108 protein-coding genes, 17 tRNA genes, 2 rRNA genes and 1 riboswitch (1 of these 128 running past the window's edge) are annotated in these 115,343 nt (G+C 45.8%); of the genes, 81 read left to right on the plus strand and 46 right to left on the minus strand.

Annotation, left to right across the window (positions count from 1 at the left end; translation table 11 throughout):
• Positions 1–2: 2 nt before the first annotated feature.
• The 20 genes from ASD24_RS28660 to ASD24_RS28755 all read left to right on the plus strand — a co-directional run bounded on the left by ASD24_RS28660 (position 3) and on the right by ASD24_RS28755 (position 5,901).
• Positions 3–2,929: ribosomal RNA gene (locus ASD24_RS28660) — 23S ribosomal RNA — on the plus strand.
• Positions 2,930–3,110: 181 nt separating this feature from the next.
• Positions 3,111–3,227, plus strand: a 5S ribosomal RNA gene (gene rrf, locus ASD24_RS28665).
• Between the two features lie 158 nt (positions 3,228–3,385).
• A tRNA-Ile gene (locus ASD24_RS28670) sits at positions 3,386–3,462 on the plus strand.
• 26 nt (positions 3,463–3,488) lie between these two features.
• A tRNA-Ala gene (locus ASD24_RS28675) sits at positions 3,489–3,564 on the plus strand.
• 1 nt (position 3,565) lies between these two features.
• A tRNA-Asn gene (locus ASD24_RS28680) sits at positions 3,566–3,641 on the plus strand.
• Positions 3,642–3,644: 3 nt separating this feature from the next.
• Positions 3,645–3,736, plus strand: a tRNA-Ser gene (locus ASD24_RS28685).
• A gap of 10 nt (positions 3,737–3,746) precedes the next feature.
• Positions 3,747–3,817: transfer RNA gene (locus ASD24_RS28690), tRNA-Glu, on the plus strand.
• A 43-nt stretch (positions 3,818–3,860) separates the two neighbouring features.
• A tRNA-Val gene (locus tag ASD24_RS28695) sits at positions 3,861–3,936 on the plus strand.
• 18 nt (positions 3,937–3,954) lie between these two features.
• Positions 3,955–4,028: transfer RNA gene (locus tag ASD24_RS28700), tRNA-Met, on the plus strand.
• 25 nt (positions 4,029–4,053) lie between these two features.
• Positions 4,054–4,131: transfer RNA gene (locus ASD24_RS28705), tRNA-Asp, on the plus strand.
• 26 nt (positions 4,132–4,157) lie between these two features.
• Positions 4,158–4,233: transfer RNA gene (locus ASD24_RS28710), tRNA-Thr, on the plus strand.
• 96 nt (positions 4,234–4,329) lie between these two features.
• Positions 4,330–4,405: transfer RNA gene (locus ASD24_RS28715), tRNA-His, on the plus strand.
• 9 nt (positions 4,406–4,414) lie between these two features.
• Positions 4,415–4,489: transfer RNA gene (locus tag ASD24_RS28720), tRNA-Gln, on the plus strand.
• A 7-nt stretch (positions 4,490–4,496) separates the two neighbouring features.
• A tRNA-Lys gene (locus ASD24_RS28725) sits at positions 4,497–4,569 on the plus strand.
• 12 nt (positions 4,570–4,581) lie between these two features.
• Positions 4,582–4,669 (plus strand) — tRNA-Leu (locus tag ASD24_RS28730).
• Between the two features lie 8 nt (positions 4,670–4,677).
• A tRNA-Gly gene (locus ASD24_RS28735) sits at positions 4,678–4,752 on the plus strand.
• A 5-nt stretch (positions 4,753–4,757) separates the two neighbouring features.
• A tRNA-Arg gene (locus tag ASD24_RS28740) sits at positions 4,758–4,834 on the plus strand.
• 13 nt (positions 4,835–4,847) lie between these two features.
• Positions 4,848–4,921, plus strand: a tRNA-Pro gene (locus tag ASD24_RS28745).
• A gap of 10 nt (positions 4,922–4,931) precedes the next feature.
• A tRNA-Gly gene (locus tag ASD24_RS28750) sits at positions 4,932–5,002 on the plus strand.
• Positions 5,003–5,295: 293 nt separating this feature from the next.
• The gene (locus tag ASD24_RS28755) at positions 5,296–5,901 is read left to right on the plus strand and encodes a short chain dehydrogenase (protein WP_056703598.1); all 606 of its coding nucleotides are present in this window, start codon (positions 5,296–5,298) and stop codon (positions 5,899–5,901) included.
• A 375-nt stretch (positions 5,902–6,276) separates the two neighbouring features.
• On the opposite strand, the gene ASD24_RS28760 is transcribed toward ASD24_RS28755, so the two are convergent.
• Complete coding sequence (locus ASD24_RS28760; RefSeq protein ID WP_156395585.1) at positions 6,277–7,140, minus strand: CYTH domain-containing protein; 864 nt, start codon at positions 7,138–7,140, stop codon at positions 6,277–6,279.
• A 213-nt stretch (positions 7,141–7,353) separates the two neighbouring features.
• Positions 7,354–8,256: a LysR family transcriptional regulator gene (locus tag ASD24_RS28765; RefSeq protein ID WP_082560616.1), complete on the minus strand. Its 903-nt coding sequence runs from the start codon at positions 8,254–8,256 to the stop codon at positions 7,354–7,356.
• Positions 8,257–8,471: 215 nt separating this feature from the next.
• On the opposite strand from ASD24_RS28765, the gene ASD24_RS28770 reads away from it, so the two are divergent.
• The 4 genes from ASD24_RS28770 to ASD24_RS28785 are packed head-to-tail and all read left to right on the plus strand — an operon-like array spanning position 8,472 to position 13,934.
• Positions 8,472–9,485, plus strand: coding sequence for an ABC transporter ATP-binding protein (locus tag ASD24_RS28770; protein ID WP_056704150.1), 1,014 nt, complete (start codon positions 8,472–8,474; stop codon positions 9,483–9,485).
• 45 nt (positions 9,486–9,530) lie between these two features.
• Positions 9,531–10,604, plus strand: coding sequence for an ABC transporter substrate-binding protein (locus ASD24_RS28775; RefSeq protein ID WP_056703601.1), 1,074 nt, complete (start codon positions 9,531–9,533; stop codon positions 10,602–10,604).
• A gap of 1 nt (position 10,605) precedes the next feature.
• Positions 10,606–12,276 carry an ABC transporter permease gene (locus ASD24_RS28780; RefSeq protein ID WP_056703603.1) on the plus strand — a complete coding sequence of 557 codons (1,671 nt, stop codon included), beginning with the start codon at positions 10,606–10,608 and terminating at the stop codon, positions 12,274–12,276.
• Positions 12,273–13,934: an MBL fold metallo-hydrolase gene (locus tag ASD24_RS28785; RefSeq protein WP_056703606.1), complete on the plus strand. Its 1,662-nt coding sequence runs from the start codon at positions 12,273–12,275 to the stop codon at positions 13,932–13,934. The genes ASD24_RS28780 and ASD24_RS28785 overlap by 4 nt, the downstream gene beginning before the upstream one ends.
• A 182-nt stretch (positions 13,935–14,116) precedes the next feature.
• On the opposite strand, the gene ASD24_RS28790 is transcribed toward ASD24_RS28785, so the two are convergent.
• Genes ASD24_RS28790 through ASD24_RS28800 form a run of 3 tightly spaced genes read right to left on the minus strand, consistent with a single transcriptional unit; the run spans position 14,117 to position 16,961 of the window.
• Positions 14,117–14,677 carry a GerMN domain-containing protein gene (locus ASD24_RS28790; protein WP_235540958.1) on the minus strand — a complete coding sequence of 187 codons (561 nt, stop codon included), beginning with the start codon at positions 14,675–14,677 and terminating at the stop codon, positions 14,117–14,119.
• 34 nt (positions 14,678–14,711) lie between these two features.
• Positions 14,712–16,124 (minus strand): N-acetylmuramoyl-L-alanine amidase family protein, encoded by a 1,413-nt coding sequence (locus tag ASD24_RS28795; RefSeq protein WP_056703613.1) that lies wholly within the window; start codon positions 16,122–16,124, stop codon positions 14,712–14,714.
• Positions 16,125–16,136: 12 nt separating this feature from the next.
• Positions 16,137–16,961, minus strand: coding sequence for a hypothetical protein (locus tag ASD24_RS28800; RefSeq protein WP_056703616.1), 825 nt, complete (start codon positions 16,959–16,961; stop codon positions 16,137–16,139).
• A 279-nt stretch (positions 16,962–17,240) separates the two neighbouring features.
• On the opposite strand from ASD24_RS28800, the gene nagZ reads away from it, so the two are divergent.
• On the plus strand, positions 17,241–18,914 hold the full coding sequence (nagZ, locus tag ASD24_RS28805) for a beta-N-acetylhexosaminidase (protein WP_056703620.1): 1,674 nt from the start codon (positions 17,241–17,243) through the stop codon (positions 18,912–18,914).
• Positions 18,915–19,119: 205 nt separating this feature from the next.
• Here nagZ and ASD24_RS28810 read toward each other — a convergent pair whose 3' ends face one another.
• Entirely contained in the window at positions 19,120–20,508 is a 1,389-nt protein-coding gene (locus ASD24_RS28810; RefSeq protein ID WP_235540960.1) for a serine hydrolase, read from the minus strand.
• Between the two features lie 282 nt (positions 20,509–20,790).
• On the opposite strand from ASD24_RS28810, the gene ASD24_RS28815 reads away from it, so the two are divergent.
• Both ASD24_RS28815 and ASD24_RS28820 read left to right on the plus strand, forming a co-directional pair.
• The gene (locus ASD24_RS28815) at positions 20,791–22,764 is read left to right on the plus strand and encodes a methyl-accepting chemotaxis protein (protein ID WP_056703625.1); all 1,974 of its coding nucleotides are present in this window, start codon (positions 20,791–20,793) and stop codon (positions 22,762–22,764) included.
• Positions 22,765–23,080: 316 nt separating this feature from the next.
• Positions 23,081–24,307, plus strand: a complete 1,227-nt coding sequence (locus ASD24_RS28820; RefSeq protein ID WP_056703628.1) for a DUF2087 domain-containing protein — start codon at positions 23,081–23,083, stop codon at positions 24,305–24,307.
• Positions 24,308–24,524: 217 nt separating this feature from the next.
• Here ASD24_RS28820 and ASD24_RS28825 read toward each other — a convergent pair whose 3' ends face one another.
• The gene (locus tag ASD24_RS28825; RefSeq protein ID WP_056703631.1) at positions 24,525–26,525 is read right to left on the minus strand and encodes a methyl-accepting chemotaxis protein; all 2,001 of its coding nucleotides are present in this window, start codon (positions 26,523–26,525) and stop codon (positions 24,525–24,527) included.
• A 321-nt stretch (positions 26,526–26,846) separates the two neighbouring features.
• Between ASD24_RS28825 and ASD24_RS28830 the strand changes: the two genes are divergently transcribed.
• The 6 genes from ASD24_RS28830 to ASD24_RS28855 all read left to right on the plus strand — a co-directional run bounded on the left by ASD24_RS28830 (position 26,847) and on the right by ASD24_RS28855 (position 33,159).
• Positions 26,847–27,575 (plus strand): AzlC family ABC transporter permease, encoded by a 729-nt coding sequence (locus ASD24_RS28830; protein ID WP_056704153.1) that lies wholly within the window; start codon positions 26,847–26,849, stop codon positions 27,573–27,575.
• Positions 27,566–27,895 (plus strand): AzlD domain-containing protein, encoded by a 330-nt coding sequence (locus ASD24_RS28835; protein WP_056703634.1) that lies wholly within the window; start codon positions 27,566–27,568, stop codon positions 27,893–27,895. Before ASD24_RS28830 ends, ASD24_RS28835 begins: the two co-directional genes overlap by 10 nt.
• A 127-nt stretch (positions 27,896–28,022) precedes the next feature.
• Positions 28,023–28,820: an NAD-dependent epimerase/dehydratase family protein gene (locus tag ASD24_RS28840; protein WP_056704155.1), complete on the plus strand. Its 798-nt coding sequence runs from the start codon at positions 28,023–28,025 to the stop codon at positions 28,818–28,820.
• Positions 28,821–28,951: 131 nt separating this feature from the next.
• Positions 28,952–29,611 carry an SGNH/GDSL hydrolase family protein gene (locus tag ASD24_RS28845; protein WP_056703637.1) on the plus strand — a complete coding sequence of 220 codons (660 nt, stop codon included), beginning with the start codon at positions 28,952–28,954 and terminating at the stop codon, positions 29,609–29,611.
• Positions 29,612–29,799: 188 nt separating this feature from the next.
• Positions 29,800–31,899, plus strand: coding sequence for a heparinase II/III family protein (locus ASD24_RS28850; protein ID WP_056703640.1), 2,100 nt, complete (start codon positions 29,800–29,802; stop codon positions 31,897–31,899).
• 129 nt (positions 31,900–32,028) lie between these two features.
• Entirely contained in the window at positions 32,029–33,159 is a 1,131-nt protein-coding gene (locus tag ASD24_RS28855; protein ID WP_056703642.1) for a glycoside hydrolase family 88 protein, read from the plus strand.
• A 293-nt stretch (positions 33,160–33,452) separates the two neighbouring features.
• Here the strand turns inward: ASD24_RS28855 and ASD24_RS28860 are convergent, their stop codons facing one another.
• A complete protein-coding gene (locus ASD24_RS28860) occupies positions 33,453–34,082 on the minus strand; it encodes a class I SAM-dependent methyltransferase (RefSeq protein ID WP_056703645.1) in 630 nt (209 codons plus the stop codon).
• Between the two features lie 197 nt (positions 34,083–34,279).
• Here ASD24_RS28860 and ASD24_RS28865 point away from each other — a divergent pair, with 197 nt between their 5' ends.
• A complete protein-coding gene (locus ASD24_RS28865; RefSeq protein WP_056703648.1) occupies positions 34,280–36,667 on the plus strand; it encodes an Ig-like domain-containing protein in 2,388 nt (795 codons plus the stop codon).
• 187 nt (positions 36,668–36,854) lie between these two features.
• On the opposite strand, the gene ASD24_RS28870 is transcribed toward ASD24_RS28865, so the two are convergent.
• From ASD24_RS28870 to ASD24_RS28895, 6 genes are all read right to left on the minus strand, one after another.
• On the minus strand, positions 36,855–37,400 hold the full coding sequence (locus ASD24_RS28870) for a chromate transporter (RefSeq protein ID WP_056703651.1): 546 nt from the start codon (positions 37,398–37,400) through the stop codon (positions 36,855–36,857).
• A gap of 3 nt (positions 37,401–37,403) precedes the next feature.
• Positions 37,404–37,991 carry a chromate transporter gene (locus ASD24_RS28875; protein ID WP_056703655.1) on the minus strand — a complete coding sequence of 196 codons (588 nt, stop codon included), beginning with the start codon at positions 37,989–37,991 and terminating at the stop codon, positions 37,404–37,406.
• 12 nt (positions 37,992–38,003) lie between these two features.
• A complete protein-coding gene (locus ASD24_RS28880) occupies positions 38,004–38,498 on the minus strand; it encodes an Lrp/AsnC family transcriptional regulator (protein ID WP_056703659.1) in 495 nt (164 codons plus the stop codon).
• Between the two features lie 453 nt (positions 38,499–38,951).
• Positions 38,952–40,067, minus strand: a complete 1,116-nt coding sequence (locus tag ASD24_RS28885; protein WP_056703660.1) for a PAS domain-containing sensor histidine kinase — start codon at positions 40,065–40,067, stop codon at positions 38,952–38,954.
• A complete protein-coding gene (locus tag ASD24_RS28890; protein ID WP_056703663.1) occupies positions 40,060–40,710 on the minus strand; it encodes a response regulator in 651 nt (216 codons plus the stop codon). The genes ASD24_RS28885 and ASD24_RS28890 overlap by 8 nt, the downstream gene beginning before the upstream one ends.
• A 168-nt stretch (positions 40,711–40,878) precedes the next feature.
• The gene (locus tag ASD24_RS28895) at positions 40,879–41,310 is read right to left on the minus strand and encodes a GAF domain-containing protein (protein WP_056703666.1); all 432 of its coding nucleotides are present in this window, start codon (positions 41,308–41,310) and stop codon (positions 40,879–40,881) included.
• 387 nt (positions 41,311–41,697) lie between these two features.
• On the opposite strand from ASD24_RS28895, the gene ASD24_RS28900 reads away from it, so the two are divergent.
• Entirely contained in the window at positions 41,698–42,477 is a 780-nt protein-coding gene (locus ASD24_RS28900; RefSeq protein WP_056703669.1) for a Crp/Fnr family transcriptional regulator, read from the plus strand.
• A gap of 111 nt (positions 42,478–42,588) precedes the next feature.
• On the opposite strand, the gene ASD24_RS28905 is transcribed toward ASD24_RS28900, so the two are convergent.
• The 5 genes from ASD24_RS28905 to ASD24_RS28920 all read right to left on the minus strand — a co-directional run bounded on the left by ASD24_RS28905 (position 42,589) and on the right by ASD24_RS28920 (position 45,576).
• Positions 42,589–43,107 carry a GNAT family N-acetyltransferase gene (locus tag ASD24_RS28905; protein ID WP_056703672.1) on the minus strand — a complete coding sequence of 173 codons (519 nt, stop codon included), beginning with the start codon at positions 43,105–43,107 and terminating at the stop codon, positions 42,589–42,591.
• Between the two features lie 17 nt (positions 43,108–43,124).
• On the minus strand, positions 43,125–43,997 hold the full coding sequence (locus ASD24_RS28910) for a barstar family protein (RefSeq protein ID WP_056703674.1): 873 nt from the start codon (positions 43,995–43,997) through the stop codon (positions 43,125–43,127).
• 174 nt (positions 43,998–44,171) lie between these two features.
• Positions 44,172–44,327 carry a hypothetical protein gene (locus ASD24_RS30830; protein ID WP_200956218.1) on the minus strand — a complete coding sequence of 52 codons (156 nt, stop codon included), beginning with the start codon at positions 44,325–44,327 and terminating at the stop codon, positions 44,172–44,174.
• A 273-nt stretch (positions 44,328–44,600) separates the two neighbouring features.
• Positions 44,601–45,104, minus strand: a complete 504-nt coding sequence (locus ASD24_RS28915) for a GNAT family N-acetyltransferase (RefSeq protein WP_056703675.1) — start codon at positions 45,102–45,104, stop codon at positions 44,601–44,603.
• A gap of 64 nt (positions 45,105–45,168) precedes the next feature.
• The gene (locus ASD24_RS28920) at positions 45,169–45,576 is read right to left on the minus strand and encodes a GNAT family N-acetyltransferase (protein ID WP_056703677.1); all 408 of its coding nucleotides are present in this window, start codon (positions 45,574–45,576) and stop codon (positions 45,169–45,171) included.
• 168 nt (positions 45,577–45,744) lie between these two features.
• On the opposite strand from ASD24_RS28920, the gene cdaS reads away from it, so the two are divergent.
• The 4 genes from cdaS to ASD24_RS28940 all read left to right on the plus strand — a co-directional run bounded on the left by cdaS (position 45,745) and on the right by ASD24_RS28940 (position 50,881).
• A complete protein-coding gene (gene cdaS / locus ASD24_RS28925) occupies positions 45,745–46,374 on the plus strand; it encodes a sporulation-specific diadenylate cyclase CdaS (RefSeq protein ID WP_056703680.1) in 630 nt (209 codons plus the stop codon).
• Between the two features lie 207 nt (positions 46,375–46,581).
• Positions 46,582–47,688, plus strand: a complete 1,107-nt coding sequence (locus ASD24_RS28930) for a Glu/Leu/Phe/Val family dehydrogenase (protein WP_056703682.1) — start codon at positions 46,582–46,584, stop codon at positions 47,686–47,688.
• Positions 47,689–47,906: 218 nt separating this feature from the next.
• The gene (locus tag ASD24_RS28935) at positions 47,907–49,976 is read left to right on the plus strand and encodes a methyl-accepting chemotaxis protein (protein ID WP_056703685.1); all 2,070 of its coding nucleotides are present in this window, start codon (positions 47,907–47,909) and stop codon (positions 49,974–49,976) included.
• Between the two features lie 299 nt (positions 49,977–50,275).
• Positions 50,276–50,881 (plus strand): hypothetical protein, encoded by a 606-nt coding sequence (locus ASD24_RS28940; protein WP_056703688.1) that lies wholly within the window; start codon positions 50,276–50,278, stop codon positions 50,879–50,881.
• Positions 50,882–50,977: 96 nt separating this feature from the next.
• Here ASD24_RS28940 and ASD24_RS28945 read toward each other — a convergent pair whose 3' ends face one another.
• Together ASD24_RS28945 and ASD24_RS28950 are read right to left on the minus strand one after the other, a co-directional pair.
• On the minus strand, positions 50,978–52,090 hold the full coding sequence (locus ASD24_RS28945) for an LLM class flavin-dependent oxidoreductase (protein ID WP_056703691.1): 1,113 nt from the start codon (positions 52,088–52,090) through the stop codon (positions 50,978–50,980).
• 275 nt (positions 52,091–52,365) lie between these two features.
• The gene (locus ASD24_RS28950) at positions 52,366–53,568 is read right to left on the minus strand and encodes an MFS transporter (protein WP_056703695.1); all 1,203 of its coding nucleotides are present in this window, start codon (positions 53,566–53,568) and stop codon (positions 52,366–52,368) included.
• A gap of 201 nt (positions 53,569–53,769) precedes the next feature.
• Here ASD24_RS28950 and ASD24_RS28955 point away from each other — a divergent pair, with 201 nt between their 5' ends.
• The 5 genes from ASD24_RS28955 (at position 53,770) to ASD24_RS28975 (ending at position 58,135) form a co-directional block, all read left to right on the plus strand.
• A complete protein-coding gene (locus ASD24_RS28955; RefSeq protein ID WP_056703698.1) occupies positions 53,770–54,345 on the plus strand; it encodes a TetR/AcrR family transcriptional regulator in 576 nt (191 codons plus the stop codon).
• A gap of 118 nt (positions 54,346–54,463) precedes the next feature.
• On the plus strand, positions 54,464–55,852 hold the full coding sequence (locus tag ASD24_RS28960; protein ID WP_056703701.1) for a helix-turn-helix domain-containing protein: 1,389 nt from the start codon (positions 54,464–54,466) through the stop codon (positions 55,850–55,852).
• Positions 55,853–56,293: 441 nt separating this feature from the next.
• Positions 56,294–56,860, plus strand: a complete 567-nt coding sequence (locus ASD24_RS28965) for a hypothetical protein (RefSeq protein WP_156395586.1) — start codon at positions 56,294–56,296, stop codon at positions 56,858–56,860.
• An 11-nt stretch (positions 56,861–56,871) separates the two neighbouring features.
• Positions 56,872–57,579, plus strand: a complete 708-nt coding sequence (locus tag ASD24_RS28970; protein WP_056703708.1) for an ATP-binding cassette domain-containing protein — start codon at positions 56,872–56,874, stop codon at positions 57,577–57,579.
• Between the two features lie 367 nt (positions 57,580–57,946).
• Entirely contained in the window at positions 57,947–58,135 is a 189-nt protein-coding gene (locus ASD24_RS28975; RefSeq protein WP_056703711.1) for an aspartyl-phosphate phosphatase Spo0E family protein, read from the plus strand.
• A 69-nt stretch (positions 58,136–58,204) separates the two neighbouring features.
• Here the strand turns inward: ASD24_RS28975 and ASD24_RS28980 are convergent, their stop codons facing one another.
• From ASD24_RS28980 to ASD24_RS29000, 5 genes are all read right to left on the minus strand, one after another.
• Positions 58,205–58,609 (minus strand): hypothetical protein, encoded by a 405-nt coding sequence (locus ASD24_RS28980; protein ID WP_056703714.1) that lies wholly within the window; start codon positions 58,607–58,609, stop codon positions 58,205–58,207.
• Between the two features lie 202 nt (positions 58,610–58,811).
• Positions 58,812–59,462, minus strand: a complete 651-nt coding sequence (locus ASD24_RS28985) for an amino acid ABC transporter permease (protein ID WP_056703717.1) — start codon at positions 59,460–59,462, stop codon at positions 58,812–58,814.
• Between the two features lie 34 nt (positions 59,463–59,496).
• Positions 59,497–60,219 (minus strand): amino acid ABC transporter permease, encoded by a 723-nt coding sequence (locus tag ASD24_RS28990; RefSeq protein ID WP_056703721.1) that lies wholly within the window; start codon positions 60,217–60,219, stop codon positions 59,497–59,499.
• 102 nt (positions 60,220–60,321) lie between these two features.
• The gene (locus ASD24_RS28995; RefSeq protein WP_056703724.1) at positions 60,322–61,161 is read right to left on the minus strand and encodes a transporter substrate-binding domain-containing protein; all 840 of its coding nucleotides are present in this window, start codon (positions 61,159–61,161) and stop codon (positions 60,322–60,324) included.
• A gap of 32 nt (positions 61,162–61,193) precedes the next feature.
• Positions 61,194–61,979 (minus strand): amino acid ABC transporter ATP-binding protein, encoded by a 786-nt coding sequence (locus ASD24_RS29000; protein WP_056703727.1) that lies wholly within the window; start codon positions 61,977–61,979, stop codon positions 61,194–61,196.
• Positions 61,980–62,462: 483 nt separating this feature from the next.
• Between ASD24_RS29000 and ASD24_RS29005 the strand changes: the two genes are divergently transcribed.
• On the plus strand, positions 62,463–64,076 hold the full coding sequence (locus ASD24_RS29005; protein ID WP_056703730.1) for a glycoside hydrolase family 28 protein: 1,614 nt from the start codon (positions 62,463–62,465) through the stop codon (positions 64,074–64,076).
• Positions 64,077–64,351: 275 nt separating this feature from the next.
• Here ASD24_RS29005 and ASD24_RS29010 read toward each other — a convergent pair whose 3' ends face one another.
• Positions 64,352–65,203: a helix-turn-helix transcriptional regulator gene (locus ASD24_RS29010; RefSeq protein WP_082560619.1), complete on the minus strand. Its 852-nt coding sequence runs from the start codon at positions 65,201–65,203 to the stop codon at positions 64,352–64,354.
• A 256-nt stretch (positions 65,204–65,459) separates the two neighbouring features.
• Here ASD24_RS29010 and ASD24_RS29015 point away from each other — a divergent pair, with 256 nt between their 5' ends.
• Positions 65,460–65,918, plus strand: coding sequence for a cupin domain-containing protein (locus tag ASD24_RS29015; RefSeq protein ID WP_056703735.1), 459 nt, complete (start codon positions 65,460–65,462; stop codon positions 65,916–65,918).
• A gap of 132 nt (positions 65,919–66,050) precedes the next feature.
• On the opposite strand, the gene ASD24_RS29020 is transcribed toward ASD24_RS29015, so the two are convergent.
• Positions 66,051–66,878 (minus strand): aldo/keto reductase, encoded by an 828-nt coding sequence (locus tag ASD24_RS29020; RefSeq protein WP_056703738.1) that lies wholly within the window; start codon positions 66,876–66,878, stop codon positions 66,051–66,053.
• Positions 66,879–67,207: 329 nt separating this feature from the next.
• Between ASD24_RS29020 and ASD24_RS29025 the strand changes: the two genes are divergently transcribed.
• From ASD24_RS29025 to ASD24_RS29040, 4 genes are all read left to right on the plus strand, one after another.
• Positions 67,208–68,464: a DUF445 domain-containing protein gene (locus ASD24_RS29025; protein ID WP_056703743.1), complete on the plus strand. Its 1,257-nt coding sequence runs from the start codon at positions 67,208–67,210 to the stop codon at positions 68,462–68,464.
• A 417-nt stretch (positions 68,465–68,881) separates the two neighbouring features.
• Positions 68,882–69,163 carry a hypothetical protein gene (locus ASD24_RS29030; RefSeq protein ID WP_056703746.1) on the plus strand — a complete coding sequence of 94 codons (282 nt, stop codon included), beginning with the start codon at positions 68,882–68,884 and terminating at the stop codon, positions 69,161–69,163.
• Between the two features lie 69 nt (positions 69,164–69,232).
• On the plus strand, positions 69,233–70,501 hold the full coding sequence (locus ASD24_RS29035) for a lipase family protein (protein WP_200956235.1): 1,269 nt from the start codon (positions 69,233–69,235) through the stop codon (positions 70,499–70,501).
• Between the two features lie 51 nt (positions 70,502–70,552).
• The gene (locus ASD24_RS29040) at positions 70,553–70,825 is read left to right on the plus strand and encodes a hypothetical protein (RefSeq protein ID WP_056703751.1); all 273 of its coding nucleotides are present in this window, start codon (positions 70,553–70,555) and stop codon (positions 70,823–70,825) included.
• Between the two features lie 153 nt (positions 70,826–70,978).
• Here ASD24_RS29040 and ASD24_RS29045 read toward each other — a convergent pair whose 3' ends face one another.
• From ASD24_RS29045 to ASD24_RS29065, 4 genes are all read right to left on the minus strand, one after another.
• Positions 70,979–71,773, minus strand: coding sequence for a YcnI family copper-binding membrane protein (locus tag ASD24_RS29045; protein WP_056703754.1), 795 nt, complete (start codon positions 71,771–71,773; stop codon positions 70,979–70,981).
• A gap of 316 nt (positions 71,774–72,089) precedes the next feature.
• Positions 72,090–73,805 (minus strand): copper resistance CopC/CopD family protein, encoded by a 1,716-nt coding sequence (locus ASD24_RS29055; RefSeq protein ID WP_056703759.1) that lies wholly within the window; start codon positions 73,803–73,805, stop codon positions 72,090–72,092.
• Positions 73,806–73,992: 187 nt separating this feature from the next.
• Positions 73,993–74,649: a response regulator gene (locus ASD24_RS29060; protein WP_056703761.1), complete on the minus strand. Its 657-nt coding sequence runs from the start codon at positions 74,647–74,649 to the stop codon at positions 73,993–73,995.
• Position 74,650: 1 nt separating this feature from the next.
• Positions 74,651–75,481: a sensor histidine kinase gene (locus tag ASD24_RS29065; RefSeq protein WP_056703764.1), complete on the minus strand. Its 831-nt coding sequence runs from the start codon at positions 75,479–75,481 to the stop codon at positions 74,651–74,653.
• A gap of 288 nt (positions 75,482–75,769) precedes the next feature.
• Between ASD24_RS29065 and ASD24_RS30835 the strand changes: the two genes are divergently transcribed.
• Positions 75,770–75,943, plus strand: a complete 174-nt coding sequence (locus ASD24_RS30835) for a hypothetical protein (RefSeq protein ID WP_164848580.1) — start codon at positions 75,770–75,772, stop codon at positions 75,941–75,943.
• A 129-nt stretch (positions 75,944–76,072) separates the two neighbouring features.
• Here the strand turns inward: ASD24_RS30835 and ASD24_RS29070 are convergent, their stop codons facing one another.
• The 3 genes from ASD24_RS29070 to ASD24_RS29080 all read right to left on the minus strand — a co-directional run bounded on the left by ASD24_RS29070 (position 76,073) and on the right by ASD24_RS29080 (position 80,599).
• A complete protein-coding gene (locus tag ASD24_RS29070) occupies positions 76,073–77,905 on the minus strand; it encodes a bifunctional diguanylate cyclase/phosphohydrolase (RefSeq protein ID WP_056703766.1) in 1,833 nt (610 codons plus the stop codon).
• Between the two features lie 301 nt (positions 77,906–78,206).
• Positions 78,207–78,839 carry a DUF5317 domain-containing protein gene (locus ASD24_RS29075; RefSeq protein ID WP_056703769.1) on the minus strand — a complete coding sequence of 211 codons (633 nt, stop codon included), beginning with the start codon at positions 78,837–78,839 and terminating at the stop codon, positions 78,207–78,209.
• A gap of 317 nt (positions 78,840–79,156) precedes the next feature.
• On the minus strand, positions 79,157–80,599 hold the full coding sequence (locus ASD24_RS29080; protein ID WP_056703772.1) for a hypothetical protein: 1,443 nt from the start codon (positions 80,597–80,599) through the stop codon (positions 79,157–79,159).
• 278 nt (positions 80,600–80,877) lie between these two features.
• Here ASD24_RS29080 and ASD24_RS29085 point away from each other — a divergent pair, with 278 nt between their 5' ends.
• The 6 genes from ASD24_RS29085 to ASD24_RS29110 all read left to right on the plus strand — a co-directional run bounded on the left by ASD24_RS29085 (position 80,878) and on the right by ASD24_RS29110 (position 87,170).
• Positions 80,878–81,909, plus strand: a complete 1,032-nt coding sequence (locus tag ASD24_RS29085) for a BMP family lipoprotein (protein WP_056703775.1) — start codon at positions 80,878–80,880, stop codon at positions 81,907–81,909.
• Positions 81,910–82,204: 295 nt separating this feature from the next.
• A complete protein-coding gene (locus ASD24_RS29090; RefSeq protein WP_056703778.1) occupies positions 82,205–83,704 on the plus strand; it encodes an ABC transporter ATP-binding protein in 1,500 nt (499 codons plus the stop codon).
• Positions 83,701–84,768, plus strand: a complete 1,068-nt coding sequence (locus tag ASD24_RS29095; RefSeq protein WP_056703781.1) for an ABC transporter permease — start codon at positions 83,701–83,703, stop codon at positions 84,766–84,768. The genes ASD24_RS29090 and ASD24_RS29095 overlap by 4 nt, the downstream gene beginning before the upstream one ends.
• A complete protein-coding gene (locus ASD24_RS29100) occupies positions 84,752–85,675 on the plus strand; it encodes an ABC transporter permease (RefSeq protein ID WP_056703784.1) in 924 nt (307 codons plus the stop codon). The genes ASD24_RS29095 and ASD24_RS29100 overlap by 17 nt, the downstream gene beginning before the upstream one ends.
• A gap of 48 nt (positions 85,676–85,723) precedes the next feature.
• Positions 85,724–86,395 carry a sulfite oxidase-like oxidoreductase gene (locus tag ASD24_RS29105; RefSeq protein ID WP_056703787.1) on the plus strand — a complete coding sequence of 224 codons (672 nt, stop codon included), beginning with the start codon at positions 85,724–85,726 and terminating at the stop codon, positions 86,393–86,395.
• A gap of 1 nt (position 86,396) precedes the next feature.
• Positions 86,397–87,170, plus strand: coding sequence for a nucleoside phosphorylase (locus ASD24_RS29110; RefSeq protein ID WP_056703790.1), 774 nt, complete (start codon positions 86,397–86,399; stop codon positions 87,168–87,170).
• Between the two features lie 91 nt (positions 87,171–87,261).
• Here the strand turns inward: ASD24_RS29110 and ASD24_RS29115 are convergent, their stop codons facing one another.
• On the minus strand, positions 87,262–87,555 hold the full coding sequence (locus tag ASD24_RS29115) for a hypothetical protein (protein ID WP_056703793.1): 294 nt from the start codon (positions 87,553–87,555) through the stop codon (positions 87,262–87,264).
• Positions 87,556–87,580: 25 nt separating this feature from the next.
• Positions 87,581–88,447, minus strand: a complete 867-nt coding sequence (locus ASD24_RS29120; protein WP_056703796.1) for a hypothetical protein — start codon at positions 88,445–88,447, stop codon at positions 87,581–87,583.
• Between the two features lie 288 nt (positions 88,448–88,735).
• Here ASD24_RS29120 and ASD24_RS29125 point away from each other — a divergent pair, with 288 nt between their 5' ends.
• The 6 genes from ASD24_RS29125 to ASD24_RS29150 all read left to right on the plus strand — a co-directional run bounded on the left by ASD24_RS29125 (position 88,736) and on the right by ASD24_RS29150 (position 94,576).
• Positions 88,736–88,921, plus strand: coding sequence for a hypothetical protein (locus tag ASD24_RS29125; protein ID WP_056703799.1), 186 nt, complete (start codon positions 88,736–88,738; stop codon positions 88,919–88,921).
• Positions 88,922–89,050: 129 nt separating this feature from the next.
• The gene (locus ASD24_RS29130) at positions 89,051–89,545 is read left to right on the plus strand and encodes a GNAT family N-acetyltransferase (protein ID WP_056703802.1); all 495 of its coding nucleotides are present in this window, start codon (positions 89,051–89,053) and stop codon (positions 89,543–89,545) included.
• Between the two features lie 226 nt (positions 89,546–89,771).
• Positions 89,772–90,182, plus strand: coding sequence for a metal-sensitive transcriptional regulator (locus ASD24_RS31470; RefSeq protein ID WP_200956236.1), 411 nt, complete (start codon positions 89,772–89,774; stop codon positions 90,180–90,182).
• A 41-nt stretch (positions 90,183–90,223) separates the two neighbouring features.
• Complete coding sequence (locus tag ASD24_RS29140; protein ID WP_056703804.1) at positions 90,224–90,424, plus strand: copper ion binding protein; 201 nt, start codon at positions 90,224–90,226, stop codon at positions 90,422–90,424.
• Positions 90,425–90,611: 187 nt separating this feature from the next.
• Positions 90,612–93,140, plus strand: coding sequence for a heavy metal translocating P-type ATPase (locus ASD24_RS29145; RefSeq protein ID WP_082560620.1), 2,529 nt, complete (start codon positions 90,612–90,614; stop codon positions 93,138–93,140).
• A gap of 275 nt (positions 93,141–93,415) precedes the next feature.
• Positions 93,416–94,576, plus strand: a complete 1,161-nt coding sequence (locus ASD24_RS29150) for a YhgE/Pip domain-containing protein (protein WP_056703807.1) — start codon at positions 93,416–93,418, stop codon at positions 94,574–94,576.
• Between the two features lie 23 nt (positions 94,577–94,599).
• Here the strand turns inward: ASD24_RS29150 and ASD24_RS31260 are convergent, their stop codons facing one another.
• A complete protein-coding gene (locus tag ASD24_RS31260) occupies positions 94,600–94,758 on the minus strand; it encodes a hypothetical protein (RefSeq protein WP_235540962.1) in 159 nt (52 codons plus the stop codon).
• A 39-nt stretch (positions 94,759–94,797) separates the two neighbouring features.
• Between ASD24_RS31260 and ASD24_RS29155 the strand changes: the two genes are divergently transcribed.
• Complete coding sequence (locus tag ASD24_RS29155; RefSeq protein ID WP_056703811.1) at positions 94,798–95,403, plus strand: TetR family transcriptional regulator; 606 nt, start codon at positions 94,798–94,800, stop codon at positions 95,401–95,403.
• Complete coding sequence (nfsA, locus tag ASD24_RS29160) at positions 95,387–96,130, plus strand: oxygen-insensitive NADPH nitroreductase (protein ID WP_056703815.1); 744 nt, start codon at positions 95,387–95,389, stop codon at positions 96,128–96,130. The genes ASD24_RS29155 and nfsA overlap by 17 nt, the downstream gene beginning before the upstream one ends.
• An 85-nt stretch (positions 96,131–96,215) precedes the next feature.
• On the opposite strand, the gene ASD24_RS29165 is transcribed toward nfsA, so the two are convergent.
• The 6 genes from ASD24_RS29165 to ASD24_RS29190 form a co-directional block, all read right to left on the minus strand.
• Positions 96,216–97,034, minus strand: a complete 819-nt coding sequence (locus ASD24_RS29165; protein WP_056703817.1) for a TatD family hydrolase — start codon at positions 97,032–97,034, stop codon at positions 96,216–96,218.
• Between the two features lie 148 nt (positions 97,035–97,182).
• Complete coding sequence (locus ASD24_RS29170; protein WP_056704168.1) at positions 97,183–97,950, minus strand: ABC transporter ATP-binding protein; 768 nt, start codon at positions 97,948–97,950, stop codon at positions 97,183–97,185.
• A 207-nt stretch (positions 97,951–98,157) separates the two neighbouring features.
• On the minus strand, positions 98,158–98,916 hold the full coding sequence (locus ASD24_RS29175) for an ABC transporter permease (RefSeq protein ID WP_056703820.1): 759 nt from the start codon (positions 98,914–98,916) through the stop codon (positions 98,158–98,160).
• Entirely contained in the window at positions 98,916–99,209 is a 294-nt protein-coding gene (locus tag ASD24_RS29180; RefSeq protein ID WP_056703822.1) for a thiamine-binding protein, read from the minus strand. The genes ASD24_RS29175 and ASD24_RS29180 overlap by 1 nt, the downstream gene beginning before the upstream one ends.
• Positions 99,210–99,432: 223 nt before the next feature.
• Positions 99,433–100,473, minus strand: a complete 1,041-nt coding sequence (locus tag ASD24_RS29185) for an ABC transporter substrate-binding protein (RefSeq protein ID WP_200956222.1) — start codon at positions 100,471–100,473, stop codon at positions 99,433–99,435.
• A 213-nt stretch (positions 100,474–100,686) separates the two neighbouring features.
• Positions 100,687–100,798, minus strand: a riboswitch (TPP riboswitch).
• A gap of 77 nt (positions 100,799–100,875) precedes the next feature.
• On the minus strand, positions 100,876–101,262 hold the full coding sequence (locus tag ASD24_RS29190) for a VOC family protein (RefSeq protein ID WP_056703828.1): 387 nt from the start codon (positions 101,260–101,262) through the stop codon (positions 100,876–100,878).
• 247 nt (positions 101,263–101,509) lie between these two features.
• On the opposite strand from ASD24_RS29190, the gene ASD24_RS29195 reads away from it, so the two are divergent.
• The 6 genes from ASD24_RS29195 (at position 101,510) to ASD24_RS29220 (ending at position 106,464) form a co-directional block, all read left to right on the plus strand.
• Positions 101,510–102,010 carry a hypothetical protein gene (locus ASD24_RS29195; RefSeq protein ID WP_056703830.1) on the plus strand — a complete coding sequence of 167 codons (501 nt, stop codon included), beginning with the start codon at positions 101,510–101,512 and terminating at the stop codon, positions 102,008–102,010.
• Between the two features lie 57 nt (positions 102,011–102,067).
• A complete protein-coding gene (locus ASD24_RS29200) occupies positions 102,068–102,694 on the plus strand; it encodes a hypothetical protein (protein ID WP_056703833.1) in 627 nt (208 codons plus the stop codon).
• A gap of 293 nt (positions 102,695–102,987) precedes the next feature.
• Positions 102,988–104,286, plus strand: a complete 1,299-nt coding sequence (serS, locus tag ASD24_RS29205) for a serine--tRNA ligase (RefSeq protein ID WP_056703836.1) — start codon at positions 102,988–102,990, stop codon at positions 104,284–104,286.
• Between the two features lie 238 nt (positions 104,287–104,524).
• Positions 104,525–105,037, plus strand: coding sequence for a nucleoside deaminase (locus ASD24_RS29210; RefSeq protein WP_056703839.1), 513 nt, complete (start codon positions 104,525–104,527; stop codon positions 105,035–105,037).
• 52 nt (positions 105,038–105,089) lie between these two features.
• A complete protein-coding gene (locus ASD24_RS29215) occupies positions 105,090–105,941 on the plus strand; it encodes an aldo/keto reductase (RefSeq protein WP_056703841.1) in 852 nt (283 codons plus the stop codon).
• A gap of 49 nt (positions 105,942–105,990) precedes the next feature.
• Positions 105,991–106,464, plus strand: a complete 474-nt coding sequence (locus ASD24_RS29220) for an HIT family protein (protein WP_056703844.1) — start codon at positions 105,991–105,993, stop codon at positions 106,462–106,464.
• A gap of 24 nt (positions 106,465–106,488) precedes the next feature.
• Here the strand turns inward: ASD24_RS29220 and ASD24_RS29225 are convergent, their stop codons facing one another.
• Together ASD24_RS29225 and ASD24_RS29230 are read right to left on the minus strand one after the other, a co-directional pair.
• On the minus strand, positions 106,489–107,334 hold the full coding sequence (locus tag ASD24_RS29225) for an AraC family transcriptional regulator (RefSeq protein WP_056703847.1): 846 nt from the start codon (positions 107,332–107,334) through the stop codon (positions 106,489–106,491).
• 161 nt (positions 107,335–107,495) lie between these two features.
• Positions 107,496–108,128, minus strand: a complete 633-nt coding sequence (locus ASD24_RS29230) for a hypothetical protein (protein WP_056704170.1) — start codon at positions 108,126–108,128, stop codon at positions 107,496–107,498.
• Between the two features lie 255 nt (positions 108,129–108,383).
• On the opposite strand from ASD24_RS29230, the gene ASD24_RS29235 reads away from it, so the two are divergent.
• The 10 genes from ASD24_RS29235 to ASD24_RS29285 all read left to right on the plus strand — a co-directional run.
• Positions 108,384–109,490, plus strand: a complete 1,107-nt coding sequence (locus ASD24_RS29235; RefSeq protein WP_056703850.1) for an Ig-like domain-containing protein — start codon at positions 108,384–108,386, stop codon at positions 109,488–109,490.
• Positions 109,491–109,826: 336 nt separating this feature from the next.
• Positions 109,827–110,216, plus strand: coding sequence for a ribosomal maturation YjgA family protein (locus ASD24_RS29245; RefSeq protein WP_056703856.1), 390 nt, complete (start codon positions 109,827–109,829; stop codon positions 110,214–110,216).
• Between the two features lie 57 nt (positions 110,217–110,273).
• Complete coding sequence (locus ASD24_RS29250) at positions 110,274–110,834, plus strand: GNAT family N-acetyltransferase (protein ID WP_162248984.1); 561 nt, start codon at positions 110,274–110,276, stop codon at positions 110,832–110,834.
• A gap of 82 nt (positions 110,835–110,916) precedes the next feature.
• Complete coding sequence (locus ASD24_RS29255; protein ID WP_056703862.1) at positions 110,917–111,246, plus strand: DUF952 domain-containing protein; 330 nt, start codon at positions 110,917–110,919, stop codon at positions 111,244–111,246.
• A 111-nt stretch (positions 111,247–111,357) separates the two neighbouring features.
• Positions 111,358–111,939 carry a DUF1572 family protein gene (locus ASD24_RS29260; protein ID WP_056703864.1) on the plus strand — a complete coding sequence of 194 codons (582 nt, stop codon included), beginning with the start codon at positions 111,358–111,360 and terminating at the stop codon, positions 111,937–111,939.
• Positions 111,936–112,529, plus strand: a complete 594-nt coding sequence (locus tag ASD24_RS29265) for a histidine phosphatase family protein (RefSeq protein WP_056703866.1) — start codon at positions 111,936–111,938, stop codon at positions 112,527–112,529. The genes ASD24_RS29260 and ASD24_RS29265 overlap by 4 nt, the downstream gene beginning before the upstream one ends.
• Complete coding sequence (locus ASD24_RS29270; RefSeq protein ID WP_056703869.1) at positions 112,530–113,366, plus strand: DUF2785 domain-containing protein; 837 nt, start codon at positions 112,530–112,532, stop codon at positions 113,364–113,366.
• Between the two features lie 97 nt (positions 113,367–113,463).
• Entirely contained in the window at positions 113,464–114,258 is a 795-nt protein-coding gene (gene pxpB, locus ASD24_RS29275) for a 5-oxoprolinase subunit PxpB (protein ID WP_056704173.1), read from the plus strand.
• The gene (locus ASD24_RS29280; protein ID WP_056703871.1) at positions 114,255–115,286 is read left to right on the plus strand and encodes a biotin-dependent carboxyltransferase family protein; all 1,032 of its coding nucleotides are present in this window, start codon (positions 114,255–114,257) and stop codon (positions 115,284–115,286) included. The genes pxpB and ASD24_RS29280 overlap by 4 nt, the downstream gene beginning before the upstream one ends.
• Positions 115,283–115,343, plus strand: partial view of a LamB/YcsF family protein gene (locus ASD24_RS29285; RefSeq protein ID WP_056703873.1) — the start only. It continues 707 nt past the right edge of the window; the window shows 61 of its 768 coding nt (coding positions 1–61); its start codon is at positions 115,283–115,285; the stop codon falls past the right edge of the window. The genes ASD24_RS29280 and ASD24_RS29285 overlap by 4 nt, the downstream gene beginning before the upstream one ends.

The following is a 115,343-nucleotide window of genomic DNA, read 5'->3' on the forward strand; positions in this document are numbered from 1 at the left end:
ATGGTTAAGCTACTAAGAGCACACGGAGGATGCCTAGGCGCTAGGAGCCGATGAAGGACGTGGCGAACAACGAAACTGCCTCGGGGAGCTGTAAGCAAGCTTTGATCCGGGGGTGTCCGAATGGGGAAACCCAGCTGGGGTAATTTCCAGTTACTCATAACTGAATACATAGGTTATGTAGAGGCATACCAGGGGAACTGAAACATCTAAGTACCTTGAGGAAGAGAAAACAATAGTGATTCCGTCAGTAGCGGCGAGCGAACGCGGAGAAGCCCAAACCAARGAGCTTGCTCTTTGGGGTTGTGGGACGTCTCACATGGAGTTACAAAGGARYCRGTTAARCGAAGAGGTCTGGAAAGGCCCGCCAAAGAAGGTAAAAGCCCTGTAATTGAAAGTYKRTTCYCTCCGAGACGGATCCCGAGTAGTGCGGGGCACGTGAAACCCCGTATGAATCCGGCAGGACCATCTGCCAAGGCTAAATACTTCCTAGCGACCGATAGTGAAGCAGTACCGTGAGGGAAAGGTGAAAAGCACCCCGGAAGGGGAGTGAAATAGAACCTGAAACCGTGTGCTTACAAAAAGTCAGAGCCCGTTTTAGGGGTGATGGCGTGCCTTTTGTAGAATGAACCGGCGAGTTACGTTCCCGTGCAAGGTTAAGGTGAAGAGCCGGAGCCGCAGCGAAAGCGAGTCTGAATAGGGCGAYWKAGTACGTGGACGTAGACCCGAAACCGGGTGATCTACCCCTGTCCAGGGTGAAGGTGCGGTAACACGCACTGGAGGCCCGAACCCACGCATGTTGAAAAATGCGGGGATGAGGTGGGGGTAGCGGAGAAATTCCAATCGAACTCGGAGATAGCTGGTTCTCCCCGAAATAGCTTTAGGGCTAGCCTCGGAAAACAGAGTCGTGGAGGTAGAGCACTGATTGGGTGCGGGGCCCGCAAGGGTTACCAAGCTCAGTCAAACTCCGAATGCCATAGACTTACTTCCGGGAGTCAGACAGTGAGTGCTAAGATCCATTGTCAAAAGGGAAACAGCCCAGACCATCAGCTAAGGTCCCCAAGTGTGTGTTAAGTGGGAAAGGATGTGGAGTTGCACAGACAACCAGGATGTTGGCTTAGAAGCAGCCACCATTTAAAGAGTGCGTAATAGCTCACTGGTCGAGTGACTCTGCGCCGAAAATGTAACGGGGCTAAACACACCACCGAAGCTATGGCTTGATGCTTTGCATCAGGGGTAGGGGAGCGTTGTATAAGGGTTGAAGGTGTACCGTAAGGAGCGCTGGACATTATACAAGTGAGAATGCCGGTATGAGTAACGAAAAGATCAGTGAGAATCTGATCCGCCGAAAGCCTAAGGGTTCCTGAGGAAGGCTCGTCCGCTCAGGGTAAGTCGGGACCTAAGGCGAGGCCGAAAGGCGTAGTCGAAGGACAACAGGTCGAAATTCCTGTACCACCGTAAGCCGTTATGAGCAATGGGGGGACGCAGTAGGGTAGTGACGCAGRCTGATGGATGYCTGTCCAAGCAGTGAGGCTGATGTGTAGGCAAATCCGCACATCGTAAGGCTGGACTGTGATGGGGAGTGAAAATTACAGTAGCGAAGGTCATGATCTCACACTGCCAAGAAAAGCCTCTAGCCAGGTGATGGTGCCCGTACCGCAAACCGACACAGGTAGGCGAGAAGAGAATTCTAAGGCGCGCGGAAGAACTCTCGTTAAGGAACTCGGCAAAATGACCCCGTAACTTCGGGAGAAGGGGTGCCCCGGTAGTGTGAATAGCACGAGGGGGCCGCAGTGAAAAGGCCCAAGCGACTGTTTAGCAAAAACACAGGTCTGTGCGAAGCCGTAAGGCGAAGTATACGGGCTGACGCCTGCCCGGTGCTGGAAGGTTAAGGGGAGCGGTTAGGAGYAATCCGAAGCTGTGAACCGAAGCCCCAGTAAACGGCGGCCGTAACTATAACGGTCCTAAGGTAGCGAAATTCCTTGTCAGGTAAATTCTGACCCGCACGAATGGCGTAACGACTTGGGCGCTGTCTCAACGAGAGATCCGGTGAAATTTTAATACCTGTGAAGATGCAGGTTACCCGCGACAAGACGGAAAGACCCCATGGAGCTTTACTGCAGCTTGATATTGAATTTGGGTACGATCTGTACAGGATAGGTGGGAGCCTTTGAARCCGGAGCGCCAGCTTCGGTGGAGGCACCGTTGGGATACCACCCTGATCGTATCTAGGTTCTAACCTGGTACCGTAATCCGGTGCGGGGACAGTGTCAGGTGGGCAGTTTGACTGGGGCGGTCGCCTCCTAAAGAGTAACGGAGGCGCCCAAAGGTTCCCTCAGAATGGTTGGAAATCATTCGAAGAGTGCAAAGGCATAAGGGAGCTTGACTGCGAGACCTACAAGTCGAGCAGGGACGAAAGTCGGGCTTAGTGATCCGGTGGTACCGCATGGAAGGGCCATCGCTCAACGGATAAAAGCTACCCTGGGGATAACAGGCTTATCTCCCCCAAGAGTCCACATCGACGGGGAGGTTTGGCACCTCGATGTCGGCTCATCGCATCCTGGGGCTGAAGTAGGTCCCAAGGGTTGGGCTGTTCGCCCATTAAAGCGGTACGCGAGCTGGGTTCAGAACGTCGTGAGACAGTTCGGTCCCTATCTGTCGTGGGCGTAGGAAATTTGAGAGGAGCTGTCCTTAGTACGAGAGGACCGGGATGGACGTACCGCTGGTGTACCAGTTGTTCCGCCAGGAGCACCGCTGGGTAGCTATGTACGGAAGGGATAAGCGCTGAAAGCATCTAAGCGTGAAGCCCCCCTCAAGATGAGATTTCCCAGTATGTAAGACCCCTTGAAGACGACGAGGTAGATAGGCTGGGGGTGGAAGTGCCAGTAATGCATGGAGCTGACCAGTACTAATCGGTCGAGGGCTTATCCAATTGCAAGTTCTATTGAAGACGACGAGGTAGATAGGCTGGGGGTGGAAGTGCAGTAATGCATGGAGCTGACCAGTACTAATCGGTCGAGGGCTTATCCAATTGCAAGTTCTAAATCGCAGACTTTCGTTTCGAATCTAGTTTTCAGAGAACAACACTCTGARATGTAAGGCTAAGCTAWGCGTTTGGTGGCGATAGCGGAGGGGTTCCACACGTACCCATCCCGAACACGACCGTTAAGCCCTCTAGCGCCGATGGTACTTGGACCGCAGGGTCCTGGGAGAGTAGGACGCCGCCAAGCATNGTTCCACACGTACCCATCCCGAACACGACCGTTAAGCCCTCTAGCGCCGATGGTACTTGGACCGCAGGGTCCTGGGAGAGTAGGACGCCGCCAAGCGAAWWCCCTTWGGGGTATTTTTTTTGCCCCCCTCGTAGAGAAATAAGGGATACATATGTGGGCCCTTAGCTCAGTTGGTTAGAGCGCACCTCTGATAAGGGTGAGGCCGGTGGTTCGAGTCCACCAGGGCCCACCATAAACAAAATAGTAATACCGAAGAATGGGGCCATAGCTCAGCTGGGAGAGCGCCTGCCTTGCAAGCAGGAGGTCAGCGGTTCGATCCCGCTTGGCTCCACCATTCCCTGATAGCTCAGTTGGTAGAGCACTCGACTGTTAATCGAGTTGTCACAGGTTCGAGCCCTGTTCGGGGAGCCATATGGAGAGGTGTCCGAGCTGGCCGAAGGAGCACGATTGGAAATCGTGTAGGCGTCACAAGCGTCTCGAGGGTTCGAATCCCTCTCTCTCCGCCAGATAATTTTTAACCGTTGGTCAAGGGGTTAAGACACCTCCCTTTCACGGAGGTAACAGGGGTTCGAATCCCCTACGGGTCATAACAATTTTTATTGTTTCAATGAGGGATAAGAATCCCGATATGGAGGCTTAGCTCAGCTGGGAGAGCATCTGCCTTACAAGCAGAGGGTCGGGGGTTCGATCCCCTCAGCCTCCACCATATATTTTTTTCTAACGACGCGGGGTGGAGCAGCCCGGTAGCTCGTCGGGCTCATAACCCGAAGGCCGCAGGTTCAAATCCTGCCCCCGCAATTATACTTTCTCACGAAAGTGATCTGGAACCGTGGTGTAGTTGGCCTAACATGCCTGCCTGTCACGCAGGAGATCGCGGGTTCGAATCCCGTCGGTTCCGCCATTTTTTCAAATTTAACCTTACACCGTGCCGGTGTAGCTCAACTGGTAGAGCAACTGACTTGTAATCAGTAGGTTGGGGGTTCAAGTCCTCTCGCCGGCACCATTTATACCTTAACATCTGAGTCTGGAATAGCATGTATATTTAAGATAAAGATGGGTATACTGAATTACTCTAAGCAAGTTATGAGATGTAACTATGGCGATCGTGGCGAAGTGGTTAACGCACCGGTTTGTGGATCCGGCATTCGGGGGTTCAATTCCCCTCGATCGCCCCATTATCTCATTGGGGATTAGCCAAGCGGTAAGGCAACGGACTTTGACTCCGTCATGCATAGGTTCAAATCCTATATCCCCAGCCATTTATTTGAGTCATTAGCTCAGTTGGTAGAGCACCTGACTTTTAATCAGGGTGTCGAAGGTTCGAGCCCTTCATGACTCACTTTTATATTTTGCGGTCGTGGCGGAATTGGCAGACGCGCACGGTTCAGGTCCGTGTGGGCTAACCCCCCGTGGAGGTTCGAGTCCTCTCGACCGCACCAATTATTATGCGGAAGTGGCTCAGCGGTAGAGCATCGCCTTGCCAAGGCGAGGGTCGCGGGTTCGATTCCCGTCTTCCGCTCCATATTTGCGCCCTTAGCTCAGCTGGATAGAGCGTTTGACTACGAATCAAAAGGCCGGGAGTTCGAATCTCTCAGGGCGCGCCATTATTTTTTTTATCGGGATGTAGCTCAGCTTGGTAGAGCACCTGGTTTGGGACCAGGGGGTCGCATGTTCAAATCGTGTCATCCCGATTCTACTTGTGCGGGTGTAGTTCAATGGTAGAACTTTAGCCTTCCAAGCTAATAGCGTGGGTTCGATTCCCATCACCCGCTTATTGTAATAATGAAAGAGCTCTTGCGCTTAGCAAGGGCTTTTTATTTGTGTAAAATGATATTTTCTAATAATAATGCTGGACGATTTCATTCCGTATTTTTCCGCTAACTAAGGTCGCATCTTAACGCTTGATGTAATGATCGACGTATCATCATTGTTGGTTAATAAAGCGAATAGTTTGATTATTTCTGTGATGTTTGATTAAATGAAATAACTTCAACTATAGAGATGTATCTCTACATGTTTTTTTCTATATGCTTATACACCTTTTACACTACAGAGGAGGAATCGTATGAAAAAAGCGCTGGTGATTGGCGGAAGTGGCACGTTAGGGAAGGCAATTGTTGCAAAGTTAAAGGATTTTCCTGTAGAAGTGATTACAGCAGGTAGAAAGTCTGGTGATTATCAGGTGGATATGACTTCAACTGATAGTATTACTGCGCTGTTTGAGTCCGTTGGCTCTATTGATTATGTCATTGTAGCGGCGGGTCAGACGCATTATGCCAAACTGGAAGAGCTGACGCCTGAAGACAATATGATCAGTGTCCATGGAAAATTGTTAGGGCAGGTTAACATTGTGCTGATTGGTCAGCACTACGTTAACGATAAGGGTAGCTTTACCTTGGTTAGTGGAATCATCAAGGATCATCCGATTGTGAAGGGTGCCTCAAGTGCCATGGTTAATGGTGCAATCGATTCGTTTGCAAAAGCAGCAGCTTATGAACTGCCTAGAGGCATACGATTGAACTCAGTTAGCCCTAATTTGTTCGAGGAATCGGCAGAGAAGTATAAAGGTGTCTTTATTGGATTCAACCCCGTACCTGTGGAGCGTGTAGCCAATACGTTTATTCAAAGTGCACTTGGCATTGAAACGGCACAGAATTTCAAAGTATATTAACGACTTCATCTCGATCTCGTGTCTATATAGGACACGTAGGGTTGGCCGAACGGCAGATCAGCGTGATGCGCCAAACGCATTACACCTCGCTCTAATAATGAACCATCTCTAAATCCCAAGTGGATAAAATAATAAATACACTACACGATCAAAAATAGAAGGACATGAACTGGAGTGAACTCCAATGCATGTCCTTCTACGTTTATCTCTACAAAGTTTGTCTTTAATTGGTACAACGAATTGGTACGCTTACCTGAACCTCAACTTGTACCTCAACTTGAATCCCGACTCGTACCTTAACTCATACTTATAACATGCGCTTACTCATCCCTATTTCTTGACTCAACTTGTCTGTGCCTTGCCTACATCTGCAACTCAGTATCTCTCCAGAATAAGCTGTGTTTTCAGGCCATCTGCTGGAAGGAGCCACTGTTTGTTTTCAAGTACCTGCATGAATTGATTACGGAGATCTGATACAGTTGAAGCATTATCTGTTTTGAAGGAGACCTCAACAATGTTCTCTACTCCAGTACCAGCTGCATCACGGATAGGCCATACCTCTAAGGTCATCTCTTGTCCGTTCCATGTTCCTTTGTACCGTTGAAAAGTAACTGGACCATACACACGGGAGTCGGTTAGCTTTTGTTTGCCCCAGTTGGAGGAAGACCATTTATTCAACTTACCCGGCAGCTTGTCCAACAACATCTTCAATGCTTCTTGATCTGAAGGCAGGGTAATGCCACTATTTTTCGGGGAATCTACTTTTTTGGTATTAGAGAAGCTAAGTGTTTGTTTGCCATATCCCCAGTCGATCTCAGCTTCGTAGTTATCATCTGAAGAATCGAATCCTTCTTGGTTAGCCAGTGTAAGAGCCGCATTTACATCGCCATTGATGATAGGATAGCGCTTCTTGTACGTCAGTTCATAATTATTTTTATCTTCCTTCTTGCGAAAACGCACATTCCAACCTTCTTCGTTCAGCTCCAGCGCATTGGTGTCAAAGTATTCTGTCTGTATAGCCGTTGGAGTGGAATCAAGACCAAGCGTCTGCACAACTTCAGTACGTGGAGTACCATCTGCATTCAATACCAGTTCGGGTTTAGCCAAAAATTTAACCTCATATGCAGGAACCGCATTTGCTGCAGCAGAGGCCTGTGGTGCTTCCAGTACCGTAAGTCCACTTCCCAATGTCACGATGCTCAGCATCAACGACGCCGTTACCTTTTTCCACTTTTTCAAAACCAATCACTCCCTAGGCTGATTTATTGTACAGACCCCACTTTATCGTTCGAGTATGTCGAAGTGATTAACGGGAGAAGCACTTTGCGTTAACCCTGCATAGATTTGATGAATGGCGAACGATAGTTTCTCTATGTGATCTGTTGACAGCGTCATAGGGAATCTGTGATCAGAGTGTACAACGTTAAATGTCTATATCTGGCTTAACTTTAATTAGGTTAGCTCTGCCTGAGGACTCCATTCTCGCAAAACTTCCTCGAAACGATTGATCTGAACAGAAGGGTGCCGATCCTTATTATGAACCGTATAAATATGCCGAGGTGCCTGCTCCCCCGGAATCGGAAGAACCCGAATGAGCCCCTGTTGTTCCTCCCACTGTACCGCCATTCGTGACATGAACGAGATATGCCCTCCAAGGAGAACGAGTTGTTTGATTGCTTCCAACGAATCCATCTCAACCGTTCCACGTAATCGCACCTCATGTTGCTCCAGCCATTGATTCGTTAAACGGCGTGTGCTGGATTCGTGACCATGCAGGGCAAACGGCACTTGGGCAATATGTTCAGGCTGTACATCCTCTCGTTGAACCAAAGCATGCTGAGGCGCACAGATCAGCACGAGATCATCTTCACACAATGTCTCTGTCTGTAGTTGCGAGCCGACAAACGGCTCAGATGAAATGATCCCTAGATCAATCTGATGTCGAACTAACATATCTCGGATGACAGGAGAGGGTTTAACCGATAAATGAATTCGAATGCCAGGAAACTCATGTGAGAAAGCATTAAGTATCGGCGGTAATAGATACGTTGCAGGTACATAACTTGCTCCAATGTGCAGGGTTCCCCGGTAGAGACTGTCATATTCCCGAACGACTCGGCGAGCCTCTTGGGTTAGGGCATTGATTTTGACTGAATAATGGAGCAACGCTTGTCCAGCCTCGGTCAGAAATGTTTTACCACTCCGTGATTCAAATAACCGCACACCCATTTCTTCTTCTAATGACTTCATATGAAATGTAACCGTAGGCTGCTTAATGCCTAAAATCTCAGCAACACTGGTCATGTGATGATGTTTATCAATCAACTCAACGATCTGTAATTTGATCAGATTCAATAGATACTCACTCCTCTCAGTTCTTCAAGCTTCTAGTTCGCTAATTAGAAAACAAATTATAGAAAATATCATTTAAGTAGCCTTATATAGATTTAATCTATGAACATTAACAGAATTCATCTAAAAAGTTAATTATCATTTTACATTCCTAACATACAACTCTCGAAGGCGAACGTTAGACTGATAACAGTACTAGAAGACAGGCAGGGATGCTTATGAAATTAGAAATACGACAGGTTCAAAAATCATTCAATCGTACTCCGGCGTTACTACCTACCGATCTCACACTAGAGCATGGTCAGTTTACAACATTGCTCGGTCCATCAGGCTGTGGTAAGACAACATTGCTACGTATGCTGGCTGGGCTTGAACAACCGGATGCGGGAGCTATATATGCAGACGGACAGTGTATCTACTCAGCAGAGAAGCGGATCGATGTACCAACACATAAGCGAAATCTGGGCATGGTGTTTCAGGACTTCGCCTTGTGGCCGCATATGACGGTATATGAAAATGTAGCGTTTGGTCTAAGGGCTGGTAAACAGAAGTCCGATCTGCGACAAAAAGTAAAAGAAGCACTCGACATGGTACGCCTGCAAGGGATGGAGGATCGTTATCCTCACCAGTTGTCTGGTGGACAGCAACAACGGGTTGCTTTTGCCAGAGCTGTGGCCGTTCGACCTGGTGTGATCTTGTTCGATGAACCACTAAGCGCACTGGATGCTGTACTGAGGGAAGAGATGCGGATTGAGATGATGGCACTGGTACGAGATATGGGATTGACGGCACTGTATGTCACACATGATCAGGTCGAAGCGATGTCTATGTCGGACGAGATTGTCGTGATGGAGAAAGGGCGAATATTGCAAAAAGGCAGTCCAGAAACCATTTACGCTACGCCGAGCGAGCCGTTTGTTGCTTCATTTATCGGTAAATCGAATTGGCTGACGCCGAATCAATCTATGGTTCGACCGGAGTATGTCTCCTGGAACAAGATCAATCATGATGATCTTCGATATCACGGGGTCGTGCTCAGTGTTAGTTATGTAGGTGAGCGTTATGAGGTTCGGGTGCAGATGGATGGGTTGGGCGTTTGGACGGCATATCGGAACAATAGAGTAGGTATAGGCGAGCAGGTAGATCTCTATGTGTCTCCTGAGCGCATACATCGAATGAATATAGAGGACGAGACAAGCTTTACGAGAAACAAGATCGCAGCAGTAAATTAAGTGATTGACCACGACTATAAAACCAACTAAGGGAGATGTCATGACATGTTTGGAATGAATACACGTAAGAAAAGCGCAATGCTGATTTTATCCGCGGTAATGAGTATCAGTTTGTTTGGATGTAGCACAGGTAACACGACTACAGGCTCAGCGGCTCAACCGGCAGGCGAGGGTAACACGGCAGCTGCCGCAGAAACAACGGATAAAACAGGCGGTAAGCTGGTATTGTATAGCGCAGGGCCGCAGAAGCTGGCTGATAATATTGTTAGTGGATTTACAGAGAAAACGGGCATTGAGGTGGAAATGTTCCAAGGAACTACAGGCAAAATCCTAGCCCGGATGGAAGCTGAAAAATCAAATCCAGTAGCTGATGTAGTCATTCTCGCTTCTTTACCTTCAGCACAGGCATTGAAAGCAGATGGATTAACCCTGCCTTACCCAGAAGCGGCGAACGCTGATAAATTGAACAAGGATTGGTCGGATGCCGAAGGCAATTATTTCAGCAGCAGTGCATCTGCTCTAGGAATCGTCTACAATACCAAGCTTGTATCTACGCCGCCTACTTCATGGGCTGAGCTCGCTACACCTGCATGGAAAGATGCAGTGAACATTCCCGATCCAACACTCTCAGGATCAGCACTGGACTTTATCACAGGTTACTTGAGTGCAAATGGAGACAAGGGCTGGGATCTGCTGAGCAGTTACAAAGCTAATGGCGTAGCAATGGCAGGCGCGAACCAAGAAGCACTTGATCCGGTTATTACTGGTGCGAAGAGCATCGTAGCAGCGGGAGTAGATTACATGGCGTATTCCTCCAAAGCAAAAGGTGAGCCACTGGACATTGTGTACCCTGAAGAGGGAACAGTGATTAGCCCAAGACCAGCAGCTATTTTGAAATCAAGCCCAAATGTAGATAATGCCAAAGCATTTATTGACTATCTCTTGTCCGACGAAGCACAAAAGCTAGTTACCGATGCTTACCTAATTCCAGGACGTGAAGATATTGAAGCAACCAATCGCGCAAACGTAAAAGATATTCCACAGCTCGAGGTTGATTGGGCTTGGATGAGTGAGCACGGAGATGAGACGGCAGCACGCTTCTCTGAAATTTTCAAATAAGATGAATAATCAAACTATTCTACGGAGGGTCGGCGTGATTCTGGCCCTCTTTCTGTTGACGGTAAGCATTGGCGTACCCCTGCTTTTTATTTTCTGGCAAAGTATATATCCAGATGGCCAGTGGGACTGGACGGCTCCTATTCGTACGATCACAGGGCATCATTTGTCTGGGGTGTTGCTTAACTCGGTTTGGCTCGGTATCTGTGTAGTTATGGTAACAACACTGCTCGCCTTGCCGCTCGCCTGGATGATGTCTAAGACTCGAATGGGTCAGCATCGCTGGGTGGACGTAATCTTGATGATTCCGTTTATGACTCCACCATACATCGGTTCGATGGGCTGGATACTATTCATGCAAAAAGGGGGCTACCTCCAGCAATGGATTCCCTCGGCTTCGAAATGGAGTGAGCTGTTCTTCAGTTTCTGGGGAATGGTGCTCATTATGAGCCTGCATCTATTTCCGTTTCTATACTTGCTGCTTCGGGATGCATTAATTCGCATCGGCGGCAATCTAGAAGAAGCGGGAGCAGTACACGGTGCGCCTGCGGGATATCGATTCCGCCGTATTATTCTTCCATTGTTACTGTCTTCCTACGGAATGGGCATCATGCTGGTATTCGTTAAAACCATTGCGGAATTCGGAACGCCTGCCACCTTCGGCAGAAAGATTGGCTATTACGTTATGACTTCAGAGATTCATAAGTATATCTCCAGTTGGCCGATTGATTTTGGTAAGGCAACTTCACTCGCTTCCATCTTGTTGTCGGTCTGTCTCGTCATGTGGTACATGCAGTCTACGATGTCTCGCAAGTTCACTTACCGCTTAATAGGAGGGAAGGGACAACGTTCCAAACGTTATTCTCTCCGAGGCTGGACTGGGGTGCTCTGTGGTTCGTACCTTGCCCTGCTCTTGATTCTTTCTGTGGGTATTCCGTATTTCTCCATTATTGCGGCTTCAACGATGAAGTTACGCGGAGCCGGATTGGCTTGGGATAACCTAACGCTGGAGCATTACCGTGATCTTTTGTCGTGGGGCTCTGTTAGTTTGAAGGCAATCGGAAATAGCTTAGGGTTGTCACTCGCTGCTTCAACGGTGGCGGTGTTCATTGGTACGGGGCTTGCGCTAACCATCGGAAAATCATCTTCATGGATGCAGCGTATCATCGATTTGTTCAGCCTACTGCCGAACACTGTGCCGGGGATCGTCATGGTTGTGGGACTGATTTTGTTCTGGAATTCACCTTGGATGCCATTCACGCTCTATAACACCTATGGCATGGTTGTTCTGACCTATGTTGTGCTGTTCCTTCCTTACACAGTGCAATATGTAAAATCAAGCTTTACCCAAATTGACGGATCGTTATTTCAGGCAGGTCAAGTATTTGGCGGCAAGCCGCTGTATATCCTACGGCGTATTCTTGTTCCCTTAATTATCCCTGGCATGCTTGCTGGGTGGATGATGACCTTTACGATTGCGACAAGAGAACTGGTCGCCTCGTTGTTAATTCTTCCGCCGTCGATGCAGACGTCGGCGACGTATATTTTTGCCCAGTTTGAACAGGGTCAGGTTTCATTGGGTATGGCGATGGCAGTTGTTACTGTAGGTATGACGGTATTTATGCTGCTTGGGATCGAAATTCTGAATTCGAAGAGAAAGTGGAATGCATCATGATCAAACTGAAAGTATGGGGCGGTGCAGGGGAACATGGCCGCTCTGCGTATCTCCTTAGCGGGAGTACACAACGTCTATTACTGGATTGTGGCGTCAAAAAAGGTGGAGCAGGGGAGTACCCTCTCCTAGATCAAGAGATTGTACCACAGTTGAATGCCGTGTTATTGTCTCATGCACATGAGGATCATTCCGTAGCCATCCCTCTGCTGTATAATCTAGGTTACCAGGGTGAAGTGTGGACGACACGAGAGACTCGGGAGCAGTTGGACACGTACTTCAAGGCATGGCGAAGTAATACGGAGCGTGCAGGGTATGCTGTACCCTATGAAGAGAGTGACGTGCAGTCTATTCGTTATCGCTATTTGGAACATGAGGCAGCGTGCGGAGTTTGGTTTGAGCTTATCCCTGGCGTGTGGGCGATCTGGGGGCGTACGGGTCATCTCGCGGGCTCGGTGTGGTTTGCCATTGAGATGGAGGATCAGCGCATATTTTACTCCGGCGACTACACCTCTGAATCCATGCTGCTACAGGAAGATGATCCTTTAGAGACTTTACGTGGGGCAAGCGGACTGTATAGCACGCAGAGGAGTAAACCGAAGCGCAGTCGGGTAGATCATACGGCGTTAAGGAGCAACATCGCTGTGGGCCAGGAAGTCGAGTTTGCAGGTGGTCAAAGGGTCAATGTGTCCACAGCTGCGTCGTTTGGTGAACTGGAGCAGCCTGTGGTCTCTTCGCTTGCTTATGGCTCGGTAGCAATGGACGATAAGCAGTCCATGAACTGGCGATCAGCTCCAGCACCTAAGGCAGCGGAGGCAATAGCTCCTAGTGAGAGCAGAACACTGCCGGTACAGTCTATGGAACCGTTGGGGGAGATGCTGGATCTCGCTATCATGGATGCTGCATACGGTACAGACCGAGATACGCAGGTAGATAAGTTACAACAGTTAGACCATGCGATTCGCGAGACAATTGCGCGTGGCGGGAAAGTGTTGTTGCCTATGCCTGTGGTAGGACGTGGCCAGGAGATCATGTTATGGGCAGAGCAGCAGTATCCTGGCATTCCTCTATTCGTCGAACAGGGGTTAATGAAGGGAATGAAGCAGCTTCTGCATTCACCGTACTGGCTGAGAGAGAATGAAGTATCGAACAAGAGATCTCTGACCGAAGCGATTACGGAATGCTTGAATGGATCCAGATGGCAGACACCTGTGACGCAAGAGGAGCGGGAGCAATGGTTGAAGCAGCATACGGCCTCGCTATGGTTTATTCCGGATGGGATGATGCAGTCTGCTCTTGCCCGCTGGTATTATAGCCAGCTAGCCGAAGATCAGAACAGTATGGTGCTGCTTACTGGTCATGTATCGGAGGGCACCTACGCAGATCAACTATCGCAGACCCCTGAAGAGCATGGGAAATGTGAAGTACGGAAGGTTCGTTACAAGGTTCATCAAGGGTGGCTGGATGTGGAAAGAATGATCCGTAGACTTCCTGCACGACACACGATCCTTGTGCACACCAATCGCGAAGAGACGGATAAACTTCGGGATCATCTTCTGAGCGAAGATACGCTCAGTGAAGCTAGGTTAAGTGAAGCTAAAGGAACTATGCCTGATCAGATGATTCATTCTTTATCACCTGGAGATGAGCTTGTGGTGTGATTGGCGAGTGCGAATTAGATAGGCAGTGAGAGATTATTGTAAATGAGTGAGAATAACGAGAACGCCCTTACCTGGGCGTTCTTTCTTTTTACATCATGAAAATAAGAAAAAACACGATGACAAGTGTTGCTTATCATCGTGTCTGCAAATGATTCAACCATGAATTATCAATTCTTTTTCAACTATGGTGCACGTTGAATGGGGTGCTCTAGTTCAGAATGACCCATTAAGCTCTCGGATGCTTCGCCATCCACTAACACATCAATACTGTTCACTTCATCGAATTGAAACATCGTTTGGGTCAGTGCATCAAGTGCAAGCAGTTCTCCACTGGATCCCAGATTGGCTTCCTCTGGGATATGAACATCTAACGTAAGTGCCCCATCCTCAAACGTTGTGGAGAGTAGCTCCACCTGATCCCATAATGAAATGAGGTTAGCATCGGAGCTGTTTTGTAATGCTTCGAATGTCTTTTGATACTTCTCTGTTTCTTCCTTGAAATCAATTGTCTGCTCTTGTTGCTCCAGCTCCAGTAATTCTGCATCTGCGTAATAGACCTCCACAGCTTGTGAGGTTCTTGTCTCTGGTTCTACCGTAGTTTCCGCTGGGCTCGGGGATTGTCCCTGTCCTTGAACACTGCTCGGTTCATTCGATCCGGATTCAGTGACTGGCTTCTGAGCGCAACCAATTCCAATAATCATTAAGATGGACAAGATGAGTGCGCATCCTAGCTTAGCTTTCAATAGAGCACATCCCTTCGAAGTGATATTCATTAATTTAGAGCCCGAGGTATTCCTTGATTCCATCCACAATCGCTTGAGCAGCCTTCATCTGCATATCCTCGGATAATAGAGCAACTTCTTCCTCGGCGTTACTGAGGAAGCCGAGTTCTAACAGCACCGCAGGCATCTTAGTGTTTCGAATGACTTCTAGATTCCCATTTTTCACACCACGATCTTTAAGTCCCATGGCTTGAATCAAATGTTTATGGATAACGTTCGCCAAATCCTTGCTACTGCTGCGTTGATAATAAAATGTCTCTGTTCCTGATACTTTGGGAGCGGACTCTACACTATTGCCATGGATGGATACAAACACATCTGCATTCAGATCATTGGCAAGTTTGACACGTTCAGGGCGTGTGGGATACACATCCGTAACACGTGTCATAACCAGTTGAATGTTTTCCTCTTGTAGAAGAAGTGCTTGTACTTTCAACCCTACAGCGAGGGTGAAATCCTTCTCAGGTTTGTTCGTGATGCTTATTGTTCCTGGATCACTTCCGCCATGCCCTGGATCAATGACGACCACTTTGCGACCTGGTTCACCTACTGGCGTGACAATTACGGGGATGACGTTCTCTCCGGAAACGTTCAGATCCACTATGAGTTTACCAGCGACTTGCTCCTGGCTGAACTGAACACTTTTCACTTGATTCAATTCAACGACAATCCGGACTTGACCTGGATCTTTTTTGAACAGTGAATATCTTACATCGGTCACATTCGGGAATCCACTCACATCTAACTTTCCATTCATCCCCTGATCCAGAGGTTGAGCCATATCGCCAAATACGGTTCCAGGCAAGTCAACAACCAGCCGGTCGGGGTTCTTCAATGTGGTAATAATCGGTTGCACATCTTGATCCATAGATACCACGAGTTGGTTGTTTGTAAACAGGATATCTGTCACTTGGGCTAGGGTAGAGCTATCATCTTGCCCAGGATTTGTGTTAGGTTCTTGGGCAGGGGTCTTGATGGTATTGACTAAGTATACGATTTTCTCTTGGTTGTTCCACTTCACCGTTAATCCCATCTGTTCACTGACAAATCGAATCGGTACCACGACTGTATTGTTAATGATCTGCGGGGCGGTATTTAAACTTACTTCCTTGTCACCCACCATAGCTTGCTTCTGATTAACGGTTAAAGCGAGTATTTGGTTATCTTGTTGAATCTTCACTTGGCTTGCTTTCTGATTCCAGTCGACCTGGAATTTAAGATTTTCGGCAACGACCCGGATGGGAATCATCACGTTTTTATTGACGATTGTGACTTGAACATCATTAGGTAGATTTAATTGCTCACCATCCAAAAAAATCTTTGACGTGTTCGCTGCAGCATGCCCGGGACTTGGGAGTAAGAACAGCACGAACAGACTCATCCATAAGAGTAGCAAGGTCTTCTTCATTACACACCTCTATTATTTAGATCTAAGAGCTTGATTAAGCTTGATCCATTCTTGGAATTCTTGTCGTTTCATTTTCTTCACGGGTTTTACCTTGTTACTAGCTAACGTGTATCTGTACAAAATAAATTGGTCTGATGGATATTCACTGATGTAATCTAGCCATGTGCCTTCCTTTTGCCACAAGATCAGTGAGGTCGTGATGTAGTTCGTTGTCCTTGGCAGCCTCATCAGGCGGTCTTGTTGTGCATCGTAGATGGATATGGTGCTTTTGGAGGTATCCCCGTAAGAGAAGGCGATATGATCCTCGGAAGGTGCCCATGCATAAGCGGTGATGGTTTCTACGTTTTTCTGACCAGCCTGGTGTAATCGATCCTGAAGATTCCGCCATTCGCCCGTTTCAAGGTTCAGGAGAATCAATGAACTTCCTGCGCTACGTTCTGCTTGTATGGCAATCCATGCCTTCGAGTCGGAGGCAGTGACACTTGTAATCTGAAGCAGCTTGTCCTCCCAGTCGCTAGTTTGCATTGTAAACTGCTGTTTCCCTTGGGTGACGACAATGGATTGAATGACATGTTGCTCAAAAGCTGGAACGCCTTCCCGCTTAGTAGAAGTTGTGGTTAAGGTAACGTTCCCGCCCTTCCAATGGAGGGGGTTGCTGCTGCTTTTTTGGAACGTATGGTTACTGGCATACATAGATGGAGCGGTCGTAGCGCTTAGAACGGAGTTGGATGTCACAGACTCGGATAGGTTCTGTTTAGCCACCACCATAGAAGGTACTGTAGTCGTCAATCCTGCTAAGAGCACGCCGATCAATAGCCAGCCAGTTACATTTTGCATCGCATCATCTCCTTTATTGCCTATGGATTGTTAACACGTAATTAGGATTCCATAATCTCCCTACACTATATAAACGGTAAAAATGTAAAAATGTTTCTATGTGGAATTGCTTCATGTGATCAATATTTAAAAGTTTGTTTATCATCAATGCATCCTTCAGTCAGTAAGATATATATTTAATGGATCAAACAGACAAACAGATGTAGGATATGGACATACGGTCTAATTAATTTCATATTTTCATACGATGAATACTGGTTTATCGGGAGGGGAATGGAGATGAGTGAGCAAGGGGAAAGGGTTCGGAGCATTCTGCAGTCTATGAGTTTACAGGAAAAGGTTGGGCAAATGTTATTGATTGGATTCCATGGCACGGAAGCTGCCGGAGACATTGAAGCGTTAATTCAGCAGTACCCGATCGGTGGCGTGATCTATTTTGCGCGTAACGTAGAATCGCCTGAGCAGGTACAGCAACTGTCAGAGGGATTACAGAGCATTGCTTCCGCAAGTAACCATACTCCACTCTGGATTTCCATTGATCAAGAGGGTGGCATGGTATCCAGGATTACAGAGGGGATTGCGTTAATGCCCGGACAGATGGCGATTGCTGCTGCTGGTTTCCAGGATGACGCTTATCAAGCGGCATATATTAGCGGAATAGAGTTGAGATCTATGGGGATTAACATGAATTTTGCTCCCGTCCTGGACGTTAATAATAATGCGGCTAACCCTGTCATTGGCGTGCGCTCATTTGGTGAGAATGCTGATATCGTAGCAGATTACGGAGTTAGAGCTGTAGCGGGTTACCAAAATGCTGGAGTTGTAGCGACAGCTAAGCATTTCCCAGGTCACGGGGATACCGATACGGATTCCCATCTTGATCTACCCATCATTCCTCATGACCGAGAGCGGATGAACCGAGTTGAGCTGGTTCCCTTTCGATCCGCTATAGCAGCAGGTGTAGATGCAGTTATGTCAGCACATATTTATTTTCCTGCACTCGAATCAGAGCGTCTACCTGTCACCTTATCACGATCCGTCCTTCACGGGTTGCTCCGCGAGGAATTTGGTTATGAGGGTATGATTGTAACAGACTGTATGGAGATGGATGCCATTGCTGTACACTATGGAACGGTTGAAGCAGCAGTGATGGCTGTAGAGGCTGGAGCAGATCTGGTACTCATTAGTCACACGCCGAGGTTACAGATAGAGGCATATGAGGCACTGATCTCTGCGGTACAACAGGGTCGAATTAGCGAAGCACGAATCAATGAGTCGGTGATGCGGCTATTGATGTATAAGAGTAAGCATGGTTTGTTAGACAGCAGAATGAATGCAGATAATCGAAGTGAGGATGTTAATCTGTCTCCCGTACAGCTCGATATGCCCGCCTTGGATGCTGGAACAGAGCGTAACAGCCTGCTACATCAGGCTGTAGCTCAGCGGATCAGTGAGAGGAGCATCACACTTGTGCGTGATCAGATTGGGATGTTACCCCTGAAAATGCAGCGTACATTGGTCATCACGGTTGCATCATCGGTGACCAGTGCTGTTGATGAACAATTAAGTGAAACATCCACGCTAGGTGCTGTATTATCGCGTTATGGGCTGGAGGTTATTGATTTGTATGCCAATGTGGAGAATGTCTCTAATTCCTCTGCAAGTATGTTACAGGCTGCTAGAGAGCAAGAAGTGGAGCAAATTATCGTAGGCACCTACAATGCTGGAAGTCCTTCTGGCGAATCACAATGCAGATTAATTGAAGCGTTGCAGCAAATTGGAAAACCACTAGCAGTCGTAGCGCTGCGCAGCCCATATGATCTGCTTGCTCTACCTAACGTGAAGGTCTACGTAGCAGCTTACGAGAGCCGGCCGCTCGCGATGAATAGTGTTGCTCAAGCGCTCCTAGGTCGAATTCCTTTTCAGGGGAAATCGCCTGTGTCGATCGAGTGAAGTGAGATAAAAACGATGATGTAGCGTACTGATGTAGAGTGTAGAGTGTGCTATAGAGTGCGTGGTTATGGCTAGTGCACACAGCAAAAAGGACGAATCCATGAGAGTCATTTCCCTGCAACATAGATCGGGAGATGGGTAATCAAGGAAACGTCCTTTTTTTGAGGATATAGTAACTCTAGCTAATTAAAAATAAAGAACATCATTATTGCAAATGCAGTGCTTTGGCTGTCTCTGCTTCAACCTCGCTCATCAGAGTAGTCATGTCCATGCCCGCATGATTACCGAGCAAGATGATCGTGATGTCATCGGATAGATTACGAGAGAACGCAGTAGCGAAGCCACCACCACTACCGTTATGGAAAACGGTACGGTTCTGATTGTTTTCTTTCAAAATCCAAGCGTAACCATAGTTTTTGCTGGAGTAGGGTTTGTACATTTGTTCAATCGTATCTTGGCTCAAGATCTGATCGGTGTAGAGCGCACGATCCCACTTCAACATATCATCCACTGTGGAGTAGATCGTTCCTGATCCCGATTGTGAAACGTAATAAGGTGCAGGCACCCAAGCGTTATTTTCGGAAACAAATCCACTGATGGTTTGAACTTGACGGGAGGCTTCTCCTGAGTTTTTCATTCCGAGCGGTTTCAGAATTGTTTGTTGTACATAATCAGCGTAGCTGCTGCCGGATACTTGCTCAATGACATAGGCGAGTAACACGTAGCCGCTGTTGCTGTATAGATAAGCGCTGCCTGGTTCAAACTTCAGCGTTTTGTGCCGGATTTCCTCTACCGTTTCCTCCAAAGAAGTCCCTTCTCCTCGGCCGAATGCGGAAGGAATACCTGAGGTTTGGGATAACAACATATGTAGCGTAATTTTATCCCCTTCTGGAATGCCCGAGATGTACTTGGAGATCGGGTCTTGCACATCGAGCAACCCTTCTTCTGCTAAGTGCAGGATGGATGCAGCGGTGAATGACTTGCTTAGTGAAGCGATACGAGTCTTCTGATCCGGACGATTCATGGTGTGTTCATCAGCAAGGCCGTAACCTTGGCGGAGTAATACCTCGCCGTTCTTAGCAATCAATGCCATGCCAGGAAACTCAGCTTCGCGCAGATACGTATCCACACTCGCAAGTTCAGAATTTAATACGCTGACTTGGTCTGTCTTCACGTTTACACTCATCTGTCCGGAGGCGGTACGTTGTACCTTAATATCTGCCTTGAGCGCATTGGCAAGCGGACGAACCGGAACCATCAATGTACCATTCACCGTCCGAGATTTAACGCCTGTAGACAGTTGAACATGATTGACTTGAATAGAGCTGCTGCTTGCCTGATGAATGAGGGTGTCTCTTCCCACCTTAATGGTAGCTGTCTTCGTAGGCGCATCCCATTTGAGCGTACCATTTAAGGACTGCACAACATCTCGAAGCGGTACGAAGGTTGATCCTTGAAAAATAAGGGGCTGATTCTTCCAGGTCTGTTCTTGACCATTCACTTCAATATGGACAGTGTTAGCCGCCTGAGCGGCCGTAGCGACATTCCCGGCCTGTCCCAGCACCGGGCTAGCACACAACATAAGTACGAGCATGATGCGGGATAACGATATAAAGAGCTTAGAAACAGGTTGTTGCACTTGCGACTTGCGTATAATTTGAATCCTCTCCTTCCAAACGTTTCATGAATAACCAGCTTTATGAGCAATTGTAAACGATCTCGAACAAGCGGTCAAAAATTAAGAATGTTCATGGAGCTATCTTAAAAATTGAAGCCCAATCTCCAAAATTCGAAATATTTAGTATCTATACGTAATATTTTTTGGATGTCTATCCGATAAAAAGAAGGGTGATGAATTTAATGGAGGATAGAAATAATGAAGAAATCGATGAAAAACTGGTTTACCTTGACCGTCAAAAAACGGCTAATCGCTTCATTGCTCTTGTTCCTGATTATACCGAGTATTAGCGTAGGTTGGTTATCCTACACGAAGGCAGCGGAGCGGGTTAACGAAGAGCTCATTCGTTCTGCAGAAGCCAAAACAGAAATGCTTAGTCTGCAGATCAGTGAAATGCTCGATATGGAGAAGGATAATGCCGCACAACTAGCTGCAGGAGTAACTTCTAGCGATGTAATTAACAAATCGCCTGCTGTGCAAAAACAGATGGATCGCATGTCTGAAAACCATGATGAACTTGCTGTACTCACCATAGGTGCTGAGGATGGTAGTTGGATGAAGTCCCCAGATCCAGGCGAACAGATCTATGATCCACGTGAGCGGAGCTGGTACACGCAGGCTATGGTTGAATCTGAGCCTATTATCTCAGACACGTTCCAATCTGCGACAACAGGGGAGTGGGTTGTGACGGCGTCGGCCAAGCTAGCCGATGGTAAAGGGGTATTTGGTGCCAATGTAAGTCTCAATCATCTGAAGGAATCGGTAGATAACATACATATCGGTAAAGAAGGTAAGCTGTACATGCTGGATAATGGAGGGAAGTTTCTCTTCCATTACAATATTGAATCTGGGGTACAGTCTGATGCAAGTTATATTAATGAGATGTACACGCAAGACCGGGGTACTGTGAAATACACCTATGAAGGTCAAGAGTTACAGGCCGTATATTTCACGAATCCAGCGACGGGTTGGAAAATTGTTGGCGAGCTGGTTCCTTCTGAAGCTGCTGAAGCAGTAAGACCTATTTTGATTCGGACGTACATGGTGGTAGGCGCTTCGCTATTGGTCGGCATTATTTTGCTTATCTTTATCATCCGTAGCATCCATCGTCCATTGACGCAGCTTACACAGGCGGCTTCGCAGGTGAGTGCAGGGGATCTTACTGTTCATATCGGCATGAAGCGAAATGATGAATTCGGTCAATTAGCCAATAGCTTTGACACGATGACTTCGTCTCTGCGTGAAGTCCTTGGCGAAGTTCATGGTACATCGAGTCAACTGGCGGCTTCATCGGAAGAGTTGATGGCGAGTTCAGAACAGACATCCAAAGCGACGGAACAGGTGGCTGAGCTGATGCAAGGCGCGGCGGAAGGAACGACGAAGCAAAATCACAGTCTTTCGGCTACAGGGCAATTAGTTGGAGAGATGTCCTTAGGTGTTAAGGAAATTTCAACGAGTGCCGAAAGTACTGCACGAATCGCACTGGAAGCATCTACGAAATCCGAGGCAGGTATGGTTACGGTAGATGGAGCGGTAGCATATATGCATCAAGTCAATGATGAGAGTAAGGCAGTTGAAGCTGTGATTGAGGATTTGCGTGCCAAAAATGATGAGATTATTCAGATTGTTACGGAGATCACGGCAATTGCTAAACAGACGAATATCCTGGCATTGAACGCCACAATTGAAGCGGCACGTGCAGGTGAGCAAGGTCGAGGCTTCGCCGTTGTAGCTAATGAAGTGAAGATACTTGCCCAGAGCTCGGGTAGTTCGGCTGAGCGTATTAATGAGCTGATGCAGGAGATGCAAGAGAAGACCAATGCGGTACAGTCAACCTTTGCCCAAACAGGCGAAAGTATGATGAAGAGCTCGCAAATGATTACAGAAGCGGGAGAGGCTTTCCAAGATATTCGGGATGCTGTTCAGCAGGTCGCGTCGCAAGCAGAGGAAGTATCGGCTGCGTCCCGTCAGATTGATGGTGGAATGGGGCATGTAACCAAAGCGGTGAATGACACGATCATTCTGTCGGATCAGATTGCCTCAGGAACCGAGGATGGTTCTGCCGCTGCGCAGGAGCAACTGGCGACGATGGAAGAGGTTGCGGCGTCATCTGCGGCTCTATCCCGTATGGCAGAGGATCTTCAGAGTATGATTGAACGTTTCAAACTATAGAACGTGTTGTAGAAAAAGATATGTAAGGCTGTGGGGTTGTAACCCTACAGCCTTTTTTGATCTCAGCATATAAGCTGACGAGAGAACTTACTTCTGAATACATGTCCTGTCCTATGCCTATATGAGTAAGAGTATGAGCAAGAGCGTTTGTTGACATTAAATAAACTTAATTATATTATATCTATAAATAAATAAACATTATAATGTACTGTCTATTATTTTAAATAATTTATTTGAATTGAACCAGTATAAGCGATTAAGTAATGAAGCCATTCACATGAGATTAACGATAGAGGATAGAGGAGAGAGTTCTTCCATGAAATCAACGGATGTTATTTTGCAAACAGCCTCATTAGAAGAGATCAAGCGAGGGTACTTGAAGGAAGCATCGAATTATGTGTGCATTTGCTGTGGTTACAGCACAGAAGTGGGCATCATCTATCCCGAAGACGGCGTGTTGTATGAAGCAGAGCGTTACATTCGAGTACACTTGGAGAAAACGCATGGATCAGTATTTGAATATTTGCTAGAGCAGGACAAAGCTATAACTGGACTATCGGATGTACAGCGGGGCTTGCTTGCTCAATTCTATGAAGGGAAGAAAGATGCTGAAGTGCAGCAGGCACTTGGGATCGGCAGTGCTTCCACCATTCGCAACCATAGATATATGTTGAAGGAGAAGGAACGGCAAGCAAAAATATTCTTGGCATTGATGGAGCTTCTCAAAAGCAAAGATACCCATGCACCGGCTGAATTCGTGACACCTGTGAACAAACCAGTCGGTCAAATGAATAGGGGATTATTCGATATATCCGATCAGGATCGAGCCAAGGTGTTAACTAAATATTTCTCCGAAGGTACGGACGGCATGCTTACGACGTTCCAGATGCAGCAAAAGCACAAGTTTATTGTGCTGACTGAAATCATCAAACGATTCGAACCCGGACGAACCTACACGGAAAAACAAGTCAAAGCGCTGTTAAAGCAGGTCTATCATGATGATGTTGAGATCCGTCGTTATCTCGTTGACTATGGATTTCTCGGTCGAGAAGCGGATGGCAGTCAATATTGGCGGGAAGTTGATCAAGTTGATGGGGCACAAAGCAGTACGGGTGCAGCCTCCAATGGGGGACATTCAACAACGGTTGAAGAGAATAAATTGAAGAAAGGGGAGTTGGAACGTATGAATCGCCGTAAAGAACTTCAAGAACAGGCTAAAGAGGTTAAAATTGAGGCAGGTGTATATCAAATTCGCAATGAACAAAATGGTAAGGTGTTTTTGGATAGCACTCCTAATTTGAAAACGATGAATGGACAGAAGTTCATGCTTCAGATGGGAACCCATCTTAATCGATCATTACAAGCAGAATGGAATGAATATGGAGGGTCTGCCTTTACGATCGAAGTCGTGGAGAAGTTGAAAAAGCAAGATAATCCGTTTTTTGATACAAAAGATGCGCTAGCGAAGCTGTTGCAGGCATGGATGGAGAAGCTTCAGCCTTATGGGGAGCAAGGTTACCATGGAGATAGCAAGAGTAGCTGATCCAGCCCAGGTATAAGTTGAGGCAATACAGGTAAGTAAAATTGAATTAAATATGGTGAGCTAAATAAGGCATAAGATGAATTCATATGATGTAACATATAAACCTATTTTTCTATAAACTGCTCTATTCAATAAAAGTGCCCTGCTTGGCTAACTCTAGCCAGCAGGGCACTTTTATTGTAATACTCCATAATTAAATTAGAATGAATAAGAAGAATTATAGTTTGAATTGATCAACCAACTTCTGCAGTCTGTACGCTAAGTGCGCCAGAGAGTCAGCCGAGGATGAAATCTCCTGCATGGAAGCAACTTGTTCCTCTGTTGCTGCGGAGATATTCTCTGTACCATCTGCATTCGCTTCCGAAATAGAGTGGATATGATCGATGGATTGAACCACTTCTGCTGTACTTGCAGCCATCTGCTGTGAAGCCGCTGCGATACTCTCCAGCTGGTGATTAACTACATCCACGGCTTGATTGATCTGTGCAAAAGCTTCATCGGCAGAGCGAACAGCACGGATTCCGCTAGCCACATCCTGTTGCCCAGTTTGGGCATCCTTATTCGCCTGCTCAATCTCCTGTCTGATGGAGGCAACGCGCTCAACAATACGTTGGCCGGACTCGCTGGATTGTTCTGCGAGCTTGCGAACCTCACTAGCAACAACGGAGAACCCGCGTCCATGCTCACCAGCTCGTGCGGCTTCAATAGAAGCGTTCAGGGCAAGCAAGTTGGTCTGAGCTGCAATGTCGGTAATGACCGAAACCATTTCGCCAATGGAGGTAGAATGATGTCCAAGTCGTTCCGCTGTTTTGGTCATATTATCAACAAAGCGGCTTACTGAATCCATTTCAGTGACGACAGTTTGAATGGAGGCATTACCTTGCTTAGCTAGCTCGCTAGCCTGCAAAGCAGCTTCGGATACTTGCTGAGTGCTGTCCGTCACCTGTCCAACGCCTCCAGCAAGTTCATTCATCTGCTGAGAAGTATGCTTCAGACGGCTAGCTTGTTTCTCGATGCCTGTTGCAGATTCTTCGGTGATCAGCGCAACCTGCTCGGTTGCTTTCGTTGTCTCAGATGCGTTCACAGCAAGCTGGTTAGATGAGCTGGTTAATTCATCAGCAGTCTGTCTTACATCCTGAATCACGCTGCGCAGAGATTGGCTCATTTTGTTGAAACTAGTGCTCAGTTTACCGAATTCATCTTGACCAGTCACCGGTACCTCTATCGCCAAATTACCATCACTAATCTCATTAGATGCCTGCACCAGGCGATTCAGTGGGCGTGTAATGGATTGTACGATCCAGTAAATAATAATGGAGCTTACGGCAACAGCAATGGCAACGACAATTAGCGTGGTATATAGAATAGGACGAACGGAGGCAGTGACTTCAGCACCGTCAATAACACCTACAACTGTCCAGCCGGTTGTTTCATTCGTTGTAAAGAATGCATGTTCCTTATGTCCTTCTAATGTATACGTGAGAGAACCATTTTTCTGATTGAAAATGTCTTGGAAAGGAGCAGAGGTACCTTCTGTTCCAGGATCTACGGTTGGATGTACGATGATTTTGTTGGCATTATCAATAATGTACACATAACCTTTTGTACCAATCTTGGTGTTGTTAACGGTCTGCGACAAGCCTTCAAGTGAAAGGCTGACAGAGACGACGCCATGACCATCTGCTGCGGTCTGAGCTACTGAGGCAACCACGTTACCTGTGTTACTGGAGATATATGGAGTGATAACGGTTGGGACATCTTTGTTCTGTGTTGCGGCTTGATACCACGGGCGTTCACGAGGGTCATACCCTGCCTTATTGACCGCGGTTACGGGAGAATTGATATATACACCTTGATCTGTACCGATCGAGGCAAGCTCTACGTCATTGTGGGTTTCTTTATATGCATCAAGTAGGGTACGAATGGTTTCTGTTTCGTCACCTTGAGTTGGGCCTACATTGCCTGCATCCATCTGGGAAGCCAGGAAATCGACATTTTTTCGTGTAGCACCAATGATCTCATCAATGGTCTGATTAAGCACATTCACACTGCTCATGGCACTTTCATACATCTTTTCTTCCACTTTGCCTTCGGCTGTCTGGAATGAGATGATGCCTAGGCTGATCGTTGGAATGAGTAGGACAATCGCAAATGACAGAATCAGTTTCTCTCTCATCTGTATAGACCTTTTGACAACAACCTCATGTTTCTTCTTCATACATATTCCCCCTCTAAGCAACACCCGCAATAATATGGACCAACCACGTTTGAGCAAAAACAGCGACAACCTACGTTGTTATTGTTTTGGATCACGACATAAGCAAGGTTAAGCATGTCCCATCATGACTTAGGTGATCATGTAATATATATTCGGCTGTGTAGGTCATTTGGATTAGGTCTATTTGAGTACTTTTGCATAAAAAATTTTACCTCTCCCCGAATCTTTCATCTTGTGGTATATTTCTAGGTTAATGTGTGAAAAACACCTATACACCAAGAGGAGTAGGAAGGAGTTGTACCCGAATTGAGTAAAGCAGTCATGGTCGAGGCTGAGCCTTCATCCGCAGCAGACGTGCAGGATACAGCTTCTTTTATGCAAGGGGTTAAAGACTGTATCCCAACATTGTTAGGCTATTTAAGCATTGGTTTTGCCGCAGGTGTTATTGAAATGACAGCAGGTCTAAGTTTAGCGGAAACGGCCTTGCTCAGTCTGATCTTATACGCAGGATCTGCCCAGTTTATTGCTGCTGGTATGTTAGCATCGAATGGGTCGGCAACTGCGATTATATTTACGATATTTTTTGTTAATCTTCGTCACTTGTTGCTCAGTGCAGCAGTGTCTCCGTATTTTCGACATCTGACTCCACTCAAAAATATGTGGATTGGCTCCCTCCTCACCGATGAGTCGTTCGGTGTGGCCATGACTCGTGCAATCGGGCGCGAGAGGTTAAGTGAGCGCTGGATGCATGGACTGAATATTACCGCGTATCTGAACTGGTTCGCAGCGAATATGGCGGGAGCGTACTTTGGGCGCTGGATTACGAATCCAGAGCGGTTAGGGCTTGATTTTGCATTACCTGCTATGTTCATCGGTCTGATCGTGCTTCAACTTGTACAACGGAAAAATAAAAAGCTACATATTAACGTCGCAATCATCGCAGTCGTATGTGTCATTATCGCGAGCATGGCGTCACTAGGCAGCATGAGTATTATTGTAGCCGCAGTCATTGCGGCGACCATGGGAGTGGTGATGGAAAGATGGAAGTAAGATGGGATGTATTCTGGATCATTATGGGCTCGGCATTGTTAACATTTATCCCTCGCGTGCTGCCCTTGATGTTGTTCAGTAAAATACAGATTCCGATGTGGCTGCTACGCTGGCTTGAATATGTACCTGTAGCGGTTATGGCTGCTCTCATTGGACAGGAGCTCTTCATGTCTGGTAACAAACTAGTACCGATTACACAGAATCCAGCGCTATGGGCTGCTTTGCCCACGCTTATTGTCGCAATCTGGACACGAAGCCTACTTGGAACCGTCCTGGTAGGTATTGTTGCAATGATGATTTTGAGGTATTGGATGGGTTAGTTCTACGTTAAATTTCCAGTGATTAGGAGTAAACCTTCTGCTTAATCGGTTAATAATGCTCTATAGAAGTGTCTTACATGATAGAACATTATGCTGAGGAGCGAAGGGAGCGAGATCGATGGGAACGATAAGGCTCAAAGTGTTAATCACAGGAGCGGCTGGTGTAATTGGTCGAAGTCTATTGACGGGACTAAGAGCACTGGAAAAGTATGATATCATAGCTGCTGATCTGCAGCAGGACGATGAGGCAGGCATTGTAGAGCTGGATGTTACGGATGCGGAGAGAATCAAGGAACTCACTCAAGGTGTGGATACGATCCTGCATATTGCCTGGGCAAAAGATGAAGAGGATTTTCTAGGCAGAGCACTACCGATTAATGTGACTGGGGCATATCATCTGTATGAAGCTGCTCGATTAAATGGTGTGAAACGTATCATATTTGCAAGTTCAAACCATGCAACAGGGTTCTATAAAACAGGCGAGGATATTGAGGTTGATGACCCCTATCGGCCAGATAGCTTCTATGGACTTAGCAAGTGTTACATTGAGTTGTTGGGACGGTATTATGTGGATAAGCATGGCTTGTCTTCATTCAATATCCGAATTGGCAACTTCTCTGGTGACACCCATCCGCATTCCGAACGTTCCGCACATATCTGGATTTCGCCACGGGATATGGTGCAGTTAGCCCATTGTTGTATTGAAGCAGACGCGAACCTTACCTACCTTAACCTATATGGAACTTCAGCGAATACAGACAATTACTACGATATTGGATACCTCAAAGAGAAAATTGGTTACATTCCTTTAGATGATGCGGCAGATCTATGGGAGGAAGCCAAACGTCATGGTGCACCCGATAAGCAAGATGAAACGGCCTATCAAGGCGGCGGTTATACAGCGAAGGAGCAAAAAGGAACCTAGACATGTGTCTAGGTTCTTTCTTATTTAAAATATGAAAACGCTATTTTCTATTGGGCGGGAAAGGGATAAAATGGGGAATGAGGTAGTCAGATGTTCATTTCTATTATTATTCGAAGGAAGGAACGGTATCAATGACGAGTACACATTCATCCGTTATATTGTTTCAGGGAGATTCAATTACAGATGGAGGAAGATCCCGTAATGATGACCCGAATCATTTTCTCGGTCACGGGTACGCCTATCTAATCGCAAGCAGATTGAGTGTAGATCTAGCAGCTAGACAGCCGCTTTTCTACAATAGAGGTATTAGTGGTGACCGCGCATCCGACTTGTATGCACGCTGGAATGAGGATACGTTCAGCTTGAAGCCGGATCTAATTAGCATTCTGATTGGTGTTAACGATGCTTGGCGTAGCATGAATGGTGAAGCAAGCGGATTCACCGATCGTCTGGGACGAGCGTATCGCCACCTTTTGGAAGAGACACGTGAAGTGATGCCGGATACGGGGCTGGTGCTTATGGAGCCTTTTATTTTGCAAACAGGAGCAACCGTAGAAAATTGGGATCGTTGGCAGGAGAGAATTGGCGAATATCAGCACTTGGTTCGTGAGCTCGCCCATGAATTTGATGCTGTATTTGTACCGCTGCAACAGACATTCAATGATGCACTTCAGCAGGCTGAAGCTGCTTATTGGTTATGGGACGGTGTTCATCCAACAGCAGCAGGACATGAACTGATCGCTCGCCAGTGGTTGGATGTAGTACAGAACAGCCCATTGAAAATACAATAATATCGTGAGCGGAGGAAGGCGAGGAGTACTTTCTTCGCTTATTGCAATGCGGTAGGAACAAGTAGGTCGAAGCGAGTAGTTCTTTTTATAAATTGGAAGTTACTCCCTAAAGAGTGTGAAAATGATCATATGCATATCAAGCAATAGCTTAAATTGAAATCGGTTACAGTGGTAAGGAGGCTTTTCTCATGACCGTCCATCCTGGACTGAACTGGACGACGAGGCAGATTGCAGAGGCATTGGAGCAGGGAACCTCGGAAGCTTTAGTAAGCGTTTCCGAGTGGAAAGGCAAGATTGCGAATACACTGGATGATCAGGAATACCGTGATTTTTGGAAGGACATCGAGTCGTATGCGTTGAGGGCAGGCCGTGAGCCTTTGCCTGAATTATCGTTTACCCTTTTGCGTCAATTCAGGGATACTGGGGAACGCAAGGCGTATGAAGCGGCCTATTTTGAACGTCGTGGACGAATAGTGGCTCTTAGTGTATTAACGGCTACGTCAAAGACTTCTACATACGTATCTCTGCTGGAGGATCTGATCTGGAGTGTGTGCAATGAACACACCTGGTGCCTGTCTGCTCACATACCACCTGGAGAAGAAACGAATGCTTACACATGGATTGATCTGTTTGCAGCAGAGACGGCTCAGATGCTTGCAGAGATCATGGTCATGCTGGGTGGCATCATCGATGAGCGAGTAGAGCGCCGGGTTCGCTCTGAGATGGAGCGCCGGATTTTTACGCCGCTATACCGAGAGGATCGAACGTACGGCTGGGAACGTGCAGAACACAATTGGTCGGCCGTATGTAGCGGTGGCTGCGGGGTGGCTGCACTCCTTCTGCTGGAGGATCAATCGCTTCGGGTTAAAGCTGTAGAACATACCTTGCAAGCAATGGATGCCTTTCTGCATGGCTACGGCGAGGATGGCGGGTGTGCAGAGGGCATCGGTTATTGGGTATATGGGTTTGGCTTCTATACGTATTATGCGGAGATGTTACGAATCTTCAGTGCAGGTACACTCGATATGTTATCTGAATCTAAGACGAGAGCCATTGCGTTATTTCCCCAGCATATTCATATGTCTGCAGGCACATTTGTTAATTATTCAGACAGTCATGAACGGGAGGTTATTCCGTCAGGCTTGTTATCGAGGTTAGCTGAGCGAGCGCAAGGGGAAGTCAGCTGGCTGTTGTCCATTCCTCTTTTGACAGATGATCCATGTAGGCGCTGGGCACATATCGCACGTAATCTGTTATGGACGGATAGGGCTGTACTTAATGGTCATCGTGATCAGGCTGGGCAGCCCCCGTCTCAGACATTTATCGTTCTGGAGGATTTATCATGGATCATGGGCAAAGCTCAACTGATACGTGCCGAAGAGATGGCAGGGATTGAGGTTGCTTACTCGGTGAAAGGTGGGCATAACGATGAACCCCATAATCACAATGATCTGGGACATTTTATTCTTCATGCAGCGGGTGACAACATACTCTGTGATCCAGGTGCAGGTGCGTATACTCAGGCTTATTTCAGTCCTGGACGGGAGAGTATTCTCCAGATAGGTTCTCAGGGACATAATGTGCCGATCATTGAAGGAACGGTGCAACAATCGGGAAAAGAAGCTGAAGCAAGGTTGCTTGAAATGAAGCATGCATCTCCACATAGCGTAGCCGTCACCTTCGACCTCACGTCAGCCTATGGGAATGCACCTACATTGGCTCGATATACAAGGCAATTTAATTGGAGTTGTCCTCCTTCAGCTCAAGAGGCTGAGCTGTTGGTAGAGGATCATTTTACATGGAAGTCCATCCAAGATCCCGATTATATGAATATGGATATAGATGATGTGGCACGAGCAAGTGAGCTGAATCTGTATGCTGAAGCAAGCACAAATGGAAATACCACTGTAAATGGAAATGCAAGTGTGAATGCAAATGAAGATGAGGGTGCAACTCCAAATGCTAGTAGCAGTGCTTATGCTTTTGCATACAAAAATGTGACTCAACGTTTAGTCAGCCACGTCGAACCTGTTTTCCATGATGGTATGATCCATTGGAAGACCGATAAAGCCTTGGTGAGCATGACCTATGAACCGGAACACAGCTCGGACCGTTGGGTTGCTCGACTTGAAGTGGTGGATACGGTTGACCATGATCATCTTCCCCTGAGGCTATATGTTACGGAGCTTGTCTTGGTGCGTACATCCAGTCAGGGTATGAAAACCACAGTTTCATCTGTGCAGGAGACCTGGTGCAGAATGAAGTTTATCACTCAGCCTAGAGTGTAGCGGAGAATCGGTTGGGATTGTCGCTCTTATCGCTATGGAACGCATGTGAACATGGAAGCGTTGGGTGTGCACCTATTGTAGCAGCCCTATTAATAGACCAAAAAGATTGATTAGAGGAGGATACAACGTATGACAGAAACGGCTAATTGGGTAGAAGAAGCATGGCGGCAGGGTGCAGCAAAAGTACTTCGCAACGCAGAGCGGATTAAAGATACCTTTCCACATATTGCTCCGCAAGGTAGATATGATCAGAATGATCCGGAGTGGTGGACGGCGGGCTTCTGGCCGGGACTACTCTGGCTGGTCCATGAAGCAGCGCCGAATGCTGAGGCGGTTGCCTCCTTGGCGCGTATTGCTGAAAGCTGTGAGCGCCAATTGGAGGGTTGTCTTCGTGATCCGGACTCTGTCGATCACGATCTAGGGTTCATCTGGCTGCTTAGTGGCGTAGCCAACTACAGCCAGACGGGCAGCGCAGATGGCAAGCGGCGAGGTATGCTCGCCGCTAATCTACTTGCTGCCCGGTTCCACGTGCGCGGTGAATTCATCCGCGCCTGGAATTTCAGCTCGTCAACGATGGACACGCGCGGCGTAGCCATCATTGACAGCATGATGAACCTGCCGCTGCTCTACTGGGCGTCAGAGCAGAGCAGCGATCCGCGCTTCCGCTGGCTGGCGGAAGCACATGCGGACACCGTAGCGCGTGAATTCGTGCGCGAGGACGGGTCCATCTGCCACGTGGTGGAGTTCGATCCACACACGGGGCAGAAGCTTCGGGAGCATGGCGGCCAAGGCCATGCTCCGGGTTCCGCCTGGGCGCGGGGTACCGCCTGGGCGCTGCACGGGTTTGCGCTGTCATTCCGGCATACGGGCGAAGCCCGCTATCTGGAGACAGCGGAAGGCGCGGCCGATTTCTTCCTCGCCATGCTTGGCGAAGAGATCGTGCCGATGTGGGATTTCCGCGCACCTGCGGAGCATCAGGTGGCGTGGGACTCGTCCGCTGCGGCCATTGCCGCGAGTGGACTGTTGGAACTCGCGAAGCTGTCGCCACGCGGAGCGGAATACGCTGCGGCAGGTGAGCGCATCGCTCGTGGCTTGTACGAGCGGTATAGCTCGGGTGAATCGGCAGCTGAGGAAGGCCTGATTATGCAGGGAACCGTGCATTATCCAGAGGGACGGGGCATTAATGTCCCGATTATCTATGGTGATTATTTCTATATGGAAGCACTGGCGAAGCTGCAAGGACGTCCCGGGTTCTTTTAATTCCTTTCAACAGCCTACTGCAATTATTAATGAGTCATGATAACCAACTTATTCTATAGATAGAAAACACAGTGGTTGAGTGTGCAAAGTAGAGTTTCTGTGGAATCCACAAAAATTCTTACATGAGCACATCTCATCACTGTGTTGTTTGTTTATGCCGCAAATATAGAGAACATAGAAGGTCGCTTAGCTTTCAACGGAGTAGCATGCATAGTAATATCCTTCCGTTCATTTCATATTGGTTCAAATTCAGTCTGTAAATTATCGAGATACTAGGTTAACTGTTGAAGGATTTACGGTGTGCGCTCGTGCGCGTCTCTATGTTCCAGGCTACGTCTCAAAATAACAAAATCCGCTGAAGATTGATCCGGATAACGCTGCGGGATGATCTCCTGCACTTTGAATTCCGGATAATCGTACAGATAATGGAACAGATTGCGATCTTGGATCGTATCAACGCCTGGGTTTCCTGTCCCTTTCAGCCGGGTGTAGAGGACAACCCACTCTCCAGAGGCATGCAGGATATCATACAGTGTATTCCGGAAATCCTGTTCATCTGTAATGTGGTAGAGTACATCGAGACAGATGGTCAGATCCGCCTGAAGAAAACCTCGGTTAATCCACAGACCGGGTGTATATAACATGAAGCTTTTGGATGTATCGCTCGCAAACTTAGAAGCACATAAACGAACGGACGATGCTGCTACGTCCATGCCGAGATATGTACCATAGTTCATGTATTGCAGCTGATTACCATCCCCACATCCAAACTCAATTACGCTGGTGATACCTTCTCGCTGAATGAGCTCATTGACGACCTCAGCCTTAAATTCAGCCAGCACCCCGTAAGAGCCTCTCCCTGACGTTTCTCCTGAGCGATACGTTTGCTCCCAATATTCAATGTAGTCGAAAGACTTCGTCATCGTTGTCCCCCAATCATCCATCAATTTCAATTGCCGCTATAATAGCGTATGCGGGAACTTATCCTATATGATCTTGAGTGCTTTTTGCGTCACAATAAGAATTAATTCCCACTAATTTTCCTGAAAGTCTAAACATCTGGAAAGAACCTGCCGACATTAAACGTAAGGAAAAAAATGATTACAATCGGGGGGAAATGATGTTAAAGCCAAGATTGACCAAGTATATGGTGATGATGCTGGTACTGGTACTGAGTATTTCCAACGTAGGCCTGGCCGCTGCGGCAGATAAAGAACTATCCAAAATTGTCTTGTCTAAAAATGAGTTGTCGCTCGAAGTGGGTGATTCGACTTCAGTGACGGCCACAGGGGTATATAGCGATAATACATCGCAGAGTGTGACGATCAGCTCGGAATGGAACAGTAGTAACCCTTCAGTTGCAACGGCTGGAAGTACTGGAACGGTTAGTGCCAAAGCTGAGGGTGAAGCGACGATTACGGTAATTTATCAAGGCAAACAAGAAACGATTCATGTCAACGTGACGAAAAAGGTCAAAGCGCTATCCAAGGATGTACAGAAGCTGGATCTGCGAATCGGATCTTCAAAGAAGATCAATCTAACAGCAACATACAGTGACAACACGGTAGAGGAAGCAGCAGCGAAAATTGCCGAGTGGTCCTCTAGTGATGACAAAGTAGCGACTGTAGTGAATGGTGAGGTTACCGGCCAAAGTGCAGGTACAGCCGTGATCACAGGTAAGGTTGGTAAACAAAGCGTAACGGTAGATGTTAACGTTGAAGTGGTTAAACGTGTAGATGTGAATAAGAAACAGATCAATCTGTTATTGAATGGTCAAGATGATGTAGAGCTGACGGCAACATATCCAGATGGTTCAACAAAAGTTGTGACTGAGCTTGCAGAGTGGACTACGAGCAACGAGAAGGTAGCAGATGCAATTAAAGGTAAAATTAAAGGTTACGCTGCTGGTTCAGCCAAAATCACAGCAACTTACGGTACGAAGTCCGTAACGATTGATGTTGATGTTGATCTGACGAGCAAACTGAGCGCAAGTAAACAAAGCGTGTTCTTGCGTGTCGATAGCACAAACCCAGAGAGCGATAGTACAGCAGACATTGTACTAACGGCTTCTTATCCAGATAGTGCGGATAAGCCGGTCACAGATCTTGCTACATGGACATCCAGCAATGAGAAGGTAGCTACTGTATTCAAAGGCAAAATTACGGCTGTGGGCAGTGGATCAACTACGATCAAAGCGACACACAGCGGTAAAACGGTAGAGATTGCAGTGGATGTAGATACAGCGAGATACCTCGATATCGATGGTGTTGAGGACAAGGTTGCGATGAGCCTTGCTGATAATACCAAAACCAAGAATCTTGTCGTAAAAGCAGAATATATCGACGGAAGTAAAGAAACCGTAACGTCTAAAGCAACATGGACTTCCAATAATGCAGATGTCGTTTATGTATCTAACGGCGAACTGATCGCATACAAATCCGGTACAGCGACCATTACCGTTGCTTATGGCGGCAAAACCGTTAAATTCACGGTCAATGTTGATGTAGCGGACAAGTATGAGATGGAGAAGAAAAAGGCTTCCGTCGCAGTAGGTGGCACGTTTGCTGCTAAAGTTTTCGCCGTGTTCGGTGAAATCTCCAAGGATGTATCTGAGGATGCAACATGGAGCAGCAGCAGTGAAAAAATCGCTGAAGTTGACAGCAAAGGTAATGTAACGGGTGTAGCAACGGGTAAAGCGACGATTACAGCCAAAATCGAAGGAAAAACATTGACGTTGCCAGTAGAAGTTGGCATGGCTAGTGATCTGGAAGCAGATGAGAACTTCGTTGTGTTGTCTACGAAGGAAACGAAACAAATCGAGCTTACTGCTACGGATGAGGATGGATTGACGAAAGACGTATCCTCTGAAGCAACTTGGAAATCAAGTAATGCACGTGTGGCTGATGTGAAAAAAGGCGTTATTACGGCGAACAGCAGTGGTAAAGCAAACATCACAGCAGAGTATGGTTCCAAGAAAGTCACCATTCAGGTTGAGGTTGACGTAATCTCACGGATTGAAGCATCCGTGCCAGCACTTTCTCTAAAATCAGGAGACACTGAAAACCTGACCGTTACCGTCCTATTGAGTGATGGTAGCGAACGTGATGTAACGGATAAAGCAGAATGGAAAACAAATAACTACAAGGTTGCACAGGTGAGCAAAGGCGCTGTAAAAGCTATCGGTTCAGGTAAAGCTAAAATTACAGCAAAGTATGGCAGTAAATCGGTTACGATTGCGGTGGATGTAGATACGTTGAAATATCTGCAAACTGACAAAGTTACACTGACGATGAAGCCAGGTGACAAAGCGACCGTAATTGCAACAGCAACATTTGCAGATGGTAGCGAAGCAGACGTATCCAAGCCAGCGCTGTGGAAGTCTTCTCGTATTGCGACAGCATCGGTGAAGGACGGCGTTATTCAAGCGAATGGTAAGGGTAAAGCAACAATTACGGTCACCTATGCTGGCGTGAAAACAAAAGTGACGATCGTTGTTGAAGCGAAGTAAACTCTTCTTTAAAAACGAGGTAAATAACAGTAGGCATGTTGGATGAAGTACTAGCTACAACATACTAAGATAACAAAAGAAAAACGGTGATACCTGTTCTTGTGAGCGGGTATCACCGTTTTTTATTGTGCTAATGTTTATAAAAATATTATAACGAGCAATTCGTCTTCACAAGTGAGCAGTTGAATTACATGAAATGAGGCAGAACGAATGCGCCGTATGCAAAGGCAATGACAATCAGAATAGCAGGGTGAAGCTTGGTTTTGGTCATGACCCATAGCGAGATTCCAGCAATAATTAAGGTTTGCCAGATGCCGATCGACTCGGTGGAGACTTGGCCGAACTCCCAGGTGAGCAGAATCATGAGCACGGCAATGACGGGCTGTACTAACAGCGTCATACCTTTAACCTTTGGAGAAGTACGGTATTTGTTAAGTAAGCGTAGCAACAGAATTAGCGCAACGGCCGAAGGCACAATCGTAGCGAAGCTGGCAATGAATGCACCAAACCAGCCGGCAACCTGATAACCGACAAAGGCAGCAATCTTCGTGGCGATTGGCCCTGGGAGCGCATTACTAATAGCAAGCACATCACCGAATTGCTCTGTCGTCAACCACTTGTAGTGATTCACGATCTCTTCTTGCATAAGCGGAATGGAGGCTGGACCGCCCCCGTATCCTAATATATTGGCTACAAAAAATCCCCAAAATAACTCCCACCATGCCTGTACCATCGTCTAGGACACCCCCTTATCGGCGTTGTCCTTCGACTTGAAGCGCTGAACCACATCGAAATGGAAGAACCCGTAAACTAGAAAGACAGCGATAACGATGCCCGGGTGAACGTCTAGTAGCAACAAGAGTACAAATGCAATGACCCCAAATAGAAGGGCAAAGGTTTTGCCGAGTCCTTTCCACGCTTTCATGGCGAACTCATAAGCCATCATCCCAAGCATGACAAAAATGACCGGACGTACCGCTGCCACCATGCCTGCGACGACTTTGGATTCTCGCAAGGCATACATTGAGCCGAGCAGTGCTATAATGGCAATGCTTGTCGGTAGTATATGAGCTAGCACTGCTACAATCGCGCCCAAGAGACCTTTGGTTTTATAGCCTAAATATGCAATCATTTTGGTCGCAATTGGACCCGGTAGAGCATTAGCGATAGCTAAAATCTCCCCGAACTCCTCATCACTAACCCATTTATAACGTGTAACGGCTTCATAACGAATCAAGGGAATTACCGAAGGGCCACCGCCATATCCCAAAATTCCGGTTCGCACCATTCCTGTGACGAGACCGCTATAAACTTTCCAACTCATGCTGTTATCCTCCTACAGTCTCATGCCCATCCGACTTTTATAACGTTTTAACAATAGTTGTGACTCTACTTTGACGATTCCAGGCATCTTATAGAGTTTCTCTAGTAGAAACTGTTCCATTTCCTCCATGTCGGCAAAAATACCATGCATGTGCAGGGTACTTGGGCCTGTCATATGGTATAGGCTGGTCACGGCTGGTTCTTCATCCAGCTTCTCCGCTACTTCATCCAAAAAAGGAGGTTCTACGTCGACATTGAAAAAAGCTGAGACCTGCAGTCCAACCTTGCTGGGGTTGATGACAACCGTGAAGCGTTCAATAACGCCTTTTTCGGATAGTGCATTAATCCGTGCCTGTACGGCTACGCGAGATAACCCAATCTGTTGTCCCAGATCGGTATAGGACATCCGACTATTGTGATGCAGAGCAGCCAATATTTTGCGATCTATGTCATCCAGATTGTGCATTTGGGGGATTTCTCCACCCTTAGAAGAGCGTTTCTCTGCCATGATTGACCATCCTTTTCTATCACTAATTACAGTTAGATCATGAAATGAGCATGTATACATTTTGTACGTAGCACTCTTAATTTTAATGACGAAACGTAATTCGAGTCAATATATTTATAATAAATAAGGATTATACCTGACAATTCACTTTCACTTTGTAAAATTGACCAAGTTTGCCTTCTATATAGAGTGAAAGCTACCTCAAAAATAGAAAAAAAGACTGCCCAAGGAACGCTCCTTGGCAGTCTACAATGTGTACTTTAGTATATTCGTAGCTACACAATAGCTCTATACGATCGACGTGCGCTCTGCAAGCATAGTATTCGCTAGTTATGCTGATCACGCATGATTATGATTCGCCAGTCGTGCTCGAATGTTAACGTAGCATCTACTCCAGCGTGCATTTTGCATCAAATACAAGATTACGCTGCAACTCAGTTGATCATACGTGCATTACTTCGTTGATGTCTTTGGTAGAACGAGGGTGACGGTTGTCCCTTCACCTGGCTCTGAAGATACCCTAAGTGTTCCGCCAGCTCCGCGCGCACGTTCTTCCATGCTGAACATTCCAACGCCGTTACCTACCTTCGTTCCATTGAAGCCGACGCCCTGATCTTCTATGATGACCACGGTTGCATCCTCAGCATCTTCTACGGTCACTTGTGCTTCAGATACATCGGCATACTTCGCGATGTTGGTTAACGCTTCTTGGATGATCCGGTACATCGCGATCTCACGGTTCATCTCCAGTCGTCTGCGTAGATTGCACTCCAGCTTAACTTCGATCCCGTAGTGCCGATTGTAATTCTCTATGTAGGTGCGAATCGCAGGTACAACCCCGAGGTCATCCAATACAGAAGGTCTGAGCTCCCAAGCCATACCACGAACATCCTCCATAATCCCGGTCACTTGTTTCCGCAGGGATTCGACACCAGGATGTGGCTGATCTGCGAGCAGGCGATCCATCTGGATGACGAGAGAGAATAGACTCTGACCGATTCCATCATGCAGCTCGCGCGAGATCCGTCGCCGTTCCTCTTCCTGAATGTTCATGACCTGAGACATCATCGTCTGCAGCTCACCCTCTACACGTTTAAGCTTGGTCACTTCACTTCGTACAGCTAAATATTGATAGGGCTGTCCGTCGTTATCGAGAAATGGCACGATGGTGGTGTTCACCCAGTAATAGTTGCCGTCTTTGTCCCGGTTGCGTATCTCGCCATGCCATACCCTGCCGGAGGATATCGTATCCCACAAGTTCTTCATAAATGTTTTGCCATGATAACCTGAATTAATGATCCGATGATCCTGACCTATCAGCTCACTCCGATCATACTTCGAAATCTCGCAGAATTTATCGTTTACATATTGGATTTTCCCTTTACGATCGGTGAGTGCCACGATGGAGGATTCGTCGAGAGCAAACTTCAGGTCGCTGAGTTGATGCAACGAACCTTTCAGTCTGCTGCGAAACTGGTCATCGGTGATATGCTCATCCAGCTCAAGAAGTAATTGCAGAACAGGCTGGTCGGCAAGTCCGCTGAGTCTATTTTCATGCTCGCTATTCAAAGTTCAGCAACCCCTTTTTCATCGCAAACTTCACGAGTTCAGGACGAGTACGGAGCCCGAGCTTCTCCATGAGATTGCTTTTGTGGGATTCTACAGTTTTGACACTAATGACGAGATGCTCGGCAATTTCCTTGTTGGCGTACCCTTTGGCGATCCATGACAAAATTTCCTTCTCTCGCTCGGAGAGCGTGTCGTATGGTCCGGCATTCTCTTGTTTTGCTTTATCGAGATACTCACTCATCAGTCGTTTCGTTGCACTGGGATACAGATATGCACTGCCTTCTGCAACGGAGCGAATGGCGGCGAGCAACTCTTCATGTGGGGCACTCTTGAGGATATATCCGGAGGCTCCAGCATGGATGGCACGGAATAAATATTCTTCATCATCATGCATCGTCAGTATGAGAATGGCGATGTCTGGCATTAATTTTTTTAATTCAGCAGTAGCTGTTAAACCGTCCTTGCCTGGCGGCATGCTGAAATCCATTAAGACCACATTGGGCTTCAGTTGCTGAGCTTTGGCAATAGCTTCATCCCCGTCCGCTGCATCTCCAACGATCCGAATATCACTTTTTCCGTCCAACAAGGCGATAAGCCCGGAACGTACGACCACATGGTCATCAACGACCAATAGTTGAATCACATCATTTTCCCCCTGTCCGCATGCATATATCTATCTCTATCATACCAAAAAAGAAAGCCACTCAGAGAAGGAATCTCAGAATGGCTGGATATATACAAGAACAAATAAAGGCCTTGCTCAACCTTAACAGGCGAAACAAGCCTTTGTGCTTAAAGTCTATTGTGCAGGTTATCCACGAATGAGAGGTTCTAGGTCACGTGCCAGTTGCTGTACTTCGTGGATCATATCCTCTGAAAATGTGCAGGACATTCGGTTACCTACGAGCAACACAGCTTCAGGCAAGCTGCCTGACTGGAAGACAGGTACCGCAATGGCACATACGAGCCGTTCAGCAAGCATGAGCGGACACCTCCCGGGTGTATGCTCTGAACTAGATTGTGCATCTGACAGCGTGGTTCGCCCAGTTCGCAGCGCTGTGCCGACGAGGTCTTGTCCGGGACGCATTTCCATGCGCTGTACACGTTCGTTGCTGGCACCAGACGTATATTTCCAGCGGAGCAGCGTACCAGACAAACAGGCGAGACCGCAAAAATCGCTGGAGGTGTTAAGGCGCAAGCGGTCAATCATCTCCTGAATGCCAGATGGATGTTCATCATGCATGAGAGACACTTCCTTTTAGGGTCATACCGTAGAATCCGGTCGAATGAACTAACGTTAACTAAATAGACTGAGTCATCATAATAATATGAAGATGTATATGTGTTCTTACGTTCATTTCTATTGTAGACCTTTTCCTTCTCCGTGTAATTCAGGGAAAACCCCTATTTCGTTTCTAGATTTTACTGATCATCCTTGCCCAAGTGCCCTCAGCCCAGACTTACTGCGGCATACAATGCAACTCAGTTTGTAGGTTTAGCGCCTAGTGTGACTTTTCTCACAGCAAATTCAGGGAATTTATCCGTAAGGTTCAGGTAATCCCCCGATAACCTTTATGGTCTTTTCGCGGTAAGATAGATGCATAAGGAAACACGAGGGGGACGATGAATTATGGGTACGGTATTTATAGAAAGAGCAACCCAAGCGACGGAACGAGAACAGACGGAGGGAAGCAAGATGACACAGAGGAATACTGGCGGAATTCTTTCGTTCGTAACAGCCGAACAATGGGCATCGATTGAAACCATGATGCAACCCAAACGGGTGAAGTCGGGGTATAGTCTCTTTCTAGAAGGCGATGAAGCCGGATACCTGTACTTCATTCGTTCGGGACGTGTGAAGCTGACAAAATCCACTGAGGATGGCAAAGAGATTATTTTGTCGATTCAACAAAAAGGCGATCTGATCGGGGAATTCGGTGGCATTGGTGGTCAGATGCACAGCTACAGTGCTGAGATGACGGATAAAGGCGAACTCGCGATTATCTCGCTGAGTGAACTGGAGAGTGTGCTAAGTAAAGATGGCGATCTTGCGCTGAAATTCCTGCAATGGATGGCGCTCGCACAACGTATTACTCAGTCGCGCTTTCGTGATCTGCTGCTCTATGGTAAAGCTGGTGCGCTGGCATCGACCCTTATCCGCGCTAGTAATTCGTATGGAAAGATGACGCCAGATGGCATCGTTCTGGAGATGAAGCTGAACCATACAGAGCTTGCTGAGATGATTGGCGCGACCCGTGAGAGTGTAACGCGGATGCTGGGTGCTTGGAAAGAGCAGGGGACGCTGGATACATTCGATGGCAAACTGATCATTCGCGATTTGGCTGCGTTACGGTGTATGTGTGGGTGTCCTACAGTCCCGAGCTGTCCAACAGAGTTGTGCAGAATGTAATGCAATGCAACACAAGTAAGAATAACTGTTTATCTTCATTGGCGATTGGGGTCGTTACGGAGGACGGTTGTTGTACGGAGAAAGGGTCAGCCTGCGGGCTGGCCCTTTCTCCTATGACTTCGCCAGAATGGAGTAAAGGAAAGAGTCATGATATTTCCCTTTATAGTACCAGTGTTCTCGCATCAGACCTTCGCGCTCCATGCCGATGTGCAGCATCACCTTCTCCGAAGAGCTATTCTCAGGTCGACATTTGGCGAAGATGCGATGCACTTTAAGTGTGTTGAAGCCCAATTCCAACATCGCACGTGCGGCTTCCGTTGCATAACCTCGGCCTTGATAGCTCGGGTTCAACACATAGCCTAGTTCGGCATTGGTGTCCATGACATGAAGACCAATACCACCAATTAGTGTACCTTCTTGTTTCAGACATATGGCTAGTTCGTAGCCTTCTCGTGGCTTTGCTTGTTGTAGCTCGATCACATACTTCACATAATCTTGGGTATCTTCTTCCGTATTCGGTCCCCATGCCGTATGTGTGGTAACCTCGGGTAGCGAAGTATATGTATGAATGTGCTCCCAATCTGACTCTACAATCTCACGAATGATTAATCGTTCTGTTTCTAGTTGCATCATGTCACCATCCTTAACTATTGTAAAATAACCGTGATTTCTTGGTGCTCTAAATTTTCAATAATCGCCTCATATAATGGTCTATTCCCTATTTCCACCTCGAAATCCTCTTCTCCTAAACGTTCGTTCTCTGCGCGTAACCAGTCAATCTCCCGATGCCAGGCGTTATTATCCAGATATGATCTGGCGACTTGATGATTAGCCCACTTTAGGGTAAAAGGGGCGATTGCTCCGAATCCACCATAAGTACAATCGATGAACGAGTTGAAATCCGATCCATAATATCCGCCTGGTCCATTAATGGCTTCACCTAGTGCACAGAAAAAGGAAGCGTAACTAGTGATATATGTACCGTCCATTTGAAATGTTTTTGCCTGATCTTCCTTTATGTCGTTAGTTTTCTCAACGATTTCTGTTGCTATATTCATATTGTTATGGCTCTTCACCACACTGAGCCATGCCCGTCTTCCATTCTCATCGTAGGTAGCCCACTGGTTAAGCTCAGAAGGGAGCGCTGTTCTCCATTGATCCCATATCTGAAGTTCTTGCGCTGAGATCAGACGATGGATGGATACGTTCAACTTGAGATCTGGGGCCAGGGTAGGAAAACCAAGATTATGATACTTTATTGTGTCATGAATGAAGAAACCATAGTTGCCTATTGTGTGATCATCTTTATTCAATATTCCGACATAGGCATATCTCGATAGGGGTTCTTTCTTTTGCAAAATGTACTGTTGAAACTCATGCGAAAAAACGAAATGCTTCATTATAAGCTGGTGGTAACCCTCTTCGAGGTTAATTACTGTACCATCTAGCCCGACGATATCTGTACAATGTCCTATGATCAGATCGGTTGAATCATCTAGAAGCACGAATGGAAAAGTCATGATCGTGTAACCTCCTTAACTGCTATGAATTAATTTTACACATACAGTTTGTGATGGGGAAGGCTTACACCCACCCCAAGCGTACCATATTACTAATAGACGTAAAAAAAGCCCATGACTGATTCTATACGAATCGGTCATGAGCTATATTAAGTATACCCGTTGCATTCTAATCTATTGTGGCTGTTTACATTCCACTGCTGGATAAGCTGCCGTCAGCTTACGGATGATTTCTTTTTGCCATTTCACATCACCAATGTTCATTGCCAGGTTTAGAAGATCCAGATAATCATCAAGCTGCAGAGTCGTTTTTTGTTGAGTCGTATCCATTCGATATTCGTTCCCCTTTATCTATATGATCGTTAATTCATGTACAGTAAACAGAAGAAAGACAAGTTCAAGAATGATAATCATTATCAAGCGTATAATATCATTATGCATGGGTTGAAGGCAAAATGCAATGGCAAGTGCCTTGGTTTTTAGTTTTTTTGATAAAAATTATGATCTACAATGCCCCTCGTATCCGTCCATTAATGAAAAAAAGCAACCTGAGATTCGGCTGCTGTTGCAATTTATTATTGTACAGGTGTACTTCCTATTAGTTTAATGATACGGTTCTTGTCCAATGATTTTTTGGTAACTCGCGATGTCCAATCTACGGCCAAATTTATAACCTACCTCTTTGAAATGGGCACATTTCTCATACCCTAGACGCTCGAACAATCGGATGCTTCGCTCATTCTCTGTGCATATCGTTGCTACAAGTACATGGAAATCTAATGCTTTTGCTTGTAATTCAAGTGCCGATAAGGCTTTTGTACCGATCCCATTTCCAACATAGTCAGGATCTATGTAAATCGTTACTTCTGCAGTACCATCATAAGCCTGTTTGTTTTTGTGTTGAGTAAGCAGTGCATAGCCAATAATTACATCCCGATCTTCAATAACATAAGTTTGGTAGCGAGGATGGCCATTCATTACATTGCTTCGCATCTCATCCAAAGTTAGTTCTTCCGTGTGAAAGGAAACGGTCGTATGGCTTACATAATAATTATAAATGGCCTGTAGTTGTGCCAGATCTTGTTCTGAAACTTCTATTAGCTGCATCTCTCCGAACGCTCCTTCTATACCATGAATAGTTGCATCTTATCACAACGTAGAGAGTTCACAACTATAACCTTTTGATCATTAAAATTTCCAAAGGCTCACCCTCAAGCAATAGGCCTCCCGCATCACGATAGCCCAATTTTCGATACAGATGCTGAGCACCTTCATTGGCTAAAGTAGAGGTCATGACCAGTTCAAACCCGAGTTTCTTCATCTCATTTTCCCAGAAAAGAATGGCTTGCTTACCGAGTCCTCTGTTGCGATAGGGTTCATCAATCCAGATCATATTCATAAAAGGGGTATTGTCCCAGAAATAGCTGTGCCGCATCCAGCCAATGAGTTGCTCCTCATCATTTTGCAGCATATAAATCTCATTGCCTCTGATTTTTGGCAAAATAAAGCTGTCTACGATATGACGGTCATGTTCTCGAATATATTCATAGTGCGATTCTGTTGCTGCAATAATTCTCATTCTACGTCCTCCACGAAATAATGATGTAATGTAAATATTATACAATGGTTTATTTATAGGAGGAAGTAGAGATGTTGTTATACATAGAATAAGGTGAATAGATCACCTATGTTACGGGAAACGTATAGGGTAATTATGCAGAAGACGAAGACGAGGAGGTAGCGATCCATGAACCAGCGGCAAGCAGACTGTGACAGTTCTTCAATGAGACAAAAGTTAAAGGGGGATCTTCATCGTGTGGCGGAACGCATGAACATAACATTATCCCGTTTTGACAATGATCATGCCTGCTTGCTGGGACAATTCGCTGAGATTCGAGCCGAGATCAAGCAGATCGAGGTGTTAGCCTCATCGTTTTACCTGGATTGTTATCTGTCTCCATTCACTGAAAAGTTTGCCGAGCTCTCAGCCAGCGTGCAGCATCTATCTGATCGAAGATACGGAGCACTCATTGTGATTGAACGTGAAACTCCACTGGATTCCATCATTCATTCGGGAGTCGCTGTAGATGCGAGAATAACGCATGCCTTATTGGAGTCGATCTTTATACCTGGTGCGCCATTACATGATGGGGCTGTGTTAATTCGGGGCAACCAGATTGTATCCGCAGGAAATGTATTACCATTATCACAGGTTGAAGTACATGAGCGTAAAATGGGAACTCGCCACCGGGCAGCTCTGGGGCTTAGTGAGGTCACAGACGCCGTGGTACTTATTGTCTCAGAGGAGACAGGGCAAGCATCCTTCGCAATAGGTGGGGATCTGCATCCGATTAACGTCATTGAAGCCCTTTCCTGACTTTACCGATGACGAACTTAAAGATCATAAATGATGCACACCTTTTTCCCTGTTCAGGAGAGAAAGGTTTTTTTAATGATAGGCTGATGCCTTACATCGTGATGTGATTTTGCACAAACTTCGTATTCATATGTACAATAGAGAGTGGTCAACAGACAGATCTATAGCGATTCAGGTCGCTAATTTGGTTAGAGGAGCGTTATAAATATGAATTGGTTTGAAGCAATGGAGCATCACGATTATGAGCAATTGGTTCTGTGCCAAGATAAAGCCTCCGGGCTAAAAGCCATTATTGCAATACACGATACCACACTTGGACCTGCACTAGGCGGCACGCGGATGTGGACATATGCATCAGAAGATGCAGCCATGGAAGATGCTCTGCGGCTCGCAAGAGGGATGACATATAAGAATGCAATATCAGGTCTAAATCTGGGTGGTGGCAAAGCGGTCATTATCGGTGATCCAAGGCGTGATAAGAATGAAGCGATGTTCCGAGCATTCGGAAGGTATATACAAGGGTTGAATGGACGTTATGTTACCGCAGAAGATGTGGGGACAACCGAGGAAGATATGAACCTTATCTACCAAGAGACCGATTATGTTACCGGCATTTCTCCAAGCTACGGTTCGTCAGGCAATCCATCTCCGGCAACGGCATGGGGCGTATATCGGGGGATCAAGGCAGCGGCTAAGGAAGCATTTGGCACGGATCTACTGGAAGGCAAAACGATTGCTGTCCAAGGTGTAGGGAATGTAGCGATGCATTTATGCCAATATCTGAACGAGGAAGGCGCCCATCTGATTGTGACGGATATTCATAAGGATTCGGTAAAACAAGCCATAGACCGTTTCGATGCAAAAGCTGTTGATCCAGCAGACATCACCGGAGTAGAGTGTGATATCTATGCCCCATGCGCATTAGGTGGGACAATTAATGATGATACCTTGAAACAGCTCAAGGCTAAAGTGGTGGCAGGCTGTGCCAACAATCAGTTACTTGAGCCAAGGCATGGTAACCAGTTGCATCAGATGGGTATTGTATACGCACCGGACTACGTCATTAATGCAGGTGGTGTGATCAACATTGCCGATGAATTAAACGGGTACAATGCGGAACGGGCATACAGTAAGGTGAGCCAGATATACAACACACTGGAGAGCATCTTCTCCTCGTCCCGTTCGGAAGGCATTCCGACATATGTGGCGGCAGATCGCCTGGCTGAGCGCCGAATTGAGATGATGAAGAACACACGCAGTACGTTTCTGCAAAATGGACACCACGCGTTAAGTTCCCGCAGATTACGCGGATAATCCACGGTAAGTAACATGATAGGGACTCATTAAACTGTCTTATACGTACGAAACATCCCTTCACATGAACCAGGGTGAAGAGGTTGGCTCGTGTATTTAGACAGTTTTTTGATTTCTTTTTATACAGATAGTAGACATGTACATCAAATTCCCACTTCAATATACCGATAATGAATGTACATCGTTCAGATGGTTCATGAAAGTGGGGGAAATCGTAAATGGGGAAGAAGAAACAAGGCTTGTCTTATCGAATTAGAAATATCTCGCTGAAGGTTAAGTTACCGATCATGTTAAGTGTACTAGTGATCTTGGTGCTTATGGGAACAACCACAGCAACGTATTTTGTCTCATCCAAACTATTAGTGATGAAGAGTGAGGCAGAGATTAATGGCATGTCCGATCGCCTTGGGGAAGGGTTATGGACAGCCGTACAGCTTCAACAGCAGATGAGTCACGCGATATCTGTACATAATACGTTTAAAGAGATGCTGGAACTGCGTAATACCAACAGCATGACGGATGAAGAGTTTTTCTCGGATGCCAATCCGTACTTTAACAAAGCAAATACGATTTTGACGAACAGTGTATCGGATACAGTAGTAGCTAAGCCTAATCTGTATTTGCTAGATCAGAACGGGATTATGGTAGCTGCAACCCAGACCGAAGTCATTGGTCAGCCTCGAGATGATCGGGAGTATTTCCAGGAATCCATTAAGGGTGAATCGTTTATCAGTGATGCGATTGTATCTAAGCAAAGCAAACAACTGGTAATGATTTTCTCAGAACCGATCCAAGATGATGAAGGTAATACCATTGGTGTGCTCGCCATGACCATGGACACGAGCTTTTTCCTTGGACAACTGGGTAATATTCAAATCAATGGTGAAGGTAAGATTGAAGTGCTCAGCCGGAGCGGCATAGTCATGTATGATTCAATCGATGAGACCTTGATTGGACAATCACTTGGAGAAGATCAGAACGTGCAAGCACTTCTTCAAGAAAAGGCAACAGACGAAGTGAAAATAACGACAGCCACAATCGATAACACGTATTTTCGTGTCAACCAGATTCCAGGTGCTGATCTTATCGTTCTTGTTATTGACAGCTATGACGATATTAAGCGTCCAGTGCAGGATATGCTTCAGCAGATGTTATGGCTTACGTTGCTCGCAATAGTGATAGCTATTGGGGTCGGCATGTTAATCTCTCGTAATATTACGAAACCGATTATTAGACTTACAGGTTTGTTCAAACAGCTTGCCCAGGGGAATCTGACGGTGAAGGCAGAGGGCAGGTACAACAGTGAGTTCAAGGATCTGGCAGACAGTTTCAATAGTATGGCTGAACAGAACAAGAACCTCATCACAGATATGGGGAAATCCATTACGGTTCTGCAGACAAGTACAGAGGAGCTGGAGGATACCTCCAAGCAAACTACACGATCCATCGATGAGACATCGGCTACACTGATGGGAATAGCACAGGCTATGGAGGCTCAGTCGGAAGATACCGAGCAGATTGTAGGGAAATTCAACAGCTTTGGCGATAAAGTGAGCACTATGAATGGTAGTGCACAGGATGTGAAGGCTAGAGCAGATGAGATTGAAAGTGTATTCCACAATGGAAGCGAAGTCGTGAATGAATTGATGCGGATCAATGAGATGAATGAGCGGGAAGTGGAGAAAATCTCAGAAATTACGGTCAAGCTTCAGAACAGCTCAGGCAGTATTAGTCATATTACAGAGGCAATTAGCCAGATCGCCAAACAGACTAACCTGCTCGCTTTGAATGCCTCCATTGAAGCTTCTCGGGCTGGAGAGCATGGTAGAGGATTTGCGGTTGTAGCAGAGGAAATCCGTAATTTAGCAGAGCAGAGCTCCCGGCAGTCGAAAGAAATTTCGAGCATTATTACACAAAATCTAGCTGATGTAGCCGAGAACAATCAAAGTGTTGCGGAAATCCATACGATCTCGTCCAGGCAGGATGAACTTGTTATTCAGACTCGCCAGGCATTCGACGTGATTCTGGAGAAGGTGATGGAGATCAATGAACAGATCGCTGCGATGGCAGGGCAGATGCAGGAGATGATACAGAACAAGGACGATGTGCTGGAGTCAGCGCATAGCCTGTCGGCATCAGGGGAGCAGGTATCTGCTTCGGTTCAGGAAGTCACAGCAACAATGATGGAGCAATCAGCAACTGTACAGCAATTGGCGAACATGGTGGATACCATCGACCAGTTAACACGTAATTTGGCTGATGCTGCTGGCAAGTTCAAGGTTGAGTAAGTAACGGAGGCAAAATCAAAGCGTTAAAGAAGAGCGTTAGGATACATGAATGAAGTCAAAGAAGCCCCTTGTGCCAGTTAGGTTGGCAGGTCAAGGGGCTTCTTTGGGTATATCTACACTTTTTACAAGAGAACAGAGAGAATAGAAGAAGGTGAGGAGATGCACAGATGCACGGGGTTCAAGTGGAATCATTAATAAATGGTATATAATTGGAATATTAAGCTAAAAAGTAGTATAATGTTTATATAAAAATTGTAAATATGGGTGATTACGGTTATCTATATAGAAGGAGGTCTGAGATGAGACGACATTGGATGTGGCTGATGCTTACGGTTCTTATCACGAGTGTATTAATGGTAGGATGTACGTCATCTACAACGACTGAACCGAGTACAGAGTCAACAAAAGAAGCGATAACAACACCTACTGAAGTCGATAATGAGGTTCCAAAGGCTACGGATCAGGATGAGCAGGCTGCGCTGCAGACAGCGAAAGACTATAAGGCTACTGAATTTGAAGTAAATGAAAATGATGAGAAAAGCGCAACAACGAAGGAGTCTGCCCTAGCTAGGGGAGAACTGATCAAGCCGTTCCTGACCGAGAAGTACTTTGAAAAACAGATGGCTGATCGCAATATCGTTTTGCCTCTTATGGTGGCTTATAAAGAGCAGGTGAAACTGCGTGGAGAAAATATGAATTTCACGTTGAAGGAAAATAGGGGCGATTCTCTTCTCGTGTCATACACGCTAGATCTTATTTTCATAGATGATCAGGGTAAAGAAGTTCGCAACATACCGCTCGAAGGTGAGCTTACTTTCCTGTTTGAGAACAAGCAGTGGCTCATTGTAGACGATACCTACAACATCAGGGAGCTTCAGGAATTAGTCTACGATTATGGTAACTAATTGTGGATAAGAGATTCAGAAGATAAGGCGGGGGGCGATTCAGACGAATCGCCTTATTTTCATTGAACAAGAATAGTTTCTGGATTAGAGAGGAGATTAGACCTGAAAGATCGGAGAGATGGCAGGGGGTGCCGATTGAGTGGGTGTGGCGGGTTGCTGAGTTAAGATCGGGGCATTGTCCCAGACGGAGCTGGGCAGTTCACGTCGTAATACGGGGGCAACCTCTTGGGCGAATCGCTCTAGCTGCTCCAGTTGCTCGCTATGACTGAGTCCATCGACACTAATACTGAGCACCTGATGTCCGTAGGCTGCGTGATAATTTACGATTTTCTCAACAACCTGATCTGGACTACCAATCAAGACAGGACCGTTCGCGATGTTATCCTCCAGATCCTTGAAGGGAGACTGGTTATGCTGTGCAGAAGCAGTAGCATGGAATGCATCGTAATAGGGCTTGTATCTGTGAATGGCTCCTTCTCGCGTATTGGCGAGGTACAAGCTACCAGCTCCAGATCCAATCACTGCTCGCTTGGCATCATGACCATAATGATCGAGGCGTTCTCGATAATGATCAATGAGTGCTTTGTATTTGGCCTGAGGGTGGAACGAGTTAGATGTGAAAAGCGGTTCACCGTACTGCGCTGCAAGCTCAGTGGATAAAGTACTCGATGCGCTACCATGCCAGATCGGGATGGATTGCTGTAGTGGACGTGGTTGAGTGGTTACTTTGTCTAGTGGCGGACGGTATGTGCCTTCCCAGGTCACGTCCTCCTCTGTCCATAGACGCTTGAGCAGACGATAGCGTTCACCCAATGAATCCCACTGCTCTTCCTCTGTGATCCCAAACAGCGGGTAATGCCGAGGATCATTGCCTTTCCCGATAATCATCTCCAGCCGCCCGCCGGATAACTGATCCAGTGTGGCATAGTCCTCTGCGACACGCACAGGATCAAGTACACTGAGTACTGTAACGGTCGTTAATAGACGGATGCGAGAGGTAGCTGCGGCAACTGCCGTCAACACCACAGGCGGAGAAGAGGAGAGGAAGGGTGCGCCATGTCGCTCGCCAATTCCGTATGCATCAAATCCCAGCCGTTCTGCCAATCTGGCCTGTTCCAGAATGTTCTGAAATTTCTGCTGTGCCGTAAACGCTTCTCCGGTGATGGCATTGGGCAGATTCATCATGAGGCTAAATAACGCAAATTTCATCTGACCCTCTCCTTGATTGAAGTAAGAAACGATCACATTATTATTTAATCCAATCCGAATAGTATGATATGTGAGTTGATATAACTGTAACATGTTGTCCGTGTTTCTTCTAATGGATTTTTTCTATAAGCAAATGTTCACTCTGGTGTATCGTTTACGATCAAGCTTCTTATCGTTGTTAATTCACTCTTAATAAAAGAGCCGTTCATCATTATGACGATGAACGGCTCTTTTCGTGTGTAACTACAGGAGGAAGTGTGTCATTGAACTTTGAGTTAGCGTGTGTTCTTTTCCGTAAAATAGTACAAGAAAGCGAGAAGTGGCATAGCAATTCCAATGATGGACGTTAGTGCCCAGCCCCCATAGGCATAAGACCAACTTCCGATCGATGAGCCGGCAGCTCCGCCGATAAAAAAGATCGACATGAAGATTCCGTTGATTCTTCCTCTCGCTTCATTCCCTAAAGAATAAATGACGCGTTGTCCAAGCACGAGATTACCGGATACGGCCATATCTAAGGTGATAGCTGCAATGAGCAATACAATCAGAGCTGTTGTGGAGTTGCTTTGGAATAGATAAGTTATCGCAAATGACAGTAATGCAATCACCATTGCAGCACCCGTAAGAATCCGGGTTAACCCGCGATCGGCTAGTCTTCCCGCTATTGGCGCTGCAATCGCACCGCCCACACCGGCTAATGCAAACCAGGCAATACCTTGCTGTGACATATTAAAGTCATTGGCAAGCCGCATAGGGACTGTCGTCCAGAATAGGCTGAATGCACCAAACAGACTAGCTTGGTACAATGCTCGGCGACGCAGTGGAGGGAGTTTTTTCAATAAAGTACCTAGAGAAATAATGAGCTGTCCGTAATTTAAATTAGGCTCTGGCTGACGTGCAGGGAGAGTGCGGGATAGAAGGATGGTCAATAGCGCAATCATGATGGCGGAGAAGATAAATACGGCTTGCCAGCCCCAGATGCTCGTAATAAAGCTTGCTACGGGGCGAGCGAGCATGATGCCGAGTAGTAGACCGCTCATGACGTTACCTACGACACGTCCGCGTTGCTCTTCTGAGGTCAGATAAGTGGCGTACGGGACTAGAATTTGAGCTACGACAGAGCCTACGCCAATGAATAGCGATACCATTAAGAATAGACCCGATTGAGGGGCGAATGCGGCAATGATCAGAGCTAGGATCAATACGATTAAAGAAAGTGTGGCTAAACGTCGATTCTCAATAATGTCGCTGAGCGGCACGATGAATAACAGCCCAATCACGTATCCCAACTGGGTTAAGGTCACAATAAGTCCGGAAGCGGCAGAAGATAATCCTGTTGTCATGCTGATCGGACCCACTACGGTCTGAGCATAATAGAGATTAGCTACGATTAAACCGCAAGCGGACGCGAGAAGCAACACAATCCAGGGCGAGAGCGTAGGTTGAGCAGAAGTTGTTGAAGCTTGTTTGGTTGGCATTATTATCATCCTCCGAGATTAAGATGGGAATCAGTTTGTATCAGCTTAGTCATAAAAAGTTAATTAGTGAACGCTTCGTACACTTATTGTTGATAAATATATACTAAACGTTTAGTATTGTAAATAGGCATTTTTCAATGAACTGGGATTTTAGTATGATGTATCGTGGATACATAGATATTGCACCGAGGAGGAAACCGAATGACTGGCAAGAGAGGACGGCCTCGTAATGTCGAAACACAAAATGCAATTTTGACGGCAGCGTATGAGCTGCTTTTGGAGCACGGATTTGCATCGGTTACGATTGAAAAAATTGCAGAGCGAGCACAGGTTAGTAAAGCAACGATATATAAGTGGTGGCCTAATAAAGGTGCGGTTATCATGGATGGATATATGCACGAAGCAACGGCGAGGCTACCTTTACCTGATACAGGCTCTGTATTTGAAGACATAGAGCTTCATGCGTCGAATCTAGCTCGGTTTCTGACCAGCCGTGAGGGGAAAGTGATTACAGAGATTATTGGTGAAGGCCAGTCCGATCCAGCACTTGCGGTTGAATACCAGACTCGTTACATTCAGCCAAGACGACGCGAGGCATGGGGGATTATTGAAAAAGGTGTGGAGCGCGGAGATCTGAAGCCGGACTGTGACATTGCGTTATGTATCGACCTCATATATGGCTCTATCTTCTATCGAATGTTAGTTTCGGGTGAGCCGATGGAGGATGGTTACGTTAATCGTGTAGTAACTTCATTATTCGACGGCATAAGAAAATAAGTTGACATGGATAGCGAATTGCCACGGTTTTTATTGACCGATGTAAAAATAAGGATTAAAATTGTGTATATCATATAAATTCAAATTTTTGGATTTATTATTGTGGAGGTGGGAGGTATTGGAACCTACAACTACGATACGATCCTTTATTGAGGATCACATCAGGAAACAGGGGTACACGCTGCAGTATTTTGCCGATTTATCTGGTGTAAATGCCGGAACACTCAGTGCAATAATCAAAGGCACAAGACCCATCGCGATGGCTCAACTGGATCTCATTACGCAAGGTATGAATCTAGAGCCAGGTCATTTCTATGAACTGTATGGAGCAGAATGTTTCGTAGAATCTTCCCCTCACTGGAGAAGGCTGGAGCCCTTCTTACAACGTTGTGCCGAATTGGACAAGCTGGATTGCATTCATAGGGTCATACAACAGGTGACAGACGATCGGTCATATATCTCGGAGTTATTCGAGATGGCTGAGGGTATGTTCGAACGAGAGCAGAATCAAGCCGCGCTGATGTTGTATGAATGTGTCGCTGAATGTGAGAAGTACCAGCATTCGGAACGACTTGCACTATGTCATTATCGAATTTTCACCCTCTCGCTGAGTCAGGATCAGAATCAAAATCTGAGAGCTGCCGTGCTGTTCGAACCGTATATTAATCGGCTGGATGAGGAGCGACAACTTGACGCCATTAAGGATCTGGCGAATACATATCTGGCGTTAAGATACTATGATAAATTATTTGCTCTGGCTGATGGGTTAGAACAGAAGACTAAGGTTATGCAGGTATATACAACGAAAAAAATTAATCATGATAAACGTATAACGGCATATCCGTTGTTTGTTTACGGCGTTTATGCGAATTTGCTTAAAGCCTCGGCATGTGAAGGGCAGGAGAAGTATAGGGAAGCTCTTTATTATACTGAGGTATACACCGATCTAATCACAAATCATGATTCTACGGAAGAAGATTGGATTTACATTAATAAGTTTAAATTTTGGACTGAAGCCAACACCTACGTATATCAATTGCTGATGGGTGATCTAACTGTTTTACCAACTTACATTAATTATATAGAAAAAAATGAATCAGAAGTGCTCCCAGCAATAATAAATATTCTGGAAGTTGCTAATCAATTGAATGAGGATGTCGATGAGGTTCTTCATAGATTTAGCGATCGAATCAATTCAGAGATTAATCGTCTGCAAGGTTATACTAAGCAAGTGGAATCTGATCTGTATATCACTTTTCTACTGAAACGGAGTATTTACCATTTCAATCGGGGACAAGATCCAGAAGGTATGAAGCAACTTTTGGCTTGCCTGAGAGAAGCTGTTAAGAGCAACAAGCAACAGGATATTATACACTGTGTAGCGTTGTATGAGAGATATAGAATAAATATATCTACTCCAGATTACGCAAATCAGTATAAATTGATTATGATGGAGGTAGAGAATTACTATGATAAAAAAGAAAATCGCTTATTTCATCTTACTTAGCTTTATTTTGATTAATGTGGGTCAGCTAGGTCCATTTGACAGTACTTTCCCGATTGAAACCTCACTTAGTAGTACTCATGGCGGCGGAGGTTTGTAATTATTAATGAATGGAACGTGATATGTTATGAAAGGTTTATTTCCAAATTCGGAAATAGGCCTTTTTTACAATAAAAAATGAATTGACCATTGTAAAAATAAGGATTAAAATTACATTTGTTATCAATTGCAAATGGTGAATTGGAGAGCGCTATGAGAATAACATATGAGTATCTCAGGCTTTTTGTAAAGATGATGTTAAGCAACAAAATAGCCTTTGTGTGGTATTTAATTTTTCCACTCGTTGCTTTTCTTATTTATAATTATTCCTGGTTTGCCTCTAGACCCACCACAATTGATTTTTACATTCAAACGAGCTTTTTTATTTCATATATTACCTTGTTAATGTCCATTGAAGTGGCTACCCATTTAATTACACTAAGAGAAAACGGCTTCTATAAGATGTTTAAATTTATATCAGGAAGTAAATATCCGTTTATTTGGGGCAAGGCTCTGAATCAGGTTTTGTTCATTATCGCTACAATCTTTCTGGTGTCATTCGTAACAGGTGTAATGTTCTTAGACCCGGCACAACTCGTGACGTTTCTGATCACTGCCATTGTGAGCTGTATCCTGGGATCCATCATTCTTATTTTGCTAACATTGGTTCTGATGCTGATCCCGATTAGACAAGAGTCGTTGAACGCGGTGATTAGTATGAGTTTGTTGGTCTTATTTTTTGTATCTGCCAAAGGATTTGCATATTCTACGGCGTATAGCTTCCTGTTTGTACTATTGAATCCGCTCGAATATGTCAGAAATATCACGTTTATCCTCGCAGATTGGTTTACGGGTCATTCATTCGATCACGAGAGTATTGGGGTTGTTGGTATAATCTCGGCATGTTATGTGGTCTGTGGATTGATTGCGCTTAAACTTGTAAACGTCATATCAAGAACTCATCGGACATAGCAGGAGGAAGCATGATTACAATAGACAATGTAAGCTTTTCCTACCGAAAGTCGCCGCGTCAAAATCTGGATCATTTAAGTGTGGAATTCCGGTCGAGTACCGTGAACATGATTATTGGCAAGAATGGTTCAGGCAAAACAACATTATTTGACCTCATTACCAATGTCATTAAACGTCCTCCCGAAATTAGAGGTGTGCCTGAGGAGAAGGATATGATCTATCAGCTTCAAGGCTTATTGTTTCCACCTACGTTGAAATCGAAGGATGTATTTCGTTTCTTTCTATATTCCGATCATACGAGCCGTATTCAAGTTACGAATGAGCCTTATGTCGATGATGATATGAGCGCCTCTGAGATTGATTCGGTGAGACGGATATGGAATATGGAATTTGGACAATTATCTATTGGAGAACGAAGGTATCTGTGTATTTTGGCTATTACCTTGATGGAGAGGAAACTATACATCTTTGATGAGCCGCTGGCTGGCATTGATCCTGAGATGAGGCAGTACATATTAAAAAGAATCGAAAAACTTGCATTACACAAGGAATGCACGGTGTTATTATCCAGCCATCATTTACATGATTTCCAAAGGATTAAATGTACTCTCCATCTACTGCACCAAGGCAGAATATCCTTTAGTGGTTCATACACGGAGTTTATTCAGAACGTAGAGGGAGAAAATCCGGATGATGCATTTCTAATGAAAGTTCAATGAATGAATCGAAAACCTTTTCTTGTTATACCTCCATTAATAGTTTGGAACGAGTATCTAGCGGTGACACCCAACTTATTAATCTTAGAGATGGAATGATAGGGTGTCCTTAAGTGCAAAATGTCTATTGCATGTACGTCTCTACATTCTTACTTCATGTGAGTTATACTGTCCCTGATGCGATATATGGAAGGTAGGAGGATTCGAATAACTATATCTTGTAGGCTTATGCGATTACCAAAGTTTAGATGAAAAAGGTATGATTGTGAAAGAATTATGATGCAAATAAACATATTGTTTTGCAAAGGATTTCATTGTAAATTTTTTAGCAATATATTCTATAATAGTACAAATAAAGGGGGTGCATGCTGTGAATGAACGGAAGAAGATCAGCGACCAAATTGAATGGAGCAGGCAAAAGTTATGTCGTTTGGCGGAAAATCAGGGCATGCAAGACGGCCAAGTCCTGCAGCAGTCCATGATACTAGATGAGCTAATTAATGAATACAATCGTTTTAAGTACAACAAACATATTCTAAACAGACAGCCGATTACCTAGGTAATCGGCTTTTTTTGTATAAACTTAACTATCTCTAACCGCTCATTTCGACAGCACGGCTATGGGGCGTTATTGGGCTAGCTGCATATCGTTGATAATATCAACGGAGTTTATCTGCCAGCGGAGTAGATCACGGGTTAACGAGAACGATAACATGCCGGAGTGGATATTCTTGAGTTGACCGTCGTCAGCATAGGTAAACACCGCAAAGCTGGCTAGAACCTCTCTAGAGAAAAATGTTTTTTTGATTGTATTGAATGTCACGGTGGGTGTCGGTAGTTGATGATCTGTAACATACTGATTGAATTGAGCTACCGGATTAGTGGAAGAACCTGAGGGATTAACAGTTGTAGATTGTTCGGATATGTATTTCTGTATAACTCTGTTTGGTGAATTAGCCATCGTATAGATTACGATGAATACGATTGCCATGACAACTGCAATTGTAATTATAGCTGCTTTTCTAGTAAGCATAATAGTCCCTCCATATGTAACTTGAGCAATCAATCAACATAAGGTCACCAAGGCAATGTACTCAGCCCAACTTAGCTCAACTTCATTGTTGAACGATCTATACTAATAACAACCGTAACGCTGAGAAAGTTGTCTCTTCAACTAAAATAAACATAACAGGCATACCGGGAGGTACACATGTTATGTTTATTTATTTTTCCCCTTAATTCATCCGAGCTTCAAGCCGTTTGGCTACAATGGACAGGGCGTAATTGACGACAAAGTACAGCACGGCTGCCAACAAGAGAGCAGGAATAATATAATCGAAGCTCTGTCCCCCTAGAATCTGCACATGGTGCATCAGTTCAGGCAGGGAGATGATGATTGCCAGCGACGTATCTTTGAGTAGTGAGATAAACTGGCTGACCATGGGGGGAGACATCCGGCGTAACGCCTGAGGCATGATAATTCCACCCAGTGTCTGCATGTAGCTTAACCCAGAGGAGCGAGCTGCTTCGATCTGTCCACGCTCAATGGATTTGAGTCCACTACGAACAATCTCTGCGATCATTGCTCCTTCGAACAAACTCAGACCTACGACGGTAGACCAGAACACGGACATCTTGATCCCCAATTGAGGCAATACGATATGAATGAAGAAAATGATAAGTAATAACGGTAAATTACGAATGGTGTCTACGATGACTGCGACAATCTGGGATAACACTGGGATGCGCGTATACCGAATCGTCCCTAGAATTGTGCCCAGTGCAAAACTAAATACGATAGATAACCCTGCGACTTGCAGGGTAAGTAGAAATCCTTGTAATAGAAAGCGAAGGTTGGGCCAGGCATAGGCCCCGCTGAAGTCCATGATTCATCGACCTCCTTTTCGAGATAGTACCTGATCACATGGTGACCTGACCTGCTGGCTTCGGCTTGTTCGATTTTCCTTTAGTAGGAGTGGATTCAGCATCACTTTGTCCAAATCGCCGCTCCATATAGTGAACGAGCAAGCTGAGGGGTAACGTCAGAGCCAGGTAAAAGAGAGCGACAATGGTATACACGCTTAAAGGTAGGAAGGTATCTGAGTTGATGAGATCGGCAAAATACATCAAATCCATACCTGCAACGACCGCAAGGATGGATGAATTTTTGACTAGATTAATGAATTGGTTGCCAATGGACGGCAGTACAATTTTGATCGCTTGAGGCAGAATGACTAGATTCATCGCTTGCACGTAAGATAAACCGGAAGAGCGCGCTGCCTCTAGCTGACCGCGTGGTACGGACTGAATTCCTGCCCTTATGGCCTCGGCGATAAATGCCGCAGTATAGATCGTTAGACCAAGCGTGCCGGAGATGAAACCATCGAGGGAGATACCAATGGCGGGCAGTCCGAGATAGAAAAAAAATACGACAAGCAGCAAAGGGATGTTGCGAATAAACTCCACAAAGGCCGTGCCAATCCAGTTTAATGGCTTGATCGGAGAGATGCGGAATATTGCAATAATCGTCCCAAGGATAAAGCTGCCAATCAACGCCATAATGCTTACTTGAATCGTGTTCAAGAATCCTTCCAGGAATCGATCGGAATGCCGGATCAGAACGTTAAAGTCCAAATTGCCCATTCAGGGTAAACCTCCGTTCCTCAGATGTGAGCGGCGATGATAGCCTATCCTTACATGGAGGAGCACACATACCATCGCCGCTGAACCATCAGTTAATCGAAGTTACTCAGGCTTGGCGCCTAGCCATTTTTCATGTAGGGTGTCATACTCTCCGCTATCCTGCAGGCTCTTGAGCAGGCTGTTCACTTCGGATACAAAAGCAGAGTCGCCTTTGCGAATCGCCATACCATAAGGCTCACTGGTGAAATTGCCACCGACCAGCTTGTAGTTATTATCCGTTTGCTGCATACCAATCAGGATGATGTTATCCGTTGTCAATGCTTCACCTTTGCCTGCTTTGAGCGCTGTGAAGGCATCCTGATAGTTATCGAATTCCAGCACTTCAGCATCGGGCGCCTTTTCACGAATGTTCTGAGCAGAAGTGGAGCCCTTCACAGCCAGGACCTTTACACCTCCGAGGCTCTCTAACCCGGTGATATCACTGTCGTTTTTCACAAGCAAGGATTGCCCTGCCTCGAAATAAACATCACTGAAATCAACCTGTTCCTTACGTTCATCTGTAATCGTCATCGTGGCAATAATGATGTCAATGTCGCCGTTCTGCAGCAGCGGAATACGAGTCTTCGATGTTACTTCCTTCAGCTCGACCTTGGTCTCATCTCCCAGAATTTGTTTGGCGAGTGCCTTCGCGATATCGATATCGAAGCCTTCTACCTCACCGCTTGCAGGGTCTTTAAGCCCGAATAACTTCGTATCGTACTTCACGCCAGCAATGAGTTTACCCCGTTCTTTAATCTGTTCAATGGTACCTTTGGCTTCCGAGGTGTTGTCACCAGATCCACCAGACCCAGAGGATGAATCCCCGCCTGTGTTACAACCAGAGATGACAAGCGCCAGAATCAATACGAGCATGAGTGACGGCCACTTCAATATGTTCTTCATTTGTTAAAGACCCCTTTTCCAATGGAATGATATTAGTGGTGAATCAGACGACTCAGGAATTGTTGGGCACGTTCCTCTCTAGGGTTGTCAAAGAACGAGGCGGCAGAAGCTTCCTCCACAATGCGACCTTCATCCATAAAAATAACGCGATCCGCCACTTCACGGGCGAACCCCATCTCGTGGGTAACAACAACCATGGTCATCCCGTTGTGTGCAAGCGAGCGCATGACATCAAGCACTTCCCCGATCATTTCAGGATCCAATGCGGAGGTGGGTTCGTCGAACAGCATGATTTTGGGCTCCATAGCCAGACCACGAGCGATCGCAACACGCTGTTGTTGTCCACCGGACAACTGTGAGGGATAACTGTCTGCTTTCTCGGCAATGCCTACACGGGTCAGATATTTCATAGCCGTTGCGGCAGCCTGTTCTTTGGATTGTTTGCGCACCTTTATCGGTGCCAGGGTGATGTTATCAATGACTTTTTTGTGGGGATAGAGATTGAAGTGTTGAAATACCATGCCTATGTCACGGCGGAAGAGGTTAATGTCGACCTTTTTCTGATGTAAAGGAATCCCGCTAACAACGAGCTCACCTCCAGAAATGGTTTCTAGACGATTAATGCAGCGGAGCAATGTGCTTTTGCCTGAGCCAGAAGGCCCGATAATGACGACAACCTCACCTTCCTCAATCCGAAGATGGATATCCTTGAGAACGTGGAAGTGACCAAAATGTTTTTGAACCCCTTTGAATTCAATCAACAGTGCATCCCATCCTTTCTGCAACGTTAGTTTGAAAAGGAAGATTAAGGAAAACATTGGAAGTGGTTATTTCATCATACATAGTCATCCTGTGTGTGGCAATTAATTTGTTATAAAATGTGACATAAGTAATGGGTTGAGTAGGGCTAACACCTATATTGTGTTATATCTTTGTTATGTTAAAAGATTTGCTGTGACGAATTCTGACAGAAAAATGATTCGATTTTCCTAGTGAATTTACAGACATTGGAATAGATGGTTGTAGTATGATGAAAGAGATATTCTGTTAGACCATTCAGAAACCGAACAAATAACATCAAGTTCCATTCGTAGTTGGCAAAAAAGATCAACCTTTGATCCCATTGCTACTGATATGATGGAGCGAGAATCACTTCATAGGCCTAATCTATATAAATTGAACGAAACATTTACACGAGAACGGAGAGGACAGAAACAACATGTCATCGGAGTGGCTAGTGTAAATATCCTTTTGTTCAATTTATATATCCAATAAGAAGCAGAAAGGATGATAACTACGCGATGAATACATATAATTCCGCAATACGTGCTGGTGAGCAATTAACGTCTGATAAAGTATCATACGACGTTTCCTTACCTAACATTCCTGCTCAGGATTTTCTGATTACCGAATTTGGGGCTGTAGGAGATGGTGTGACCGACAATACGGAGGTGTTCCGGCTTGCCATCGCGGCTTGTTCTGAGGCAGGCGGGGGGCGTATCGTTATTCCTGCTGGTGTATGGCTCACGGGACCGATTATTTTACGTAGTCGAATCGAGCTGCATGTCCAGGCTGGAGCGTTAGTTACCTTCAGTCGAAACTTTGATCAATATCCTTTGATTGCATCGACCTTTGAAGGGTGGCAGGCTGTCCGCTGTCAATCTCCGATTGATGGAGACCAGTTAGAGGACATCGCCATTACGGGTGAAGGGGTATGGGACGGAAATGGTGAGGCATGGCGTCCGGTCAAGCGTTCTAAACTGACGGCATCACAATGGAAAGCACTAGCAGCTTCCGGTGGAGTCATTGAACATACAAGCGGTGAGGAAGAGATCTGGTGGCCTTCCCAAGCCGCGCTTGAGGGAAATGCAGTTGCGAATCGGATGCATGTAGAACAAGTGCGTGACCTATCAGCTTACGAGGGGATCAGAGATTTTCTTAGACCCAATATGGTGAGTTTGCGTCGATGCAAAAGAGTACTGTTGGATGGGCCAACCTTTCAGAATTCTCCGGCATGGAATCTGCACCCTTGGGCTTCAGAGCATGTGACGATTCGGAACGTCAGTGTTCGGAATCCGTGGTTTTCTCAGAATGGGGATGGATTGGACATCGAATCCTGCCGTTATGTTCTGGTAGAGAACAGTGTCTTCGACGTTGGGGATGATGCAATCTGCATGAAGTCCGGCAAGGATGCCGAAGGTCGCGAACTAGGTTTGCCATCGGAGTATGTTACCATTCGAGGTTGTACCGTGTACCATGGTCATGGCGGCTTCGTCATTGGCAGTGAAATGTCTGGTGGCGTGAGGCATGTGCGTGTGTCGGATTGCACGTTTATCGGAACGGATATTGGGCTTCGTTTCAAGAGTGCGCGTGGGCGTGGCGGCGTAGTGGAGGACATTGAAATTGAGCGAATCTATATGAAAGACATTATTATGGAAGCGATCTCATTTTCATTTTTCTATGCGAATCAGGAAGGTTCGGCACGAGGAAGTGACATTGCACATGAAGTCACTGAGGAGACGCCAGTGTTCCGGGATATTCGAATTAAGGATGTAGTCTGCTCTGGGGCGGACACGGCGTTATTGGTGAGTGGTTTACCGGAAATGCCTCTGGATGGATTAGTGATAGAAGGATACCGTGTGTCTGCGCAAAAAGGTGTGCAATGCTCGCATGCCAAACATGTGCGGATCGCCGATCTGCAACTCACCGTAGCTGAAGGCTCGCTGATTGAACTTCATCAGTGCAAAGGGGCGGAGCTTGAAGGCATCGAAGGAACTGGCGCGGATGGTCGACTTTTGCGGATTACAGGACATGATACGACAGGTATTGTGTGCCGGGGAGAAGTAGCCGATACCGAGGGAAGACAGATTTCCATTGGGCCAAATGTAAGAAGTGGTGCGTTAATTCGCCAATAATTAGCTTATAAAATGGGATTTGATAGTGGCCGAAGTGGTGTAGCAATGATCTCCGATGAAGGGCTGAATGAATGATGCATGCCTATATGGAGATGGGGAATGTTGTTGGATCATTCATTAAGGCTACCCACTCGGCTATCCTGTATTCCATACTGGATTGATGTTAGATGGATCGCATGTTAACATGCGGTCTATTTCTGATTGATGTTTGAACCATTAAATGAATCTAGAGATCTCTCGCTCGTTAATGCACAGGTTTCCTAAGCGAACCTCACTTACCGATGCTCTTTGCGATACCGAAGCGGTGTGGTGCCAGTGACTTGTTTAAAGGTTTTGTTAAAATGAGCCGTATGCTCAAACCCCACTTTCTCTGCAATGAACTGCACGCGCTCCTGTGTGGACAACAATCTACGCTGGGCTTCCCGAACCCGGACAACGCGCAGATATTCACTAAATCGAAAACCAGTTAACCGGCTGAACATGCGGCTCAGATAGGATGGGCTTATATAGAAACGAGCGGCGGCTTCCTCCAACGTAAGCGGTTCGTCATAATGAGTGTTCACGTAACGGGCAACTTCGGTAATTTTATCATGCATAGGGTGGATCGGCTCAGGTGTCATTTGCCGTGTCATTTCTAGTGTGCGATGAATGCTGATTAATAGCTGGGAGAGCAGGCTGCGTACAACAATTTCATAATAAGGACGACGATCTTTACACTCGCGTAGCATTTGTTCCAACAAGCGTTGTATCTCAGGCTGTTCCGATTCGGGAACATGCAGTAATCGCGATCGTTCAAACGGAAGCAGACCGCAGATGCCAAGCTCCATTCCCGTAGCGAACGAGGGAGAGAATCCGACGAGGATACGTTCAAAACTAGGAATGCTTCCTTTTGACGTAATGTGTACGTCGTGTGGATTGATTAAGATTAGATCACCTTTGCTCGCGTTGAGCAGCTGACCGTTCATGGAATACACACGTTCTCCTTCAAGCAGATAGTATAGCTCGTAAAAAGGGTGAGCGTGGGGCTGTGGCATGGCGTTCCCATCATGTCTTCGCATATGTTCTATGGTAAAGGAATTATCTCCAATTCGATATTTGGGTCCGATTCGATCTTCGATCACACTCATAACACGGCTCCTCTCTGCTTCGGCGGTTAACGGTTATATGTATATCATAACGGAAAATCCAGTTTATTGTAAACGCTATCAATCAAGGCTATGGCATGTTATAGACATAGAGTCAGACGAGAAGATAATCAAAATGGGGGGCTGTGATATAGCCTAAAGGTGACAAAAAGCTAACGATGTTTTACAGTAGGGAGAGCGAGGCAAAACTCTAGATGAAGAGTACCTCCAATTAGATGTGGAAGGAAGGAAATAGGATATGACGACACATGAATTATCGCCTCTGGTTGCAGCACTGGACATGCAGCCTCACGTTGAAGGCGGTTGGTATAAGGAAGTATGGAAGGCTTCTTATCAGATCCCACAATCCGTATTGCCGGAAGCATACTCGGGACCCCGGTTCTCGGCAAGCTCGACGTACTTTTTGCTGCACAAGCATGAAATTTCAGAGTGGCACACGGTGTTATCTGATGAACTTTGGTTGTGGCATAGCGGTAGCCCGGTTGAATTGAAGCTGGGTGGTAATGGAGAGAATCCAGAGAACGAAGAGGTTCTCGTACTCGGTATGGATCTCGCTGCTGGACAATCACCACAAGTACTTGTTCCTGCCGGCGTGTGGCAGACGGCTCGCCCGCTCGGCGATGAGCCCGTACTCGTGACGTGCGTTGTAGCGCCAGGTTTCCACTTTGATGATTTCAAGCTGGTATCCAAAGGCTAAGTTAAACAAAGGTTAAGCTGAATAGGGGCATACGTTGATCCAAAGATAATAAATCCCGACTCCAATGCAGTCATGCATAGGGTCGGGATTTTGATTTTAGTGTAATGTGTTAGCGTATCATTTTCGTTTGCTCTAAAAATTGAAGTTATCTGGATCGGAACCGAAGCGTTTATTCTCGTTCAAACTGTTGATCTGCGCGATATCTTCTGCTGTTAATTCAAAATCGTATACATCGGCATTCTCGCGAATACGCTCTGGTGTAACGGATTTGGGTATAGTAACGATGCCGTTTTGCAGATCCCAACGCAGAATCACCTGTGCAGCTGTTTTGTTGTATTTGGCTGCAATCGTTTGCAATAATGGGTGTTCTACTAAATGACCTTGTCCCAGTGGTGACCAAGCTTCGATCTGAATCTGGTGTTTGGCGCAGTACTCTCTTAGTTCCGATTGGATCAGCAATGGATGTAGCTCGACTTGGTTGACCGCAGGTTTGATCTTAGCATCCGTCATCAGGTCTTCAAGATGGTGAATCTGGAAGTTACTCACCCCAATGGCGCGGATGCGTCCTTCTTGATGTAGCTTCTCCAGTGCTCTCCATGTATCCTTGTACTTTCCTTTTACAGGCCAGTGGATGAGATAGAGATCGAGAACTTCGAGTTCAAGTCGTTCCATACTTGCTTCAAAAGCGGCCAGTGTGGACTCATAGCCTTGATCGCCATTCCACACTTTGGTCGTAATAAACAGATCTTCGCGGGCAATTCCGGATTCACGAATACCTTGGGCAACACCAGATTCATTGTTATAACCTTTGGCAGTATCGATGCTGCGGTACCCAGCCTGAATGGCCGTTTTGACCGTTTCAACAACTTCTTCTCCATCCTTCACCTTGAATACACCCAAACCTAACCAAGGCATTTTGACGCCGTTATACAGTGTAGTTGAATCTTGCACATGTTTCATGATCCGAATTCCTCCTTTAAGATAGATGGACTAAACTCACTCGCTCACTGTATGTATTACCCTATCAAGCAATAGAGTACCTCATAATTATAGCCTTGTACTTTGGTGGGGAACAAGATGTTAGAACATGTCGATCCACTCATACTTATCGTGAAAATTACGCTTTTTGCCCGGTAGAGGTTTGGATTTGGTGCGTTCGGGTGATAAGATGAAGTATACGAAAAGGCAATGGTCTATTTCGCTTAGCAGTGCGTACATAATGTAGATGTGATACACGACTGGCCCGCAGGGGCTGGAATGATGTGATTAATCATAAAGGAGCAAGTGCAATGGCTAAACCTAAACAAACGAAAAAAGCAGCAGCATGGTCACTCGTCATCATGGGGGCGGGATTTGCCGCATCGTTGCCATTTCAGGGCAGTCTAGTTGGTAAAATGCTGGTTGGATCATTTGAGGCTGGACTGGTGGGTGGACTCGCAGATTGGTTCGCTGTAACGGCACTATTCCGTCATCCGCTAGGCATACCGATTCCACATACGGCATTGCTGCCGAAGAATAGAGATAAGATGACCGAAGGGCTGGTCTCTGCGGTTGAGAATAATCTCCTCAACAAAGACAGTATTACGGAGAAGATCGCGGGCTTCAAAGCCGCGGAGACGGTACTTGATACAATGGCTAAAGAGCTTCATACGGATGGCGCCAAAACGATGATTGATACACTCTGCAAACGAATTCTTGCTGGACTGCCCGTGGAACAGATTGCTCCACTTGTGGCGCGTGAGATTAAGTCGCAGGCGGGTGATTTTGATCTTGGGCCGATTCTAGAGCGGGCATCCATTCAGATGAGCGAGCGGGGATACGATGTTAAAGCGCTGGATTATGGACTGAAGCAGGCGGAAGAATGGCTTGTAAAGCCAGAAACCATTATGTTCTTGGGTGAAGCAGGCATGAAAGCGGTCAGCGGTATTCAGTTGAATGGATTGATGCAATTTGCGATGAATGCGTTCATGGGTTACTTGAATGAAGAGCGTCTCGGTAGTATTTTGCAAGGGTATCTGTTTGACCGTGTAGAGGACATGAAACGGGAAGGCAGCGCGCTTCGTTACAAAGTGCTTGATCTGGTGCGGACACAGACGGTTCGCATAGCGATGAGTGAGAGTGTACAGCAAGGGCTGAATGATTGGAAGAATAGTATGTTGGACGGCTGGAATGCAGAGGAAACGGTGCTGAATAAGCTCACTGAACTGAGAGACAAAGCACTTGCTGGCATGGAAGATGGGCAGTATGTGGATACGTATGCGCTGCCTGCAATTGAGCGGGTGTTGTCTGATCTGCGATCAGATGAGGCGCTGCTAACGAGCCTGAATGCGAAGATCGTGGAAGGCGTAACGACTCTGCTGGAGAAAAATCATTCCAAAATCGGGAACCTCGTACGCGAAAATGTCGATAAAATGGACAATGCATCTTTGGTAGCCTTAATTGAAGATAAGGTTGGGCAAGATTTGCAATGGATTCGAATTAACGGAGCCGTTACAGGATTTATCATTGGTATCGCACTGACCGCGCTACGGATTGTACTGGAATAGTACAGCTAAACAGCGGATTAAAATAAGTGATGTAAGTAAAGTGTCCTAGAGCCGCTCATTCGAGAGCAGGCTCTTTTTGTCGTACACTGGAAAAATAATCAAATTACCTTACGCAAATATGATGCAGGTATCGGGAAAAGGGGTAATATACACCGGGATGCACCTTTGAATCATCTAGGAATAAAGTTACATAAAAACGATTCTGCTAGCCGATGTGGCTAATGTTGATTTTGTACTATGATGCAGGTAACAGAAGAAAAGCCATTATGACGCAAGGATATGTTCCTTTTTCATAGGATGTATGTAAGACATGAAAACAATGCGAAGAAGGTGACCCGTGTGAAACCAATGCAAAAATATGCCTGTTTATTTTGTTTAATTATACTATCTGTATTTATTTTAGGAGGTTGTCAGAGTATGAATAAAAATGAGGACGAGGCATTGTTACAGGAAGCAGAGAATATTGCTATTCAGCATATGAAGGGAAAATATGATCTTGATGTCGTCATCACTAGCGAGAAGAAACTTCCAAGCATAGCGGTTGCTGAAATATCACTCAAAGGACATGTTGTTGATCATGAAGAGCAACGATTCAATCTGTATGTAAATTACGAGAGAAAAGAAGTAACCAGTATGGGAATGAGTGAAGAGTTTAAGAAGCTGTTATTAGATAAAGGCTATGATCCGTTCAAAAAGTGAGTTACAACGACTTCTTAAATTAGGAGGAGAGCGTAGTTGAGTAAAATAGATGATGAAACGTACAAAGAGATGTCGAGGCTTGCTTATGAAGATCTAGAAGCCGGGGATGAATATGATACACTCCCTGGATGGAAGGTTCTTGAGGACACACATGGCAACGGTTATTCTGGCTTTGATGCGGTAACCTTCTATAACCCTGAGACAAGTGAGGCGGTTATTGCATACCGCGGTACAGAGGGGAGTGCTGGATGGGGTCGCAAAGGGCCTGACTTATTTGCTGATGCACAGATAGGTTTGCCAGAGCTCGGGAGAAAATGGGAGCAGAAGACAGACTTTACACCGGATTGGGTGACGGGAACCGTGCAGAAAGTGAAGGATGTTACCGGAGTAACCTATTTAGAGAATGCCAAGGGCAATGTTGATAAATTTGTAGATAAACATTTGAGTGTTCAGCCCAATCAAATGTACGAAGCAGAAGATTATGCGAAGGATATGCAAAATAAGCATAAGGATCTGAATTTCTCATTAACAGGACACTCACTCGGAGGCGGTAATGCCCAGTATGCGGCCGCCTACACGGGATTACAAGCGGTCACTTTTAGCGCACCGTCCGTCATCTCCAGCCTCACACCAGAGATGAAACGTAAAGCTGAAGAGGGTGGGTTTGATGGGCAGGTTACGAACTACGCTCATCCCGGTGATTTTGTGGCGAGTGGTTTCTTCGATGGATATGATCGCCATGTTGGTTCAACGTACTATATCGATTCCAACTATGAAGACATGAATAAGGGTGGTTTTCTTGGATTTGGAGGCATAAAGGAGAAGATCGACAATACGTTTGGCGGAGAAAATTATCACGAGCTTGATCGATACAAATTCGATGGGAACGGATATGTTGCTAACGATCTATATGATCCTGTTACTGGAGAAAAAATCAATTACTCCCCGCGCCAGCCTTCCAACGTGTTGACCGATCTCGCCGGATTTATGCGTAATTTAGGTGTTCAGGCAAGTGGTCTCGCCAAAGGTATGGCAGGAGCGGTGGCGGCTTCCGGATTGATTCAGGTAACGCCGGAAGAACTAAAAAGCGTAGCAAGCCGCTGGAAGCAGAACGCGCAGCAGTGTAATTCGGAGTTGAATCAGATTAGACATCGAATGGCACAGTATCTGCATTCCAGTCGTAGTCGTAGGCTCGAACCGATTGTTACGCAGCTCGATGCATCAATTAATGAGCTCAGCACATGGCATATGAAGCATACGAGCCAGTTCCTGAACTTTATTGATGAGAAGGCAGATGCCTTCCGGCAAGCGGATCAGACACAGGTGAGTTTTAAATAGGACAGGCGATTCCGCCAAGCCTTGAAATTTACACAGGAGAGGTGAACATGAGTGAGCGGACAATTGCTGGTGGAACTGAATGACCTTCGAATTGCGGAAAAAGAACTGTCGCAACTGCTTGTCCGTCTGCAAGCCGACGAGCAAGAGGCGAGAGCGCTGTACGCTCGTCTTAACGATTGGAAAGGTCAATCGGCAGACTATACACGAGAGCAGATTGAGGCGTTCTTTGCAGGTCTATCCTCACGTATTCATTCAATTGAACAACAGAAGAGGACCTTGATTCAATATATCGAGATTATGATTCAGACGGATCAGGAACGCTAAGGTGTGCAATCATAGAGAAAGGAACCGTTGGCATGTGGAGAACTTCTCCAAGCCAACGGTTCCTTTGCATTTATCTTCTTATGCTACGCTCAATTCATGCTACGCTCAGAGTACAGCGTGCTAATCTGTAGCGGACGTTGTGATCAATCTAAATTAGCGTTTTTTGCGGCGTGTTGCTAGAGCGATCCCCAGGAAAGACATGATCAATGCGAGAATGGATACAATCAGTGTCGCCTGTTGCAGCTTCAGTGTGCCTGTGTCTGTATCCGTATTGTTAGGTTCACCTGTCACTGTATCTGTCAGGGCATCCCCTAGTGTTGTATCATCGTCAGCTTTGGCATCGTCGGCTGCATTAGCGTCACCAGTACCTGCTTCAGTGGACGTATCATCGTGTCCCTCGTTACCTGTAGCTGCACTGCCGTGATGATCTCCGCTCGCTGCGGCATTACCTGCTGCTGCCGGTTCTTCACTGATGGTTGTGATGCTGTGCGGCGTGCTATCGCTCGGTTCGCCCGTCCATTCTACGATGCTACCGTCGCTATAGTACTGGAAAGCGTCCCAAGCTACTTCAGTTTCAGCTTTTGGGTTTTGAGCTACAAAGTTGAACTGTTGGAATTGTCCCGCCAGAATCCCTTCGTTATCTCCATCCACTTCCCATGTAATGGAAGTAACTTCATTGGAATCATTCTTCTCAGTAGTAATCTTCCAGCCTGCGAGTGGCTGGTATTGTTTAAATGCTACGCCCTCTGGAACTTTAAGCGTAATTTTGGTTGTTGGCAGTTCCTTTTCGGATGGGATCTTAATCGTATACGTCTGCCATGCACTCGTCTGAGCTACCGTAGGATTCACAGTAACGTGTGCGCTGGCGAATCCAGCGAACAGCATAAGTGCTGCAGCACTTGCTGATACAGTAGATATAAGTTTGGAAGTCCATGATGTTTTTTTCAAAATAAATTACCCCTCTCAGTTCTTATCATATATGCTTCAGTCTCATTTCAAAAAATAAGTGCTGGTGTTGTGCTAAGAGGCCGTTCCGCGTACGAATCGTTCTTACGATCGCTGTTATTCCCGGATTTTTGGATTCCGCTTTATAAGTGGCAATCCGGGAATGAGCGTATGCTTCCGATGTGGCTTTCTTGTAGAAAGCTCTCAGGCGAGCACTTTGCTTCTCCAGAATCGATTTCGTCCTCTTCGCTACTTTTTGCATTACACCTAAACTTAATTTTAAGATTGAGCTACGAATCAATTTGATTTCGTTAGTATACTATGGACTAGCGGTGTCGATTTCAAACTCTGCATCCAGCGCATCCAGGCTGCGTGTAAGAAGATGCACCTTGATATTCCAACGTCCTGGCATAGAGATATAATCTTCGGCCTTGTAGACGCCGGTGTCATTCTTCGGAATGGTAATCTCGTATATACCCATGTCCATATCCAGATGTGTCAGTGATAAGGTGACTTGCTCCAGATCATTAACGATACTGCCATCTGCACGCTTAACACCAACTTCGAAGACATTCTCCCCTGTCGCATTGGGGCTAACCTGAAGTGATATGGTTGTGCCATCATCGGTGGTCTGCACTTCGTTGAATGGACCAACGGGTGCAGGCTGTCCAGGAGATAGGTGAGTTAACACAGCAGCCAGGGCAAGAACAATTGCTCCTGCTGCAAGTTCGGCTTTGAGACTGCCGGCGAGTCTATCGCCACTACCTGAACGAGCGAGTCGAGCATGACGCCAAGCGAAGGCGAGCATGACAATGAGCAATACAACTTTGGCAATCAGAACAAGACCATATCCTGTAGTGAACAACGACGTAAGTATAGGTGCCGGTAGAATAATAAGGCTGCTATATATCCCCGTAGCGACCAAGAGTGCAACAGCACCAACGCCCCAAGCAGTAAAGCGGCGAATGGCTGTCCAGTAAATATCTCCTCGTAGTTTCCGAGGCAGTTGATCCGTCAGTGGCGGTAGGCAGATCGCCATGGCCGTGAGGGCACCGATCCAGAATGCAGCCCCAATCAAGTGTACATAATCCATGGTAATTGCAAGCGCCCGTTGCTCCGCAGCTGCAGGGTGACCCGTCATTGCATGCGTGAACAACCAGCCCAGCACGAGCAGCAGGGAGCCGTACGAAGACCAGATGCGAGTTCGCATGGATCGGTCTCGATCATAGCCAGATAGAATGGTCACTGCCAGCAACATGATGATAAGCATCTGTACGATCCAGATCAAGCCGAACGAAGTTAACTTAAGTGCGCTCCCGATCAGTGCCCAGCTCAGCTCGCTAAGGGATACACCAGATTCGTATAATGTACTTAGTGGCAGGCTAAGCATTGCGGCGAGTGAAGCTGCGCCGTAACTGATCCACAGCAGCTTGTGGCTTCCCGGAACATCCAGTGGTTCCCTTGCCATAGATGTAGGCATGATGCGGAACAATAGAAAGGCGAGTGTGCCAAGAATCACAGACAAGCCAAGGTATTGAATCCAATCCGTTAGGGATAAAATCCACTTGATCGGCCCGTTGCCTTCACCAGCACCCGAAGTAAGGTCTGCCAGTCCTGCGGGTGCTCCGGAAGGTTCTCCGATGTGGAACACATAGGCACCCTGGATGGGGTGACCATCCGCAGAGACGGCTTTCCAGTTGACGGCATACGTACCATTACCTAATCCACTTTGAAGACCTGTCTCCATAATATGTGGTCGCTTAGCATCGATCCGTACATTTCCGTCATCCGCCCTTGTCCCGTCAGGCGCGGTTATTTTGATATCAAAAAAGGCAGTTTGCAAGGATTCGTTAAACTCCAAGGATAGAAGCTCTGGAGCAGTAACTAACAGCTCATTCTCTGCCGGAGAAGCCTTAACAATGTAGGCATGGGCAGATGCCCATTGCGGCATAACAAGACAGCAGATCAACATCAGGGCAACAACAATGGCCCAATGCCGTTTGCTTCGTTTCAGGGTAAAGCTTACTAAACTCAAAAAATCATCACCCTCAGGTTATAGAATTGTAGTCCCTATGGTAGTCCTTTTGTTGCTTCGACAACAATCTATACCATTATAACTTTGTCCAAAATGATGGCGTATGACTACATAGGGCTATAAAAAAATGATTTAATCCGCAAAATTGTGACAAAAGCATGAATGCACTGTCATTCTAGTTTACAACTTATTTTCGAAGTTTCCGTCCAGCAATCCCGCTCTCTAACGCATAACGGGTCAATTGAACACGATTTTCCAATTGAAGCTTCTGCAAGATGTTCTTCAGATGATTCTTCACAGTTTGTTCCGAAATCCCAAGCTGGTCAGCAATCTCCCGATTCGTGTAACCAGCAGATACCCATTGAAGAATCTCAAGCTCTCTTGCGGTGAGTGGGTTATCCGGAACATCTTCGCTACGAGGGGCAGGAAATTCCTGAAGGATGCGATAGGCGAGTTCCCTGCTCAGTGGTGCATCATCGGAGACGATGGCGTGCAAATATTCAAGCCAAGTAGAAGGAGATAGATTCTTCAGCAGATATCCTTGAGCCCCCTGTTTAAGTGCTTCGAATAGATAAGTTACATCATCCGATACAGTAACCATAACGATAATGACATAAGGGAAGCGCATCTTAATCAGACGTGTGGCTTCCAGTCCATCCATATCAGGCATCTGTACATCCATAAGAATTAAATCAGGCATCCACTGCTCCGTCAGTTCTAAGGCTTCCTGTCCATTCGAAGCCGTGCCAATCACTTCGAATGTTGTATCTTCCGCCAAAATACTGCAGATTGCTTCACGCGCATGGGCATGATCATCAACAACCAACACACGTACATGTTCCATGTTAGATATGCTCCTTTCCAATCGTCATCCGAGTACAACCTGGCTCTGAATCCAGGTTCAAGAACCAGCCCATCTGAACGGCACGTTCCTTCGTAATACGCAGACCGTATCGATCCTTGAGATGTAACGGGTCTCCACGGAAGCCTTTGCCATTATCCTGAATCTGTACATGCCACTGCCTTGAATCTCCGGCGGCTTGAATCTCAACCTTATTAGCTTGAGCATGTTTGCGCACATTCATAAGTGCCTCCCGGATGCATGCGATCAACTCTACTTGTTCTTTCGGTGTGAAAAAGGAATCATCCAGCTCCCATGTAATCTGAGCGGTAGGCACAGTATCTCGAATGAGCGTTTCGACCTGCCCTCGGAGAGCGATACCTTCCGGAGCGGCATCTCGCACAGGCACATGTCGTAACTGGGCAATGGCTTGTCTGACGTAAGCGTTGACCTCATGTACCGTTTTGCGAATCTCCTGAATGTCTTGTTCATGACCGCTGCCTGCAAGACTGCGTTCTGCTTTGTCTGTCTTCACGGATAGAAGAAAGAGAGATTGCGCAATTCCATCATGGAGTTCGCGAGCTAGTTGATCTCGTGCTTCCAGTGCTGCCTTCGAGGCGCGCTCCTGCTCCAGAGCAGCTCTAGCACTTTCGAGCATGAGGAACAACCGACTGAGCAAGGTCACACTGACGAGATAGACAATGAGGGGTGTGAGCCAGTTCCCTGCATCCATGGAAAGATAGGGCATGAGAAACTGATGGCGTATGTATTCCCAGATCCCGACGGTGACCGTAGGAATCAGCAGGATCATCCATTTAATTTGTTTATAGGACATGAACGTAGATAACTCCTTTGTCATAAATAGAACATCGTCTGACTACAGTATAACGCAAGCTTGTCTTAAGACCATAGTCTCCAAGGTTAAGAGGATTTTGGGGTGGATGTGGGAGGATATAGAAGGATATCTAAGAACAACATGTGTTGAAATACTGTCAAGCGATGTGAGCCTGGATGTGAAGGGGTGAGCAGGTATGTGTCCGTTTTCCCTAATGGCGGAGGTCCTCTATACTTAATATAGAACGTTAATTCATGACAAACCATGTTAAGGAGTGGAAGCATCAACATGAATCAAGAGGTATTGGAACGTCGCAGTGAGTTGCTCAAGAAGAACATTCACCAAATGCTCGTTCAAGACAATCAGCACGGAATCAGCCGCCAGGATAACATGTTTTTGCAGCAGATGATTAAAGAGCTGCATCAGACCTCACATGAACTGAATAACGCCCGTACGGAATAGTTTCCGTATAATCTCGTAAAATTTGGTACGATTTCATCCCCTGACGAAAATGAAAATGGCGCTATCTCCGACTAGATCGGGGATAGCGCTTTGGCGTTTTAGGACAAGTATGCTTTTATTCTAAGCGTGTTAGAACAGCGGTTGTTGCATGTTTCGCTTCTCAATATAATGGATGAATATCTCCGTAAGTTCTGGATCGAATTGTGAGCCTGAGCAGCGACGCAGCTCGTTGATCGCTTCAAGTAAGTTTTTCGTTTTCTGATATGGCCGCTCTGTAGTCATCGCGTCAAATGAATCAATCACCGTGAGCATACGGCATAATCGAGGGATCTCTTTTGCTTTTAACCCATAAGGGTATCCTTGTCCATCATACCGCTCATGATGTAATTCGATATAAGGGATAAGATCATTGAAGCGTTCGTTCGTCATGACCATTTTTTTGCCCCAAGTAACATGTCCCTTGATGGTTTCCCATTCTTCACACGTGAGCGTATCCTTCTTGTTCAGAATAGACCACGGAATCTCCAGTTTACCAATATCATGGATCAGTGCTCCCAGCACAAACAGGCGTTTCTCCGCATTATCCAGCTCCAGTATCTCACTCATGTCCAGAGCGTATTTATAAACTCTCTTCGAATGCTTGAAAGTATCGATATCCTTGTACCGAAAAAGATTAAGCTGCTGCTCAATATCACGTACATCCTGTACGAGATCGATCTCATGCTCCATACCTTCGTTAATACCATGGCGATGCACATTGTTTTTTCCTTGCTTTTTGGCATAATAGAGTGCTTTATCCGCCTGGTCCACAAGCTGAGACTTGTTATACATATCAACCTGATAAGGAGCAACACCAGCAGAGAATGAAAGGCAGCCATGAGGGAATACCTCGACACCTTCAAACGGCGTATCGTTTAGCTGTTTGCGGAGCTTATTCATAAACATATATGCCTCGTCCAGCTCCATACCTGGCATGAGCAAGGTGAATTCTTCGCCACCATATCGAAAAGCGGTAACAGCTGTGTTCTCCGTCCGTTGAATCAGAAATTCACCGAAAAAAGCGAGCAGGCTGTCGCCTTGTAGATGACCGAATCGGTCATTATACTTTTTGAAATCATCGATATCGATAAGCCCTAGCGACAGTGGGGTTCCTAGTCTACGAGCTTCACTCAGTTCATTTTCTAGCATCGTCTCAAAATAACTGTGATTAAACAGTTTGGTGCGTTGATCCGTATTGGCTTTCTCCTCAATACTCTGATACATCACGAATAGTTGCTTGAATGCGTGGGACAGCAGAATGCTCAGACTCAGATAGAGAATCAGCCCTAGTACGCCGTTGTGTACAACGAGAATTGTCAGAACAAGGGCTAGAATCAACGTACACAGATAAACCAAGAGCGATTCGGTCACGAATGCACGCTTCATTTGTTGTAATGCATCTTTCGTGGAGAAGTGGAAGAACAGTCCCAGTGTCATCGTATTGATGATGAAGTAGGCGGCGAGTGCTGCAAAATAAGGCAATAAATTATACCCATTGATCTCTCCGGGCTGTCCACCTGTCCATTCGAATACGAAGGAGGCTCCAGCGATCATTAAAGTATATATACTGAAATTGACGACATGCTTCCACCAGGTTAACTTCCGCTCCTTGATCAAGAGGATAAGGGAAACGGGTAGTAGTACCGATAGGCTGAACGCTCCGCCAAACATGAAGATACAGGCAAGATACACAGAAGAGTCCATCGATTGCTGATTGCCCTTAGGCGGGATCTGAAACGTGAAATAATCAAGGATTAACGCTGCACCTAACATGGTATACACCATGACCCATCCATCGGTGGACAAGTTAAGATAAGACCACTTATTCATGTAGAGAAAAACACCGATGCCTGTGCAACTCAGCAAAATTACATAGATAAGGCTTCGGTCTGCTTTATGGATAAGGTTACGAATAAAGTTCATAAATAATCTCCTGGTTAGGGTGTGTCCTACATCTCACTGAAGGAGTTCTAAGGCACACCCTGATTTAGTCTGCTCTTGATGTAAAAGAATAATAACATCTTATACTATATCGATGTATAACATAACAAGTTGCTTACCAAAAATCCAGAAAGAAAAAACAGGCCGCAGGCAGCCTGTTTAGTCAAGGTTGGTAGGATCTATTAGCCTCCCAACTTGTATCCCGAAGTTAATGCAACAACGACCGAAGCAACGATAATGGCGTTGATGACAAGGCGGGAATATTTAATGCCTTCGAATTTTTTCATGGAAAAGACCTCCCTTCCTTGGAGTCTAACTTCAGTTCATCGGATTTCATGGATGCTGGAACGGATGCGGTCTTGCGATGTCGTGGAACCATCATGCTCTGAATAAACAGGAATATACCGATGTTCATAACCACATCCCCGATGCTGATGACTTGCGTACGTGGATAAGGGCTAGATAGTGGAATGATATCGCCTAGAAAAGCCAGATGTGTTGAGGCATCCATCATATGATGTTTCGAAATGGCCCCACCTTGTAGCAGCATATCAACATAATAAGGGCCAAGTACGCTAGATGCCTCCACCGATACAGGCATGCGTCCCCCATTCACAGCCATAACGACAAAGTTGAGAAATACACCAATCCAGATTAGTGTAAAACCGGTATGATTCCGGTTCAACCATAGAAAGGCAAGACCTGTGATGTAAATTAACGCAAATAGGTAACCGTTAATGGACGCAACCCAATCCCACTTCCCCTGTACAAAAAAGATCGCAAATTGAGCGAGCAGCAGCATGGGGAAAATCCAACCACCTCGCAGCTTGAGTTCTGAGAACTGGCGGAGGCCATTGCGAATCCCACCTCGAAATAGTCCAATGATCAGGCCGATTATAATGCCGTCATATACCATGATTAACTCCTGTTCATGCAGAAATATGTAAGATCAATGCGTAATTGTGTACCTAAGATATTCGACCTTTTATTGGTAATTCCTGCAAGAAAAATAGGCTCGACAAAGAAATTTTATAAGGTGAATTTGAATGGCTAAATTCCTTATAGACCGCTGTTCATGCGTGTCTAAATGAGGCTTAATTTCACAACGCATTTGTAGAAATAAAGAAAAAACCGTCTTTACAAACCGAAGGGTCAAGTGCCATAAGGTTTCGTAAAAACGGTTTTTTTGGAAGTCAAAAGATGACGTTTATTGCATGAGTGCGTATATCGAAATTACTCGGATTCGCCGTTCAAGTAGTTAAGGAATGGTTGATCCACCCAGAACGTATAGCTCGTGATATCTGCATCCGGAGCAAGCTTGCGGAAGCCGGCTTGAATATCTTTTGCTTTCTCTTGAAGAGAGAAGGACTGCGCATAGTAATGACCCAGCGAGATTTTGGTATTGGCAATCACAGGATACCCATCAATAGCAGTAGCTGAGTAGTAGAGCGGCTGCCACCATGAAGCATGAATCAGGTTCGACGTATTGCCTGTGCTCTTCTTCGCATACTTCAGAATAATATCATTGAAGCGTGCTTTGTCAGCCGTAGTATTGAACTCGAACTGAATATCGTACTCTTTAGAATAGGCGATATAATTGCCATTTTCGATCTGTGTAACTTTGTAATCTGGCGTCTCTGTAGGCTCGCCCCACTCTTTGAGATAGATGAAGGCAGAAGTCTTCGGTTGGAACTGCACATCGGCCTCGATGCCTTCACTGCGCAGAAGACCAATCAACTGCACGGCATGTTGAATATCAGAATGACCATAAGTTAGCGTCAATTCGTCAATAAAGTTGGAATCAAAGCGACTGTCTTTCAGGTTATAACCTGTTACCAGATCATTACGCAATGCCTGATCCACGATCTCTCTCAGCTCAGGTGCTTCAATGAGATCGGCTGTGCGATAAGCTGCGTACAATTTGGAATAGATGTCCGCATCGCCTGAACGGCCAATTTCATTCTTGTAGTTTCCTTGGCTAGATAACACACGACCCAGTAGGATGTTAGCAAAATCAGTAGTCGCTACGCCACCTTTGCGGAGGGCAGGATATAGACTTTCTGGAATCAAGCCGGTATCAACGGCTGCAGCCAGCTCTTGTGCAGCTAGACCTTGAACACGTCCAGCGCCGATTCCAAGCTTAGCCAGCGCTTTCGTTGTTTTCGCTTCAGGATACGTGTAAGCCAGCTCTTTGAAGCCTGCTGCTTTTACTGCGATAAATACGGCAGCATAGGTGCTGAGCTTGTCATTGGCATGAACTTCTGTACCTGTAATAACGCCGCTATTGTATAAGGAAACGGCTGCATCATAAGTAGAATCACCCGATTTCAGATCGGTGAAGGCAGGAGCCTTAACTTCACTTGCTTCATCTGTGCTAGCGCTAGCTGCATCAGCTTCAATAATGGCTGCAATAGCCTGGATGAAGTCGCCTTTGGTAGGCTGCTGCGGCAATTTCACATTGTATTTCGCTTGCAGGAACTGGGCATAATCTGCTGCACTCTCTGTATAGACTGTTGGTGCTTGAGCAACCGGTCCTTTTATGGACACCGAAGGGGCAGAAGCAGGAGCTGCAGATGCTGCAGATGCTGCAGAAGCGTAAGAAGGCAAGCTAAGGCTGCCAAGTGTAACCGGAGCAGCAAGCAAAGCCGCAAGTGTGATCTGGGTGATTTTCTTCAAATGAATAGCCTCCTTAAAATTGGTTGGTAAATAGAGTAGGTTTGCGATATAATTCTGACAAATCCTATCTGAATAAATAAGTTGGATTGACTCTAGCATGGAGCGTCTCTGCATGTCAACAGAAAAAAGCCTGAATTAGAGCGCTTTCCACAACCCTGCGGAATGCAAATCCACATTTGTATTCTAAATGAGTGTATACGCTCAAAGATTTATTGACAAGGATCGACACTTTCCGCTAGGATAATAAAAAAAGAATTTTGAAAAGGGGAATTTTCGAAATGAAAAGAGGTTTATCGTTCGTCTTATCGATCATTATGTTGGCTATTTTGTTGGCAGCTTGTGGAACTTCGGCTTCCAAAGACGAACAATCCGCTCAAGGTGGCGATTCTGAGAAATCCCTTCGGATGGCTCTGGTACTTCCCGAAAAAATAGGGGTTAACCCTTTCTTTGTACAGATGGATGAAGGCTTCAAAAAAGCAGGCGAAGAGTTCAAAGTAGATACGAAGACAATCGAATCAACAGATCCGGCTGCATTCGAGCAAAATCTGCGTGCTGCTGTTGCTGAAAATTACGATCTAATTATTACTGCGACGTTCCAAGCTGAGGATGCACTGAAAAAGGTTGCTGCTGAGAACCCAGACAAATCGTTCGCCATTGTTGATACAACTGTTGATCTGCCTAACGTTCGTAGCGTTGGTTTCCGTGAATATGAAGGAGCGTACCTGCTTGGTGCAGCTGCTGGATTGTCCACAAAAACAGATAAAGTCGGCATGATCGCTGCAATGGACGTTCCACTCATTAAGAAATATACAGAAGGTTTCAAAGCAGGTCTGGAGTCCGTTAACCCGGATGCAGAATTCCTCGTAAACTATGTTGGTGGATTCAATGACCCAGCAAAAGCGAAAGAATTGGCATTGGTTCAATTCGGTAAAGGCGCTGACTTCATCGCTGGCGCATCCGCTGTAGGCGACCTTGGTGTGTTCGAGGCTGCTAAGGAAAAAGGCTTCTATACTTCTGGACAAGATACGGACCGCACAGTTGAAGATCCAGAGCACATCGTATTGTCCCAGTTGAAATCAACGGATACGGTTGCTTACGAGACAGTGAAGGATTATGTAGAAGGTAACTTCAAAGCAGGCGCTGTAAACTACGGTCTGAAAGAAGACGGTGTAGGTCTGACATTTGTTACTCGTGATAGCGAATCTCCATTAAGTGATTTTGTTGGACAAGAGGTCATCGACCAAGTTACAGCAATTAAGGATGATATCGTATCCGGTAAAATCGTTGTAAAAGATCCATTGCAACAATAGTCTACCGTGTTCTATGTGAATGTGTTGATTAGCCGGCTGCCCGTTCAGGCAGCCGGTTTTGCTGCTTATTATAATGAAGCGTATATGTTCAACTAAACGTTTACTCGATAACGGAGAGGACAGAAATAGCTTGAAGAAGCGGAGCGGTCGCCTTTATCCCCGGATTTTCCCCATAGGGAAAGAGATCAAAAAAAACTGGGGATAACAGCGATCGGAAAGCTATTCTGTCATCGTAGTGGCAAGAGTAACAGGTTCTTGTTGAACTTATATTAACTGAGAGGAGAGAACGCGAGATATGCTGCTGGAGATGGATCAGATTACGAAAAAGTACGGCGAATTCACGGCGAATCGGGATATCCGTTTTAATTTGCGTGAAGGGGAAATCCATGCCCTCGTGGGTGAGAATGGCGCAGGTAAAACAACTTTAATGCGCATGTTGTATGGGATGGAGCAGCCTACATCAGGCACAATTAAGGTTCGTGGACGTGAGGTAAGCTTCGCAACCCCGTCTCAAGCCATGGCCAGCGGTATTGGCATGGTACATCAGCATTTCATGCTGTTTCCTTCCTTTACGGTTGCCGAGAATATCGTCATTGGTCGTGAGCCAGCGTCTGCAGGAGTGTTTGACCGTAAACAGGCCGCTGCACAAGTGAATGAGCTGGGTAGAAAGTATGGGATGCCCGTTGATCCATGGAAAAAAGTAGCGGAGTGCCCGCTTGGTTTGCAGCAGCGTGTAGAGATTTTGAAGGTACTGCATCAAGGTGCAGATATCATTATATTGGATGAGCCTTCGGCGGTACTGACACCTCTCGAAGTGAAGGAACTATTGGTGAATATGAAATCACTCGCCAAGTTAGGGAAAACGTTTGTTTTAATCACACACAAGCTACAGGAAGTTATGGACGTGGCGGATCGGATTACCGTTCTTCGCGATGGTCAGGTTACAGGTACACTAGACGCAAAGGATACCAATATAGAAGAGTTGTCAAGGTTAATGGTAGGACGTGAGCTTGTGCGGATGAATAAACAACCGGCGGCTCCGACTGAAACGGTGCTTCAGGTGGAGGATGTGAATCTATCAGGAGGCAAGGATCGTTCTGCGCTTCATCATATTCACATGAACATTCGAAAAGGTGAGATTGTCGGGATTGCTGGAATTTCCGGCAATGGACAATCTGAGCTAATCCAGATTATTGCCGGACTTCGGAAAGCGGAGCGTGGTCGTGTCCTATTGTCAGGGCAGGATACAACGAATTGGCCTGTGCGCCGCATTCGTGAACATGGTTTAGCCCATATCCCTGAGGATCGTTATATGTGGGGAGCAGCTAAGGATGCAAGTGTTCGCGAAAATGGATTGATGGGACACCACCATAAGCTACAATCACGCGGCATCATCAAAGCAAAGGCAGCTCGTACGATGGTAGAGAGTTGGATCAAGCAGTTCAGTATCAAGACAGGTTCTGCGGAGACGAAAGCACAGTTCTTATCTGGGGGTAACCTCCAGAAGCTGATTGCTGCGCGAGAGTTTGCCCAGGATACTCCGTTCCTTATTGCTGCTGAACCTACACGGGGCGTAGACATTGGAGCAATGGAGACGATTCATGCTGAATTGCTGCGTAAGCGCAATGAGGGTGCAGGAATTCTATTAGTATCTTCTGAGTTATCTGAGATTTTGCAATTGTCCGATCGTATTTTGGTGATGTATGAAGGCGAGATCGCTGGAGAGCTGCAGGCAGATGAAGCGACGGAAGAACAGATCAGCTTGTTAATGGCAGGAGGGAAAGAGCGGGTATGAATCGGGTAAAGGAAAGTCTTCGTGGGCTCGTACAGCCGCTGCTTGCTGTATTGATTGGTCTTCTGGCAGGCGCTATAGCCATTATGGTCGTTGGCGGGTCTGTGGTAGATACGTATGCGGAGATGTGGAAAGGAGCCTTCGGCAACTTCTACTTCTTCACCAATACATTGGCTCGTTCTACGCCGATTATCTTGGCGGGACTTGGCGTGGCGCTGGCATTCCGTGCGGGATTCTTCAATATGGGTGCAGAAGGTCAGATGATTCTAGGTGGACTTAGTGCGGCGCTAACGGCGCTCTATCTGCCAGGGCCAGGTTGGTTCGTATGTATAGCAGCCATTGTGGCAGGTATTATTGCCGGAGGCATCTGGTCTTTATTTGCAGGCTGGCTTGATGCACGGTTTGGCATGAATCTATTAATCACGACATTACTATTAAACTATATTGCCATTAACTTCGGCGGGTATATGGTATCCTATCCGTTTAAAGATACGACGGGTTCTGCGGCTATGGCGCAAACACCCATGATTGATCAGACGGTATGGCTGCCGAAGCTATTTCAAGGAATGAGCCTACATGCTGGTTTTATTATCGCCATCGTAGCAGCCATTCTAATCTATTGGTTCACTCACAAAACGGTCACTGGTTATGAGATTCGTATGTTAGGCAGCAACCCTTCATTCGCTACGTATGGTGGTGTTCGCCGCATTCGGATGATGATGCTATCCATGATTATTAGTGGTGGACTTGCTGGCCTTGCTGGAGCAGGAGAAGTGCTCGGTACCCAATACCGTTTCCTTGATGGTTCATTATCGTCGGCAAGTTATGCTTGGAGCGGCATTATGGCGACATTGCTTGCTCGCTCACATCCGCTCGGTACAGCTGTAGCAGCCATATTGCTCGCTGCACTACAGACCGGAGCGATGGGCATGGAGCGGAATACGGATGTTCCGCTGGAAGTAGGCAGTGTAATTCAGGCTGTATTAACGTTATTTGTATCGGCTCAGATTGGATATTCATTCCTGAAGCGGAGAAAGGAGAAAAAGTCCAATGCAACAACTGTTTGATGCCGCCTTGTTCGGCTCTACCTTACGGATTATGACTCCGATCCTGCTCGCGGCGCTCGGTGGTGCTTTATGCTCCCGGGTTGGTCTGTTCAATGTGGGTTTGGAAGGGCTTGTGCTCATTGGAGCATTTTCAGCGATCGTGGGTAATTACCTGTTTGGCAATGTACTACTTGCCGTGATCTTTTCTATCATTATTGTTATGCTGTTCTCAGCGTTATTTGCCTTTATTAGTATTAATCTAAAAGCGAACGCCATCGTCGTCGGTATCTCGCTTAATTTCTTGGCCGCAGGACTAACGACCTTTGCACTGCGTGCGATTTTCGACGTGAAAGGTGCATACTACGATAAAGACATGAAAGGTCTTCCCAAATGGGACATTCCTCTGATTAAGGATATCCCGTGGGTGGGGGATGTATTTTCAGGTCATAGTCCGTTAATCTATCTGGGTATTCTCATTGTGATTGGTCTACAATTCTATCTATTTAAAAGCGTCTCCGGATTCCGTCTGCGCTCAGTGGGTGAAAATCCAGTTGCGGCACAGAGTATCGGTATCAAGGTACGCGGTATCCAGTACGGAGCGGTTCTTATGTGTGGTGTGTTGTGTGCACTCGCTGGAGCGCAATTGTCGCTTGGACAAGTTACCATGTTTACCGAAGGTATGACGGCTGGTCGTGGATTCATTGCACTCGTTGCTACGATGCTGGGACAGGCGAATCCGCTCGGGGTAATGGGTTCTAGCGTGCTGTTTGGTTTCATGGAGGCATTCAGTATTCGTCTACAGGGCTTCACGTTGCCAACGCACTTCACGCAAATGTTGCCGTATATTGTAACACTGGTAGCGATGTTCTTCTTCAAAGACCGTACCTATCAACAGGATGCATTGAAAGCGGGCGGAAGCTCGCGTTAATTCGTTAAGGTTTCAACACTGAGATTTTATGAAAAGGGAGGGAGCACGTTGCTGAATAAGGCTGAACGGTTGAAAAAGACGAAATCACCAGCACCCAAAGTAGGTGCTGAGCATGGAGATCGGCTGCCGCCGGGGCAGATGTTGACCGAGAAATTCCCGATCCTGCATGAAGGAGAAGTGCCCGAATACGACCTGTCTACATGGGATCTAAAGGTGTTCGGTGAAGTTGAAGAGGAGAAGGTATTCTCCTTCGCAGAGCTTCAGGCGATGCCTCAGGTGAATACGGTGAGCGATATCCATTGTGTGACGCGTTGGTCCAAGTTTGATACGCCGTGGGAAGGCATTCGTTTCTCGGAATTCGTGAAGCTTCTTGGCGTTAAGCCAGAGGCGAAATATGTGATGGTTCATGCAGATCATGATTATGAAACGAATGTTCCACTGGAAGAGCTTATGCATGACGATGTGTTACTAGCCTTCAAATATAATGGCGAGCCACTTACACCGAAGCACGGGTATCCATTACGGCTGGTTGTGCCGCAGTTATACTTTTGGAAGAGTGCGAAATGGGTACGTGGGCTTGAGTTCATGACGGAAGACCGCAATGGGTTCTGGGAAAATAATGGGTTCCACCATTTTGCCGATCCGTTCAAGGAGCAGCGCTTCTCGGGTGAGGATCTACCGATCCCAGAAGACGAATGGACGAAGAAGGAGTTTGATTAAGATGTTGATGCCGATTTTGCAAATTCACTCCGAGGACATGCCGGCATATGCCATCGTCTGTGGTGACCCGGCGCGTGCGGAGAAGATCTCTCGTAAGTTAGAACAGGTAAGAGAGCTGGCATTCAGCCGCGAGTATCGTACATTTGTGGGTCAATACGAAGGTGTACAGATGGCTGTAGTTAGTCATGGTGTAGGTTCGCCGGGAGCGGCTGTTTGTTTCGAAGAACTCATTCGTGCAGGTGTGACCACACTAATTCGTGTAGGAACAGCAGGTTCGTATACTGCTGAGTATCCAGCCGGTAGCGTTATTGTCAGCACTGCAGCGGTTCGCACGGATGGATTGACACGCCAGCTCGTGCCAGATGGTTTCCCAGCTGTAGCAGATATCGGTGTTACACAAGCGCTGATTGAAGCTGCTCGCGGGACGGGTGGAGCAACTGTAGCTCCCGATGCACCGACAGCGGGTGTAACCAAGGTGGGCGTAGGTATTACTGTAACGTTAGATGCCTTCTTCACCGGCGTAGAAGAAATTCCACATCGCAAGTACAAGCAGGCAGGTGCGCTTGCGGCAGAGATGGAAATTGCTGCGCTCTACATCATCAGTACCTTGCGTGGTGCTCGTGCTGGGGCAATCGTGGCCATCGATGGTTTTGCGGACAGCGATCTGGCTGCCGAGTATGATCCGCATACGGATGCGGTTGCGAATGCAGTGGAACACGAGATCAATACAGCGCTACAAGCGCTGGCTACATTGGCGCGTCAGGATCAGATTTAATTCGTAAGGAACATTTAATAAGAACTTTATTGCTTATGAATGCTTCAAAAAGGCCGGACTCTATTAAATTAGATCCGGCCTTAAAGGTTTATTATTCTTCATTAATTTTTTTAACTTTTGTATTCCAAATGTAACAATTGCTAACTATATTTATCACTGCAATCAACCCAAAAGCAGCCATGACTAAGTAGATGTCTTTAGATATAAATGAATATAGAAAATTATCTAATGCTGTTTTAAATCCCGAATCCCAGCCGTATAATATTAAACTAATACCTACAATGAAAACAAAACCACAAAGAGATAAAAAAATTGGTTTCAAAAAACAGAATTTCAGGAAACCAGTTGACTGAATTCTTTTCCACTTTTCGTTTTTTGATCCCACTTGATATCAACTCCTTGTTGTGCTTTTATCTGTTAGTATATCTAGTAATGGTGGTCTGTAAAAAATCAGTAAAATCAAATGTGTATCCTAATTTTGCGAGGTTAGTTGGTTTAGTAATGACTGAGCCAGAGTAGTCCGATATCACTCGTAAGTACCGTGTTCCTTGTTTTGAATCAAACTCCCAAGAATTAACAACACCTTTCCAAAGTATCCAACGGTCTTCATAGTGAACTGTGGGTATTACGTTTTTAGTGAATATCCCATCTAATATAACACCAGCATATGCTCCAACTATTGCTGAAGTAACGACTGCAACTGTTATAGGCCCGGTCAACGCAGCAATAGCTATTGATACAGCAGCTCCAATTGCTGTACCTCTAGAAATACTAACTTTTTTTTCAGACGTACGAGTAATGCCACCATCCTTAGTATAACCTTTTGCCGTTAATTGTGTTACAAAAGTATCTGTATACGAGGCTTTATACGTATAACCTGCAGTGGAGAATGGTGTTACTACATCGGATGCAGGGTTTTCTATAGTTATGCTTGATCCTGCATCTTCTGTGATGTAATCACTTGGTTTCAAGATCGTTGTAGTGTAGGGTTCACTAGTAGATGAGAGGCTGTTTTGAGCTTCATTGTTATACTTTGTATAAACCAGTATGTCAGCGTCTAAATCTGTCTTTGCAGAATGATCGAGCACACCATTAAGATAAACTTTAATCGTGCCATCCTCTTCTTGGACTATTTTAGTTGTAGTATTATTTTCATCAATAAATGTGTACTCATTATCATTTGCTAATGATGGTTGTGGAGAGGCAGCGACAGTTAATACAGGTGTTAGCAGCAGGACGATAGATAACATAAATGATAGCAATGTTTTTTTGTTCATATTTACCTCCAATTTCTATTTTATGTTTATATTATCCATTAAATAAATATAATTGTAAACGTTTTCTGGATTATATAGGAATAAAGTTACATACGATCTCGATTGAAGATTAATCAGTTACCTCAGTGGTAGGATTGGTTTGTGGGGTGATTTATTAAGTTGAAATTAGGTGCTTAAGACCTACATTAAATTCAACCTAAACGTTGTTAAATGAATGATCCCGCCAATAGTGGGTACGTTATATAAAGGAACATCATCACGAATACAGAGATTAGGGAGGATTCCGACATGACACAGAACAATCAACCTCAAGATGAGGCGGCAATTCGTAACAAACTGGATGAAGATGGGGATTCCTTGATGGAGAAAAAGAAGATCCTAAGTGGTGTAGACATTGAGCCACAAGCAGATGAATGGGCAGCTAAGCCATCCCCTGTAGCCTTTAACAGTGTAAAATCCTCTTCCAAAGAGTAAAATCGAGCTATGGCTGAATTGCGGCGGGTACCTTCAGGGGTATCTGCCTTTTGATGTACAAGGATGTACAGTAGTCGCACGGTAGATGTATAATACTGGGAACATCTTGAGCAAGGAGAGGGTATAGCAATGAATGAAGTGAGCATCCGCAGGGCTTCAAGTAGAGATTATCCAGGAGTGTCCGCGCTGATGGATGAACTGCACCGTATGCATGTCGAGGCACGTCCTGACATATATAGACCGCTACAGCCTAGAATGAGTCAGCAGGAATTTGAGGACTTGTTGAATGCAGAAGATCGCTACCTGTATGTAGCTGAAGCAGCAGAGCAGGGGGAGATCTGTGGGTATGGGAGCGCCCAATTCCATAAAATTAATAATGCAGAGATGTTTATGGATCGGGAGGTGCTTTACATTGATGAGATTATAATTGATCAGATGTATCGTGGGCGTAACATTGGACAGAAGATGATGGCGGTGCTTGTGGAGTTGGGGAAAGAGCTTAAGGCAGATCATCTGGAGCTAACGGTATCTTCATTTAATCAAGGGGCACAAGAGTTTTACGAAAAGTTAGGTCTGGTTGTTCGTAGCAGCAGAATGGAATACATACTAAATAAATTGAACTAAATATTTACACAAGAGCGGAGGGACAGAAATAATGTGAAGAAGCGAAGCGTTCGCCTTTATCTCCGGATTTTCCCCTTGGAAAAGGGAATCAAAAAATCTGGGGATAACAGCGATCGGAATGTTGTTCTGTCATCGAAGTGGTCAGTGTAAATATTTATAGTTTCTCTTGAATACCCCCGTGGGGTATGTTATTCTGGAGTCAGAATGATGAAGAGGGGTGTTTATGATGGATCATCAGAGCCATCCCAAGGACGTAATGGAACCTTCCGGAACCGATGTACCTGAAGTATTGGAGCCGGAATCTGCACAAACGGCGAATTCATGCCATGCTCATGCTGATAACGATGACGGGAAGCAAGTCCGTAAGAGTCATCACTCACAAGAGATGAAGGGCAATCTGATTTCACGGTTGAATCGTGTTGAAGGACAGATTCGTGGAATTAAAGGGCTTATTGAGAAGGATACGTATTGTGATGATGTCCTGACACAGATCGCGGCAGCCCAGTCAGCGCTTAATTCAGTAGGAAAACTTCTGCTTGAAGGGCACATGAAGAGCTGCATCGTTGAGCGAATTCAGGCAGGGGAACATGAAGTAGTCGATGAACTGCTGGTTACGGTAAGGAAGTTAATGAAGTAACCTGTTTTTAAATCTATTTAGCCCATAAGGAGGAATATATGATGTCTAATGTTACATTGAACGTAGCAGGCATGTCCTGCAATCACTGTGTGAAGGCGGTTGAAGAAGCCGTGAAGAATGCTGGTGCGAGTGGTCAGGTCGATCTGCAAGCTGGAACGGTTGCGGTAGAGTATGACGAGCAGAAGGTTAACGTAGATCAGATCAAGGCGGCCATTGAAGACCAAGGATATGATGTAGCCTAATTACGGATTCTTAATTTTCGTATGAGCGGTTTATATCCATCTGGCTTGAACAGAACTTCCTTTGTAGCTAAAGGGCGAGAAGAATCGGTAGATTTTTTTCGAATAAGTTCATCGTTTAAGCCTTATTTTTTCTAATGAATATACCCCCATAGGGTATTGGGGGACAAAATCGAACGGAGATGACGACATGGATAAGCCAGCAACAGACAACACTGCAACTGGCTCAGCATTACCACCCGTAGAGGGAGCATCTGGTTTACTCACCACATTCCAAATTACAGGTATGACCTGTGCAGCATGTTCTTCTCGAATTGAGAAAGGGCTGTCCCGCATGGAGGGGGTTAATCAGGCTAACGTAAATCTCGCAATAGAGCAGGCGACCGTTAGGTATGATCCCAAAGTCATTAATGTTAATCAACTGCGGGATAAGGTTGAAGCGTTGGGTTATGGCACAGTTACGGAATCGGTAGATCTGGATATAACGGGCATGACCTGTGCTGCTTGTTCGGCTCGGATCGAGAAAGGGTTATCTCGCTTACCGGGTGTATCTCGTGCCAATGTGAATTTAGCGCTGGAGACAGGGCATGTCGAGTATACAGCAGGCGTGCTGAAAGCATCGGACATCACGGCTAAGATTAGACAGCTCGGTTATGGCGCAGAATTACAACAGACGGGAGAGGAAACTTCATCTGCCCGAGAGCGGGAATTGCAACGTAAGAAGTGGAAATGGATGATATCTGCAGCACTATCGATTCCTTTGTTATGGGCGATGGTAGGTCACTTCTCCTTCACATCTTGGATTTGGGTGCCTGATTTATTCATGAACCCATGGTTCCAGTTGCTACTGGCAACGCCAGTTCAGTTTGTGATTGGATGGCAGTTCTATGTTGGAGCTTACAAAGCTTTGCGCAGCGGTAGTGCCAACATGGATGTGCTCGTGGCTTTGGGTACAAGTGCGGCATTTTTCTATAGTCTTTATCTAACGTTATCCAGTGGTTATCTACCTGCGACTACGATGGATCATGGTGCAATGGGAACGACCACAGCCGCTATGCCTGCGGTGGAACTCTACTATGAGACGAGTGCGATTCTAATCACACTGATATTACTCGGCAAATGGTTCGAGGCTGTAGCGAAAGGACGCTCTTCTCAGGCAATTAAGAGCTTGATTGAATTAGCACCGCGTGAAGCACGCGTTATTCGCGATGGGCAGGAAGTCGTTATCCCTGCGAGTTATGTTGCCGTGGGTGATATCGTTCTTGTGAAACCGGGGGACAGTATCCCGGTGGACGGCATCGTGGAGGAAGGGCAGTCTTCTGTAGATGAATCAATGCTCAGTGGAGAGAGTTTACCTGTAGACAAAAAGCCCGGGGATGCCGTTACGGGTGCAACCTTGAACAAAAACGGCATGTTACGCCTAAGAGCGACCCGAGTGGGTGCAGATACGGCTCTATCTCAGATTATTAAAGTCGTTGAGCAGGCGCAGGGCTCCAAAGCTCCAATTCAGCGGATTGCAGATGTGATTTCAGGTATTTTTGTCCCGATTGTTGTGGGTATTGCCGTCGTAACATTTCTTATCTGGTACTTCTTCGCAAGTCCAGGTGACTTCGCTGGATCATTGGAAAAAGCCATTGCCGTACTGGTTATCGCTTGTCCGTGTGCTCTAGGCTTGGCTACGCCAACCTCGGTTATGGCTGGATCGGGACGAGCTGCTGAATATGGCATTCTGTTCAAAGGCGGCGAACATCTGGAATCAGCACAGCAGATTCAAACTGTTGTATTGGACAAAACGGGTACAGTAACTCAGGGTAAACCTGTGCTTACAGACGTTGTAACAGCTTCGGACTGGACGGAAATGGAGCTATTACAACGAGTTGGCGCAGCAGAACAAAATTCGGAGCATCCACTCGCTGAGGCTATCGTGGAAGGAATCCGAGGTAAAGACATCGCTCTGAGTCCATCCGAGCAATTCGAGAACATACCTGGCTACGGCGTTCGAGCTCACGTTCAGGGACAAGAGATTCTCGTGGGAACCCGGCGCTTGCTTGCTGATGCTAGGGTTAATGTTCCAGATGGTACAGTGACTCAGATGAACCAACTGGAGGAACAAGGGCGTACAGCGATGTTGGTTGCCATTGATGGTGTGTGGGCAGGGATTGTTGCTGTTGCAGATACGATTAAGGAAACGTCACGCGAAGCGGTAAGCCGTCTGCAAGCGATGGGGATCGACGTCATCATGATTACCGGTGACAATGAACGAACAGCACGCGCAGTGGCGGAACAAGCAGGAATCCATAACGTTTTGGCAGAGGTGCTCCCAGAGGGCAAAGCGGCTGAAGTGAAGAAGCTGCAAGCTAATGGCCATAAGGTGGCTATGGTTGGAGATGGAATCAATGATGCACCAGCTCTGGCGACAGCTGATATTGGGATGGCTATTGGTACAGGAACGGATGTAGCGATGGAAGCGGCGGATATTACGTTGATGCGTGGCGACTTGAATAGCATTGCTGACGCTATTGAGATGAGCCGGCGAACAATGGGGAATATCAAGCAGAATCTGTTCTGGGCGCTTGGATATAATGTGATCGGTATTCCCATTGCTGCTGTGGGCTTTCTTGCACCATGGTTAGCTGGTGCTGCGATGGCGTTCAGCTCGGTGTCTGTTGTGTTAAATGCCTTACGTTTGCAACGAATGAAGCTGCAACATAAATCATAAAGCAACAACTAGAAATTGAATCAAGCTCATTGGGAATCGGTAGGATATCCATTAGATTAGGTGAGGCTTGTACGAAGAGATATGTCCTGAGTTATTTCTATAAATGATATGAAAAGAGAGTAGTGACTTTTTTCTAAAAAAAGTTACCCTCTTTCATTAATTTTCAGAAATTCCATTGACAATAATGACATATACACTTAAAATTTAAACATTCGTTTGATTCAAACGAATGTTTATATCAAATTCGAACTACTTTGCAATGGAGGATAAGATCTATGGTACAGGCTTTACGCGTTTTGTTTAAAAAACCACCAGTGATTGTTGGAATCGTGACGGCACTTATGTTCCAAGTGATTTTTAGCATCATCTGGATGACTGCATATTCAGGAGTTAATGATCGCACGAATGAGCTTACCGTCGCGATTGTAAACGAGGATGGCGAACTATCCCAAGGAATTGCCGAACGATTGGCAGAGACGTTACCGTTTCACACCGTGTCTAATCTAAGTTCGGAAGAAGCAGTAGATCAGCTCAATCATCACCAAGTTCACATGGTACTCGGAATCCCGGCTGGTTTTAATGAATTGCTTCAAACGGCTGGATCAACTGCTGAGATTAAATACACAATTAATGAAGCTAACCCGGTGACGATCAAAAGCATGATGCAAGGTGTATCACAGTCCGTGACCAACACGATCAACAAGCAGGCTACTGCTCAAGGTGTGCAAACTGTGCTAACCGCAACAGGAACGCCAGCAGATCAAGCCGCTAATGTAGCTACTAACCTGATTTCCCGTGTGGAAGGCGTAACAACGTCCATTAACCCGGTGAACGGAATGAACAATCAGATGGTACCGATGATGATGGTGCTGGCATCTTATGTCGGAGCTATGATCATGGGGATGAATCTGCAAACAGCTATGGGGATGTTGTCCGCAACGTTCTCTCGCTGGACGCTATTTGGTGCAAGAATTGTCATTAACGTAGGTTCAGCCCTGGTTGTATCCTTACTCGGATCTTCACTTATCGTTGCGCTTGGCGGACAGATTGAACAAGGATTCGTTGCATTCTGGTTATTCCAAGCCTTGTTCCTCTGCACGTTCATGTTCTTCTCGCAGTTCTTCTTGATCTGCTTCGGGCCTGCAGGAAGCTTGTTCAATGTTATCTCGCTATCCTTGCAGCTCGTATCCTCAGGAGCGATGGTACCACGTGAATTGCTGAATGGATTCTATAGTGGTGTGGGTCAATTTTTGCCGGCTACTTACGCGGTTCAAGGTATCTTGAGTGCTCAACTTGGCGGCCCAGGAATTCAGTCTGCTGCAGGTTCAATCGTTCTTATTCTGGCGATTGTGGTCGCACTCTCGCTGCTGGTTACCCTTCTGAAGAAGCAACGTGTATCAGCAGGTGCACCAAGCCCAGCACCATCTAACGCTTAATACACTTCTAAGGATATACGGATTTACAACGTATACGTACACTGAGCCCCCCATTGATTGCCGATGGGGGGCTTGGTGTAATAGTAGATGGAGGATACAACTTCACATATGCCATCCTGAATGGCTATGCCTTGCGCTTTGTTGCACAAACTTTCATAATAGATAATTATGTATAATTTCATTAAACATTTACAAGAGAACGGATTAGAGGAGCGAACGGAATGACGGAACCAGATTTGGACATTAAAACGAGGATATTGCTTGCAGCCAAGAAGCTTTTTGCAGGTCAGGGGTATGACGGGACGAGCGTCCGTCAAATCTGTGATGAAGCGGGAGCGAATGTGTCCTTGGTCTCTTATCACTTTGGCGGCAAAGAAAAGGTGTTTGAAGCATTATTTGAACACTTTTTTCCTGGTCAGATGCTGAATGAGCTGGCTGCAGCATCTATGTCTCCCGTGGAAGGTGTCCGGCGGATTGTGGGTCAAGTTGTGAAGTTTACGATGGTAGACACCGAGATGAGCGATATTGTGCAGCTTGAAATTACGCTGCGGACACATCGTACGCCGACGGTTTTTCGTTTCCTAGATCCAATCTGGACGAAGGTAAGAGATTTACTGCAAGAAGGTAAAGATCAGGGTATTTTTCATATTGAATCCGTGTCGTATGCCACATTACAGGTGATGGGGGCAACTTTGGCGCATAAACGAGCCAAAAATTCACGTTTTCTAGCGGATTATCAGGGAATAACTACAGAGGAACTTGCTGAGCAAACAATTGAATTTGTACTTCGAGGATTAGGAGTGACGAACCATGAACGAAACGATTGAATTAATGATGAAGCACCGCTCTGTACGGAAATTCAAGGCAGATCCTATAAGTGAAGAACAGTTGGCAACGATCATTGCAGCTGGTCAGATGGCTTCTTCCTCCAGCAGTGTGCAGGCGTATAGTGTAATTGCGGTAACGGATTCGGCATTAAAATCGAAGCTTGCTGAGCTGGCAGGCAATCAGGCTTACGTGAATGAATGTCCCGTATTCCTGGTATGGTGCGCAGACCTCTTTCGACTGAAGGATGCGGCGAAGCAGCATATGCCAGACAAGGAAACCTACGCAGATTCGACGGAAAACTTTATGGTCGCTACCATTGATGTAGCACTTGCATCACAGAATGCAGCCCTTGCAGCGGAATCACTCGGCTATGGCATTGTCTATATCGGTGGACTTCGCACACGTATTGAGGAAGTTTCTGAGCTGCTGGGACTACCCGAAGGCGTATATCCGGTCTATGGCATGTGTATTGGTGTTGCCGATCAGGTGACAGGCATTCGCCCGCGTTTACCACTAGATGCTGTTCTTCATCAGAATCAGTATAATGCGGAGCAGACACTTGAAGGCATGGCGCGATATGATGAGACCACGGTAGCCTACATGAATGAACGAACGCAGGGCGCGAACAAGACCCCTTGGTCTGTATCAATGGCCAAACGTCTCACGGAGCCAGTGCGCTTGCAGATGAAACCTTTCTTGGAAGGCAAAGGGTTCATGAAGCGTTAATGTTCAGGCCAATGTATTTGAGCATTGATAAATTAAAAATAGGTCAGTTAGGCTTCGAGCCTGACTGACCTTTTCTTACATAACTTTAGAGCGATGATACTGGCAAACCGTAGAACCGTTTGGCATTCTGGTAGAAAAGCCGTGCAGCGCGTTCGGTGCCCATCCCCATGACCTCGCACCAACTCTGAATAACTTGCCTTGTCATCGCGGGATGAGTCATCCGCCCTTGGAAAGGACCTTCGAAAGGCCACGGTCCATCGGTCTCAGCCATAACCTGCTCCGATGGATACTGCCTTGCCAGTTCGCGGATCTCTTCCTCATACATAATATCAGGGGTGAAGGAGACAAAATAACCGTTATCTGCCATCCGTGCGATCGTTTGGCGTGAGCCTTTGAACCAGTGGAAATGGGCACGACGGAACTGATACTTCTCAAGCAAATCACAGGCGATATCAGCATCTTCATACACGGCATGAAGAACCAGAGGTTTGTTGTACTGCTTCGCGAGCTGAATGAACTGTTCCAGCAATTCAATATAGCCACTCTGATCCCATGAGTTCCCTGCTTGCTCCGCTTCTTGTCTGCTGTAATAGGGCAAGCCCACCTCTCCAATGGCTATGGCTTGTCCAATGTGCTGTTTGATCCAACCAAGGAGCAGATGGAGATCCCCTGCAGAAGGGAGCGGTTGCTCTGGATGGTAGCCAAAGGCGGGAAATATCGTACGTGGGTTATGCTTGGCAAGTTCCAGATTGGCGTGGCAGGAATCCAGATTCATGGAGACCGCAATGAGGGCTTCCACCTGCTGGGAGGAGAGGGATTGCAGTATAGACTGTTGTTGCGTTGTTGTATATTGATCCAAGTGGATATGGGCATCAATTAACGGTGCTATAGCACGAGTATCCATAATTCCCTCCTTATGATTAATAGAGTCTAACTATTCGTGGTACGTCGTATATTTCAAGTCGGATCACCCATATTAGGTGAAAAATACATTTTTACATAGCTTGCTTACCGCTCTGTTTGACACATGACAATAACTCTAAAAACCCGCGCTATATAGATAGGCGGGTTTTGTGCTGTTCTTCTCTCATCCACTGTGAAATTTGGCGTTTACGTTCAAGGAAGGCAGAGTCCTCCGTAACCGATTCACGTCGTGGGCGATCGAATGGAACAATAACCTCTTGCAGCACGGTTGCTGGGCGGTTGGATAGAACATACACCCGATCCGCTAGCAGAAGAGCTTCCTCAATGTTGTGTGTAATGAATAACACCGAGCGGCGATTCTGTTCCCAGATCTCCAATAGCCAGCGCTGCATATCACTACGTGTCAAGGCATCAAGCGCACTGAAAGGTTCATCAAGTAGCATAAGCTCTTGTGGACTAAGTAATGCACGCAGGAAAGCTACACGCTGCTGCATCCCTCCTGAGAGCATATGTGGATAAGCACGTTCGAAGCCAGCCAGACCAACACTAGCCAACCATTTGCGTGCTTCAGCAATCGCTTCTGGTCGGGGTAGAGTTGTCTTCGATACTTCGCCTGCTAACACCACATTATCTTCAATCGTTCGCCAAGGCAGGAGAGCGGGTTGTTGCGGCATGTAGCTGATTTTGCCTCGTTGTCCGGTAACGTCATGCCCTTGCATGAGAATTCGACCAGCCTGCGGCTTAAGCAAACCGCCAATGATATGAAAAAGAGTACTTTTGCCACAGCCGGATGGGCCAACAATGGCTACAAATTCGCCTTGCCCAACGGTTAGGGACAGATTATCCAATACAGATAATGTTTTGCGTCGCTCACGATATGAGGCATGAACCTGCATAACCTCAAGAGCTGGAGAGGCTTGGGTAATTTCGCTTGGTAGTAATGTAGAATCAGACTGTTGAATTGTTGTCTGTATCGTTGAATTTTGGTTTGTCACATGTTCATGTTCATTCATTAGGTTATCGGTAAGGTGATCGTTCAGTTTCTTCTGCTCGTCTCTCATCCCGGTTTCACATCCTTGCCACAAGGTTTTCCAGTACCATTATTATCTTTTTTGTGGTCGCCAGCGCACGAGTAGCTTCTCAAGCAGTGCAATCAGCAGGAAGAGCAGCAGACTGAGCGCCACAATAATCATAATGGCTACAAATAATCGATCCGTTCGATATGCAGACTTCTGTAACATCATATAGTATCCGATGCCCTTATCTGCTCCGATCCATTCTGCAATGATGGCTCCCATCACACTATATGTAGCGGCTATTTTGATTCCAGAGAAGACTGAGGGCAGCGCGTGCGGAAGCTCCAGTTTCCAGAATAGCTGTCCACGTTTGGCGCCAGCCATACGCATATAGTTCATCATCATGGCATCCGTACGGGTTAATCCATCCATGGCGGCTACGGCGACAGGGAAGAAGCAGACCAGAATGATGGTAATTAATTTGGGCAGCAATCCGAATCCGAACCAGATCAGCAAAAGCGGTGCTAGCGCGATGGTCGGAATGTTCTGGCTTAGGATAAGCAACGGATAGAGCGCAGACTTTAGAAATGGGATCAGGTGAAGCACCATGGCAATCAGCAGTCCCACCAACGTTCCTGCGGCGAATCCGATGAGTGTTAACTGGATCGTCGCCCATGCATGCATACCAAGTCGATCCGCCTGTGAAGCTGCTTCACGAGCAATGTCCGAAGGGGCAGGTAGCATCCACTTTTCAATATGAAACAGCGAGACGGCTCCTTGCCATATCGCAATAAAGAGAATAACCGCCACGAGGGGCGGCCATACGCTTTTGAAATAGGCATGCATTAGCGATATTTCTCCGTTAGTTTATCCATGCTGAAGCCGGCACCGCCGCTATGGGCGATTTTGATCTGGGAGATGATGCTAGGGCTACCAGCGTCCACAAGTGCTTCATGCATTTTGCGAACAACGTCCAGCAGTTCCTCCAGCTCACCTTCCATCGTTGTTTCTAGGGGATTGACCTGATATTTCACACCAGATTGTTGAATGACTTCAATAGCACGATCTACATACGGATATGAGTCCTCACCATTTGGAGTCTTCGGGATAACTTGAATACTGAGTAATGTGCTTGCCATGGAGTTCACGGCTCCTTTCGAAATATATAAAATGAACGAATGACTGTTACACTTGCCACTTCGATGACAGAATAACCTTCCAATCGCTGTTATCCCCAGATTTTTTTGATTCCCTTTCTCTAAAGGGAAAATCCGGTGATAAAGGCGACCGCTTCGCTTTTTCACGTTATTTCTGTCCTCTCCGTCCTCGTGTAAATACTAAGTTCATTTTATATGAGAAATTTTATTGGGGTAAGAAATCGTTCGTATATGCCTTGCTCACATCGATCTGTTCCTCCAGCAGTTTTTTGCTGTACATCCAGTCCGTATAATTCTGCCATACTTCCTGTTTCTGTTCGCCCCAGCGTGGTGCATCATCTGTGTATTTCGGGCTTAGCCACTTCTGGCTTGCAAGCACAAGATCCTTATCGAGGTCCGGTACGGCTTTGATCAGAATATTAGCAGCGTCTTCGGGATGATCAATAGCATACTGATACCCTTCAGATGTGGCTTTCATGAACGCTTTAACCAGTTCAGGATCGTTCTGAATCGTGGTTTCATTCGTTACCAATACAGGCGTGTAATAGTCGAGTGCTTCGGAGTAGTCTTTGACATACAACATGTCGATCGGCTCTCCGCGAAGCTCAGCCTCAATCCCAGTCCATGCATAGAAAATCCAGGCAAAATCGATATCGCGTTTCACGGCAGTGAAGAAGTCGGCATCGCCCATGTTAATGTTTTTCACTTTGGATACGTCAGCGCCTTCGCCCTCCATAATGGATTGCATTACCGCTTCCTCTACTGGGGAGCCCCAGCCTCCATAGGTTTTACCTTCGAAGTCTTTCGGGGATTTAATGTTCCGATCCGTCGGTGCTGCAAATCCAGACGTATTATGTTGAATAACGGCAGCAATTGAGACGAGCGGTACACCTTGGGTACGTGCCTGAGTTACACTTTCCTGATAACTTACGCCAAAAGGAACCTCATTCGAAGCGACCATCGTGTCAGCGCCGCCAGCACCAGGTTGCACGATCTCCACGTTTAAGCCCTCGGCTTCGTAGAATCCTTGATCTACCGCTGCATATAAGCCGGTATGGTTCGTATTCGGTGTCCAGTCCAGTACAACTTTAACATCTCGGAGTGCTGCGTTATCACCTTCACTACTGTTCTCGGTGTTAGTATCTCCGTTAGATTGGGCAGGGCCAGCTTCCTTGCTTCCGCAAGCCGTGATTGCAATCAAGGTTACGCATAGGAGCAACAAGCCGATCATTTTACGCCATCTCATCTTCATTCTCTCCTTCATGTTGTCCGCCTAATTGGCGAGGGTTCTCCTTGGCTTCATATCCAAGCATCTTGCATAAATCAACAGAATTATACCGGCTATGATCTGGATGTCTTTTTTATGTAACGTGATATGCAAAAGAACATAAAAAAAGCGCCCCGGATTCCGGGACGCGTGCAGGCGTTAGAGAAGTAGCGCGCAGCGGTATAGCTGAGCCTATTCGATATACTCCGATTCCTACGCTGGCATGATCCAGATCAGGTCTAAGGGTTAGTATCTTGTGGGATACACTCTCAGCCGGCCAATTCCGACTCCCCTGGGAAACTATGAAGTTAAGGGTATTACTAGGTGTAATTATAGGCGAGTGAGAACATTGTGTCTATATGTGACCGTCAAAAAGAAAGATTAACGCTGGAAGAATTCGATCCATTCCTTCTCTGGGCCATAAATGAAGAAGTAGCGGTAACCGTTCGGTAATGTGATTATCTCTCCATCAATAAATTCTGCTTCCGTCGCTTGTATACGCTCATATTCAGCAACAAGATCCTCCACGTGAATCGCAAAATGATGCACAGTTCCTTCGGAGGGAAGTTTGTCGCTATATCCCTGAATGAGCTCGATTTCAGTTTCATCACTGCCATTGAATCCGAGGAAAGCAAGTTGGATCACACCATTGGTATGGGTAACGCGGTCTTTCAGCTCAAGCCCAACGATCTCGGTATAGAAACGAAGCGTCGTCTCCAGATCACGGACAGCGATACCGATGTGGTCGATACGTTTTTGAAAGCTCATTGTATAGTAATCCTCCTAACTGATTCGTGAATATGGTTTACATTTAAGGAGTATCATAGGGGGATAAATCCGGGTTGTCAAATAGGAAAATAGATAATTTATCTAGATGCCATGATCTATATTTAAATACATAATCTATATTTAAATATAAGTATAAAGTAACTTTATTAAAGTTCACAAAATGTTCACTTATGTGACCCTATTCCTCATCTTTATAATTGTCCAAGTAGAAGAGAGGATGAGCGAATTGCCAACAACAAAGAAAGAACATACGTATTTTGGATTGATGATGTGCACAGGAATGGTAGTCGTTATGATGACTTTCAATTTACTGTATAACGGATTAATGGGGAGTATGTCTCCGCTAGAGATCTTATTTCAGTTTGTCCTATGTTTTATTGTAGCTTTTGTGGTGGAAAGCTTTATCGTTGGGCCGGTGGCTCAGAAAATTGCCTTTGCATTGCCATTCAACAAATCGAATAAGGTGATCGGCATTTTGGCGATGTCTGTGTGCATGGTCGTGGGAATGGTGCTAATGATGTCGATGTATGGGATGCTTACAGCGTATCTTGCCAATCAATTGAATGGGAAGTCTCTCGTGGAAACGTATCTTCATACCATACTGCGGAACTTTAGCCTGGCGTTACCGTTACAGTTGATCATCATTGGGCCGCTTGTTCGATATGTATTCGTTAAATTCATAAAAGCTAAAGAGAATGCGGCTCCCTTCGTTAATACAGGAGCATAATTGGAAAATAGAGGAGAAAAGTGTTAATATTTTTGCCATCAAGAATATTAACAGGCGGTGAAGAAACTGAAGCAACTATTACTGATTATTGCAGCCCTGTTGTTGATTACTGGGTGTAGAGATCAACTTGATGGAGAAGACTACGTCAATACTTCCTCTGATCCTAGTACCAGTTTTACTCAACTGGATAGCGATTATGAAATCAAAGCTAAAAATCTGCAAGAGCTAGTGGCTGTGGGTCTGGAGAAGAGATTAAAAAGGGAAGAAAATTCTGAAGATATCATTATCGATGTTCCTTACGATGAAGGAAGTTCTATTTTTGCAACATACTATATCAACCAAGAGCCGGTAACAGAGGTGGGAATGATACAAGTTGTAAAGCAAGAGAACGAATATATATTGCAAAATATAGATCTTAGCCCTATAGATAAACAGGCACCCTTTTGGTTAGCTAAATTTGCAGGCACGACGATGGATGGAAAGAGTAATTTTAGGGTCAACTACGGTTACATTAATGATCCTTCGATCAACGAAATTCGAATTCAATACTCGAATGTCACAATGCACGCCATGTCAATTGATGATCGGAAAACATTTCTGGATGTAACAACAGATGAGAAGATGATCGAGACATCCGTTCAGGGGATAGATGGGGATAGCAACCTGGTTTATAAGTATGATTAATAATGTAAACATTAGGCTCGTATCACTTGCATTTAAACGTTGCTTTTGTATATACTGATAAACAACAATTACAGATCGGAACATGCCGTTGAAGAGCATCCAACTCGGAGGCGTTTTCGCCAGGGGAGCGATATTTCCCCAAGTTAACCGGAACCGCCCGTTATCGCGGACCAAGCGGCTGGAGCAGTGAATGAACTGTTTCGGCAAGTTGGGTGGCACCGCGAGCAGAGCGCTCCTCGTCCCAAGGGATGAGGGCGCTCTTTGTATTTTTACAGCCAAAGGAGACGGTGACCATGCTTGAAATGAAGTGGATCAGAGCGCATGCAGATGAGGTGCAAGCGGCGGCAGATGGAAAGAAAATCAATATTAACATTCAAGAACTGTTAGAGCGAGACGAGGAACGCAGAGCGTTATTACAGGAAACCGAAGAGGGCCGCAGGGTGCGTAACGCGTTGTCGGCGGATATTGGCAGGATGATGCAAGCAGGTCAGCGTGAGCAGGCAGAGGGGCTGCGCAATGAGGTGAAACAACGGAATGAGCAGTTGGAACAGCTCAAAGCTAAGCTTGAAGCGATCCAAGAGGAATTTACGCGTATGCAGTGGCTCGTGCCGAATGTTGTATCGCCAGATACACCTGTAGGTACTTCGGATGCAGACAATGTAGAGCTACGCCGTGTGGGCGAGATCCCCGCATTTGAGTATAGAATGAAGGATCATGTGGAATTGGGTGAGATGCATGACCTGATTGACATTGCGCGTGGGGTGAAAATCGGTGGGACTCGCAGCTATGTGCTGAAAGGTGCAGGGCTACTACTCCACCGAGCTGTGCAGCAGCTTGCGCTCGATCTGCTCTTGAAGCAGGGATTCACACCGCTAGAGGTTCCGCTCATGGTAAGGGAGGATGCCCTGCTCAACACAGGCTTTTTCCCAACAGGACGAGACCAAGTATATGAGCTTGCCGGTGAGAATAAGTGGCTGGTTGGTACTTCGGAGGTGCCGCTCGTATCCTATTATGCGGATGAAGTCGTGGATGTGGAACAACCTATTAAGCTGGCTGCTGTATCGACGTGCTTCCGCAGTGAAGTAGGATCGGGAGGACGGGATGTACGCGGACTGTATCGTGTACACCAATTTGCCAAGGTGGAGCAGGTGATTCTCTGCGCTCCAGATGCGGCAGAGTCGGAACGGATGTTACAAGAGATTACAGGACATGCTGAGCAATTGCTGCAATTGTTAGAGCTTCCTTATCGCGTTGTAGCGGTATGTACTGGGGATATGGGGCAGAAAACGTATAAGCAGTATGATATTGAGACATGGATGCCTAGCCGGGAGGCATACGGAGAGACACATTCCTCGTCGAATCTGCATGACTTCCAGGCACGCCGTTCGAACATTCGTTGTCGTGGTGCAGAAGGGAAGCTGGTATATTGTCATACCCTAAACAATACAGCCGTAGCTTCGCCGCGTATTCTCATTCCATTGCTGGAGAATCATCAGCAGGCAGACGGAAGCATTCGAATTCCGGCTGCGCTCCAGCCATACATGGGCGGAGCTGAGTTTATTACATTGCCACATCTGGCGGAAGAAGAGTAAGAGATAAATGTAATGTTGGTATGCATATGAAAGAGTGGTACTGAACGTGAACTACGAAGAACTCCTATATCGCAATGTCATTAAGGTAATAAACTTGATGATATTGCTCTTCATAGGGGTTCTTTTTTACATAACGAGATTTCCATGAAGGAGCATCAGTATATTTCTGGAATATAGTATTAATCGAAATTACTGAGTTGGGGAGTGTATAGGATGGACAAGCACTACGACAACCTTTTTGTTAGCTTTTGAAGAAGCAGAGAAGGCTAAAGATGAAGGTACGTTTCCTATAGGTGCAGTTATTGTTGATGCAGATGGGACGGTTGTGAGCCGCGGTAGGAACAGAGTTTTTTCGAGTGGTGACTCCACAGCACATGCCGAAATGGACGCTATAAGGAAAGCTGGAGCGAAGATCCTTAATCTTGAGGGTAAGCGATTTATTCCTAATAATGAGCTTACTTTATATACCACTTGTGAACCTTGTCCTATGTGCACAGGTACAATCGTATTGTCTTTGATTAAGAAAGTGGTTTGGGCTGCCAATGATAGGGACATAGGTGCATTCAAAAAAATCAAGGAATTAGATAATGTATTACCCATTTATAATGATATGTTCCATAATATCGAGTTTGTTGCTGCTCATTACAGAGATCTAGAGTTGAGACAAAGAAAACTGTTAGCAGCATGGAATAATAGCCGTGGATACACCGACAATCACTGGAATAACGAATTAATATATGATGTGGATTGATTATTGAGGAACTGCGAGGCGTAAGTATACCTTGAAGTAGGAGGTTTTGTTCATGCGATATCGTAAGCTAGGGAATACGGATATAGACATTCCGGTGATTGGCCAAGGGACGTGGAAGTTTGGTGAAGATCCGAGGAAAGAAAGAGATGAAGTGGAGGCATTGCGCCATGGTATCCAAAATGGACTTACACTGATCGATACTGCAGAAGAGTACGGAGGTGGGGGTGCCGAGAGAGTGGTTGGTCGTGCTATTCATGATGTCAGAAGTGAGGTATTCCTAGTCACTAAAGTATCAGCCAAGCATTGTTCTTACCAAGGTGTGCTTAGAGCGGCAGAGGAAAGTTTAGATCGTTTGAGAACGGATTATATAGATCTTTATCTGCAGCATTGGCCAAGCCCGCAATACGAAGTTGCTGAAACGATGGAGGCTATGTCGGAACTAGTTAGTCAGGGGATAGTCAAACATGTAGGTATAAGTAATTTTATGCTCGATTTGATGAAAGAGGCACAGTACCATTTAGGCGAAATACCGTTGGTATGTAATCAATTAGCTTATCATTTACATGATCGAAGAATTGAGAAGGAAATACTACCTTTTTCTATAGAGAACAGTGTAACTATTATGGGATATTCACCTTTTGGTTTTGCTCCATCTAAATTTGGTAATAAAGGATTTCCACAAGTGGGTTCCGCAGAGAGAAAGATACTAGATACCATCGGAGATAACTATGGCGTAACCGCATATCAGGTTGCGATGAACTGGATTATAAGGCAGGAAGGTATAGTTGCCATCCCCAAAGCGGCGAGTATACAGCATATAGATGATAATTTGAAAGCCCTAGATTGGGAGTTAGAAGAGGCGGACTTGGCAAAAATCGAGAGATGCTTTCCGCTGATGGACTAGGCTATAGCTAACTACCTGTAATACATATGATAGGAGCTGAACGGAATCGATGACAGCATCATTCTCACATAGACCTGAAGGATACGAATGTCCATTTTGTTGTATATGGGGTATCGAAGGGTCTAATCAAGGAACCAAACAAAGGGATATTATCTATCAGAACGAAAAGGTAACGGCATTTATCGCACGTAAATGGTGGCCGAACAATAAGGGGCATGTGCTCATCATTCCTAATCAACATTATGAGAATATCTTTGACCTTCCTGCCGATTATGCTGCTGAAATCCACCGGGCGGCTCAGCTTACAGCACTTGCTATGAAGAATACATATGGATGTGATGGGATTTCTACGCGGCAACATAATGAACCTGCTGGCAATCAAGACGTATGGCATTATCATCTGCATGTCTACCCTAGATATGTGGATGATCAACTGTATCTGTCACAAGGTGCTAATTCTGATCCAGAAGAACGTGCTCTTTATGCTGACAAGCTGCGTTCTTGGATCAATGAAAACTCGTAAAATCTAGGAGAATATATCAACACATCATTTAATGGGTATCCAGATTTGAGGTGGTTGATTAGGCCCGGGATAGACCTCAAATTCGGGAATACCAGCATGTTCATAAGGGTTGGAGGGGAACCATTCTGTGATGATCTGTTTCCACAGAGCCTGCATACTTGCCGGCATCGGTCCTTGCACTTCAAATACGCACCATTTGGAAGCGGGAATTAGAAGCGTCGATAATCCTTCAGGTACTTCTCCATCGTATGAGGTAGCAATCCAGTATTCCATTTGTTTCTCATGAATCTCGTTCTGATCCACACAGACACCAAGAATACCTTGGATCAATCCGTTATTTAATTGAAACAAGTGATCCTCAGCTCCGCTGTGATATGCATCTTGCCACATCGTAGAGATTCCAGACAAGTGTTCTCCGTTTATATACGAAAAGGATTGTTGGATTCCTACCACCGAAAATTCATTGTGTTCTACCATCTTATAATTCATGGGTTCTGCTCCTTTTAGGCTAAGCTGAATAACTAAGCGGTTATACGCCTTTATTGAAATCTTATTTCGGCGGGCTTCACTAGGAGGGAAGCCATGTTGTCTGCGAAAAGCTTTGGAAAATGACTCCGGCGTGTCATAACCGTACTTGAACGCTAAATCAATGATTTTGCCATCGCTTTGTAGAAGCTCATATGCTGCTAATGTTAATCGTCTCCGCCTAATATACTCTGCAATCGTAACATCAGCTAATAAGGAAAATGTACGTTGAAAATGAAAGAGAGACAGGTTGGTTTCAGCCGCAATTTGTTCAATGGCCATGTCCTCAAGCAGATGATCTTCAATATATTGAATAGCTGTTTGTAAGGGCTGAATCCATTTCATGTTGTGATCACTCCTTGATGCATATCATACAGGATTGTTGCTTCAGCAGCCTGTCTTTTTATGCTTTCATCTGTCCGTTTGTTTGTATATTTGTATGTATGGTTTCTTCAAAAAGAAAAGTTTAATGAAAATCGGAGAGGTTGTTACCCTGCTCATTATGCTTAAGAAAACTGCCAAAAACCTGCAATGGGATGTTCAATCTCCGTTCCTGCTTTGGCGAAAATATATAGTGAACCAAAATAAAATGGGTAACTGCCATCCTCTTGAATCAATGTGTCAGGATAACCGTCTTCATCTACTTGGAAAAAGAATGAAAATAACTCTTCCCTAAGTTTGGCAAAATAATAGTCCTCATTTTGAATCAGTCTCGGGGTGCCTCCCACTTTGATTAAAAAGGATCGATCCATTGATTTTTCGTCGTTAGTTAGTTGTCCATCTGAGATGATGTGTTTGATAAGATTCGAATTAGCAAAGGTAGTATTCGTGCTTTCCGCTGAAATGGGATGCTCAATCACCTTAACCAAGCAGTTTGGATAAATGTTGTTCTCCAAATGTTCATCACTGTCTTCTGGGATAAAAATGGAAATCATGCTACCTGGTTTAAAGGGATGGTTGAGACTTAGATAAAAAACATACTTTTGGTCGAGTTCGTGGATGAAGTCGGATTGATCGTCAAAAAAAACGGGCGCATTCCCGCCAATCCAACCTGCCCCGTGTTCGTTGGTTGAATCCAAATCCGCATAATAAAGGATACAATCTGATCTCTTGATTAAAATATTCTTTTTGTTCTCCATCATCCTGTTCAACTCCTCTCAAAAACTAACATGACCGTCACAGCTTTGATAAAAGAAGTATTCGCCGAATTGAATAGTGCTGGTTCGAATTCGTATAGTTCTTATTTTATTATAATGAACGCTCACAGTAGATAAAATGTCGATTTTTAGTATAGATGCTGCGCATAGTGTATATTACAATTCACTTTTGTGCATATAGATTCCGATATACTATAATAGAAGTAAAATATTGGATAGTAGGAGGATGAAAAGTTCATGATTAGTATGAAACAGGCACTTCGCGGAGCACTTGCTCTAATTCTTGTATTCGGGGTGCTAGCACCAACACTAGTCTTTGCCGCTACAGGAGATGTCACTTCGATTGAGATCACGAATGAGAGCCCACGGAAAATGAGTGTATCTGAGACGGCTACGCTTCAGGTCATGGCCGTTATTGAAGGTTTTGATAATAAACAGGACGTGACAGAGGGAGTTACGTGGTCAAGCAGTAATGCAGCCGTTGCAACTATTGCAAAAGGGAAAGTTAAGGCTGTGTCAGCAGGCCAAGCAACGATCTTTGCCCAGCTTGATGGAGCGAAGGCCGAGCTTGTTGTTCAGGTTCAGGATAAGATTAAGAGCATCAAAGCTTCGCCTAACTCCTATAGTTTTGTCAAAGGTAGTGAAGGTACACTGCCGAAAGTAACGATTACCCGTGCGAATGGCAAGTCAGAAGACGTCACTTCGGAGATTGTATGGACAGTTTCTAGCTCGTCGGCTGTGTTGGAAGAAGGGAAGATCAGAGGTATTACACCTGGTCGCGTATTATTACAAGGAAAGTACGGTTCAACAACGGTGAAAGTACCGGTTGCCATCACGGACGTGATTACGAAGATCGATGTAACACCGAAGGCATTACAACTCAACATCAAGAAGTCGAAGGCATTGAAAGTAATTGGTACATATGCGAATGGCAAAACGATCAATCTTTCGAAACAGGTGATCTGGACCTCTTCTAATAATGGTGTAGCTACAGTCAAAAATGGTACCGTTAAGACGTTGACTGAAGGACAAGCAACCTTGAAAGGGACGTATCAAGATCAGACAATAACCGTAGAGGTTACTGTTGTACCTTTGCTCAAAAAGCTGATTACAGGGCAGAAAAAACTAGTGTTATCTCCACAAGGAAGCACAACAATCAGCTTGATGGCTCAGTACGATACAGGCAAAATGACTGTCGTAACCAACAGTGCGGTATGGACCAGCACGAAGCCGGGTGTCGCGACGGTAACAAATGGGAAGATTCAAGCGGTATCCAAGGGCAAGACCTCCATTGTAGCGAAATGGGGAAACAAAAAGGTTAGCATACCTGTAACGGTAAAATAATCTCAGGACTAGAACACGGTCTGTAACATGATACGTATCAGGTGACAACTCGCAATATATATGTAATATTTATACAATAGCCAAGAAGCAGGGAGCGTAGATCATACGCTCCTTTCTTGTAACCTTTATCAGAATCGCAAAGATCGGATGTGATCGTTTGAAAGGTTCCATTATAAGCTCAGATTGGAATTGGAATGATGTGGCTTATCTTCGATATCTCCTTTTGTTGTTTCTCTCTGCACTGACATTTCAGATGAGTGACAAGATTGAAGGGATGAAACATCGTGCCTATACCAAGTATCTTGAAGGGTATCGATTGAAGAGTAAGCAGGTCCAATGAGACGCAAACTTGTTTATTTCATAGCAACGATCATCACGATGGGGCTAGGTCTTGCTTCACGTCATTATGGAGATCAGTTACCCAAGTGGGTGAGTGAACATGCAGGAGACGCACTGTGGGCAGGAATGATTTATTTTGGTGTACGCATGGTATGGCATAGGCGTAGTACAGCTTGGGCAGCGATGATTAGTTTGCTGTTCTGTTGGATGATCGAATTCTCACAATTGATTCAGACACCATGGCTGAATGAACTTCGTTCAACGTTGTTAGGTGCACTTATTTTGGGACGTGGTTTCCTTGTGGTTGATCTCATTCGTTATGCTTCTGGTATTCTGTGTGTGTATATGTTGGATCGTTATTTCCCGAGCAATATCAATCGCATGTGAGATGGTGAGCGGGTTTTAGATATAGGTACCGATAAAGGTACGGATAAGGAGATGCTGATGATGAATGTGGACAAGTTGTTTAGTGAATCGCCGGAATTTGAGACAGAGCGATTGTTACTAAGACGTCTCACCATGAGTGATATTGAAGAGTATTTCCAATTTGCTTCCGATCCACGTGTGAGTGAACAGAGCTTGTGGAATTGCCATGAGACGATGGAGGACTCAGTTCAATATATTCAACGTGTCTTGGACAACTATGAGCGTAGAACAGTTTATATATGGGCTTTTATCTGGAAAGAGACAGGTCGATTGATTGGAAGAGGCGGGATCTTTGATCTGAATGAGTCTATGCAGAGTGCTGAGCTAGGATATGCTATATCTAGTTTATATTGGAATCAAGGTGTTGCATCTGAAGCGATGCAGCCGATTGTAAATTATTGTTTTGAAGAGCTTGACTGCAATCGTCTAGGTGGTAAATGCAATGCAGGTAATATTGGATCTGCGCGGGTGATGGAGAAGATAGGTATGTCATATGAAGGTATACTGCGTAAGCAATTGAAAATCAAAGGTGTCTTCACGGATCAGAAAATATACTCCCGAATTCGGGATGATCTATAATACATGAATGACGGATTTAAGTTGTAATGTTATAACATTGGTTTTGCATTGAACGTTACATATGAATACAGGAGGTATAGCGATGATCTACAGTATCATATCCCGCTCCACTTGGGAGCAACTATCGGGGGAGAGCTTCTATGCTCCTGACAGCTTGAAGACAGATGGATTCATTCATTGTTCTACGAAAGAGCAGATTCCGTGGGTAGCTGGGCAATATTATGAAGGACGTACCGATCTGCTCCTGCTTGGTATAGACGAGAAAGTATTACAAGCAGAAATGGTATATGAGGATTTGTACAACTTAGACGAACTTTTCCCACATATTTATGGTCAGCTTAATCTGGATGCCGTGCACAAGGTTCTCGATTTTAGCCCAAATGAAGATGGATCATTTTCTTTTCCGGAATAGTAAGATAAGTGCTGATTCTAATCATATAAACCTTAACAGGATGAGCTTAATCATCTGATCGCTATGTGGAAATTGAAATTAATATTCTCATATCAGGAAAGGTGTGATGTTATGAATCTCAATCCAAGCTTTCTGGAGACTGCCGAGAAACAATTTTTATATTATAAACAGCTCGGGGATAAAGCCATAGCACAACTGGAGCCTGAGCAATTATTTCAATCCTGGAATGAAGATACGAACAGCATTGCTGTGATTGTGAAGCACCTATGGGGCAGTATGTTATCCCGTTGGACAGATGTGTTGACGACAGATGGAGAGAAGACGTGGCGGGAACGTGATGCTGAATTTATCAACGATCTGTCTACTCGGGAGGAAGTGCTGGATATATGGGAGGAAGGTTGGCATTGTCTGTTGAGCGCGATTCGTTCGTTCACCCCAGATCAATTATCCAATATCATATACATTCGTAATGAGGGTCATACCGTTATGGAGGCAATCACCCGCCAGCTAGCACATTATCCGTATCATGTTGGACAGATCGTTTATGTCGCCAAAATGCTCAAAGAGACGTCATGGGATAGCTTATCCATTCCGCGAAATGGGTCTACCCTCTATAATGGCGAGAAATTCGCCAAGCCTAAGATGACAAAGCATTTTACAGACGAGGAACTTGAAAGGGAGGAACCCAAATGACACAATTAACTCTAATTCGTCATGGGAGTACAGCTTGGAATAAAGAGAAGCGATCACAGGGACAGACGGACAACCCGCTGGATCAAGAAGGCAGAGAACAAGCCCTATTGCTTGCCGCAAGACTTAGCTCAGATTCGTGGGATGCGATCTACGCTAGTGATCTGGAACGCGCCAGCGAGACCGCTCGAATCATCGGTGATCGATTGGGGATCAAGGAGATTCACCTCGATCCACGTCTACGTGAAATGGGCGGAGGTCAGGTCGAAGGAACAACAGAAGAGGAACGGTTGTCACGGTGGGGCGAAGATTGGAGCAGCATAGAGTTGGGAAGAGAAACAGCTGATGCGGGAACGTCACGTGGCATGGAGGTCATTGAAGAAATCTGCCGTAAGCATCCACATGATCGAGTACTTGTCGTTAGCCATGGAGCGATACTCCGTAACACGCTTAGGGGATTGCTGCCTGAACTTGATGTAAGTGTTAAGCTGTCCAATACTTCCGTTACCCGGATCGAAAAGAAGGCAGAGGCTTGGGGTTGTGAGTTGTACAACTGCAGCGTGCATCTGAATACTACCGAAGGAACGCGATAGATGGAAGCTTCAGCGCTTAAAGAACAGTTGCTGCTCTTTCGAAGAGATGATACATTGCCGTCTGACGTTGAGAACCCGTATGAAGTGGCAATGCATATGTTACGACATATTGGGAGCACGGATCCAGTTCTGCGGGACGAACTTATCTATGTTACGTTTGCAACATGGATTGCGCATGGTGTGTTCTCTGCTGCTCAGCTACGGGAAATATTGCATATAGCAATAGATGATGAACATCTCTTCTATCGTCTGGGTGAGCAGGGAACGGACAGTGTGTTTACAAGAACATTTTCGGTGTTGCTCATACCCCCTATTCTTAGCGTAGATCGGCAAAGCCCTTTTCTAAACAAGACAGATATGGAGCGTGTTCAGGAACGATTGATTACGTACTTTAAGGAAGAGAAGGATATTCGAGGGTACGTTGAGGATAAGGGATGGGCGCATGCCCCAGCCCATGGTGCAGATGCCGCCGAGGATCTCGCGCAATCGTCTAATATCGATCGATCTGGCTTGAGGCAGCTATTGGCAGCACTTGCTGTGATAATAACAGAACCCAGTACAGTGTACATCTACGATGAGGATCAACGGATTGCGCAGGCTGTCGTAACGATTCTCCGCCGGAATATGTTGGAGCTAGATGATATTACAAGTTGGATAGATTCTCTTCAACGTTCGAATTCTAGGGGAACCCAGACACTGCAAGAGACCAGCCAGCAGGCGATGAATGTACGAGTCTTTCTGCAAACTCTATATTTTATAATTCGGACAGAAGAGGCAGAGCCGTTTACATTTGTTCGTATCGAAATTATAAAGGTTATTGATACAGCCCGCCTTTGACGCGATATGCCTTCCGGCATGATCAGCATCCAATATGGATTCAAGCTGAAAGTTGATGACTAATCTGAGGTGAGGAGGAGAGAGCTTGAATACACCGATGTATTTATGGACAGAAGAGATGTTGTCTCCGATCAGCGAGTCAGCAATAGTTATACGTTGCGGAGATATGATCTCTGATGAGGTTCATCAACGGGTGATGTCCGTCTGCTCAATGTTGGATCATATGCATATACCAGGATTAATAGAGGCTGTGCCGTCATTTGCATCGGTTACGTTATTCTATGATCCGTATCTTCTAATGGAATATGTGTCTAGCAATCTAGATTCTACATCTACGACAATAGAAATAGGTGGATCATACCCACGATCACGAGCGGATTCATCAGCTACCTCCCCGTACATATACCTGCGTGACCTCCTCCTCCCCTCTTTACAAGGATTACAATCGGTAGCACCCAAACAAACTAGAACGGTTACGATACCCGTATGTTATGGGGGAGAGTTTGGGCCGGATCTTGAATATGTAGCGTCAGTGCATGCATTAACGCCAGATGAGGTAATTGCTATTCATACGGCGGGTGAGTATTTGGTGCATATGCTTGGGTTTGCCCCGGGGTTTCCTTATCTGGGCGGACTATCTGCACGTATTGCCACACCAAGACGGGCAACGCCAAGACTTCGCGTGGAAGCTGGCACAGTTGGAATCGGCGGTGAGCAAACGGGCATATATCCGCTCGCGACTCCTGGGGGCTGGCAATGTATTGGGCGAACCCCAATCGCATTGTTTCGTCCGGATGACAATCCACCTAGTTTATTAACTGCGGGGGATCGGGTTCGCTTCACACCTATATCCATTCAAGAGTATTTCGAACATCAGGGGGCTAAGTCATGAGCATGGAAGTGATCCGCTCAGGTCTGTTGTCCACCGTTCAGGATGAAGGTAGGTTTGGACAACGTCGATACGGGATTCATCCCGGAGGAGCTATGGATACCTTTGCTGCGAGGGTGTCTAACATGTTAGTGGGCAATACTCGGAATGCAGCCGTAATTGAGATGACGATGACAGGGGCAGAGCTCCGATTCGAGGAAGACCAGTTGATCTCCCTATGCGGAGCTGATCTATCAGCAATGGTAGATGATATAGATATTCCCATGTGGCGACCCATTGTAATTCCTGCCGGAGCGGTCTTACGATTCGGACGATGTCGCTCAGGGCTGCGAACATATATGGCGGTTGCGGGTGGCATCGATGTACCTGTGATCATGGGAAGTCGGAGTACAGATCTGAAGACCGGAATCGGTGGTATCGATGGACGCGCATTGCGCGATGGTGACAAGCTGAGTGTCGGGAAGCCTTCTACAGAAGCGAGTATGATCTTGGATTTCTGGGGTGCGAAACGGAAGTCTGATGTTTATCATGTGAAAGCACCTGCATGGTATTTCTCCAGCAATGAATGGCCTGGCTACCACGCGGAGCCTGTTATCCGTATTGTGCCAGGCATAGAGGATCGTGGATTTACGGAAGAAAGCTTACGAAAATTTTACGAAGAGCCTTACCTTGTATCCCCTCAATCGGATCGAATGGGCTATCGTATGCAAGGTGCTGTCCTAGAACAGAAGCAAGGCCAGAATCGATTATCTGAAGCGGTCACCTATGGAACAGTACAGATTCCTGCGGACGGTCAGCCGATCATTTTGATGGCAGATCATCAGACGATAGGCGGCTATCCTGTACTTGGTCAGGTTGCCAAGGTTGATCTACCTATTTTGGCGCAGGCTAGACCTGGAACAAGGGTTACTTTTAGACAGATTACATCTAGGGAAGCAGAGATGTTATGGCTTGAACAGGAGAAGCATCTACGATTGGCTGAGAATTTCATTCGCAGCAGGATGACAGCGGGAATGGAGGAACTTCGGTGAAACATGTAGATATGAACTGTGATCTAGGTGAAAGTTACGGAATCTATCAAATGGAAT

This window comes from Paenibacillus sp. Root52 (genome assembly GCF_001426865.1).
Taxonomy (GTDB): Bacteria; Bacillota; Bacilli; order Paenibacillales; family Paenibacillaceae; genus Paenibacillus.

What these genes read in the sequence shown, in the direction of transcription:
- ASD24_RS29250 (WP_162248984.1), top strand. Translation starts at nt 110,274, where the DNA reads ATGATGAATGTGGACAAGTTGTTTAGTGAATCGCCGGAATTTGAGACA.
- ASD24_RS28815 (WP_056703625.1), top strand. Translation starts at nt 20,791, where the DNA reads ATGAAGAAATCGATGAAAAACTGGTTTACCTTGACCGTCAAAAAACGG.
- ASD24_RS29070 (WP_056703766.1), bottom strand. Translation starts at nt 77,905, where the DNA reads ATGAACTTTATTCGTAACCTTATCCATAAAGCAGACCGAAGCCTTATC.
- nfsA (WP_056703815.1), top strand. Translation starts at nt 95,387, where the DNA reads ATGAACGAAACGATTGAATTAATGATGAAGCACCGCTCTGTACGGAAA.
- ASD24_RS28855 (WP_056703642.1), top strand. Translation starts at nt 32,029, where the DNA reads ATGACAGAAACGGCTAATTGGGTAGAAGAAGCATGGCGGCAGGGTGCA.
- ASD24_RS29180 (WP_056703822.1), bottom strand. Translation starts at nt 99,209, where the DNA reads ATGGCAAGCACATTACTCAGTATTCAAGTTATCCCGAAGACTCCAAAT.
- ASD24_RS29185 (WP_200956222.1), bottom strand. Translation starts at nt 100,473, where the DNA reads ATGAGATGGCGTAAAATGATCGGCTTGTTGCTCCTATGCGTAACCTTG.
- ASD24_RS29075 (WP_056703769.1), bottom strand. Translation starts at nt 78,839, where the DNA reads ATGGTATATGACGGCATTATAATCGGCCTGATCATTGGACTATTTCGA.
- ASD24_RS29010 (WP_082560619.1), bottom strand. Translation starts at nt 65,203, where the DNA reads ATGAGTGTGATCGAAGATCGAATCGGACCCAAATATCGAATTGGAGAT.
- ASD24_RS29220 (WP_056703844.1), top strand. Translation starts at nt 105,991, where the DNA reads ATGACAGCATCATTCTCACATAGACCTGAAGGATACGAATGTCCATTT.
- ASD24_RS28880 (WP_056703659.1), bottom strand. Translation starts at nt 38,498, where the DNA reads ATGGCAGAGAAACGCTCTTCTAAGGGTGGAGAAATCCCCCAAATGCAC.
- ASD24_RS29085 (WP_056703775.1), top strand. Translation starts at nt 80,878, where the DNA reads ATGAAAAGAGGTTTATCGTTCGTCTTATCGATCATTATGTTGGCTATT.
- ASD24_RS28830 (WP_056704153.1), top strand. Translation starts at nt 26,847, where the DNA reads ATGGTCGAGGCTGAGCCTTCATCCGCAGCAGACGTGCAGGATACAGCT.
- ASD24_RS30830 (WP_200956218.1), bottom strand. Translation starts at nt 44,327, where the DNA reads ATGGATACGACTCAACAAAAAACGACTCTGCAGCTTGATGATTATCTG.
- ASD24_RS28920 (WP_056703677.1), bottom strand. Translation starts at nt 45,576, where the DNA reads ATGAGAATTATTGCAGCAACAGAATCGCACTATGAATATATTCGAGAA.
- ASD24_RS29020 (WP_056703738.1), bottom strand. Translation starts at nt 66,878, where the DNA reads ATGAAACATGTGCAAGATTCAACTACACTGTATAACGGCGTCAAAATG.
- ASD24_RS29025 (WP_056703743.1), top strand. Translation starts at nt 67,208, where the DNA reads ATGGCTAAACCTAAACAAACGAAAAAAGCAGCAGCATGGTCACTCGTC.
- ASD24_RS29155 (WP_056703811.1), top strand. Translation starts at nt 94,798, where the DNA reads ATGACGGAACCAGATTTGGACATTAAAACGAGGATATTGCTTGCAGCC.
- ASD24_RS28870 (WP_056703651.1), bottom strand. Translation starts at nt 37,400, where the DNA reads ATGGTACAGGCATGGTGGGAGTTATTTTGGGGATTTTTTGTAGCCAAT.
- ASD24_RS28850 (WP_056703640.1), top strand. Translation starts at nt 29,800, where the DNA reads ATGACCGTCCATCCTGGACTGAACTGGACGACGAGGCAGATTGCAGAG.
- ASD24_RS29225 (WP_056703847.1), bottom strand. Translation starts at nt 107,334, where the DNA reads ATGAAATGGATTCAGCCCTTACAAACAGCTATTCAATATATTGAAGAT.
- ASD24_RS28900 (WP_056703669.1), top strand. Translation starts at nt 41,698, where the DNA reads ATGGGTACGGTATTTATAGAAAGAGCAACCCAAGCGACGGAACGAGAA.
- ASD24_RS28770 (WP_056704150.1), top strand. Translation starts at nt 8,472, where the DNA reads ATGAAATTAGAAATACGACAGGTTCAAAAATCATTCAATCGTACTCCG.
- ASD24_RS29235 (WP_056703850.1), top strand. Translation starts at nt 108,384, where the DNA reads ATGATTAGTATGAAACAGGCACTTCGCGGAGCACTTGCTCTAATTCTT.
- ASD24_RS28965 (WP_156395586.1), top strand. Translation starts at nt 56,294, where the DNA reads ATGTCCATTGAAGTGGCTACCCATTTAATTACACTAAGAGAAAACGGC.
- ASD24_RS29215 (WP_056703841.1), top strand. Translation starts at nt 105,090, where the DNA reads ATGCGATATCGTAAGCTAGGGAATACGGATATAGACATTCCGGTGATT.
- ASD24_RS28945 (WP_056703691.1), bottom strand. Translation starts at nt 52,090, where the DNA reads ATGAAATTTGCGTTATTTAGCCTCATGATGAATCTGCCCAATGCCATC.
- ASD24_RS28935 (WP_056703685.1), top strand. Translation starts at nt 47,907, where the DNA reads ATGGGGAAGAAGAAACAAGGCTTGTCTTATCGAATTAGAAATATCTCG.
- ASD24_RS28875 (WP_056703655.1), bottom strand. Translation starts at nt 37,991, where the DNA reads ATGAGTTGGAAAGTTTATAGCGGTCTCGTCACAGGAATGGTGCGAACC.
- ASD24_RS28990 (WP_056703721.1), bottom strand. Translation starts at nt 60,219, where the DNA reads ATGGGCAATTTGGACTTTAACGTTCTGATCCGGCATTCCGATCGATTC.
- ASD24_RS29265 (WP_056703866.1), top strand. Translation starts at nt 111,936, where the DNA reads ATGACACAATTAACTCTAATTCGTCATGGGAGTACAGCTTGGAATAAA.
- ASD24_RS29120 (WP_056703796.1), bottom strand. Translation starts at nt 88,447, where the DNA reads ATGAACAAAAAAACATTGCTATCATTTATGTTATCTATCGTCCTGCTG.
- ASD24_RS28995 (WP_056703724.1), bottom strand. Translation starts at nt 61,161, where the DNA reads ATGAAGAACATATTGAAGTGGCCGTCACTCATGCTCGTATTGATTCTG.
- ASD24_RS28780 (WP_056703603.1), top strand. Translation starts at nt 10,606, where the DNA reads ATGAATAATCAAACTATTCTACGGAGGGTCGGCGTGATTCTGGCCCTC.
- ASD24_RS31260 (WP_235540962.1), bottom strand. Translation starts at nt 94,758, where the DNA reads ATGAAATTATACATAATTATCTATTATGAAAGTTTGTGCAACAAAGCG.
- ASD24_RS28825 (WP_056703631.1), bottom strand. Translation starts at nt 26,525, where the DNA reads ATGAAGAAGAAACATGAGGTTGTTGTCAAAAGGTCTATACAGATGAGA.
- ASD24_RS29065 (WP_056703764.1), bottom strand. Translation starts at nt 75,481, where the DNA reads ATGTCCTATAAACAAATTAAATGGATGATCCTGCTGATTCCTACGGTC.
- ASD24_RS28950 (WP_056703695.1), bottom strand. Translation starts at nt 53,568, where the DNA reads ATGCCAACCAAACAAGCTTCAACAACTTCTGCTCAACCTACGCTCTCG.
- ASD24_RS31470 (WP_200956236.1), top strand. Translation starts at nt 89,772, where the DNA reads ATGGATCATCAGAGCCATCCCAAGGACGTAATGGAACCTTCCGGAACC.
- ASD24_RS29255 (WP_056703862.1), top strand. Translation starts at nt 110,917, where the DNA reads ATGATCTACAGTATCATATCCCGCTCCACTTGGGAGCAACTATCGGGG.
- ASD24_RS28845 (WP_056703637.1), top strand. Translation starts at nt 28,952, where the DNA reads ATGACGAGTACACATTCATCCGTTATATTGTTTCAGGGAGATTCAATT.
- ASD24_RS28940 (WP_056703688.1), top strand. Translation starts at nt 50,276, where the DNA reads ATGAGACGACATTGGATGTGGCTGATGCTTACGGTTCTTATCACGAGT.
- ASD24_RS28980 (WP_056703714.1), bottom strand. Translation starts at nt 58,609, where the DNA reads ATGCTTACTAGAAAAGCAGCTATAATTACAATTGCAGTTGTCATGGCA.
- ASD24_RS28985 (WP_056703717.1), bottom strand. Translation starts at nt 59,462, where the DNA reads ATGGACTTCAGCGGGGCCTATGCCTGGCCCAACCTTCGCTTTCTATTA.
- ASD24_RS30835 (WP_164848580.1), top strand. Translation starts at nt 75,770, where the DNA reads ATGAATCAAGAGGTATTGGAACGTCGCAGTGAGTTGCTCAAGAAGAAC.
- ASD24_RS29145 (WP_082560620.1), top strand. Translation starts at nt 90,612, where the DNA reads ATGGATAAGCCAGCAACAGACAACACTGCAACTGGCTCAGCATTACCA.
- ASD24_RS29015 (WP_056703735.1), top strand. Translation starts at nt 65,460, where the DNA reads ATGACGACACATGAATTATCGCCTCTGGTTGCAGCACTGGACATGCAG.
- ASD24_RS28820 (WP_056703628.1), top strand. Translation starts at nt 23,081, where the DNA reads ATGAAATCAACGGATGTTATTTTGCAAACAGCCTCATTAGAAGAGATC.
- ASD24_RS29150 (WP_056703807.1), top strand. Translation starts at nt 93,416, where the DNA reads ATGGTACAGGCTTTACGCGTTTTGTTTAAAAAACCACCAGTGATTGTT.
- ASD24_RS29230 (WP_056704170.1), bottom strand. Translation starts at nt 108,128, where the DNA reads ATGGAGAACAAAAAGAATATTTTAATCAAGAGATCAGATTGTATCCTT.
- ASD24_RS29130 (WP_056703802.1), top strand. Translation starts at nt 89,051, where the DNA reads ATGAATGAAGTGAGCATCCGCAGGGCTTCAAGTAGAGATTATCCAGGA.
- ASD24_RS28835 (WP_056703634.1), top strand. Translation starts at nt 27,566, where the DNA reads ATGGAAGTAAGATGGGATGTATTCTGGATCATTATGGGCTCGGCATTG.
- ASD24_RS28970 (WP_056703708.1), top strand. Translation starts at nt 56,872, where the DNA reads ATGATTACAATAGACAATGTAAGCTTTTCCTACCGAAAGTCGCCGCGT.
- ASD24_RS29245 (WP_056703856.1), top strand. Translation starts at nt 109,827, where the DNA reads ATGAGACGCAAACTTGTTTATTTCATAGCAACGATCATCACGATGGGG.
- ASD24_RS28930 (WP_056703682.1), top strand. Translation starts at nt 46,582, where the DNA reads ATGAATTGGTTTGAAGCAATGGAGCATCACGATTATGAGCAATTGGTT.
- ASD24_RS28955 (WP_056703698.1), top strand. Translation starts at nt 53,770, where the DNA reads ATGACTGGCAAGAGAGGACGGCCTCGTAATGTCGAAACACAAAATGCA.
- ASD24_RS29140 (WP_056703804.1), top strand. Translation starts at nt 90,224, where the DNA reads ATGTCTAATGTTACATTGAACGTAGCAGGCATGTCCTGCAATCACTGT.
- ASD24_RS29005 (WP_056703730.1), top strand. Translation starts at nt 62,463, where the DNA reads ATGAATACATATAATTCCGCAATACGTGCTGGTGAGCAATTAACGTCT.
- ASD24_RS29110 (WP_056703790.1), top strand. Translation starts at nt 86,397, where the DNA reads ATGTTGATGCCGATTTTGCAAATTCACTCCGAGGACATGCCGGCATAT.
- ASD24_RS28860 (WP_056703645.1), bottom strand. Translation starts at nt 34,082, where the DNA reads ATGACGAAGTCTTTCGACTACATTGAATATTGGGAGCAAACGTATCGC.
- ASD24_RS28810 (WP_235540960.1), bottom strand. Translation starts at nt 20,508, where the DNA reads ATGCTCGTACTTATGTTGTGTGCTAGCCCGGTGCTGGGACAGGCCGGG.
- ASD24_RS28905 (WP_056703672.1), bottom strand. Translation starts at nt 43,107, where the DNA reads ATGCAACTAGAAACAGAACGATTAATCATTCGTGAGATTGTAGAGTCA.
- ASD24_RS29280 (WP_056703871.1), top strand. Translation starts at nt 114,255, where the DNA reads ATGAGCATGGAAGTGATCCGCTCAGGTCTGTTGTCCACCGTTCAGGAT.
- ASD24_RS29000 (WP_056703727.1), bottom strand. Translation starts at nt 61,979, where the DNA reads ATGTTTTCCTTAATCTTCCTTTTCAAACTAACGTTGCAGAAAGGATGG.
- ASD24_RS28895 (WP_056703666.1), bottom strand. Translation starts at nt 41,310, where the DNA reads ATGCATGATGAACATCCATCTGGCATTCAGGAGATGATTGACCGCTTG.
- ASD24_RS28755 (WP_056703598.1), top strand. Translation starts at nt 5,296, where the DNA reads ATGAAAAAAGCGCTGGTGATTGGCGGAAGTGGCACGTTAGGGAAGGCA.
- ASD24_RS29170 (WP_056704168.1), bottom strand. Translation starts at nt 97,950, where the DNA reads ATGCAGGTTCATGCCTCATATCGTGAGCGACGCAAAACATTATCTGTA.
- ASD24_RS29270 (WP_056703869.1), top strand. Translation starts at nt 112,530, where the DNA reads ATGGAAGCTTCAGCGCTTAAAGAACAGTTGCTGCTCTTTCGAAGAGAT.
- ASD24_RS28775 (WP_056703601.1), top strand. Translation starts at nt 9,531, where the DNA reads ATGTTTGGAATGAATACACGTAAGAAAAGCGCAATGCTGATTTTATCC.
- cdaS (WP_056703680.1), top strand. Translation starts at nt 45,745, where the DNA reads ATGAACCAGCGGCAAGCAGACTGTGACAGTTCTTCAATGAGACAAAAG.
- ASD24_RS29175 (WP_056703820.1), bottom strand. Translation starts at nt 98,916, where the DNA reads ATGCATGCCTATTTCAAAAGCGTATGGCCGCCCCTCGTGGCGGTTATT.
- serS (WP_056703836.1), top strand. Translation starts at nt 102,988, where the DNA reads ATGCTTGAAATGAAGTGGATCAGAGCGCATGCAGATGAGGTGCAAGCG.
- ASD24_RS29060 (WP_056703761.1), bottom strand. Translation starts at nt 74,649, where the DNA reads ATGGAACATGTACGTGTGTTGGTTGTTGATGATCATGCCCATGCGCGT.
- ASD24_RS29125 (WP_056703799.1), top strand. Translation starts at nt 88,736, where the DNA reads ATGACACAGAACAATCAACCTCAAGATGAGGCGGCAATTCGTAACAAA.
- ASD24_RS28910 (WP_056703674.1), bottom strand. Translation starts at nt 43,997, where the DNA reads ATGACTTTTCCATTCGTGCTTCTAGATGATTCAACCGATCTGATCATA.
- ASD24_RS29035 (WP_200956235.1), top strand. Translation starts at nt 69,233, where the DNA reads ATGTCGAGGCTTGCTTATGAAGATCTAGAAGCCGGGGATGAATATGAT.
- ASD24_RS29100 (WP_056703784.1), top strand. Translation starts at nt 84,752, where the DNA reads ATGCAACAACTGTTTGATGCCGCCTTGTTCGGCTCTACCTTACGGATT.
- pxpB (WP_056704173.1), top strand. Translation starts at nt 113,464, where the DNA reads ATGTATTTATGGACAGAAGAGATGTTGTCTCCGATCAGCGAGTCAGCA.
- ASD24_RS29260 (WP_056703864.1), top strand. Translation starts at nt 111,358, where the DNA reads ATGAATCTCAATCCAAGCTTTCTGGAGACTGCCGAGAAACAATTTTTA.
- ASD24_RS28865 (WP_056703648.1), top strand. Translation starts at nt 34,280, where the DNA reads ATGTTAAAGCCAAGATTGACCAAGTATATGGTGATGATGCTGGTACTG.
- ASD24_RS29165 (WP_056703817.1), bottom strand. Translation starts at nt 97,034, where the DNA reads ATGGATACTCGTGCTATAGCACCGTTAATTGATGCCCATATCCACTTG.
- ASD24_RS29190 (WP_056703828.1), bottom strand. Translation starts at nt 101,262, where the DNA reads ATGAGCTTTCAAAAACGTATCGACCACATCGGTATCGCTGTCCGTGAT.
- ASD24_RS28785 (WP_056703606.1), top strand. Translation starts at nt 12,273, where the DNA reads ATGATCAAACTGAAAGTATGGGGCGGTGCAGGGGAACATGGCCGCTCT.
- ASD24_RS28915 (WP_056703675.1), bottom strand. Translation starts at nt 45,104, where the DNA reads ATGCAGCTAATAGAAGTTTCAGAACAAGATCTGGCACAACTACAGGCC.
- ASD24_RS29095 (WP_056703781.1), top strand. Translation starts at nt 83,701, where the DNA reads ATGAATCGGGTAAAGGAAAGTCTTCGTGGGCTCGTACAGCCGCTGCTT.
- ASD24_RS29030 (WP_056703746.1), top strand. Translation starts at nt 68,882, where the DNA reads ATGAATAAAAATGAGGACGAGGCATTGTTACAGGAAGCAGAGAATATT.
- ASD24_RS28795 (WP_056703613.1), bottom strand. Translation starts at nt 16,124, where the DNA reads ATGAAGAAGACCTTGCTACTCTTATGGATGAGTCTGTTCGTGCTGTTC.
- nagZ (WP_056703620.1), top strand. Translation starts at nt 17,241, where the DNA reads ATGAGTGAGCAAGGGGAAAGGGTTCGGAGCATTCTGCAGTCTATGAGT.
- ASD24_RS28800 (WP_056703616.1), bottom strand. Translation starts at nt 16,961, where the DNA reads ATGCAAAATGTAACTGGCTGGCTATTGATCGGCGTGCTCTTAGCAGGA.
- ASD24_RS29090 (WP_056703778.1), top strand. Translation starts at nt 82,205, where the DNA reads ATGCTGCTGGAGATGGATCAGATTACGAAAAAGTACGGCGAATTCACG.